Consider the following 90,858-nt stretch of genomic DNA (forward strand, 5'->3'; position numbering starts at 1 on the left):
CATGCTCGGCGACTATCACCAGGTCTTCTAGCGGCGGAGGGCTGCCGCCCAACAAGCCGCTGAAGGCTGACGGCCGCGGGCTTGCCACGCGGGGAGCTCGACACGAAGCGTGGTAGCATCACGGGCGGCGCAGCTTAGCGGCCATGAAAGACCGGGTGGCCTGGCAACGGCGACTCCAAGGGTCTCACCGCGGCAGCTTCAGAGGCTTTCCCGCGACCGGCCGGCGTGTGGTCTGGCGCGACATGGTCGTCAGCCGATTTCGCGGCGGGCGCATCGCCGAAGACTGGGTGATCACAGACGTCGTGGAGCGCCTCCTACGTTCGAGGAAACCGCGACCGACTGTCTGAGAGTTGGACCAAAGGTCGGGGTACAGGATGACTCAGGCTTTTTCACTGACCGAGTTGGAGCGGCTGACCGGCTGCCTCGGTCGACTCCTCCCTCACGTCCATGGGGATGGCGTCGCAATCACTGGCGGCGTTGCGATGCAATTGGGCATGGCGGAGCTCGGGAGGCGAGGTCTGCGCAATGGCATCGCAGATCTCGACCTCGTCGCAGCCTCCATCGAAGTCATCAGCCCGAGCGTGGTCGGGCAGTTTCTGCTGTCCCATTACCATGTCGTGCGGCCAGGCGTCCCGAAGTTCATGATCCAGCTTGTCGATCCAGTGTCGCGCATCCGGATTGACATATTCCCAGACTTGGTCCGATCACTCATGGATGCGCGAACGATTGCCATAGGCGAACACACCGTTCACGTTCTTCCGTTGGCAAGGATCCTCGATCACAAGGTCAGAGCGCTGTCTCGGGCTTCGTCGTCGTCGCCGATTGATCCGAAGCACGTTCATGACGCGCTGGCCCTCGGGCATCTTCTCGGCAGGCAGGTGCCTGCCGTGGCCCCGGCGGCATTGGCCTGTGACGTGTTTGGAATCGAGGCCGACTGTTTCTGCGAACGCTGTAAATTGAGTGAGCATCCTCGCTGGCCGCTGGCACCCAAAGACCGAATCTTTGAATTGCTCGGGTGGACTCGGCAGCCCAACATGCCGCTGGTGCCGTCGAGCGGCTCAGCGGGGTTCGGGCAGAGCGACGGAATCGTGACCACCACTCGCGGCTGAGCGGCACGACGTTCGGCCGCAGGAGGACGGGCAATGAAGCGCACGTGGACGATCATCGGGGTACGCGATGTCGTTGGCAGCTGCGAATGGTACCAGTCGCTCTTTGACCAGCCGGAGACGCCTCCCGCCCATGATTACTTCGGGCAAATCCTCGACTCTGATGGAACGGTCTTGCTCTGTTTTCATGAGTGGGGTGCACACGAGCATCCCCCCTTGGTGAGCCCTGATCACGGGAAGCCTGGAAACGGCCTCCTCTTGTTTTTCCGTGTCGACGATTTCGACATGGCCCTGCCAAGGGCACGGGCTCTCGTCAGTCGGCTCGAAGAGGAGCCGCACGTGAATCCGAGCACAGGAACTATGGAGTTCTCGCTCCGAGATCCGGACGGGTATTACGTCACGATCAGTGCGCTCTCTGCGACTTGAACGAGGCGCTGCCGCCGACACGCCGCCGGATGTATCATTCCCTTCCACGGCCGGCGCAGCTGAGCGGCCGGCTAGGTGGAGGGAAGGTGGTACTCATGGGGTAAGGCGCCTTTTCATCACGCTAGGCTTCATCGCTACTCTCTGCGCTTGCGGGAATGAGGACTCGACGGGCCCGAGACCGTCAGTGATCCCGACGGGAGTCACGTGGAAGCTGAAGTGTTACAAGCTACCCTCGAGCGACTCGTCGTGTAATGAGGCTGGTATCAATCTGCTGTACACGCTTCGGTTCGAGAAGAATGGGATCGTGTCGGGCACGGATGCATGCAACACATGCACTGGAACATATTCCTACGGCTCAGCGACACAGCTGAGTATTCACTGGAGTTGTACCGAGGTGGTCTGCGACCCGCCCAATCCCTTGTCGGGCTACGGCCCTGACGTTGCCAGTACGACCTCATTTGCGCTGGTCAACGATCAACTCGTGTTGACGTTAGTGGTCCAAGGCGAGGAATCGTTACGCATCGAAGGGTTTCCCGCGCCGCGACATGGATCGGGGAGCGTGCTTCTCGAGATGGTTTACCAACGAGGGGAATAGGAACTCTCGGGAGACGCCACCCCACAAGGTGTTGCACCTGCCAGCAGGGAGGCGTCCCGAGTGAACGCAACGGGATCTCCGCAGCACCTCTGCGAGTGCTCGAAAAACACCGTTCTCAATAGCCCCGGAGACGACACATGAAGAAAGTTGCGAATGCTCGGTTCACCATCAAGAGCTGGGATGAGAAGCCCTATAGCGAGGGCCCGGACATGCCAAAACTCACTCGAGCCAGCGTCACCAAGACCTACACCGGGGACATCGAGGGGGAGGGACAGGTCGAATACCTGATGATGTACCGCAGCGACGGTTCGGCTTCCTTCGTCGGACTCGAGCGGGTCGTCGGGCGATTCGCCGGCAAGACCGGCGCCTTTGTGCTCCAACGCACCGGCGTGTTCGAAAGCGGCCAGTCGAAGGAGTCCTATTCCGTCATTCCCGGTTCCACGACGGGTGAGCTGCGCGGCCTCGAGGGTGACGGGGTATCCGCCCTTGGGCACGGCAACGAGTATCCCTTCACGCTGCACTATGATCTGCTCTAGTACCCTGAGGCGCGCGAACCGTGAAGACATTTGTCGCCCGGACAGCGGACCAATGGCGGAAATGGCTTGACGAACACCACGCCTCGGAGTCCGAGGTATGGCTCGTCTTCTACAAGCGGCACACTGGCGTCGCTACAATCGACTACAAGGATGCGCTCGACGAGGCGCTGTGCGTTGGTTGGGTGGACAGTCTCGTCAAACGCCTGGATGACCGACGATACGCGCTCAAGTTTACGCCACGGAGAGCGGACAGCCGATGGTCGGAGGCGAACCGGAAACGTTACGCGGAACTCAAAGCCCGTGGACGATTGAGACCAGCAGGCATCAAGCTCCCCCCGACCGACCGAGGCTACGGCCCTCGACCACCACGGCTTTCCATGCCTGCAAAGCTTCCGCCGTACATACAGACAGCGTTGAGGAATCATCCGAAAGCCTGGCGCCAGTTCGAAGCGTTGACACCTTCGCAGCGCCGACGGTATTTCGCTTGGATTGAGTCCGCCAAGCGCGAGGAAACGAGACTCAGGCGATTGAAGGAGGCGATTCGCCTCCTGGCCAGAGGCGAAGTGCTGGGATTGAAGTAACAGGCCGCCCATGAGCGAGTAAGGGGCCTCGTGCCCTTCGAGGTCGAAGTCACCGCAGTCCTGGAGTGAACACAATGGCCAGCAAGACGTCCAAGAAGTCAGTGAAGGTCGCAAAGAAGACCGCTGCCAGGCGGGTCGTTACGAAGCCGACCCTCCTCGCAGGCGGGAACCCTCAGATCGCGATGGGCGACGGCGACGCCCCGGTGCAGGCCTACATCGCGGCCATGCCGGGCTGGAAACGCGACCTCGGGCGCCGCCTCGACGCACTCATCGTGCGCAATGTGCCCAACGTCCGCAAGGCCGTGAAGTGGAACTCGCCCTTCTTTGGCATCGAGGGCCAGGGCTGGTTCGTCGACTTCCATTGCTTCACGAAGTACGTCAAGGTGGCTTTCTTCCGCGGCACGTCGTTGCGTCCTGTTCCCCCTGGCGATTCCAAGCACGAGGAAGTGCGCTACCTCGACATCCACGAGGACGACCAGCTCGACGAGGCGCAGTTGGCGGCGTGGATCCGGCAGGCGGCCGCCCTGCCGGGCTGGATCCCGTAGCGACGGCAGGGATTCTCGCGAGCAGTTCGTCATCGCAAAGCCGCGACCTGACCATGACAACAGCTGGAGCCAACCTGGCCTGCCCGGTGGTTGGATTTCTGCGATACTAGGCTTCGGCCGCCCCGGCGGATCAGCTCGAGGCCGTGAGACCTCTGAACGCCGACGAAGACGAAACAGAATCGAGGACAACATGTCCAACGGAACGCCCGAGCAACTTCTCCAGTCGATCGTGGAAGGAATCAACACGGGGAATCTCGACGCACTCGTGACTCTTTATGAGCCTGAGGCCGGTTTTGCGTCTCAGCCTGGGAGCCTCGCCCGCGGCCCAGCGGGTGTTCGTGAAGCCCTGGCCGGTTTTATTGCAATGAAGGGTAAACTGGACCTCGAGGTGACGAGGGTTCTTACGGCAAGTGACCTGGCCCTCGTGACTACGGCTTGGTCATTCGCTGGAACCGGGCCCGGGGGCGAACCGGTGAACCTAGCATCGAGATCCGCAGATGTTCTGCGTCGTCAGGCAGATGGCTCGTGGCGCTTCGTGATCGACAACCCTTGGGGAACGGACTGACTGACCATAGAAGGAGGGTCTCGATGAATCCAAACAAAGCACTCTGGGAGAAGGGCGATTTCACTCGCATTGCTGAAACCATGCGTGACAGCGGCGAGGCGCTCGTGAAGAAGCTCGGCGTCACCAAAGGGCACAAGGTCCTGGATCTCGGTTGCGGCGATGGAACGACAGCAATTCCTCAGGCAAGACTCGGGGCGGATGTGCTGGGCGTCGATATCGCGCAAAACCTGGTTGAAGCCGGAAACATCCGCGCCAGGGAGCTAGGCCTGACGAATTGCAGGTTTCAGGAAGGTGATGCGTGCGATTTGCATGAGCTGAAGGATCAGGACTTCGACCTCGTCGTGAGTATCTTTGGAGCCATGTTTGCGCCGAAGCCGTTCGACGTTGCCAAGGAGATGGTGCGGGTGGCGAAACCCGGAGGTCGCATCGTCATGGGCAACTGGATTCCAGGTGATCCGACGCTGGTGGCGCAAATTCTGAAGATCAGTTCCGAATACACACCGCCACCGCCGGAGGGTTTCATCAGCCCGATGACCTGGGGTATCGAGAGCAACGTGACCGAGCGATTCGGTGCAGCGGGAATTCGCAGCGAACGGATTGCGTTCGACCGAGACACGTTTACGTTCAACTATCCCGGGGCACCGTCGGCACTTCTGGAGCTATTCCGGAAGTACTATGGGCCAACGATGAATGCATTCGATGCGGCGGAAAAGAACGGGCGCGCCGCTGACCTGCAGAGGGAACTGGGAGCTTTGTTCGACAGGCATAACAAGCACACGAGCAAGGATGCCACCTCCATTCCAGCAACCTTCTTGCGGGTCACAGTGGTCGTTTGAAAGAGTGGTGAGCGGAAGCGGATGAGATGATGATGCCGCGGCCGGCAGCTCAATGCCGATCCGTTCCTCCCCGGCGTCTGGTGATGAGCGAGGGGCAGCCGCCTCACAAGGCATGCAGCGGAATCGGCTGCGCGCCGAACTGTCTCGCGCCGGTGGAATTCATCGAGTACAAACAGGTCGATGCCAATGCCTCGTTCCGGCGTGTCTAGCCCACGCCTGCGCCCCCGTGTGGAACGATTCCCTCGAACTACTGCAGCAGCTGCATCTTGCGGGTGATGCTGCGGCCGGCGGCGGTGAGGCGGTAGAAATAGACGCCGCTTGCGGCGCGGCGGCCGCCGCTGTCGCGTCCGTCCCAGGACACTTCGTACCTCCCGGCCTCGCGATGCTCGTGCAGGAGCGTGCGCACGCGCCTGCCGTTGACGGCATAGACGCCGAGTTCGACGTCCCCGGCGTTCGGGAGGTCGAAAGCGATGCGCGTCGCCGGGTTGAAGGGGTTGGGCGAGTTCTGCTCCAGCCACAGGCGCCGCGGCGCGAGGGTGGGGCCCGTGTCCGTGGGAGTGGCCCAGGCGGACAAGGCGACGTCGGTGTTCTGCTGCAGGTCGGCGAGGGAGCTTCCGCCGACGAAGGCGAAGCCGACGACGATGGAATCCCCCGGTGCGATGGTGAACGGACCGGTGGCCAGGAGCTGCGAGATGTCGGCGGGACCGGCTTCCGCTTGGACGATGCCGGCGGTCAGTGCTTCCCACTTCTCCGCATCGGAGAAGCCGTCGTAGATCCCCCAGCTCGGATTGTTGGGATCGGCCTCGTCGTTCCAGATACCGCGGTACGCCGTCGTCCCCGGCGGCGTGAGCGTGACCACGCCCACGTAGACGTCGGGTCCAGTGCCGTCGTCCCAGACGTAGCCCAAGCCACGAGTGGCGTCGTAGCCGGTGTGGTTCGTCTCGTAGGTCGCACCATCCAGGTCCCAGTCGAGGAACCAGCCAACCCGGAGATTCTGCAGCGTCTGCGCGCTCTGGTTCTGGATGGCGTAGCGGAGCACGACGAAATCGTCGTACGGCGGATAGGAGATCTCCCAGCTCTCCTGGCGCAGGCGCAAGCCGAGAGGTGTGGTGGCGCCGGCATCGGTGCAGGTCGCGACGACGAACTGATCGAAGAGCGGATGGGCAGTCGTGAGTGACGGCGTGCCGTTGGTGGCGGTGACGAAGTCGTCCTCGGTGGCGGAAGCGGTCGCGCCTCGAGCCGCATCGGAGATCGTGGCCTGTCCGGTGCCGACGAGGAGAGCGCCCTCGAAGAGCAGGTTGGGCGAGCCGGCGTAGAGGAAGCCGACACCATCCTTGCCGTTCCCGCCGGACTTCTCGCCGAAGCCGAGCTTGCCGACGCTGGTCACGGTGGTCACGACCTGATTGGCGTCGTGGGTGGCGATGATGGGGAGAACGCGGAGATCGAAGCGGTCGGCGTCGGTGTAGGCCGGGCTCCCGGAGGTGATGTTGAGCGTGCAGGTGGCCAGGTGATTGACCGGCGCCGCAGCGGTGAAGCGCACGGAGAAGTCGAGCACCGTTTGCTCCAGCGTCCCCAGGGAAGCTACGGCATCGGAGTTGACGGGTACGGTGGCGTAGGAGGAGTTCTCTCCCAAGGTGAACTGCAGGTTCGTCGCAGGATCGAGCCAGTTGATCACGGTGACGTGGACGGCCACGGTCTCGGTGGGCTCGATGATGGCGTCTCCGTCCGGGGTGTCGTACGCGACCTCCAGGATGCGGAGCGCCGGCGTCACCTTGCTGAGAGCCTGCGCGGCGTTGATGCGGCCGTAACCCAGCTGCCCACCGTATCCCGGGTTGAGGGCGTCGATGTTGTCGCAGGTGACCCGCACCCGCTCCCGCACTTGCTCCGCCAGGGCCGTGGGCCACTTCGTCTTCACCAGGGCGCAGGCGGCGGCGGCGTGCGGCGCCGCCATGGAAGTGCCGCTCAGATCCAGATAGGAGCCGTTGCGGTAGGTGCTGTGGATGGACGTGCCCTGGGCCGCGACGTCCACCCAGGGGCCGTAGTTGGAGCTCGCGCTCTTCTGGTCGGTGTTGTTCACGTTCGCCACCGCGAGGACGTGCGCGTAGCCCGCCGGGTAGAAGTCGGCGGAGGAAGCGTTGTTGCCGGCGGCGGCGACGACGACGACGCCATGCTGCCGAGCGTACTCGATGACTTCCCGTTCGAAGTACGAAGGGTTCCCTTGCCCGCCCCAGCTGCAGCTCACCACGTCGGCGCCGCTGTTCACGGCATAGAGGATGCCCTGGTAGCCGAAGGCGATGGCGTTGTCCACCGTGGGGTGGGCGACGCAGACCGGCATGAAGCGGGCGTTCCAGGTGGCGCCGGCGACGCCGATGGCGTTGTTCGACACCGCGCAGGCGATCCCGGCGACATGGGTGCCGTGCCCGGCGGAGCTCGGTGTTTGCGGCAGACCGGTTGGGTCGCTGGTGCCGTTGCTGAAGTTCCAGCCGTGCAGATCGTCGACGAAGCCGTTGCCGTCGTCGTCGACGCCGTTGAGGCTCTCCCCGGGGTTCGTCCACACATTCGGCGCGAGGTCGGGGTGCTGCCACTCGCTGCCGCCGTCCACGAGGGCGACCACGACGTCCCCGTCGCTGCCGCGCGTGTTGTCGTGGGCCGCAGGAAAAGCCATGCGGGTGAAGTAAGCGCTCTGCTCCGTGGGATAGAGCGGGTCGTTGGCGATCGCGGCCAGGGGGTAGACGAACTGCGGCTCGGCGTATTCCACCTCGGGGCGCGCGGCGAAGTCGCGTGCCACCTGCAGCGGATCGGCGCCGCCGCCGAAGTGCAGGACGTAGAGGCGCGACAGATCCACAGGCCCGGCCTCGTGTGGCGCGACCGGCGAGAGCGGTAGCGTCTTCCGAGAAGTGGTCCGTGGAGGAGCGACGGGCTCGAAGCGCTCGACTTGATAATGGCGGCAGAGTGCATCGAGGACGGCAGAACCGGTGCGGAAGGGTGCCGAGAGCGACGCCGCTTTCTCGGCTCCGGGGCCGAGGGGGCCCGCGAACTTGACGATGACGACACCAGGGAGCCGTTCCTGGCCGTCGGGGCGGAGCGCGGGGGAGTCGAGACCGGGTGCCCGTCCCCCGGCACTGAGAGCCGCCGCCGCCGGACCCGCAGCGGTGAGGAAGGCGGCGGCGAAAACCCAGGTGGCGAAGACAGCGGGTCCCAGGACCATCAGTGCAAGGGCCGCGTCGCGACGCGGAGCGGGGAAGCTGGAAAAGCGGCAGGCGAACACGGCGAGGCTCAGCTCCTTCTGGTTTCGGGCCTCGTTCCTTCGAGGCCCATGGGCACGCCGGCGTCCTGAGGCAAGGCCGACGGGATCCCGCCGGCGCTTCGGACACTGCCGAAGCGCCGGATACACACTGCGATCGCGCCGCCCGAGGCCGCGCGCTACTTGAGCAACGTCACCCGGCGCGTGAACACCTGGTCCACGAGCTGCAAGCGAACGTGATAGCTGCCGCTCGGCACGGCGCGGCCGTCGTCGTCGGTTCCGTTCCATGTGGTGCCGTAGATGCCGGGCGCCACATAGGCGTTCTGTACCAAGGTGCGCACATGCCGGCCGCGGGCGTCGAACACCTCGAGCCGCACCGGGCCGGCTGCGGTGAGGCCGTAGCGCAGCGTCGTATTCGGATTGAACGGGTTGGGCGTGCCCGGCGATAGGTAGCTCCGCGGCGGCGCCGCTCCTTCGATCACGAGCTCGACAGCGCCATGGAGAACGGCGTCGCCGGTCGGCGAAATCTCCGCCACGCGGTAGAGATAGCTACCGGGACCCGGAGCCGGGTCGCGGAAGACGTAGTTCCTCTCGTTGTTGCGCTCGACGTCCGGACCGAGGGCCGAGAGCCCGCCGCCGTTCTTGCTGCGATAGACCCGGAAGGTTGCGATGTCGCGCTCGTCCGTGGTCCGCCAGCGCACCACGACGTCACCGCCATCGGCGGCGGCACTCAAGTCGTACAGCGTCACCGGCGTGATCGGGCCCAGGGTCGCCCACTTCGCGATGGCGGCGTCGGTGTTGGCCTGCAGGTCCGCCAGACTCGAGCCGCCGACGTAGACGAAGGCGACGGTGATGGAGTCGTCGAAGGTGAACGGACCGGTGCCGAAGCCCAAAGAGACGTCCTCGGGCCCGGCTTCCGTGTGCACGACGCCCTCGGTCATGGTCTGCCACTTCTCGGACTTGGTGTAGCCGTCGTAGACGCCGAAGGAGGGGTTGTTCGGGTTGGCCTGGTCGTTCCAGATGCCGCGGAAGGAAGTGGTCCCGGGCGGCGTCAACACTGCCATGCCGACGTAGACGTTGCTCGCCGCACCGTTCTCGTCCCAGGTGTAGCCGAGGCCGCGGCCGGCGTCGAAAGCGGTGCGGTCCCCGAGTGCGCCCGCCGGATCGCCGGGGTCGCCGATGTCCCAGTCGTGATACCAGCCGACGTACAGACCAGGCATGGTGCCACCGCTGTCGTTGCGGATGCGGTAGCGGAGGATGATGTAGTCGTTGTCCGGAGGACTGGCGAAAACGTAAGCGTCCTGCCGCATGCTTAGCTGGAGGCGCAACGACTGGGGCGCAGCGCCATCGGTGAAGAAAGCCCGGGATTGCTCGTCGGCGAGCTCGGGCGGCAGATAGTGCGGCGTTCCCCCGACCGGCGTACCGAAGTTCGACTGGTAGGTGATGTTGTTGTTGACGTTGAGGCCGCGCGCCGCGTCCACCAGCTTGGTCGACGAGATGCCCATCATCATCGCTGCTTCGAAGAGGATGTTGGGCCCGGTGCCGAAGGCGAAGCCGACGCCATCGGTGCCGTCCCGGCGGTTGAGGGCGTAGCCCAGCCGCCCCATGCTGGTGACGGTGGTGCGGATCGAGTTGCCGCCGTGATCGATGAAGAGGGGCTGGATGCTGAGCTTGAAGCGGTCCTTGTCCACGTAGGCCGGGGTGCCCACGCTGATGCCGAGCTCGAAGTCCACGGTCACGTTGTTGGCGGCGGTGCTGGCGATCTGCAGGTTGAAGGGCGGAATCTGCAGCGATTGCAGCGAATCGAGAGCAGCCACGATCTGGTGCGAGTTCGTGATGGTGACCGGCTGCGAGGGCGCGGGGATGGACAGGTCGAGGTCGACGGTTTGCGCCCGCGCCAGCAGATTCGTCAGCGTGAGGTTCACCTCGACGGTCTCGTTGCGCTCGACGACGCCGTCGCCATCCTGGTCGACGATGTCGATGTCGGAGATGCGGATCGCCGGAGTGTTCTTGGTCAGCGCTTGCAGGACGTTGAGGCGCCCGTAGCCCAGCTGACCGCGGAACTCGGGGTTGACACCATCGATGTTGTCGCAGGTCACCCGCACTCGCTGCATCACCTGGTCCGCCGTGTACGCGGGCCACTTCGTCTTCACCAGGGCGCAGGCGGCGGCGACGAAGGGCGTGGACATGGAGGTGCCCCACAAGGTGCCGAGGAAGTTGCTCGGGATGGTGCTGAGGATCGCCTCGCCATGGGCGGCGACGTCCACGCTGTAGCCGAAGTTGGCGATCGTCACATGGGTGTCGGAGAGGGTCACGTTGGTCACCGAGAGCACGTGCGGGTAGGCCGAGGGGTAGTGGCTGTCGGCGTTGCCGGAGTTGTTGCCCGCCGCGGCGCAGATGGCGGCGCCCTGATCGTGGGCGAACTGGATGATCTCCTGCTCGAAGGTGGAAGCGCCACCCGAGCCACCCCAGCTGGCGCTGATGACGTTGGCGCCGTTATCGGCGGCGTAGGCGATGCCTTCGTAGCCGTAGCCAATGACGCGGTCGGCGGCGGCGAGTGCCGTGTTGATGGGCATGATCTTGGCGTTCCACGAGCCGCCGGCGACTTGCAGGGAGTTGTTCGTCACCGCACCGGCGATGCCGGCGGTGTGGGTGCCGTGGGTGGCGCTCTCCGGCGTGCTCGGCAGGCCCATGGGGTTGTTGGTGTTGTTGGCGAAGTTCCAGCCCCGGATGTCGTCCACGAAGCCGTTGCCGTCGTCGTCGATGCTGTTCCCCGCCGTCTCGCCCGGGTTCGACCAGATGTTGGAGTTGAGATCGTTGTGGGTCCAATCGGTACCGCCGTCCACGATGGCGATGACCACCGGACCCTGTTCGCCCACGGTGACGTCCCAGCCGGCGATGAACTGCATGTGCTGCAGGTAGGAGAGCTGCTGGCTGATGTTGGTGTCGTTCGGCTGCCCTGCCAGCGGGTAGGCGTAGTGCGGTTCGGCGTACTCCACCGCATCGAGACCGCTCAGCTCGCGGGCGACCTCTTCCGGGGCCTGGCCGTCGCCGTAGCGGACGATGAAGATGCGGGTGGGGTCGGCGCCACTGGGCTTGCGCGCGGCTCGCCGCAACGGCAGGACCGGCTCCACCTGGTAGCTCCCGTGCCGGGCGAGCAGCTGATCCACGGGGGACGAACCGGTCTTGCCCGCGCCGCCCAGGCTCGTGCCTGCCTCGACGAGCTTCACCACCACCATGCCTGGCTGGGCCCAGCGTTCACCGGGCCGCGGCGCGCCACTTCTGGGAGCCTGGCTGCCCGGGGGACCTGCGGCGGTCCAGGCGGACCCCGCCACGAAGAGGCAGGAGAAAACGAAGAGACCCGGAACGCGCGCACAAAGCTTGAGCATGGCTCGACTCCTGTCGGAGCGAAACGGTGGCCATGACGGCGAGCAATCCCGAGGGCTCGCCCGGAGAACCGATCGAGCAGCTATGATGTTTCCGGATGGGGGGCAGACCGCATAGAACATAAGGATAGCAACCCCCTCGGGGTTCGGCAAGGAAGCGGACCGACAAGCCGCACCAGGCGGCGCGGACCAGGGGCGCGGGTCGCGTCGCCGGGTCGGAGCACGGCCGATTCGACCCCCGCAGGGCGAAATCTCGCGGGCTCGGGCTCCAGGCGCAAGCCGGTCGCGACAGTTTGTCGCACTCTGGCGCCCGAGGCGCTAGAGTCTCAAGACAGGTGCCACGAGAAGCCCCTCCGGGGGTCCAAAGCGATCGCGCCGCCAAGGAAGGACGCCATGATCCTGCAGCAGTACTATCTGGGATGCCTCTCCCACGCCTCGTACCTGCTCGCCGACCCCAAGTCCGGCAGCGCCGTGGTGGTGGATCCACAGCGCGACGTGGACCAGTACCTGGCGGACGCCGACAAGCTGGGGCTCCGGATCACGGACGTCGTCCTCACCCACTTCCACGCCGATTTCGTCGCCGGCCATCTGGAGCTGCGGGAGCGGGCCGGAGCGCGCATCCACCTGGGCGCCAGAGCCCAGGCGGAGTATGCCTTCGTCCCGGCGCAGGAAGGGGCGGTGCTCGAGCGCGGCGCCCTGCGGCTGCAGTTCCTCGAAACGCCCGGGCACACGCCGGAGAGCATCTGCGTCCTCGTCTTCGATCTGGAGCAGGATGCCGAGCGACCCCACGCCGTGCTCACCGGGGACACGCTCTTCATCGGCGACGTCGGCAGGCCCGATCTCATGGCCTCCATCGGCGTCACCGGCGAGGAGCTCGCCGGGCTGCTCTACGACTCGCTCCACGAGAAGCTGTTGCACCTCCCCGACGGGACCCTCGTCTACCCGGCGCACGGCGCCGGCTCCATGTGCGGCAAGAGTCTGAGCAAGGAGCGCGTCTCCACCATCGGCGAGCAGCGGCGCTACAACTATGCGCTGCAGCCCATGACGAAGGCCGATTTCATCCGCCTCGTCACCATGGAGCAGCCGGAAGCGCCGGCGTACTTCCCCTACGACGCGATGCTGAACCGGAGCGAGCGCCCCAGCCTGGAGACGACGCTGGAGAAGGTGCTGCAACCCCTGCCTCTGGAGGAGGTGCTGCGCTTGCACCTTGCGGGGGCCCAGGTCCTGGACGTGCGTGACCCGGGGGACTACGCCGGGGCGCATTTCCTCGGCAGCACGAATGTCGGCCTCCAAGGGCAGTTCGCCAGCTGGTGCGGCACGCTGCTGCGCCGGGACCGGCCGATCGTCCTCATCGCCGAGACGGGGAAGGAAACGGAAGCGGCGCTGCGGCTCGGGCGCATCGGCTTCGACCACGTGGCGGGCTATCTGGAGGGCGGTATGCAAGCGCTGGAACAGCGCCCGGACCTCCTGCGGCACACCGAGCGCATCACGGCGCAAGCGCTGGCGGAGCGATTGAACGGCGACGATCCCCCCCACGTCCTCGACGTGCGCACCGACGCGGAGCGGGAGGCCAAGCGCATCGTCGGCAGCGTCCACGTGCCGCTGCACCAGCTCGCCGGCAGGGTCGCCGAGGTGCCGCGCAGCGGCCACGTCGTCATCCACTGCGGCGGCGGTTACCGGTCGATGATCGCCGCCAGCCTGCTGGAGCAGCAGGGCTTCACCAACTGCAGCGATCTCGTGGGCGGGTATGCGGCCTGGGATCTGCTGGACGAACGCAGCATGCGGGCCACGAGCTGAGAGCCTACTGGCGGATTTCCACGCTGCCGCCGACCGCCTCCAGCCGCTTCTTGATCTCTTCGGCCACGGCTTTCGGCACGTCTTCCTTGATCGCCTTGGGGGCGCCCTCGACGATGGCGAGGGCCTCGGCCTCTCCGAGCCCGGTGACCTCACGGATGACCGCGAGGACCTGCTCTTTCTGCGCACCGGCGGCCGCGAGGATGACGTCGAAGTCATTGCTCGGTGCCGCCAGGGATTCGGCGCCGGCGGAGACCGCTTCGACCATGCGCACGCCTGCCGCTTCCTGGCCGCGCACGATCTGGGCGAAGCTGGGCTTCTCGAACTCCAGCATCTTGCCCCTCTGCTTGATGTCCGGGAGCAAGATCGCCGTCGGGTGTGCGTCCCCTTCCCAGGCGAGGCTGCCGGCCGGAGTGAACCAGGCGCGGTTCATGGCATCGACGTAGTAGATGCGGAAGCGCTCGCGGATGTTCGCCGCCTCCACCGCGGGGTCCACGACGCGGGCATACTCCTCCCAGGTTGTCTCCAGGAAGTGGGTGAAGCCGGAGCCGCGCGGCAGCGGCACCATGAGCATGGGCGCGCCCTCCAGCGGCTGGGCGCCGTATTTCTCTTTGAAAGCGGTGAAGCGGGTGGCGGCGGCGGTGGAGTCTGCGGTGTACTCCTCCGCCTGATGCTTGACCGCGGCGACAGCGGCGGCAGTGCTGGCCTCCACCGCCGCTTTGGCTCGCGCCTTCTGCTGCCGCCCGAGAAGCCAGAAACCGGTGCCAAAGAAGGCGACTGCGAGGATGCTGATGATGATCAGGGCCCGGGTGATCCGCGTCCGGTAGCGTTCTTCGCGTTCGATCCAGTCGAGCTCGGGCACGTACGACTCCCGGATACGAGGAGGGCCGGCGCTCCCGCCGAGGCCCAGCTGGAAAGCGGCGCCCGCAGGATACGGAGGCCTCCGGGCGCCGTCAAGGCGCGGACCGGAAGCGGTTGCCCGACGATGCGGGACGTCGTTACAGTCCTGCACGTCGCAATAGCAACGCCGCCGGGGAGACGTGAAGCCGGCGCCGCGGCTGGCGGCGAGAGGAGGTCGTTGGTGGTCGCGAAAGGCCGGACATCACGGGCGAACCGGACGGCGACGCTGCAGGTCGGCGACGCCGCACCGGATTTCACCTTGCCGGGACACCGGGGCAAGGAAACGGTGCAGTTGCACAGCTGGTGCGGGCGGAAGAACGTGGTCTTGGCGTTCTATCCGCTCGACTGGACCGGTGTCTGAACGGTGCAGATGCCCTCGTACGAGGCGGATCACGCCGCGTTCGAGAGGCTCGATGCCCAGGTTCTGGGCATTTCCATCGATTCGATTCCCTGCCATCGGGCCTGGGCCCGTTCGCTGGGCGGGATCGAGACCTACCCGCTCCTCGGCGACTTTCATCCCAAGGGGGAAGTGGCGCGACGGTACGGCGTGTACCGGGAAGACGAAGGCATCACGGAAAGGGCGATCCTGATCATCGACAAGCAAGGGATCGTCCGCTACATCGACGTGCACGACATCGGAGAGCAGCCGGACACCACCCAAATCTTGACGGAGCTCGAGAAGCTGCGCTGACCGGGGGCACCGTGGCGGATCCAGCCCTGGTCAGAGAAAGCCTGGCGCTGCGCCGGGGCATCGGGCGTTTCGCCAGTCACCGCGAGTGGCTGGCGGCTCCGGAGGGGCCGGCCCTGACGGCGCGGGTGCAGCGCTTCCTGGCACCAGTGCGGCGCTTCTCGAGTCCGGTAGCGCCTTCCGGGCCCGCGGCGGGGTTGCGGGTCGTGCACTGGAACGTCTTGCACGGCAACCGCTACGACGGGTTGCGCGCGGCTTTGCGAGACGAGCCCGCGCTCGCCGGCGCCGATCTCCTCTCCCTCAACGAAGTGGATCTGGGGTTGGCCCGCTCGGGCAACCGCGACGTGGCTTTCGACCTGGCCCGAGAGCTCGGGATGCATGCCGCCTGGGCGGCGCTCTTCCTGGAGCTGGAAGGTGGCTCCGACACGCCGCGAGAGATCGCGACGCAGGAGCAGGCGGAAGCGCTCTTCGGTCTGGCCCTCCTGTCCCGTTTTCCCCTCGGCGCGGCGGCGAGGGTGGAGCTCGAGTCCGGCAGCGCCTTTCTCTTCGACACGGAACGCAAGGTGGGAGGTCTCGTCGCCCTCGTGGTCGAGGTGCTGCGACCGGGCGCGCCCTTCCACGCAGTCGTCACCCATCTCGACGTGCATCGCGGGCCGGCGGTGCGGGCGCTGCAGATGCAAGCCATCCTGGCGCACTTGCCGCCAGGCCCGGCGCTTCTCTGCGGCGATCTCAACACCACGAGTTTCACCCGCGGCAACGCGCTGCGTGCCGCCGGCGTGCTCGGTGTCCTGGCGCTCTGGCCACCCGGGAGACTCCGCCAGCGGCTGCTGCAGCCTTATCTGCCGCGCGGGCGGCCGCGGGAGCCGCTGTTCACCGTGCTGTCGCAAGCAGGACTCGCGGTGGAAGGTTTCAACACCACGACGGAGTCCCTCGACCTGCACCTGCAGGACGTCCGCGAGTACCAGTCCCTGGCGCCGGGAGTGCGCCGGCTGGGGCAAGGGCTCCTGCGTCACGCCGAGCGGCGCGGCCGCCATCGGTTGGACTGGATCGCGGCGCGAGGCTTCGAACCGGCGCCAGAGCATCCACCCTTCGCTCTCCCGCATCTCATGCGCGGCGAAGCAGCGCTTTCGGATCACGCTCCCATCGGTTGCGGTCTGCGCGGCGGGGGGAGCGCATGACCACGGTTCTGGTCTGCGCCGTCGCCTGCGGTGCTTCGCTCCTCACCTTCTTTTCCGGTTTCGGTCTCGGCACGCTGTTGCTGCCGGTGTTCGCCCTCTTCTTCCCCCTTCCCGTGGCGATCGCGGCCACGGCGCTGGTGCACCTGGCCAACAACCTCTTCAAGCTCGGTCTCATGGGGCGGCATGCGGAGAGGCGGGTCGTGCTGCGCTTCGGCGCCCCGGCGGCGGTGGCGGCGTGCGGCGGAGCCTGGTTGCTGCTGCGGCTCGCCGGCTTGCCCGCCCTCGCGACCTACCAGCTCGGTGGCAGAACCTTTACGGTGGAGCCGCTGGGTCTCGTCCTCGGCGGGCTCATCGTCTTCTTCGCCCTCTTCGACCTCCTCCCGGCCTTCACCGCGCTCCGCTTCGGCGCCCGCTTCCTCGGGCTCGGCGGCTTGCTCTCGGGTTTCTTTGGCGGCTTGTCGGGTCATCAGGGGGCGCTGCGCTCGGCCTTCCTGGCCAAGAGCGGCCTCGATCCGGAAGCCTTCGTCGGCACCGGTGTGGCTTGCGCTGTCATCGTGGACGTGGTGCGCCTGGCGGTCTACGGACTCGACCACATCACTGGTCCACTGGGCATCCTGCGGGCGGAAGGCGGTGCGAACCTCGTTGTCGCCGCGACTCTGTCGGCGTTCGCCGGGGCCTGGGTCGGGCGCAGGCTCTTGCACCAGTGGACGCGGCGCTCGATGCAACGTCTCGTCGGCGCCATGCTGCTTCTTCTCGCTCTCGGTATCGGTCTCGGACTGGTGTAGCGCCGAGCAAACACCGCTCTCCTCGGGGCAATCGACTCAAGCGCAGTGACAAGTTGTCCCGGGATCTGGCGCAAACCGCTGCAGGCTTGTCGGGCCCGCAGCGGCCCGTTACCATCGTGTTAGCCCCAGATTGGAAACCATTCGGCCCTATTGCCCACGCGGCGGAGTCCCCCTCCGCACATTGCTGGTTTCCCTTTTCTCGGGAGTGTCCGAGTGCCGCGAAGTCGCGCCCGGCGAGCATGGTGGTTCGCTGCTCTACTCTTCCTTCCTGCGGTGCGGGAAGCACAGGCTTTCCATGCCTCCAGCGACGAGACTCCGGAGGTCCAGCGCACCGACCCCGCCAGCGTGCGCAACTCGTCGAACCAGTGGAAGCTGACGCGCGACGACCCGCGCCTCGATGACTTCCGCGACACCTACGGCGAAGGCTGGCGCGTGCGCTGGAACGAGCTCGCCCGGACGCCGCACCGCGCCTTCGGCGGCCGGATCGCGGCGTCGGCGGTCGGGCCGGCCACGGGGGCGCCGCGCGACGCGGCGACCGTAGCCGCTCTGGCAGAAGCCTTCGTCCGCGGCCACACGGCGCTCCTCGGCCTCCATTGGGAGGACTTGCGGCCGCAGCGCCTCGAATTCCGCGGTGGGCGCTGGGTCGTCATCCTGCAGCAGTGGACTCAGGGCATCGAGATGGTGGGCGGGCGGGTGGATCTGCGCTTCACACCAGCGGGTGATCTCGTTCTCTTCGGCTCCGACGCCTATCCGGTGCCGGCGGCGTGGACCGGAAGCCTCGGCGCCGACGCTTGCATCCAGGCGGCCTTGCAAGGCATGCCGAGCGGGACGTTGCCGCACACGGGCGCGCCCGAAGCGGTGTTCCTCCCCATGCTCGCCGGCGAACCGCTGCCTCCCGGAGTGCGCAAGACGGCACCGGCCGCGAACCTCGGACCGGAGGCGCTGCGGGTACGGCCGGCGTACCGGCTGCATCTCAAGACGCTCGACCCGCCGGGCGATTGGGAAACCTACGTGGATGCGGAGACCGGCAGCGTTCTCTGGCGCTTCGACCGCGTGCACACCTTGACCGGACATTTGAGCGGTGACGTGCACCCACTGCAGGGAACGGCGCCGCTCGCCTCGCTCGCCTTCGGTGCGGCGGAGATCTTCTGCGGCGCGGTGCGCGATACCGTGGCAGCCTACGGCTTCGAAAGCGGCGCCGCAGGTTGGAGCGCACAGACGCCGTGGGCCTTGTCCGGCGAATCCGTGCACGGCGGCACCCAAGCCTGGAGCGACAGCCCAGGGGCCAACTACGCCGACTACCGCAACGTGTCGCTCACCTCGCCGAAGCTCGACATCCGCGGCGTGCACGATCCGGTGCTCAGCTTCTGGACCCGCGTCGAGGTCGAGGACACCTGGGACTTCCTCTACGTCGAGGGCTCGGCGGACAACGGCAGCACCTGGCGCACTCTCATGGCGCTGAGCGGCACGGCGGCGTGGCACGAGGAGCGCATCGACCTGTCGGCGTTCACCGACACGCGCGACCTACGGCTCCGCTTCCGGCTGTTCAGCGACGGCGCGGTGAACGCCGCCGGCTGCTGGGTCGACGACGTCGTCGTCGCGCGCTTGGGTTCGACGGTCACGGCTCCGGACGGAAGCTTCGCCGTCGTCGGGACCGGCGGGGATTCCACCCTGGTGACGCGGATGCGCGGCCCCTACGCGCAAGTGTTCAACCGCGGAGCCGGCGGTGTCCAAGCCACCTTGACGGCGCCGCCCACGGGCGCCCTCACCCTGCACTGGGGCAGCGGCAACTCGCGCGCCGACGAGCGCGACACCTTCCACGCCCTGAACGCCGGACGCGCCCGTCTTGCCTCCATCGATCCGGCCTTCGTGGAGCTGGACCAGCCGCTGCCGGTGTTCGTCGGCACCTCCTTCTGCAACGCCTACTACGGCGGCTGGCAGATCGTCGTGGGGGCCGGTGGGACGGGATGCGCCGATCTCGGCCTGTGGGAATCGGTGGTGGTGCACGAGTACGGCCATGCGATCACCGATCACGTTTACGGCGTTGCCGGCGATCCACCCAGCGACATGCACGAGGCCTTCTCGGACTACTTCGCCGCCAGCCTGAGCGGCGAGCCGCGGATCGGTCCGGGCATCCTCGGCACCGGGACCGTCTTCCGCAGCATCGACAACGAGCTCCGCGCTCCCGAGGACGTCTCGGGAGAAGCCCACATCGACGGCACCATCCTGGCGGGGGCCCTCTGGGATCTACGCAGTCGTTTGTGGCCGCAAGTGGATCTGGCGGATTCGCTCTTCCACTTCGCCCGTTACGGGGCGCCGAAGAACTTCGAGGACTATTACCTCGACCTCCTCGGCGTGGATGACGACGACGGCAATCTGGGCAACGGCACGCCGCATCTCGAGAGCATCCGCTCCGCCTTCGGCGACCACGGCATCGGCACGGGCCCGGAGTTCGAGACGGTGCAGCTCGCGGTGCAGGACGCTGGCGGCAACGGCGACGGCCGTCTCGATGGGGGGGAGACGGCGCAGTTGCGCCTCACGCTGCGGAACTACGGCGGCAGCGAGACCGGCGTGTACGTCAAGATCGCGACCGCCGTTCCGGGTGTGGCCATCGGCGTCGACAGCGTCCCCTGCGGCAGCGTCGGTGCCGGGGCAGAAATCGTGGCGCCTTCGCTGTTCCAGGTGAGCATCGATCCCGGCGTGGCAGCCGGCACCGCCGTCGTCTTGGAGATCGAGATCCATTCCAGCCAGGGCGTGAACGGCGGCACCTTCATGCTGCCCGTGGGCTATGTTCCCATTCTCTTCGTCGACGACGATCGGGGCATGAACTTCGAGACCTGGTTCACCACGAGCCTGGCTCGCCTCGGACAGAAATGTCTGCGCTGGGACGCGGGCACGCTCGGCAGCCCCTCGGCGGAGCAGATGGCCCGTTACCGCGCCGTCGTCTGGTCCACGGGGAACGACCGCCGCAACACCCTCACTCCGGCGGATCAGGAAGAGCTGGCCGCCTATCTCGGCGCCGGGGGACGTTTGTTCCTGACCGGCGAGGACATCGGCGAGGACCTGTGGAAGGGGAGCGGCGGCGTCGCCACGCCGGCGGACAAGGCCTTCTACGAAAACTGGCTGCGCGCCAAGGTCAACATCGAGAGCGAGGGCGCGCCGGCAGTGCAAGGCTTGGCCGGGGATCCGCTCAGCGCCGGACTGGCGCTCACCTTGAACGGCGGCACGGGCGCCAACAATCTCAACAGCTGCTCGTCCTTGCTGCCGGTGAACGGCTCGGTCGAGTGCATGCGCTACAGCAACGGCCACACCGCGGCGTTGCGCTACGACGGAGTCTACCGGCTCGTCTACGCCGGCTTCGGCTTCGAGGGCCTGAACAGCGTGTCGCAGCGCGACACCCTGATGGCCCGCACGCTCCGCTGGCTCTCTCCGCCCGAGGCGACGCCGCCCAGCGTCGCGCTGGTGCAGCCGAACGGCGGTGAACATCTCCTCGGGGCGAGCTCCACCCCCATCCGCTGGACCGCCACCGACGCCGTGGCCGTGACCGCGGTGAACCTGCGGCTTTCGACCGACGGCGGCCAGAGCTTCACCACCATCGCCGCCGGTCTCCCCAACAGCTTCACCTATTCCTGGAACATCCCCGACCTGAACTCCAGCTCCTGTCTCCTCCGCATCGAGGCGCTGGACCCTTCGGGGAACGTGGGTAGCGACGTGAGCGACGCGCCCTTCGCCATCACCAGGCCGACGGATGTGGCGGTGGCGGTGCCGCTTCGCTTCGCTCTGCACGGGGCCATGCCGAATCCCTTCAATCCCGTCACGACCCTCTGCTTCGATCTGCCTCGCGCCGCCCGCGTCCGGCTGGAGATCCTCGCCCCGAACGGCAGGCGGGTGCGGACGTTGGTCGCCGGTGAGTTCTTGCAGCCGGGGAGATTGCAGCGGCTTTGGGACGGCCTCGATGACCACGGCCGCAGCGTGGCGTCCGGTGTCTTCCTCGTCCACCTGCAAGCCGACGGCTTCACGGCGGCGCGCAAGATCCAGCTGCTGCGCTAGACTCGACCGCGCGTTCCGTTCGTCCGCGACCCGGGGACAACGAGCGGCTGTCGCGGCGGAGCATGGGGTTCGTGTGGGGCCGCTGGCGACACTACGGGCTCGCCCTGCTCTATCCGCTCCTCGTGCTCGGGGCGCTCACGCTCATTGCAGCCGCAGCGGATCTCACCTGCAGCGGCGGCAGCGAAGTTCCTTCCCCTCTCTTTCTCGTCACCGTCTCCGCGTTCTCCCGCCGGCACCTGACACCGTGAGAACGGCCGGCCTCCGTCGCCACGAGCGGCTCAAAGACTATCGACTCAGTACCATCTTCCGCGCCGTGGTGAAGCCGGGTGTCGTGAGGCGTAGGACGTAGACCCCCGAGGCCGCTTCGCTTCCTTCGCTGTCGCGCCCGTCCCAGCGCGTCACGTGCTCCAGGCCTGACTTCTCCTCGCCGTCCACGAGGACGCGGACGAGACGTCCGGCCACGTCGTACACCGCGAGAAGCACGGGGCCGCCGGTTTCCAGGGTGTAGTGGATCTCCGTCTGCGGGTTGAACGGGTTGGGCCGATTGGGCGCGAGGAGGGTCCGCGCCGGAGCGGCGACGAGGTCGCCCTCCGCCGCGTCGGTGGGGGATCTGCGGAGCAGGATGCGAGCGTCCGAGGGCGTCACATACTCACTGGTGACGAAAGAGCCGTCGAACACATCCGAACCTGGCACCTGCAGGCGCCGGAACCTCCCTCCGAGTGGTACGAAGCGCGTCATGTTGGTGTAGTTGAGTAGGACGATGCCGTTCTCGAAGTCACGGCGGAAGAGCGCCGTGTCGCCGCGCCGGAGCGAGACGTCGTCCAGCCAGACGCTCCCGGGGGCCTCGACGAGGAAGTCCAGCCCCGCGGCGCTGTTGCCGTTGGCATGGAAGGATGTGTCGAAACGCCTCCAGGTCGGTTGCAAGCGCAGCCGGCGCGGGCCCCAGCAGGTCTGGTTCTCACAGCCATCGCCGTACAGTTGCACCACGATCTCGCCGCTCCCTCGCGCCCAGAAGGAGAGCGTGTAGGCCTCGTGCTGGGCGAGGGCGACGGGGTGCTGCCAGACCTTGAACATCCCCGGGCTCGTCACCCGCTGCACATCGATGCGCAGCGACTGCGGCGCCGAGTGGAAGCTGGTGGCGTCGGCGCGGAGAGTCCCTTGGGCGCTGAACCCCATGCCCAGCCAACCCGTGGTGCCGAGGCTGAAATCCGGATTTGCCAGCACCTCCGGCCCCTCCGGTGCGAGCAGGCGATAGGGTGGACCGAGCGGCTGTCCCAAGTAGCCCTTGCCGCGGCCGGCATTGTCGTACTCCGGCTCCCACCACAGGTTGGCGTTGCCGTTGTGGCCTGCATCGAGGCTGTAGTAGCCGGAGCCGAGCAGACTGGAGACGAAGGTGAAGCGTTTGTGACGCTCGAAACTGGGGGTGCGCAGCGGTTCCCACCTGCTGCCCCAGGCCTCGGTGTTGAGGATGGAGAACGGATAGGGCTGGGTGCGGAACGGAGCGGCGGCGTAGCCCGCGATGTCGTCCCACATCTCGCGGTTCCAGTTGTAGCCGTACGGGTTGTCGTAGTCGACGCCGGCATACCCGGAGGGGAAGTACTCGTAGAGCGTCCCGTTCAGCCACTGGAAGTAGTCGCTGGCGGCGTTGGAAATGAGAGCCAAGGGACGAGTGCGGTAGGCCTCGATGTCGTCGAAGCGCTGGCGCAGCTCCGTCGCGATGGCGGTGAGGCCTTCGTGCCAGAGGGCGTCGAGACGCTCCGGCGAGTCCGGGACCCCGTCACAGCCGCTCGGGTTGTGGGTCGGGTTGCAGTCCGAATCGAGCCGCCGGTGCTGTTGTTGCCAGGAGATCTGCCGCCAGAAGTTGTCCAGATAGACACCGTCGAGCTGCGGGCGCTCCAGGACGAGACCCACGACGTGCTCCACCCAGAAATGCCGCCAGGAGCCGAGCGCCCCTTGGGGAGCGAGAGAGGTGACATTCACCATGCCCGTCCCGTACCAATCCGAGGCGATGCGGCCGTCGCTGTCGTACCACCAGAGATCCTCGGCGGTGACGTAGGACAAGTTGATCCCGGACCAGCGCGTGGCCGGCTGGCGCGATACTTCGTAGGCGAGGACGTAGACGAAGATCTTGATCTTCGGATTGAGTGAGCGCAGGCGTTCGAGCTGCGCCGGCGTCCAGCTCTCGTTGAGAACCACCGCGTCCCAGCGCGAGAGCGCTGCGATGGTCGCGTCGTCCACCTCGCCGGAGAGGTAGACGTTGACGAGGTGGGGATAGGGCGGCTCCGTTTGCGCCCGCGCCGAGGCCGACAAGAGGAGGAAGAGTGCCAACGTGGAGCACAGACGCCGGGCTACCCTTTTCATCATGCCACCCCCGACAGCTGCGCACCGCCGCCCATGACGAAAAAGAAGGCCCAGACTACACCGACCCGCGGTGGCGGCGAGAGCCTTTTTCACCCGCTCCTGGCTTGGTCCGGCTCGACGCATGAGAATCGCGACACCGCAGAAGGCAGGGAGGGCAGCAGGTAGTGCTGCGTCGGTAGATCTACGCCGTTCGAGCCACCAGGTGCGCTTCGGCAACACTCCGCTGTAGCCTAGGCAGTCACCGCCGGTGGGGTCGCTGGAACTGGCGGGGGATGGGCCTGGACCGAAGCTTGCAGCGAGGAGCATCGGAAGTGTCCGCCCCTGAGACCAGCTACCATCCTCGAGGGAGGCCGTCATGCGGGGGCACGTATTCTTTTTGCGTGTGTTACCGGCCCGGCTGGAACGACTCTCTCCGCCCCTAGCGCGATCACCGAGAGCCCTCTCCGCTTCGTGGGGTGCTCTGCTGTTCCTCGTCGCGCTCGCCTCCACGCTCTCCCGCGCCCAAGCAGAGAACCCGTCCCTCGGCTCCCGCGATGTCCGGCACGACGTGGCCAGTCGGGACATGGCGGGCCAGGACGTTTCGGGTGTCGCCGCCTGGAGTGCGGACCTGCAGGCTCCTGCAGGCGTGGGGTGGACGAGCATGGAGACCCAAGGCACGGCCGACGATCCGACGGCGACGCCGACGCTCGCCGCCCTGCCCGCGGGGCCGAAGTCCCCGGGGGTGGCCTTCGCCTGGGCCTTCGGCGCCACGCTCGTTGGATGGGGCATCGCTGGCACCGGCATCGCCATCGAGAACGCCGGCCTCTTCTTCCTCGGTGAGGCCGTGTCGGCCGTGGGTCCCAGCGCCGGCCATTTTTACGCCGGCGAGAGCAGCCACGGCATCATGGGCTCGGTGGTCCGTGGCATCGGGCTCTTGAGCGCCGACATCGGCCTCGTCATGGCGTTCCAGGGCAGCTTCGACGGGTCTTCCAGCAGCGAGGACTCTGGCGCCGTGCTCTTTTACACCGGCCTCGCCGTCTCCGCTGGTCTGGGCCTCTACGACTGGATCGACGCGCCGCGCGCCGCCCAACGCGCCAACAGCAGAGCGGTTTTGGAACTTGGCCTCGCGCCGCTGGCGCCGGGCCAAGGGGGCTCGCTCGCTTTGGCGCTCACCCGCAGGTTCTGACCGCACTCCGCTCCACACCCGGACCTTGCTGTTCGTCGCTTTTGCTGTTAGAGCATGCGTGCCATGAAACGGCAGGCTTCCCGATAGCGCTCGACCTCGAGCGGACCAGGAGATCTCGTTGCGTCGTGCAGCTTCCTGGGAGCGCGCGCGCCGGCTGCGGCTCCTCCTCTCCTTGAGCCTCGGTTCTCTCTTGCCGGCGGCAGGGGGCGCGCTGGCGCTGCGGCCGGCACGGGCAGAGGCGGAGCCCGCGGCGCGGGGCGCGGTCCCCCGGCCGCTCCTGGTCACGGTGGACGACCTGCCCGTGGCCTCGCCCGGCCAGCACCGCGACCCGGACGAGCGCGAGCGCATCACTCGCGAGCTCCTCGCCGTCCTCGCCAAGCACCGCATCCGTGCCGTCGGACTGGTGACCTGGAGCAATGTGCACGGGCCCCGGGACCGGCGGCTCCTGGAGCAATGGCTCGAGGCCGGGCACGAGCTCGGCAACCACTCCGACCGGCACCTCGACTACACCGCCACCGACACGACCGCCTACATCGCCGACGTGGAGAGCGGTCGCAAGGAGCTCGCGGCGTTTCTCGCCGCCCACGACCGCAAGCTGCGCTTCTTCCGCTTCCCCTTCCTGCGCGAGGGCGACACGGTGGAGAAGCTGCGCGCCATGCGTCGTTATCTCGCGCGCACCGGGCAGCGGAACTTGCCGGTCACCATCGACAACGAAGACTGGTCTTTCGAGGCCGGCTGGGTGGAGGCGCGGCGCCAGAGCGACGCAGCCGCCCGGGACAGCATCGCCGTCGAGTATCAGTCGCAGCTCCGGCTCGAGGTGCGCGACCACGAAGCGCTGGGCGACGAGCTCTTCGAGCGGCCCACTCCGCAGATCCTACTTCTCCACGCCAATGAAATCGGTACGGCGCAGTGGGACGCGCTCTTCACCGGGCTCGCGCGCCTCGGGCATCACTTTGCCGCCGCCGACGAGGTGCTCGCCGATTCGGTCTTCGCCGCCGCGCACGAGTACGTCGGGCGCTACGGCTGCAGCCTCTGGCACCGCCTCGACGACGCGCGCCGGCGGCGTGGGGCGCGCGACGGCATCGCCCAGCTCCTCGAGACCTCTGCCGCCGCCTGGAACCGTGGGGACCTCGAGGCCTTCTGCGCCGACTATGCGGAGGATGCACTGTTCATCGCGCCGAGCGGCGTGACGCGCGGCCGCCAGGCGGTTCTCGAGCGCTACAAGAAGAAGTACGCCGATCACGCCGCCATGGGAACGCTCTCGTTCGAACTCGTGGAGATCCGGCTCAGCGCCGGGATGGAGGCTTCGGTGCTCGGGAGCGCCCGACCGGCTCGGGTGCAGAGCGCCTCGGTGGTCGCGCGGTGGAGCCTCGCCTATCCCGACAAGCCAACGGCCACGGGTCTCACCTTGCTCGTGCTGCGCCCGCTGGGCGGCGGCCGCTGGGAGATCCTGCAGGACGCATCGATGTGAGCGAGCGCACCACTTCGCCGGCGCTCAGAGGCCGGCGAAGTGGACGACGAGAGCGAGGACGATCGAGCCGAGGAGCCAGAAGAGGCGCTCGAGCATCGCCATGCCCACCTGACGGTTGCGGGCGATGCGGCTTTCGTGCTCGGAACGCAAGTGCCCGAGCTCCGTGTCCAGTTGACTGCTCTGGAGGCGCAGCTCCTGGATCGCTTCTTCGTGCTTGGCGATGCGGGAGTTGGAATGATCGAGGCGGCGATTGATCCCGTCCACCTTGGCCTGCAACGTGGCCAGTGCATAGGCGTTCTCGCTCTTCAGCTCGCCGATGCTGCGGATGATCTCCTGTGTGTCCGTATTGCTCATGGCTGTTCCCTCTGCTACCGGAAACCATCCGGCGCCCCGGGTTCAGCGCTGGGGGAACTGCACAACTCGTGCCTGGAAATGCCGGTCCCGGCCGTGGTCTTGCATCGAGCCTGGTCATGAAGGTGTGCATCGATGCAGGTCACGGGGGCACCGACCCGGGAGCCGCGGCCGGCAAGCCCTCGCCTCTGGTGGAGAAGGACTTCACCCTGGCCTTGGCGCGCGCCCTGGAAGCTGCCTGCGTCGGGCGAGGACATCGCGTCCTCATGACGCGCCGCTCGGATCGCACTCTCTCCCTCCTGGCCCGGGCGGCTTTCGCCAATCGCTTCCGCGCCGAGGTCATCGTCAGCCTGCATGCGAACGCCGCCAGCGATCCGCGCGCCCAGGGGATGGAGGTCTTCCACTTCCCGGGCTCCACCGTCGGCGCGCGGGCGGCGCGCGCCGTTCTCGCGGCGATGCTGGCCGCCTTTCCCGGGCACACCGACCGCGGCGTCAAGGCTGCCCGCTTCGTCGTCCTGCGGGAGACCCGGATGCCCGCCATCCTGGTGGAAGCCGAGTTCCTCACCCACCCGGTGCAGCGGCGGTTCCTCCGCCGCCGGAGCACCCACCGCGGCCTGGCGCGGGCCATCGCCGCCGGGCTCGAAGCGGCGCTGCGACCCGCAGCGCGGCGTGCACGCCGGAGCCGCTCCGTCCGCCCGGCGAGGCGGCGTCGCTGACGCGGCGGCTTCGCTGTCCACGGCGGGGCTCGAGCCTTCGGCCTGCAATCACAGCACTGCCTGGACTATCCTCGGCACGGGCGAGGAGGCCGGCCGTGTCACGCAAACCCGCCATGCTCACGCCGCTCACCGACTTCCTCTGCGTCGGCGGCCTCTCCATCCTGGTGTCCCTCGTGGTGCTGCTCGCCGGGGTGCGCTTGCCGCTGCAATACCACTTGCTGATGCACGTCACCAACTTCTTGATCAACGCGCCGCATTTCCTGGTCTCGTACCGGCTGCTCTACGGTTCGCCGCAGCGCCGCGCCGGCTACCGGGCGGTGTCCTTGCAACTGCCCGTGGCGCTCGCGGCGTACCTCCTCTTCGCGCTCGCCGTCTACGGGCAGTACCCAGCAGTGCTCGGCTCCATGATCGGCACCGGCACGTTGCTCCTCGCCTGGCATTACACCGGGCAGGCCTATGGAATGATGGCAGCGTTCGGCTTCCTCGAAGGCCTGCGCTTCAATGACCAGGAGCGCCGGCTGGTGCGGGCGAACCTGTACGTGTTGCTGGCCTGGCACGTGATCTGGGCCCTCGTGGCGCAGCGCAACATCTTCGCTCCGGTCACTGGCGGCAGCACCCTGCTGACTCCGACGGCGGCGGAGCGGCTGTATCAGACCGCGACCGTGGTGGCGCTCGCCTCCAGTACCTGCGGCGCCGCCGGACTGCTGCTCATGGCGCGCCGCCTCCGGCGGGTGCCGACGCCACGCATGCTCGCCCCGTGGGTGGCGATCCACCTCTGGTACGTGCTGCTGTACCGCGAGCCGGCCGCGGTCTTCTGGGCCCAGAACGCCCATGCCTTGCAGTACCTGATCTTCCCGCTGCGGGTGGAAATGAACCGGGTGGAGCGCGCCGGCAGCGTGGTGGGGCCCGGAGGCCGCCGCAAGCACATGGGTGTCTTCTATTTCGGCACCGTGGTGCTGGGCCTGCTGGTGATGCAGCTCGGGCCGGAGGCGCTGCAGCTGGGGTTCGACCGGCTCGGCTTCGCGCTACCGCTGCAGCTCGGTGTGGTGGCCTTCGTCAACATCCACCACTACTTCATCGACAATTACATCTGGAAGCTGCGCAATCCGATGGTGCGCCAGGATCTCTTCGCCCACCTGCCGGCGCCGGCGCGCTGAAGCGCACCGTCATTGCAGCACGAAGGTCACCCGGTCGCCCGCATTGCCTTGGCCGCTGGAGCGGCTCGTCTCCAGGCGCCCGGCCTCGACACCCAAGCAAACGAGGAAGTCCTTCGCGGTCTGAGCGCGCTTCTCCGCCAGCGCCCGTTGGCTTTTGGGATCGCGGCTCTCGGAGCAGTGACCCTCGAGGCGCAGCGCGGCGTTGGGGTCCCGCAGCAGCGCTCCTGCCATCGCCGTGAGTTGGGTGCAAGCCTCCTGGTCGAGCTCGGCGCTGCCGCGTTGGAACAGGACGTCCCGGAGTTCGGCGGACATCGGCGTACTGGCCACCAGCACCAACTCTCCAGAACAGAGGATGGTGGCAGGGGAGAGCACCGGCTCTTCCAGAGGAATCCGGTCCGCGAAGCGCTCGCGGAGCTTCGCCTGCACGAGCGGGTCCGAAAGGTCGAATTCCCGCAGCTTCACCGGCTTCCCGAGGTGGATCCCGGCCCCGAGGGCGTAGACCTTCCACACCAGTTCAGAGCAGTACACGCTCGTGTCGGACCATTCGAAATACGAATCGTACGGTCGACCGAGAAACGATTCGGCGGCGGTTTGCAGCCGCATCACCGCGTCTGCGGACAGCTGGCTCTCCGCATCACGGAGGCGCATCACGACGTAGCGACCCTCGACGCCGTCGGCGATCCACTGGGAGAGCGGCGTCCGCCGCACCTTGTCCGCCGCTTCCAGCACCTCGATCGATGCACCCCGCCGCAGGATCAGACCCATGTGGCTGTAGACGGAATGGGTCGCCTTCTGGATCGCGACGCTCTGGGACGAGCGCGAGGTTTGGAAGATGATGTCCCAGGAATGCAGCTCGTCGGCACGCAGGGTCGTGGTCTGCAACGCCAGGAGAAGGAGGGCCTGCAACGATCTCTTCTTGCCTGCTGACATCGAGTCCCCAGGGAATCCGGCGGGTGTTCAGGCGCTGTAGCCGAGCTCGTGGCGCTGCGGCCGGAACCAGCCGGCGGGTTCGAGGGGTTCGAAAGCGTTGCACCAGGTCAGCTCGCCTTCGTACACGTGCAGCGTCACCGCCTTGGTGTCGAAGGGATTCTCGATCGTGTGGTACTCGAAGGGCGGGATGAGGGCGCCGGCGGCGCCGATGTCGGAAAGGACCGTGCCGCGCTGGCGGAAGAGGATGCGACCCTGGTCCTCGCGCTCGCGATCGTAGGAAGTGACCCGGATCCGCCCGTCGTAAACGCACTCGACGCACCAGTGCCCCGCATGGTCGTGGAGCGGCGTCCCCTGCCCTGGTCCCCACACCATGACCACGACACTGAAGCGTCCCTTGGGATCCAGAAACAGGCGCCGGCGGGCGTAGCCCGTGGGCACCGGCTGCAGGAACGGCTCGGGCATCGGGACCCGGCCCTGTCCGAGCTCCTCCATGAGCGCGGCCTTGACATCGGCGCAAATGGCGCGCGTGTCCGCGGCCGCGGCGGCATGATCGAGGCGGCGGAGCAAGGGAAGGAGCGGCGCGAGGTTCGATTCGAGGTCCACGGTGCCCCCCGACACGGAGCGCGCCGGCTCAACGAGCTCTGGAGGCGGGAAGAGTCGGCGGCTGCTCTCAGCCTAGCACACGAGACCGGAAGCTCTGCAAGCGAGGCTTCACCGCGAGGAGGGGAAAAGCGAGGCTTCAGGCGCGAGGATGGGCATGGGAGGCTTCAGCCGCGAGGACCGGCGTGAGGCAAGCGCTGCGCCGGGACGCAGCCGGGTCGTGGCGCTTCGGAGAGTTCGAGGAGGACGCCGCCGAGGGACTTCGGGTGCACGAAAGCGATGCGCTTGCCGTGTGCGCCGAGGCGTGGTGTCTTGTCGATCAGCTCGACGCCTTGCGCAGCGAGGGCGGCCATGGCGTGTTCGAGGTCGGGAACGGTGAGACAAAGGTGATGGATCCCGCCACCGCGTTTGGCGAGGAACCCGGCGATCGGGCTGTCCGGGGCGGTGGGACAGAGGAGCTCGACGGTGGCTTCGCCGGCCTGGAAGAAAGCGGTGCGCACCTTCTGCTCCGGAACCTCTTCGATGGAGGCGGGGCCGGCGCCGAAGAGGAGCGTGTAGAGACGGATCGCTGCCTCGAGATCCGGGACAGCGATCCCCACGTGGTCGATCTTTTGGATTTTTTCCGGCACTGCGGTCTCCATCGGGGTCGCTCTCGCCATTCTCGCTAATTCGCGCCTGGGCGTCCAGACGAAGATCCGCCGCGAGGCCGCAGAGGAGCAGGCGGGCGGATCTCTGCGCCCACTCCGCCCGCCAGCGACCCGGACCGGGCAGCTCTCGAGGCGCACCGCAAAGGTTCTGTTAGAATCGGCCCCCCATCGAGCGCCAATGGACACTGCTGCAGAAGGGCACCGTCTTGTCGGACGTCGAGGACGGAATGGCCGCAGGCGGGGCCCCGCGAGCCTTCGGGCTCGAGGTGCCGCAGTGAGTGCGGAGGCAGGGAGCGCCGTCTCCGCTTGGCGCGAGCACCGCTTCCTGCAGCTCCTCCTCTGCGTCGTCGCCGGCATCATCCTGCTGCCCTTTCTGGCCAAGTTTCGGATCGTCCTCCTCGTGATCCAGGTCCTGCTCCTCAATGGGATCTTGGTGGCGATGTCGGCCAACCGACGCCGCTCGGTCCTCCGCCGGTTCTTGTTCGGCGCCTGCGCCGTGAATATCGCGCTGCAGGCAGTGAGCCTGCGGCTGCCCACGACCGTGCTGCCGCACGTCGCCGACGCCGTGGGAGCCGTGGTTCTCGCCCTCTGCGTCGTGGCCATCCTCACCCACGTATTCCGGAGCGCCGACATCACCGCCGACACGATCTTCGCCGCCATGGTCGCCTACATGTTCCTGGCGCTGGCTTTCTCCCGCGCCTTCGTGATCATGCAGGCCGTGTCCCCCTCCAATTTCGGTCTGCGCGAAGGTGTGAATATGGACCTGGAGCTTCTCTACTTCAGCTTCGTCACCATTGCTACGCTCGGTTACGGCGACGTGACCCCGCGACTCCCCAGCGCCCAGATGCTGGCGGTGCTGGAAGCGGTCATCGGGCAGTTCTACGTCGCCGTGCTCATCGCTTGGCTGGTCAGCGTCTATGCCGGCCGGCGCAGGAGGGGATGACGCATGACCCTGCTCCGGTTCGTCCGCCGGAACCTGGAGCCCGTGGACCGGCTGGGCGAGACCCTCTTCGGTCTCATCATGGCCCTCGGGATCACCGGCGCTGCCAGGCTCGGCATCGACGAGGCCGACAACCGGAGCCTCTTCATCGCCGTGCTGGGATGCAACATCGCCTGGGGTATCGTGGACGGGGCGATGTTCGTTCTCGCCCAGCTCTTCGAGCGCGGCCGCCAGGCGCGGGTCGTGCGCGCCGTCCGCGCCGCACCCGATGATGCCACCGCGCTGCGCCTGGTGGCCCGGGAGGTCGACGGGCGTTTGGAGGCGCTGACGACCGGGGAGGAGCTGGAGCAGGTCCACCGCTGGATCCTGACGCTGGCGCGCCGCACGACGCCACGTCCCGCCCGCGTCACGGGGGCCGATTTCCGCGGTGGCCTCGCTGCCGCGCTCGTCGTCTTCCTGGCCACCGTACCGGTGGTGATTCCTTTCCTGGTGGTGCGGGACGTGTGGTGGGCGACGCGCCTTTCCAACGCCACGGGCCTGGTGCTGCTCTTCGGATTGGGTTCCCTCTGGGCTCGGTTCACCGGATCGAACCCGGCACTCACAGGACTCGGCGTCGCCGCCCTCGGCATCCTGCTCGTGGTTGTCACCATCCTGCTCGGTGGCTAAGGAGGAACACGCATGGGAATCCTGCTGAGAGAGCTGCGGCACAACAAGCTCTACTGGTTTCTCGTCTTCGTGCCCGCCGTCCTGGTGGCCGAGCAGGTGGCGCCCGAGTCGCACACGCTGCTCTTCGTGCTCTCCGTGGTGGCCGTGGTGCCGCTCGCCGGTCTGATGAGCCGCGCCACCGAGAGCGTCGCGGTGAAAACCGGTGATCTCATCGGCGGCTTGCTCAACGCCACGCTCGGCAACTTGACCGAGCTCGTCATCACCATCGCCGCGCTCCGCCAGGGGATGCTCGATCTGGTCAAAGCGGCGCTGGCGGGGGCGATCGTGACCAATACGTTGTTCATGCTCGGCGCGTCGTTCCTTCTCGGCGGTCTCCGGCACCGCGCCCAGGAATTCAATCCGCAGACCGCCCGCGTGCAGTCGGGGATGCTCCTCCTGGCCACGATCGCTCTGCTCATCCCCTCCGCCATGAGCCGCGTCGAGGGCGCCGCCGTGCCTCGCTTTCTGCAGCAATTGAGCCTCGGCCTCTCCGTCGTGCTCATGGCGAACTATGGCCTGAGCCTTCTCTTCTCGCTGAAGACGCACCGGGAGGTGTTCGCCTCCGCCGGGGGCGGCGGTCATGGTGAAGAGGAGGAGGCGTGGCCGTTCTCCCTGGCTCTGGTGTTGCTGATCGTGATCACCGTTGTCGTGGCGCTCGTGGCCGAGATCTTCGTCGAATCGGTCCAGGAGGCGGCCCTCCACCTCGGCATGACCCCGCAGTTCGTCGGCTTCGTGGTCGTGTCTCTGGTCGGCGGCGCCGCGGAGATGGCGGCTGCTTTTTCGGGGGCACGCAAGAACCGGCTCGATATCAGCGTGGGTATCGCCATGGGCAGCTCGACGCAGATCGCGCTGTTCGTGGCTCCGCTTCTCGTGTTCCTGAGCTACGTCCTGGCGCCGACGCCCATGGACCTGGTCTTCCCCGGCGGTGCGGTGCTCATGGTGCTGCTCAGCACCCTCACTGTTTCGCTGGTCACGAGCAGCGGCCGGGCGGCCTGGTACTCCGGAGTGCAGCTCCTCGCCGTCTACCTCGTTTTCGCCGTGACGCTCTACCTGCTGCCGCAGTGACGCGGGGGAACCACAAGGTGAAGGGCCGCTTCCTACTGGCGCTCCTTTTCGCCGCCGCGCCGGCCGCGGCCGCGGAGGACGCGCCCGTCGAGGCTTCCGAGGCGACGCCCGCCGGTCTCCTGAGCGGAGCCGGCGAGGGCTGGAGCTGGGCCTCCGGTTTCGATGCGGTGCTCGCCGGCTTTGCTTACGGCCGCCCGCTGTTCGAAAACGAGCGCCCCGATCCGAGCGGGGACCTCGGCGGCAACTGGTTGGAAGGCTACGCCGAGCCGTGGCTCCGCGGGGAGATCGCCGTCGGGCGGAGTCGAGTGAGAGGCGAGCTCAGCCTCCTCGCCACCGGAACCGGGGGCGCGTCGGACGCATCTGTCGGCGGGAACGCGGCAGCGCTACGAGTCGAACAAGCCCACGTGGCCTGGACCTCGGGGGATCTCTGGCCGGGACTGGGAACCGATGCCTTCGAGCTTCGGGCCGGCAGGCTCGACTTTGGCCTCGGCACGGGGATCGTGCTCCAGCTCGGCGGAGCGAACGGGGGTGAACGTGGCGCCTATTACCTCGCCCCGCGCCAGGCTTGGGACTTCGGCGTGGTGGCTCGCTTCGCCCAGGGGCCGCACACGGTTCGCGCCTACTACCTCGACCCGGACACGCCGGCGCCGGAAGAAGAGGCACGCTTTGCCGGCTTCGATGTCGAGGTCGAGCTCGCCGGCGGGAAAGTGGTGCCGGCAGTGTCCTGGTTCCAGGCCTTCGACGCCGCGGACTCGACACGCGAGGGGCTGAACGTTCTCTGTCTCCGGACCGGGGCGTCGCCGCTCGGCGCGCTGCCGGATCTGCGCCTGGATGGAGAGGTGGTGAGCGAGCGCAACGGCGACCTCCTGCGGGCCTGGGGCTGGTACGCCGCCGCTGGTTACCACCTCACGGCGCAGCCCTGGGCACCGTCGCTTCGCTATCGCTACGCCGAGTTCAGCGGCGACGACCCGAGCACCACGCGCAGCGAGCGCTTCGATCCGCTGCGCTACGGCTACACGGACTACGGCGACTGGTACCAGGGCGAGATCTACGGCGTCTACTTGCTGACCAACGCGGACCTCCGGAGTCATCAAGTCACGCTCGGGGCGACGCCGATCGATGCCCTCGGGCTGCGGCTGGTCTTCTGGGACTTCTCTCTCGACCGGCCAGCCCCCCTCGAGTCCGGCGAGGAGGTCCGGCATTTGGGCGGGGAGGTCGACTTGATGGCGGAATGGGAGGTTTCGCCCGCCGTCTCCGTGACGCTCGTCGCCGCGAGCGCCTGGCTCGACGACGTCCTGAAGGAGGAGTTCGGACGCTCCGGCGCGCTGTCGTACGTGATGCCATGCGTCACGGTGAGCTATTGAGCCGCAGTGCTGGCGTGATCACCTGCCTTCGGATCGGCCCCGGGAGCTTGACGGTCGCGAACTTCCCCGCAATACTGCAGATCGTTTCCGGGTTTGGCAGCACGAAGGCTCCCCGGCGTCCTCAGGCCTACCTAGAAGTCGGGGTTTGTCGTAAGGCGCCCATCCGCGTGGGGTTCCGCGGGAGCATCCCTTGAAGCAGACGATGGCCGCGCTGGGTCTCCTCGTACTCTTGCTCTCGAGTTGCCTCGCCGGGTGCGGCGGAAAGAAGGCGCCTTCTGCGCCTCCTCCTGCGGTCCAGGTCGCGCAGGTGATCCAACACGACGTACCCATCTATGTCGAAGCCGTGGGCCAGACCCGGGGCTCCAAGGAAGTGGAGATCCGCGCCCGGGTCGAGGGCTACATCGAGAGCGCGGATTTCGCCGAAGGCTCCACCGTCCAGCAGGGCCAGTTGCTGTTCAAGATCGACCCCGGCCCCCTCGAGGCGACCTTCGCCCAAGCCAAGGGCAACCTCGCCGGGGCCGAGGCCCAGCTTGCCCGCGCCAGTCAGGACGTGGCGCGGTACAAGCCGCTGGCGGAGAAGAACGCGATCCCCCGCGAGGATCTGGAAACCGCGGTGTCGCTCGAACGTGCAGCCACGGCGGGTGTGGAAGCCGCGCGTGCCGCCGCAGACCGCGCCGAGATCGACTTGGGCTACACGCGCGTCGTCGCCCCGGTGAGCGGGCTGGTGGGGAAGGCCGAGGTCAAGACCGGGAACCTGGTCGGTCGGGGCGAGAGCACGCTCCTCACCACGGTCTCCGACATCGATCCGATCCACGTCCGGGTCAACATCGCCGAGCGCGATTACCTCACCCTGGTCCGCAAGCGTTTGCAGGAGGTGCGCGAGCATGGCGGCCAGCAGGGGAAAGCGCCTGGTGAACAGCAGGCACCTCACGATTCCGCCGACATCGAGATGATCCTGGCGGATGGCACCGTGCACCCACAACTCGGCAAGATCTTCTTCGTCGACCGTGCCGTGGATCCCACCACCGGCACGCTCCTCGTCGAGGTCGCCTTCCCCAACCCGGAACACATCGTGCGCCCAGGCCAGTTCGCCAAGGTGCGAGCGCCGATCGACTTCCGCAAGGGAGCCATCCTGGTGCCGCAGCGGGCGGTGAAGGAGGTGCAGGCCACCTACAGCGTGGCCGTGGTGACCGCGGCGGACACGATCGAGATGCGCTCCGTGCGGCCCGGCGCGCGGGTCGGCTCGCTCTGGGTGATCGACGAGGGTCTGCAGCCGGGCGAGCGCATCGTCGTCGAGGGCCTGCAGAAGGTGCAGCGGGGCATGAAGGTGCAGCCGACGCTGGTGGAGATCCGCGATCCTAACCTGGTCCTGGCCGCCCCGCCGCCGGCCATGACCGCTTCCCCGCACTGAAACGATGGCCGAATTCTTCATCCGGCGCCCCATCGTGGCGATCGTCATCTCGATCGTCATGGTCCTCGTCGGCGTCGCGACGCTGCAGAAGCTCTCCATCGAGCAGTACCCGGAGCTCTCTCCGCCCACGATCCGCGTCGAGACCACCTATCCGGGGGCGTCGGCGGAAGTCGTGGAGCAATCGGTGGCCACTCCGATCGAGCAGCAGGTCAACGGCGTCGACAACATGATCTACATGAAGTCGCTCAACACGAGCGATGGCCGCATGCTGCTCGATGTCACCTTCCAGGTGGGGATGAACCGAGACATGGCCAACGTGCTGACGCAGAATCGGGTCAGCCAGGCCCAGCCGCGCCTGGCCCAGGAAGTGCTGCAGCAAGGCGTCACGGTGAAGAAGATCAACCCGAGCATCCTGCTCGTGTGCGCCCTCTTCTCCCCGAATGGCACCTACGACTCGCAGTGGTTGAACAACTACGCGATGATCAACATCCGGGACGCCATGCTGCGCATACAAGGCGTGGCCTCGGTCGACCTCTACGGGGGCGCCGAGTACGGCATGCGGGTGTGGCTGCGGCCGGACGAGATGGCGAAGCTGGGACTGACCCCCGCCGACGTCATCGGTGCGATTCGCGAGCAGAACCTGCAAGCGCCGGCGGGACAGATCGGCGCTGCGCCCTCGCCGCCTGGGCAGGAGGCCACCTACACCGTGCGCGCCCCCGGCCGGCTGGTCACCCCCGAGGAGTTCGAGAACATCATCGTCCGCAGCACCAAGACCGGGGCTCTGGTGCGCATCCGCGACATCGGTCGCGTCGAGTTGGGGAGCGAGAACTACCGTTCCTTCGGCCGGGTGAACGGCAAGCCCGCCGGGACGCTGGTGGTCTACCTGCTGCCGGGGGCGAACCAGCTGAAGGCGGCGCATGGCCTCTACACCACGCTGGAGGAGCTCAAGGGGTTTTTCCCCCCGGACGTCGACTACAAGATCACCTACGACACGACGCCGGCGGTGGAGGCTTCGATCCACGAGATCAAGAAGACCTTCGTCGAGGCCTTGGCCCTGGTGACGCTGGTCGTCTTCATCTTCCTGCAGAGCCTGCGGGCCACGATCATTCCGCTCCTCACCGTGCCAGTTTGCCTCATCGGGACCTTCATCTTCTTCCCCATGCTCGGTTTCTCGGTGAACACGCTCTCCATGTTCGGCTTGATCCTGGCCATCGGGATCGTGGTGGACGACGCGATCGTGGTGGTCGAGGCGGTGATGCACCATATCGAGCATGGCATGAGTCCCCGCGACGCGACGAGCAAGGCGATGAAAGAAGTCACCAGCCCGGTGGTGGCGATCGCCTTCATCCTCTGCGCCGTGTTCGTGCCGGTGGCGTTGCTCGGCGGTCTCACCGGGAGCCTCTACCGGCAGTTCGCCCTGACCATCGCCATCTCGGTGCTGCTCTCGGCGTTCAACGCCCTGACGCTCTCCCCGGCGCTCTCCGCCATGCTCCTCAAGCCCTCCAAAGGGGCGCGGAAGGGGCCGCTCGGCTGGTTCTTCCGTGGCTTCAACTCCTTTTTCGACCGCACCACGAACGGCTACGTGAACTGGTCGCGGCTGTTCGTGCGGCGCGCCATCCTGGCCGTGGGCGTGGTCGTGGTGGCCGGGCTCGGCGCCGGTGGTTTGGGCAAGATCCTGCCCAAGGGCTTCGTTCCCGACGAGGACCAGGGCATCTTCATGATCAACGCCCAGCTGCCGCTGGCGTCCTCGCTGCAGCGGACCGACGCGGTGATGCGCAAGGTGGAGGACCTCCTGGCGCACACAGAGGGCGTGGAGTCCTACAGCAGCATCGGCGGCCTCGGGATGCTGACCAACAGCTTCAGCGCCGAGTTCGGCTCTATTTTCGTGCGCTTGAAGCCATGGGACGAGCGGAAGAGCCATGAGCTGCACGTCAAGGGCATCATGGCGCACCTGCGCCCCGAGCTAGGGGCGATCCCCGAAGCCCTCGTCTTCTCTTTCCTGCCGCCTACCATCCCGGGCTTCGGCGCTGCCGGCGGCTTCAACTTCATGCTCCAGGACCGGAGCGGCACGTTGACACCGCAGGAGCTGGGAGCGAACGTGCAGCGGTTCGTCGAGGAAGGACGCAAGCGGCCGGAGCTCGCCAACCTCTTCACCTCTTTCAATCCCAACACCCCGCAGGTCGACGTGAAGCTCGACCGCGAGAAGGCGCGGACTCTGGGGGTTCCGGTCAACGACGTGTTCGCCGCCCTGCAAGCGGTGCTCGGGGGCGCCTACGTGAACGACTTCAACCGCTTCGGGAGACTCTACCGGGTCTACCTGCAGTCCGATGCACCGTACCGGCAGAAGCCCGAAGACATCGGGCAGTTCTACGTGCGTAGCGTCACCACGGGGGACATGATCCCGCTCTCCACCCTGGTCACCGTGGGGCCGACGTCCGGTCCGGAGACGATGGTGCGCTTCAACCTCTTCCGCACCGCGGAGATCACCGGCGCCCAGGCGCCGGGATACAGCTCGGGGCAGGCGATGGTGGCGCTGGAGGAGGTGGCCGCCCAGGTCCTGCCGAAGGAGATGGGGACGAGCTACAGCGGTTTCTCTTATCAGGAAAAGGTGGCGCCACCTTCGGCACCCACCTTCATTCTGGCGGTGGTCTTCGTCTTCCTCCTGCTCGCGGCGCTCTACGAGAGCTGGAAGCTGCCCTGGGCGGTGCTCCTCGAGACGCCGCTCGTCGCCATCGGCGCCTACTTCGGCGTCTGGCTGCGCGGCTACGACAACAATGTCTACGTGCAGGTCGGCCTCATCATGCTCATCGGCCTGGCGGCGAAGAACGCCATTCTCATCGTCGAGTTCGCCCGCTCGAGGCGCAACGAAGGCGCCGACATCGAGACCGCGGCCCTCGACGCCGCGAAGCTGCGCTTCCGCCCCATCCTCATGACCGCTTTCGCCTTCATCATGGGCTGCATCCCGCTCATGCTCGCCCATAGTGCCGGCGCCGGCTCGATGTCGGTGATGGGGACCTCGGTGGTGGTCGGCATGCTGGTGGCGACCGCCGTCGGCGTCTTCATCGTCCCCGGCCTCTTCGCCCTCATGGAGCGCTTGGGCAGGAAGAAGGCCGAGGCCCCCGAGGGGCAGGCGGCGCTCGCCGGCGCTCCAGCAGCAGCCACCGCACCAACCCATGGAGCGCACTGAGCATGTGGCGACGGACGCTGCCGGCTCTCCTGCTCGTGGCCCTGGCGTTCGGCTGCTCCTTGGCTCCCAGGTACACGCGCCCGGAGCTTCCTTCTCCCGAGGCGTGGCGCGACTCGATCGCCACCCCCGACACCACGATCGCCGAAACGCCCTGGTGGGAACTGCTTGGCGACGAGAAGTTGAAGGAGCTCGTCGAGATCGCCCTCACCGAGAATCAGGATCTCAAGATCGCGGTCGAGCGCATCGAGGAGGCCCGCGCCCGCTACGGCTTCGCGAAAGGCGACTTCTACCCCCATGTCGACGCCGGGGCCGCGGGGGGCCAGCTCCAGGCCAGCCAGGGCAGCTTGCTCCACCTTCCCGAGGGTGGGGCGCTCGAAACGCACCTCTACGCGCTCGAGGCCAGCGCTTCCTGGGAGCTCGATTTCTTCGGCCGCGTACGCAATGCGAGCGCCGCCGAGAAGGCCAAGATGCTGGCGGCCGATCAGGGACGCCGCGCCGTGGTCATCTCCCTCGTGGCCGACGTGGGGCAGGCCTACGTCGAGCTCCGGGATCTCGACCGGCAGCTGGAGATCGCGCGCCAGACCCTCGAATCGCGGCGGGAGTACCTGGATCTCGCTCGCGTGCGTTTCGAGGGCGGCGTCACCCCCGAGGGCGACATGCGGCAGGCGGAATCAGAGTACCAGCGCATCCGCATCATCATCTTCGAGCTGGAGAAGCTCATCTCCCAGAAGGAAAACCAGCTCTCCGTGCTGCTCGGGAGAATGCCCGCGTCGATCGCCCGCGGCCGCACCGTGGATGCCTTGCCGGTGCCGCCCCAGATCCCGGCGGGACTGCCCTCGAGCCTCCTCGATCGCCGGCCCGACCTGCGCGAAGCCGAGCACCAACTCATCGCCGCCAACGCCCGCATCGGTGAGGCCAAGGCGCTGCTCTTCCCGCGCATCTCGCTCACCGGCTCTTTCGGTTACGCGAGCACGGAGATGGACGAGTTCTTCGTCGGCGCCAACCAGTCGTGGAACTTCCTCGGCCAGCTGCTGCAACCGCTCTTCCATGGCGGACAGAATCGCCGGCGCGTGCAAGTCACCGAGTCCCAGCAACGCCAGGCGGTGTACTCCTACGAGAGCACCGTGATCCGCGCCATGCGCGAAGTGGAGGATGCTCTCGTCTCCTATCACAAAGCGGGGGAACAGCGCACCGCCCAACAGGCGCGGGTCGAGGCGGAGCGGCGGGTGCTCGATCTGGCGGAGTCGCGCTACCGAGGCGGCGTCGCGCCCTACCTCGAGGTGCTGGACGCGCAGCGCTCCCTCTTCTCTGCCGAGATCGACGAGGCGGAGACGATGCGCAACCACGTCGTCTCTCTTATCCAGATCTACAAGGCGCTCGGCGGTGGGTGGCCACAGGCGGCAGCGCCTCCGGCAGGATCGGAGTCCGGCAAGTAGGTTCACCCACTTCGACCAGGTCTTCGATCCGGAGAACCAGGACATCCTCTCGTACGTCAGCAATGTATAATTCCCTTTACAGGTCCCCTGCGGATCGGTAAAGATTCTTTACGCTACCCAGGAGACGCCAGCCGGTCGGGCGATCCCTCGTGCCGGTCAGCCATCCCGCGGGGGTCCCGCTTGCCGAGCCTGCGCCGGCTCGGTCCCGTCGAGCCCAAGGGGAGCCCGCCATGCCCGACCAGATCATCGATTCCAAATACCGCGTTCTCGACCCCCTGCCCCGGACGGGAGGACGGCAGCGCTACCTGGTGAGCGACCTCATCAGCGGGCGCATGGCGGTGCTGGAGACCGTGGCGCTGGAAGGCTTCGAACGCCTGCAGCGCCGGTGGTCGACCTACTGGCAGCCGATCTTGCGGGAGCGGGCGTCTCGCTTCGCCCGCCTCTCGAGCTTCGTTCCGGTGACCGCGGTCGGCGCCTGGGATTCGGGGCCGTACTACGTCTTCGAGAGCGACGACGAGGACGCGCTGCAAGGCCGGCCGCTCTCCCGTTTCCCCACGGCCGCGCAACTCCAAGCGCTGTTCGAAGACTTCCACAGTGCCAACGCCGCGGGCGACCACGTCCTCAACCTGCGGCCCGAATCGCTGTGCTTGCACGACGAAGTGCTCCGCGTCCTGCCGGCGGCGTACATCCTGCCGCACGAGATGCTGGCTCGAGCCGGCGCCCGCTCGCCTTATCAGCCACCCGAGCTGCGTCACGCCGGTCATCTGGATGCGACCACGGACGGATTCATCGCCGCCGGAGTGCTGCAGGCTTGTGTCGATCGCCTCCCCGGGGCAAGACCGGAAGCCTGGCGGCACCTGCAAGGGCTCCTCGCGCTCGAGCCCTGGCGGCGTCCCGGATTGGCCTCGGTGTTGGAGCTCCTGGCGGGAGAGAGAAGCGCGGAAGCAGCGGGGACGCCGGAGGCCCCACCCCGACGGAGTGTGGATCGGCTCACCGAGCTCGATCTTTTGCCCCTGCCTGCTGCCACCTTGTGGCGCCCGCTGCTCGAGACTCTCGACGCCAGCTTGGCACAGATGTCGGAAGGCACGAGCGTCGTGCTCTTCCTCGAAACCCCCGCGGGAGGCCCGGGGCTGCAGGAGCTCTTCTTGTTCCTGCGCGAGAGTCTGGCGCTGCTCACGGAGAGGCCGCACGTCGTGCGGCTCGAAGCACTGACCTCCTGGGAACCTCGCGACCTCGCGGGGCACGGCCCCGCCGTCGTCCTGGTGCCGGAATACCGCCCGGCGGAAACCGAGCTGCTGCCTCTGGAGACGCTCCTCGCCCAGGACAAGGTGCGTCCGGTCGTCTGGGTCGTGGGTTCCAAGCGCGGCGCGGCGCCGCCATCGGAAGGCGAGAGCCCTCCGAGCCTGGCGGAGTGGTTGCGCGCCCGCTGTGACCCGGAGGTCCACTTCCTTTCCCAGGTGGTGGAGTGCCCGCCGGCGGAGATGCCGGCGCCGCCGGTGTCGCCGGCTTCCCGGCATTTGCTGGATCTGCTCAGCGTTCTCGACACCGACGGGACGGGCGAGATGTTGCGCCTGGCGCTGCCGCAGCAGGAGGGCGAGCTGCCCGAAGCCCTCGCCGAACTCGAGCGCCTCGGACACGTGCGGTCCTCTCTCGCGGCGGGCGGCTGGTGGGGCCAGGAGTCCCAGCAGGTGGTGCGGTTGCTGCGGCCGGACGCTCTCGAGCTGCGACGGAACGGTCTCACCGCGCACCGTCAAGAGGAGCTGCACCTGTTGTTGTCGCACCTTCTCGCCGAAGGCGGTCCGCCGACCCTGGGGCAGCGACTCATGCGTTTCGACCACCTCTTCGCCGGCGGCAGCTGGGACGTCGCAGCCGCGGAGAGCAGCCCGTTGCTGCAGGCCGTGCAACGGCGCGGTTTGGTGGCGCTGCTGCGCCGGCTGCAGCGCAAGCTGGTGAACTCGAACCTGGTGCAACACCTGAAGGCGCCGCAGCATCTCGAGGTGTTGCGCAGCCTCGCCCAGTCCGAGGTGGAGCGGCAGCACGCGAGCGAAGGTTTGAGCTACTACGAGCGGGCGGCCGAGAGGCTCTTCGCGCTGGCGGACGAAGAAGGGTCGGTGCTGGATCTCCACGCCACCAGCGAGATGCTGCTGGCGCACGCGGAGCTGCTGGACCGTCATGGCGACTTCGATCGTTCCCTGGAGCTCCTGCAACGCTTCATGGAGCGCTACGGCGAAGAGCTCCCCACCGTCGATCGTGGCCGCCTGTTCACCGAAATGGGCTTCTGCGAGTTCCGCCTCACGCGGTACGGGGCCGCCGAGGAGCGTTGCCAGCTGGCGTTGAACCTCCTCGACCCCCGCCGCCACCTCAAGGAGGTGGCACAACTCCACAACGTTCTCGGTTTGGTGCGCTGGCGCACCAGCCGTTACGACGAGGCCGAGCACTACTTGAGCAGCAGCCTGGCGCTGCGCGAGAAGAGCGGCGATCGCCTGGCGGTGGCGCGGGCCTACAACAACCTCGGCTTGCTGGCGCGGGCACGCCGGCGCTTCTCGGAAGCACTGGAGTACCACCGCAAGAGCATGGAGATCCGCCAGGAGCTCGAGGATCACGCCGGCGTGGCCCGAGGATTGGTCAACCTGGCCTGGGTCCACCTGGAAATGAAGGATCTCGGCCGTTCCGAAGATCTGGCGCGACGGGCTGCTGCACTGAGCGAGCAGCTCGGCTCGCGCTCGAGCTGGGCGAGCGCGAAGGGGCTGCAGGGCGAAATCTTCCTGGCCCAGGGGCGGAGGGTCGAGGCGCGAGCCGCTCTCGAGGAAGCGGTGCGCCTGGCGCGCGATGTGAGCGACGTGGCGGAACTCTTCATGGATCTGCGCAAGCAGGCGAGCCTGGAGCTGCTCGAGGGCAATCTCTTGCGGGCGGAAGAGCTCCTCCAGGAGTCCGAGCAGTACATGAGCCAGGCCGGTTCGACTCTGGAAGAGGCGAACTGGCATCGCACCCAAGGCCATCTGCGTCGGGCGCAGGAGGATCGCCGCGGCGCGGCGGTTTCCTACGAACACGCCGGCAACAACCTCGCCCGGCTGGGGGACACGCCGCAGGCGGCGGAATCCTTCCAAGAGGCGGCGCAGCTCTATCACGAGAGCGGCGTCGCAGCACGGGCGCGAGAGCTGGTGGTGCGCACCCGGCAGCTGCTGGAACGCGAGGGCGCCCTGGTTCCGAAGGCGTTGCTCGATCTCGAAGCCCTGGTGGGCGAGGGTGAGCTGCAGCCGGCCGTGCCGGCCGAGGGCTTGCCCGGGGCGGCGGCGCTGCAGCGGGTGTGCGAAGCCGCTGCGAGCCTGGAAGACGCGGGGCAAGCCCTGGAACGGGTTCTCGGCGAAATCCGTCGTTGTGCTGCGGCTCGCTGTGCCTTGTTGCTGGACGCCGACGGGGAGGTGCATCGCGCCTCCGCTCTCGCCCGGGAGTTGGAGCAGCAAGGGATGCATCCGTCGGATTGGGTACGCGCGCGGCCGCGTCTCCTGGCGCGGGCGCAACAAACCCTGCTCCCCCTGTCGTCGGAGGATCTCCAGGACGAGGAGAACGCGGCGCCGTTCTACATCATTCCCGTCGAGGCACGGGAGCGGCGTCTGGGGAGTATCTGGCTCGAGTGGGCCGAAGGCACGCGCTTGCCCGGGGAGGAAGTGCGCCGCGCCATCCGCAGCATGGCGCATGTGCTCGCCATGTTGTTGGAGCGCGATACGCTCCTGCCGGCCGCGGCGGCGCGCGTCGAGGTGATGCCGGCCGGGGCGAAGCGGCTCGGGACCACCCTGGATGACATCATCGGCAAGAGCGGGAAGCGACAGGAGATGATCGCTTTCATCCGCAACGTGCGCGATCTCGACGAGACGGTCCTGCTCCTGGGAGAGAACGGTACGGGTAAGGACGTGATGGCGCGAGCCATCCACGACACCAGCAAGCGGCGGGCGCAGCCCTTCGTCACCATGAACTGCGCCGCCGTGCCGCCGGGACTATGGGAGAGGGAACTCTTCGGCCACGATCGTGGCGCCTTCACCGACGCCCACGAGACCCGACCGGGCTACTTCGAAAGCGCCCACCACGGCACTCTGCTCCTCGACGAAATCGGCGATATGCCCTACGAGATGCAAGCGCGCTTTCTCCGCGTTCTCGAAGACAAGTCCTTCCAGCGGCTGGGAGTTTCGGAATCGATCCGCGTGGACGTGCGCGTCATCGCCGCGACCAACCGCGACCTGGAAGGAGCGATGCGGACCGGTCGCTTCCGGGAAGACCTTTTCCACCGGCTCAACGTCCTGTCCTGGACGGTTCCGCCTTTGCGGGATCGGCGCGAGGACATTCAGGATCTGGCCCTCAACTTCCTCGATCGGCAGGCGCGGGCGCAGCAGCGCGGCTCGAAGCGCCTCTCGGGCGAAGCGCAGCGGGTTCTCATGCAATACACCTGGCCGGGGAACATTCGCGAGCTGCAGAACGCCATGAAGCGATGCTATGCCCTCTCGGCGAATGATGTGATCGTCCCCGAAGATCTGCCACCGGATATCGTGAAAGGAGCCGACGGCACGGAGATCGCAGGCCCGCTGGACATGGAGGCAGTGGCGCGCTGGGTGCTGGAGCATGCTTCGTACTCGAAGGACGACCCGCTGCTCGACCGGCTGGAGCGTGAGATCGCGCGTCAGCTGGTGGACAGGGTCAAGGTGATCGCCCAGGCCGGCAGGCTCCTCGGGCTCAGCCGACCGACGCTGTACGCCAAGCTGCGCCGGTGAGACCCCATTCCTGACGGCCTGTGGGGCATATTCCTCCTTGTCTCAAGGTCTCTGGAACCCATAGGGCCAGACCCGGAGGGGTGCATCGGATCCGTAGATTCACGTAGAGAGGAAGATTCAGCACGGAGGGGCTTGGAATGCGGGCAGCGACTGGACTATACTTCCCCCCAGCTACGTCATCCTCTTCCAGGGGAGTCCCCATGAGCAGGTTTCTGGCAGTCGGCATTCTCGCGACCGCGCTCGCTGGGGGTGTCGTCCTCGCCGGCGGGAGCGCGCCGATCCAGATCGAGAACGAGACCACACGCACGATCACGGAGTCCGGTCAGACCTTTGACATCACCGCAGTGGGTATCACCGTCGAGGTCCAATTCACCGAAGTGACGGCTGAGCATGCGATCGGGACCGTGAGGAGGACTGGGGGCGGGACGTCAGGGACTTTCAGGATCCTCTGGCGGGAGACTGGTTCGACGCAAGAGTTGACCCTGTCGATCTTGGAGCCAGAGAAGGAATTCAGTCTCGAGGGTGGCGACACCGACAAGCGGACCACACAGCAGCGAAATTAAATCTTACAGAGCGTAAAAATAATTAACGCATCATGAACTCGGGGACTCGGCGACGGGTCCCTGATTTTTTGTTAACAATATAAAATACAGAGCATTGCGTATTTGAGTGGTCTGGCATGTGAGTTGCCTTGTTCCTTAAATGTTGCAACGAGCAACGGCGGAGAGTTCTCCGGGGGGTGGGAATCCACCCCCTGGAGAGCACAAAAAACGCCGCAACTGCCCGGTTTACATCACGAAGCTCGTTTCTTGTGAGTTTTCGCGGTCCGACGCGGGTCAAGGTGTCGTCGGTCCGGCCGGAGATCGGAGCGTGCGCCTCGCTGTGGCTACGCGGGGCGTGCCGGAACCGGACAGCAGAGGCGGCGACACCTCACGATGGGGCGCCCCACACGGGCGCCCCGTTGTATTTTCTCCCGCCTTTTGATGGATCCTCTTCCCCAGGAGTTTCTCTCCCGACACCCACCCCTGGCGAGCTCCCAATGCGTCGCCATGGCCCGTGAGTCCAAGATGTGCCCTGTCGAGCCGCTGCGGCGGGCTCGCTTCCCTCGGCTCGAGCCGTCACCAGCCCGCCGCGGAGGACCGGCCCACTTGCATTAAGATACAGGTTTCTGTATCTTCCTGCACTTCTTCCAAGGATCGCCGTCGGAAGGGTGGCAGGACTTGTTGGATTGCGCAGTCGTCGGTGCTTCGGGATACAGCGGGGCGGAGCTCGTGGCGTTACTGGCGCAGCATCCGCAGGTGCGCCTCGCGGCGCTCCAGGCCGATGCGAGCGCCGGGCGCGATTTCGAGCATCTGCACCCGGACAAGGCGCACCTACATCAGGGCGGGCTCGAGCCTCTCCAACCCACCGCGCTCCACGGCGTGGACGTGGCATTCCTGGCGCTGCCCCACGGGGAATCGGCGCGGATGGCTGCGGCGCTGCATGGACGCGTCGGCACGGTGATCGATCTCTCCGGTGATCTGCGCTGCGAAGACGCCAGCACCTACCGCCAGTGGTACGGACGTGAGCATCCAGCCCCGGAGTTGCTCGGGAAAGCCGTGTACGGGCTTCCCGAGCTCGGCGGCGATTCTCTGCGAGGAGCCCGCCTCGTGGCCTGCGCCGGCTGCTACGCCACCTTGGCCCAGCTGGCGGCGGCGCCGGCCCTCGCCCTCGGTGCGGCGGCGACGGGGGATGTGGTGGTGCACGCCATCTCCGGTACCACCGGAGCAGGTCGACGGGCCGAGCTGGAGACGAGCTTCTCCGAGGTGTCGGAGAACTTGCGGGCCTATCGAGTCGGCCGGCACCAGCATGCGCCGGAGATCACCGCCGGTCTCGGCCGCTACGCCGGCCGCCCGGTGCGCGTCACCTTCGTGCCGCATCTGGCGCCGCTCCGCCGCGGCATCTTCGCCAGCGTGGTGCTGCAAGCCGACGGCCTGGGAACGAGCGCGGTGCTCGCGGCCTATCGCCACGCCTATGACGGCGCCGCCTTCGTGCGTGTGGTCGATCCGGCGCAACGGCTGCCGCAAACGCGCGACGTGCTGGGCACGAACTTCTGTGATCTCGCCCCGGTGCTGGACACGTCGGCGGGAACGCTCGTCGTCCTCGGGGTGCTCGACAATTTGATGAAAGGCGCCGCCGGTCAGGCAGTGCAGATCATGAACCGAGTCGTCGGCCTGCCGGAGACGGCTGGGCTGCTGCGGCCCACGACAGAGGGGGTGCGCGATGTCCACTTCCAGCCCCTGGGCTGAAACCGACGGGTTGGAACGGCCGCATGCGGCGGCCATCACGGCGCCGCAGGGCTTCCGCGCCGCCGGCGTCCACGCCGGCATCCGCAAGAAGCGTCTCGACCTGGCACTCCTGGTGAGCGGGGGCGAGACCTCGGCGGCAGCGGTGTTCACCCGCAACCTCGCCGCGGCCGCACCGGTGCTGGTGAGTCGCGAGCACCTCCGCCTTTCCGGTGGACGGGCGCGGGCCGTTCTCGTTAACGCCGGCAACGCCAACGCCTGCACCGGCGAGCCCGGGCTCGAAGCGGCCCGCCGGAGTGTGACGGCGGTCGCGGAGCTCCTGAGCCTGCCGGTGGAGCAGGTGCTCGTCGCTTCCACCGGCGTGATCGGGCAGCCGTTGCCGCTGCCGCGCTTGCTCCGCGCGCTCCCGCATGCCGTGCGTGCTCTGGCTCGCTCCGGCGGTGCCGACGCCGCCACCGCCATCCTCACCACGGATCTGCGGGAGAAGGAATGGGTGCAGCGGGTGCGGGGGAAGAACGGCAACTACACGCTCGGCGGCATGGCGAAAGGCTCCGGCATGATCCATCCGGACATGGCGACCACGCTCGCCTTCGTCACCACCGACGCCGCGGTGCCGGCGGCGCTGCTGCAGGATTGTCTGCGCCGCGCCACCGACGCCTCCTTCAACCGCATCTCCGTGGATGGCGATACCTCGACCAACGACACCATCGCGGTCCTGGCCAACGGCGCCTCCGGCGTGGCGGTGGACCCGGCGCTTCCGGCCAGCGTCGCCGCATTCGAGGCCGCTCTCACCGAAGTGCTGATCGAGCTGGGCAAGCTGGTGGTGCGCGACGGCGAGGGCGCCACCAAGCTGATCGAGGTGTGCGTGAGCGGGGCCCGCGACGAGGGCGAAGCGCTGCAAGTGGCGCGCACCATCGCCGGCTCGCCACTGGTGAAGACCGCCATGCACGGCGCCGACGCCAACTGGGGGCGCGTGGTGGCGGCGGCCTGCCGCGCCGGCGTGGCGCTCGATCCGGAGCGCTTGCGCGTCGCCTTCGGCGACGTGGTCGTGCTCCGGCCGGGCTTCGTGGCGCGCTTCTCCGAAGCGGCGGCGCGCCGCGCCCTGTCGCGTGAAGAAGTGACCTTGCACATCGATCTCGGTCTCGGCGGGGCGACGGCGAAGACCTGGACCTGCGATCTCAGCGCCGGCTACGTCGAGATCAACGCCAGCTACCGCACCTGACGAGAACGCGCCCCCGCGGGGCGAGAGGAGAGGAGACGCTGCTCGTGCATCTCGACGAAGTGCATTCGAAGCCGGTGCCTGCTGGAAGCCAGGGCGCGACGATGGGTGGGATGCCGACCGCGGGGCTGGAGCTGTCGAGTCTCACGGCGGCACCGGCACGGGGCGTGACGGTGGTGTTCAAGTACGGCGGCTCGGTGCAGGAGGATGCGACGCTGGCCCGGACCTGGGCCCACGACCTGGCGACGCTCGTCCGGCTCGGCCTCCGGCCCATCGTCGTGCACGGCGGCGGCCCGGAGCTGACGCGCGTGATGCAACGCCTGGGGGTCGAGCCCCGCTTCGTCGACGGACACCGGATCACCGACGCCGAGACCGCGACGCTGGCGGAGATGGTCTTCGCGCGCATCAACAAGCAGATCGTGGCACTCCTCGCTCGGGTGGGAGTGCGAGCCATGGGGATCTCCGGCAGCGACGGCGGCTTGTTGCAGGTGCGTACCCATCGTCCGGAGGGGCGCGATCTGGGTTTCGTGGGCGCGGTCGAGGCCGTGGATCCGGCGCCGCTCCTCCACCTGCAGCAGGGTGGCTTCGTGCCGGTGATTTCGCCGACGGCCACCGATGCTTGCGGCCAACTCCACAACATCAACGCCGATTTCGTGGCGGCGGCGGTGGCGGCAGCGATGCACGCCAGCGAGCTCGTCTTCCTCTCCGACGTACCCGGCTACCTGGAGGATGGCCACCCGGTGGCGATCCTGGCCGCGTCACGGGCGCAAGCGCTGCTGCGTGCCGGCGCGGTGCAAGGCGGAATGCAGCCCAAGCTGGAAGCAGCGCTGCAAGCGCTGGCCGCGGGCGTCCCGCGAGTGCGCCTTCTCGATGGACGCACACCGCACATCGTGCTCACGGCACTCTGGTCCGGCGCCAGTCCAGGCACCGTGATCGTGCCCGCCGAAGCCACGGGCGCGCCGGGGAACACCCCGCCGGCTCCGGCATGGGCGGGAACGTTGGCGGCGCGCGGCGCCGCCGTCCTCGTCGACAGTTACACCCGTGAGCCCCTCGAGCTCGCCGGCGGCGCCGGCTGCCTCGTGGTGGACAGCGCCGGGAAGAGCTACCTCGATTTCGGCGCCGGCATCGGAGTGAGCGCCCTCGGCCACGGACATCCTGCCCTCGTCGCCGCGCTGCGTGGCGGCGCCTCCGGCCTCTTGCACACGAGCAACCTCTATTGGACCGAGCCCATGGTGGGGCTGGCGGAGCGGCTCGTCGACGCCGCCGGGATGGAACGTGCTTTCTTCTGCAACTCCGGCACCGAGGCGGTGGAGGCGGCTCTCAAGCTCGGTCGCAAGACGCGACCGGGCCGGAAGAAGATCGTCGTCTTCCAAGGCGGCTTCCACGGGCGCACCTTCGGCTCCCTCTCGGCAACGATGCAGGAGAACTACCAGGCCCCTTTCCGCCCCTTGCTCGAGGGCTTCGTCGCCGTGCCCTTCGGTGATTTCGAGGCGGCCTCGGCGGCCATCGATACCGATACCGCCCTCGTCCTCGTCGAGCCGATCCAAGGCGAAGGCGGCGTGCGCCCGGCGCCGGCTGGTTTCCTCGCCCACCTGCGTGCGAGTTGCGACCGCTGCGGCGCGCTTCTCGTGTTCGACGAAGTGCAGACCGGTCTCGGACGCACCGGGACCTTTCTCGCCGCCCAGGGAGACGGCGTGGTTCCCGATGCGGTGACGCTGGCGAAGGCGCTCGCGGGGGGCTTGCCCATGGGGGCCTTGCTCGCCCGCGGCGAAGCGGCGCGGGCGCTCGGGCGCGGGGAGCATGGATCCACCTTCGGCGGCGGACCCTTCGTCGCCCGAGCGGCGCACGCAGTGCTCGATACCGTGCTGGCCCCGGGATTTCTGGCGGGAGTGCGGGCTCGCGGCGCCGAGCTCGGAGCCAGGCTGGCGCTTCTGGCGACGGCCTGGCCGGAGGTGGTGAAGGAAGCGCGCGGCCGCGGCCTCATGTGGGGGCTCGAGCTGCGCCAACCGAGGGCCCCGGAGCTGGTGGGGGCATTGCGCGAGCTCGGCTTCCTGGGCTTGCAAGCCGGCAAGAACGTGCTGCGGCTGTTGCCGCCTCTCGTGGTGAGCGCCGCCGAGATCGACGCCGCTGGTGCCTTCCTGGAGCGTGGGTTGGTGCGGCTCGGCGGCGGGGATGGTGCGTCATGAGCGCTCTCGACAAAGCCCGGCGGCAGCGGGAGCTGCTCGCAGTGCTGCGCGAGCAGGTCATCCACAGTCAGGAGGAACTGCGGCGGGCTTTGCGGCAACGAGGTTTTCCGGTGACACAGGCCACTCTGTCGCGGGACCTGAAGGAGCTCCGCGTTCCCTGCGTGCCGACGGCGCAAGGATATCGCTATGCCGTGGACGATACGCCTGTCGGAGTGCCGGCGCCGACAGAAGCGGCGCCCGGGCGTCTGCAGAACGTGGCCGCCCAGGAGGTCACCGGGGTCGAGGCCAACGAAGTCGCCGTCGTGATCCGCACCCTGACCGGCCGAGCGCAAGGGGTGGCGGTGTGGCTCGACGGTCTGCGCTTGCCGAACTTGCTGGCGACGCTGGCAGGGGACGACGCGATCCTCGTGGTGCCGCGCCATGTCCAAGCCACGGACAAGCTCAAGAGTGAGATCGCCGCCGTGTTGCAATGGGAATGAAGTGAAGGAGACGCCGATGCCACGCTATGTGCTCGCCTATTCGGGGGGCCTCGACACTTCGGTCATGCTCCGCTGGTTGCAGGAGACGCATGGCGCCGAGGTCGTGACCTTCACGGCGGACCTGGGGCAGAAACAGGAGCTGCGCGGCGTGCGGGAGAAGGCCCTCGCCACCGGGGCGAGCCGCGCCTTCGTCGTGGATCTGCGCCCAGAGTTCGTCGCCGACTACGTCTGGCCGAGCCTGAAGGCGGGAGCGCTGTACCAAGGCGTGTACCCGCTGGCCACGGCGCTCGGCCGGCCGCTCATCGCCGCGCACGCCGTGCGCATCGCCCGTGAAGTCGGCGCCGATGCCTTCGTGCATGGCTGCACCGGCAAGGGCAATGACCAGGTGCGCCTGGAGGTCGGGGTGCGGACGCTGGCACCGGAGTTGCGCTGTCTGGCGCCGCTCCGCGACTGGGAACTGCGCTCGCGGGAAGAAGAGATCGCTTGGGCCCGTTCCCGCGGCATCCCGATCTCGGCAACCTTGGCCTCGCCCTATTCGATCGACGAGAATCTGTGGGGCATGGCGATCGAAGCGGGTGCGCTCGAAGACCCCTGGACGGCGCCGCCGGCGGATTGCTGGCAGCTCACGGTGGACCCGATGGCAGCGCCGGAGCCAGGCGTCGAGGTGCGACTCGTCTTCGAGGCCGGCGTGCCGGTGGCTCTGGACGGCGAGCCGCTCGACGGGCCGGCGCTGGTGGAACAGCTCAACACCCTGGCGGCGGCGCACGGCGTCGGCCGTCTCGATGTCATCGAGGATCGCCTGGTCGGCATCAAGTCGCGCGAGGTCTACGAAGCACCCGCGGCGGTGGTGTTGCACACCGCCCGGGAAGCCCTGGAACAGCTCGTCCTCGATCGGGAGACGCGGCGCTTGAAGGCGGCGCTGGGACAGGAGCTGGCGCGGCTCGTGTACGACGGCCAGTGGTTCACGCCGTTGCGACAAGCGATCGCTGCCTTCGTGGACGAAGCGGTGCGGCCGCTCGGCGGCGAGGTGCGCCTGCGCCTCCGCCGGGGCACCGTGGTCGCCGTGGGCCGGCGGTCGTCGCAGGCGCTGTACCAGCACGCCCTCGCCACCTACAGCGCCGGCGACAGCTTCGATCATCGTGCTGCCACCGGTTTCATCGAGCTCTTCGGCCTGGCCGGGCGCAGCACCGCGGCAGTACGCCGGCAGGCGGAGGAAGCGGTGGAAGCGTTGCAAGCGGCGACGGCGCACCTCGATGCAGGGGCAGCCCACGTCGAAGCAGTGGCGGAGAAAACCGTGGGCGGTGCGACCGCCGCGGGCGGTGCGGCGGCGAACAGTGCGGGCAGTGCGACGGTGAAAGCCGCGGGCAGTGCGGCGGCGAACACTGCGGGCAGCCGCGTGGCGTCCACGGCCAGACCGCGCCGTTCGGGAGCGTTGCGTTGAGCGATCTTTGGGGCGGTCGTTTCCACGAACCGATGGACCAGGCGCTACGCCGGTTCTCGTCCTCGTTCCCCGTGGATCGCCGGCTGGCGCGTCAGGACCTCCAAGGCAGCCGAGCCCACGCGGAGGCCCTGGCGGCGGCGGGCTTCCTGCCGGAAGCGGAGCGCCAGCTGTTGTTCGAGGCTCTGCAGCAGCTCGAGGGCGAGATCGAAGCGGGCACCTTCCCACCCGAGGCGGCGGCGCTCGAGTCGCTTCCCGAGGACATCCATTCTGCCATCGAGACGCGCCTCACCGAGCTCTGCGGCGAGGCAGCGAAACGTCTGCACGCCGGCCGCAGCCGCAACGATCAGGTGGTGACGGATGTCCTGCTCTGGTTGAAAGAGGCTTCGGCGGAAGTGGAAGAAGCGGTGCGGGGCGCGGCCCGGGCGTTGGTGGAGCAAGCGGAGAAGCACCAGTCGACCTGGATCCACGCCTACACACACTTGCAACGGGCCCAGCCGCTGTCCCTGGCGCACCATCTCCTGGCGCACGTGGAGGCGCTGCGACGCGACGTGGAACGTCTCGTCGAGGCTCGCCGGCGCGCCGATCGCTCGCCCCTCGGTGCGGGCGCCGGCGCCGGTTCGAGCCTGCCCCTCGACCGCGAGGCCACGGCGCACCGCCTCGGTTTCGCTCGCGTGGCGACCCACTCCATCGATGCCGTGGCCGATCGCGACTGGGCCATCGAGTTCACCGGCGCCTGCGCCTTGATCATGACGCACCTCTCCCGTCTCGCCGAGGAGCTGGTGCTGTGGTCCGCACCGGAGTTCGGCCTGGTGACGCTCGGGGATGCCTGGTGCACCGGGTCCTCGATGCTGCCGCAGAAGCGCAACCCCGACGTCGCGGAGCTCGTGCGCGGCAAGACGGCGCGAGTGCACGGGCGCTTGCTGTCGCTGCACGGGCTGCTCAAGGGTCTGCCGCTCTCGTACAACCGCGACTTGCAAGAGGACAAGGAGGCGTTGTTCGACGCCGCGGACACGACGCGGGATTGCGCGCGCCTGCTGGCGGGTGCTCTCGGCAGCGCCCGCTTCCACCCGTCGCGGCCGGTGGGGCTCGACTTCTCCGCCGCCACCGATCTGGCCGAGGAGCTGGTGCGCCGCGGCGTCCCCTTCCGTCTCGCCCACGAGCGCGTCGGCCGTCTGGTGGCCGCCTGCGAAAGCAGCGGGCGCGGCCTCGCCGGTGCCACGCCGGCGGAGCTCCGTGAGGCCGGCCTCGACGGCCTCGATCCAGCCCTCCTCACCCCCGAGGGCAGCGTCCGGGCCAAGCGCACCCTCGGCTCGACGCATCCCGCCGAGATCGAGCGGGCGCTGGCTGCAGCCCGCGCCTGGGTCTAGATTGAGTGCATGAGAAGCGGTCTTTCATATTTCTGGCGGTGCGCCAGGAGGATCCTGCCTCGTCTCCTCGTCGCCGCCGTCGGGGTGTGGCTCGCGGCGCCGGGAGCCGTCGACACGGCTGCTGCCGCCAAGCCCGGAAAAGGTGTCCCGCCGCCGCGCCTCGAGGCGCGGGCATGGAACGACAGCCTGCTACCGCCTTCTTTCTCGCCGGCGGACGAGCCGATGGCGCTCCGCGGTTTCCCGCCGGACTCGCTGGACGATGCCAAGAGACCGAAGCTGCAAGCGACCTGGGCCGGCACCGCGCCGGCGCTGGACGGCCGCGTCGGCGATTGGCCGGTGGTGCGCTGGCACGAGTTGCGCGGCGGCACCACCCTCCTCCGCGGGCAGTGGAACGGCAGCAGCGATGCAGCTCTCGACTTCGCGCTCCTGTGGACGGCACAAGGTCTCGTCCTCGGTGCGACGCTCCGCGACGACACGCTCGTCGTCGGTAGGGAGAACGCGCCGCGCGTCGAAAGCGTGCTGCTCTATTTGAGCTCGAGCTCGACGTTGGTGCAACGCTATTGGGCCGGCTCTGAGCGGGCGGTGCGCCTCTGCGCGGATGGCCAGCTCGAGGCCTGGACGCGCTGGCACAACCGGCGGGTGGCGCTCTTTGACCCGCAGGTGCTGGGCACGCGCGGTGCCGCCAGGGTGCAACGCGACGCCGGGAGCGGCGGCAAGGTCGCCTTCGAACTCTTCGTGCCCTGGGATTTGCTCTTCCCGGCCTTGCCTCACGACGAGGCCGCGCTCCTCGTCAACGTTCTGGTGGAAGACGTGGATGGCGGCTCGGAGAAGCTCTTCGCCTGGGTGACGCGTCCCGGCATGGTGACGGTGTCGAAACCCGGCAAGGTCGACACGCGCAAGCCCGGTCTCGTCTCCGCTTGGGCGCGGCTGCAGACCGGCGGCGGGCCCGCGGCAGGGACGTGGATCAGCTCGATCGGCACGCGGCATTGGGAGAGCGGTTTTCCCTTCGAATGGTCGGTGTGGCGCTTTGGCGCCACCGGAGAGACGAAACCCGTCGTCCTCGCCGCTGGACTGCATGGCGAGAGACCGCTCCGCGTCGAGGTGTCGAGCCAGCCGGCTCTCGTCCGCTACCACGGAGCCCCGAGTGTACCGGCCGCTTGGCCGCGGTCGCGACGCCTGGAGCTCGACCTCGGCACGCCCGGCGCGGCTCCATGGCGACACGACCTGGTGCACCTGGCGCCGACGCGAGCCAGTCTCGCCGCGGGTCTGGCGGAAGTGAGCGAACCGACGAAGACAGCGGCGAAGGAACCGAGTCGTTTCCCCCGCCCCGCCGATATCGCCGTGCGGCTCCGCAAGGCGGAAGAAATGCTCGCTCGCCTCGGCGATTGGCGGGAGGTGCGCGCCGGCGAGCGCGGTATCCTGGCGGCGCGTGCCGCGGCCTGGGCAGGAATCGAAAACCGGCTGCTCGAAAGCCAGGTGCTGCGCGATCTGCTGCTCCCGGCACCGGACAAGGCGGGACAGGAGCAGCTGCTCGCGGCGCTCTGGCCGCGGCGATCGTCACAAGGCTTTCCGATCTCCGTGCCCTTCCTGCGCGGCCAATGGTCGGCGCCGGACGGCAGCCTGCAGCCCCACGCGGTGTATCTCTCGCAGGCCGCTGCGGCGGGCACACCGGCGCCCCTCCTCCTCGTTCTCCATGATCTGGGGGAGAACGAGATGGCGCCGCTGGAGATTCCAGCCCTTCTCGCCGCCGTCGAGGCGCGGGGCTGGATTGCCGTCAGTCCCTACGCGCGCGGCGACACCGGCTTCGAGCTTGCTGGCGAACGGGACGTGCTCGACGTGCTGCAGCAGTGTCGGTCCGAGTTGCCCGTGGATCCGACCCGCCTCTACGTCACCGGCTTCGGGATGGGGGCCACCGGCGCGTGGCTGCTTTCCTTGCGCCATGCGAACCTCTTCGCGGCGGCGGCCATTGTCTCGGGTTACGGCGACATGGACCAGCCCGGCATCTTCCAGGCTCTGGCGTACCAGCCGGAGGAGATCTTCTTCTACGAGACGATGAACCCGGCGCGACTGGTGCGGCCCGAGGTGAAGACGGCGTTCCGCGTCGTTCATGCCGAGCAGGATCAGCGCATCTCGGTGGTCCACGCCCGGGTGCTCGCCGAGCGCCTGCAGGAGTACGGCATCGCCCACGAGGTGGTGCTGCCGCCCACGACGCTCGAGGGGCGGGCGCTCTTCGAGAGCGAACTGGGCGCCAATCTGGATTTCCTCGCCGCGCACCGCCGCGTGACGCCGGGCGAGGTCGACGCGACCTGGCAGAGCGGTACCGGCGGGCCGGTGGCCTCGGTCTTCGCCCGCGGTCCCTTCGTCGTCGTGCGCGGCACGCGGTCGCTCCCCGGCGCGCCGGTCTTGGCTGGGCCGGATTCCACCCACCGTCGCGAGGTGACCGGTCCTGCGGCGGACGCCCGCACCGCCCAGCACTTCACCGAGGAATGGCAATCGCTCTTCGCCGGAGTGCCGAGGGTGCTGGACGATACGAAGGTGGACGCCAAGCTGCAGGCGACGACGAATCTGGTGCTCGTCGGAGATCCGCGCACGAACCGCGTCCTGGCGGAGGTGGCGTCCAAGCTCCCGGTGCACTACCAAGGCGACCGCTTCGAGGTGGACGGCAAGTCCTGGAGCTTCAATGAGGCGGGCATCGTCTTCGCCACCGCGCACCCCGCCGTCAGCGGACGGACCGTCGTGGTGCTCTCGGGAATGCCCGAGCGTCTCGGCGGCGCGGGGAAGTCGCTCCTCAAGCTCGGGGCGGACTACGTCGTGGTGACCGACGACCACGAGGTCCTCGCCATCGGCCACTTCCGCGGCTTCGGCGGCAAGTCCCGCCCGCCCACCGGGGATTCGCGCTGAACACCTCTGGCGTTTCGACCCGACAGGCGTTGCAGGACGGCGATCGAAACGGGTCGCCACATTGCCTGGCTACCGGACCGTCACGGGCGCCCTACCAATCGACGTAATGGCTTCCAGGTGGCTGGATTTGATCGACAAGGGTTCTCACCTTCTTGCCGACGGCACCGTACACGCCGAGAACTACATGCATGCGCGCAGGCAGGGTGTATGAAATCCTCGCCGATGAGTTGAAGGGGTTTGGATAGTGCTGCGCCGCCTACTTGCGGTACAGTCCCGACTTCGAACGCCCCTTCCACTCAGCGATTGCGAATGTAGGCGTTGACGCCAACGATCACCGGCTTACCGTTCACCGTCATATCAGTCGGCTGGTTGCCGTGCGTGGTCGCCACCACCAAGGTCTTGCCGCTTGCCGAGGGCGTGGGTTCCTGCAGGTCCAGAACCAGGGTGAGGGTCTTGGCCGCTTCGTCGATCTTCGCTTCGCGCAGCACGATTCTTCTCCTTGGGTTCCTGGTCCGTGCCCCGAGGATACATACCACGAATCTCACCCGCACCTCCGCATCGTCCTCCTCCCCATCTGGGCTCGGCGTGCGACCAGCACGTGCCTGCCGGGGGGGTGTTCATAAAACCCCCTCGAAAATCCACCCCGGGAACCCCCGGGAATCGGGGGCGGACTTGGAGCCGCTTCTCTTCGCCCGACCTGAGTCGCCCGCGGATAGCCTGGACGGGAAGGTGCCGCGGGTGGTGCGCCTCCTCTTCGCCCCTGGCCCGGGAGTTGGCGGGGGATCACCGCCCCAACCGCGCACGAGCCCGCTCAGGCACAGACCCACTCAACCGACCTCTGCGGAGCGGGTAAGAACGTCCCGCCGACTCATTCAGCCCTAGCGGCAACCTCTTTTGGCGTGCCTTTGGGCGCGTTTTATCACGTTCAGACGACCTTCTTTGAATCCCTTCCCTACCCTGGCCCTGGCGGATGGGTTCCGGTTCACAGTCTCGGCTTCTCGTGTTTCCGCGTTTCCTCGCAGCCCGACGCCGTCGTTGCCAGAACCTGGAGCACCATCAAGGTTCCCTACCGCTGATGAAGCCAGCCCCCAGCGAAGGAAGCGACCACGGCGCTAAAACACCCCTGCCGCGCCGAGGCGGCGGTCGGCGAGCATGAGGGCGCAGATGGATTTGGCGTCGCGCAGCTCGCCCTGCACGCACATCTGCAAGGCCCGCGCCCAGGGCACCTTCTCCACCGTGAGGACTTCGTCGGCGTCGAGGGCTTGCTTCGCCGGCTCCAGGTCCCGAGCCAGGAACAGGTGGATCACCTCGTCGGTGAAGCCCGGCGTGGTGAGGATGCTGCCGAGCAGATCGAGCCGGCCAGCGCGCACACCCGCTTCCTCGACGAGCTCGCGCGCGGCGCACCTTTCCGGCGCCTCGCCCGGCTGCAGGGTTCCCGCCGGGACCTCGTAGATGAATCCGCCTGCCGCGTGGCGGTACTGGCGGATGAGCAGCACGTTCTGGTCGGCGTCGACGGGGACGATGGCCGCGGCGCCGGGGTGGCGCACCATCTCGAGCGTCACCGCGCGGCCATTGGGCAGAGTGAGGGACTCCTGCACCAAACGCACGACGCGGCCGCGATAGATCTCCTGGATTCGTGTTTCCGCCATGATGTCTCCCTTCGCTGCCTGAACTCAGTCGTCGTTCGCTTCCTGTGGCCCCTCGGGCAGGCCGGGGCGGACGAAGAGGGTCTTCTCGTGCGAGCAGGTGGCGAGGCCGGGAGTACCGCCGCGGGGCTTGCGGACGTAACGCTTGCGCGTCCAGAGGACGGGTACGGTGCGGGCGTGCTTCGCCTGGCTGAAGCGGGCGGCGATGGCGGCGGCAGCTTCCAGGATCTCCCGCGGCGGATTGTCCTTGCGCCCCTGCATGCGCAGCACCACGTGCGAACCGGATACGCCGCTCGCGTGCAACCAGACGTCGTCGGCGGCGGCGAAACGATGGGTGAGCTCGTCGTTCTCCCCATTGTTGCGCCCGACACGGACCTCCCAGTTTCCCGCCAAGAGGAAGCGGCGGCCCGGGCCGGCGTCGGCAGCGCGCCTGGCGTCAGCACCGCGACCTGCCCCGGCGCCGCGCCCAGCTTCGGTGGACGGCCGGGCGAGCTGCCATGGCGGCCCTCCCGGGGCCCAGAGCTTCGAGGCCTCGGCCTTGGCGAGAGCGGACGAGAGCGCCGCTTTCCAGGTGTCGCGGGCGGGTTGCAGGACGTCGGACCAGTCCGTGGCGGAAGCACCGCCGGCGTCGGGGAAGACGGCGAGGCGTGCGTCCAGTGCGTCCGCCGCGGCACGGGCTTCCTGCAGGCGCGCTTCCACCGCGGCATGACCGCGCGCGGCGCGGCGAGCGCGCTTGAAGAAGAGCGCCACGTTCTCGTGCGGCGCCAGACTCGGATCGAGGCTCAAGGTGAGACGCGCGCCAGGCGTGTACAGATCCTCCACCTCGAGCTGTTCCTGGCCGCGCTGCACCCGGTGCAGGTTGGCGCTCAGGAGCTCCGCCTGACGGCGCCATGCTTCAGCCTGCTTGGTGTGTTCTGCATCGGCTTCGAGCTTGCCGAGTAGTTTCTGCACGCGTTTGGCCTCGCGCTGCAGCGACTGCCGGTGTGTGCGGGCGAGTGCGGCGGCAGCAGCCGCGGCCAAGGTGAGGTGCGCCACGGCGGCGAGGGAGGGAGCGTTGTCGGAGCCGTCGCCGTCAGCTGGGTTGGCTCCAGGAGACAGGCCCACTGTGGTGGAGGCACTGGATGAGGGCGGATTCTTGTCCTTCTGGGCAATGTGCCCGGAGCCCGGTTCCGGCGCCGGCCGCCGGCCGCTCCAGTTGGCGAGCTGCACGTCACCAGGTCCGAGGAGGAGAAAGTTCGCGCCGCGGTCGAAGAGCTCCGCGACCAGGGTGAAGCGCTCCGTTTCCCTGGTTCGCAATCGCTCGCACTCGAGCCAGAGCCGGCGATCCTCGGGCGCCGTGCGTAGCGCGCGGATCTCCGTTCCTTCGAGCTGGAGCCAGTCAGGGGCAGCGGCGGCGGGGCGCAGGAGCCAGGCGCGGAGAGCATCGAGCGCGGTGGCATCGTCGAGGCGGAGACCGAGCTCTTTTCCCGCCGGAGCGACGAGAGCAGGGTAGAGAGCGCCGAGTTCGGCGTGCAGTTCCTCCCGAACCCTTCCGTGCAGGCAGTAGGCCCAGGCAGCGCCCAGGGCGCCCAGCAGGCCGAGCTCAGCCGTGCCGTGCCGCGTCCCGAGCGCCAGGACGAGACCATCGCCGACGCAGACCAGGCGCTGCACCTTGGCGCCTTCGAGTCGCGGCCGTTGCGCTGCGACGAAGCGTGCGAGCAGGACGGCATCCACGTTCGGTCACCAGGCCGTCCCGCCCATGAGCCGCAGCCAGTCGTCGAGGCTGCCGAGTCGGAGGGCGTAGTTCGTGCGCCGTTGCTCGCCGAGAGTGGCGGTGGGCTGGTCGCCGTAATCGTGGCCCGGGTACAGCACCACCGTGTCCGGGAGCTGGGCCAAGCGTTGCGTCAGGGTGCGGTACATCTCCTCGGCGTTCCCGCCGGGAAGGTCGACGCGGCCGCACCCCTGGACGAAGAGCGTATCGCCGGCGACGAGGTGGTCGTCCACGAGGAAGCACTGGCTGCCCGGAGTGTGGCCCGGCGTGTGCAAGAAGCGGATCGGGACGTCGCCGGCAGGCAAGGTGTCGTCGCCGTCGTGTTGCACCAGGTCGCTGGTGGAAAGCCCGGTGACGACGCGGATGCCCTCGGCTTCGGCACGGTGCACGTGCACCGGCACGGGTCGCAGCGCGAGCAGCCGCTGCAGCCCCTCGACCTGAAAGCCGAACATGCTGCCACCCACGTGGTCCGGGTGATAGTGGGTGGCGAGAGCGCCCACCAGCTTCATGCCGTCGGCGTCGAGGAGCGCGAGCAAGCCGTCCACGTCCCAGGCCGGATCGACGAGGACGCACTCGCGCTTCGCCGCATCGCCGATGGCGTAGACGAAGTTGAGCATCTGGGTCGCCGCCGCGTCGCTCTGGGCGAAGTCGCGTCCGGCCAGGTGTTGCTTGAAATAGAGCTGGCTCATGCCTCGGACTCCCGTCCCCAGGTCGACGCAGGGCAGGCGCATTCTACCTTCCTGGGGCCGGGACTCCGTGGGGCATCCGTGCGCATCCCCCGGCGCGGCGTCAGGAAGCGCCGCCGATGGCCAGGAGCTGCGGGGCAGGCGGACGCTTCCGAACGGCCGCAGACATCGAGAGAGCGGCCCAGTCCCAGGGCCGGGTCGCCGCTCCAGCGCTGGAGCCGGCTCCGTTGACACCCCGCCAGCGGGCCGCCTACATTGGGGGGCTCCCCCGACGGAGGCCTGCATGCTCAAGAGCATGACGGGGTTCGGGGTCGCCGAAGCCGAGAGCCACGGCTACAAGATCAGCGTGGAACTGCGCTCGGTGAACCACCGGTACCTCGACGTCTCGCTCCGGTTGCCGCGACCGCTTCTCGCTTTCGAGGACACGATCAAGACGCGGGTGCGCGAGCGCATCGACCGGGGCCGTGTGAGTCTGGGCTTCGCTTTCGAGTCGCGCGAAGAGCTGGAAGACATCGCGCTCAACCAGCCTCTGGTCCGCGCCTACGGCGGCGTCATCCGCCAGCTGGCGGCGGAGCTCGGTGTCGGCGACGGCGCCGTGCACACTCCGGCTTTCGTCGCCCCGTTGGTGGCGTCGTTGCTCGCGCAACCCGAGGTGCTCGTGCGCGGCTACAGCGAGCTGGACGGCGATGCCGTGCAAGCACTGCTGCTCGAGGTCATCGACCGCGCCATCGAGCAGGCCAACCAGATGAAGGCGCGCGAGGGGAGCAGCCTCGGCGAGGACCTGGCCCGCCGGCTCGGGCTCATCCAGGACTGCTTGGAGCGGGTGGAGAAGAGGGCGCCCCGGGTTCCCGAGGAAGCGCGGGGAGCGCTACGTGCACGGCTGGCACGGCTCCTGGACGGCGGCGAGGTGGAGCCGCAGCGACTGGCGCAAGAGGTGGCGCTCTTGGCCGATCGCAGCGACATCACGGAGGAGTGCGTGCGGCTGCGCAGCCACTTGCAGCAGTTCCATACCGCCATCGGAGCGCGCGACCAAGGTGCCCGGCGCATGGGATTCCTGCTGCAAGAAATGCACCGCGAAGTGAACACGATCGGCTCCAAGACGACGCAGCTCGAGATCACCCACGAGGTTCTGAAGATGAAGGAAGAGATCGAGAAGCTGCGGGAGCAGATCCAGAACCTGGAGTGAACACGGATGGGGCGGCTCGTGCCGCCGTCCGTCGCAAAGGGGTCGCGTGCGGCGGAAGCCCTTCGTCATGGTGCTCTCGGGCCCGTCGGGGGCGGGGAAGTCCACCTTCGTGGCGGGTCTGCTGCAGACCTTCACGGACCTCCGCTTCTCGGTCTCGGCGACGACGCGGCCGCGGCGGCCGCACGAGGTGGATGGACGGGACTACCACTTCCTGGCGGAAGAGGAGTTCGAGAAGCGCGTGGGGGCGGGGGCGTTCCTCGAGCACGCCGAGGTGCACGGGGCCCGCTACGGTACCCTGGAGGCGGAGGTTTCGAACACGCTCCGCCAAGGGCTCTCCATCCTCCTCGATGTGGACGTGCAGGGGGGCGTGAACGTCAAACACCGGCTCCCGGACGCGGTGCTCGTCTTCATCCTGCCGCCATCGCTGCAGGTGCTGGAGCAGCGGCTGCGCCAGCGCGGCACCGAGGCGGAGGAGACGATCCGCCGCCGGCTGCAACGGGCGCCGGAAGAAATCCGCCACCTGTCGGACTACGATTACGTGGTGGTGAACGACACGGTGGCGGAGACGCAGGAAGCTCTCGTCGCCATCTACCGCGCCGAAAGCCTGCGGCGCGAGCGTCTGCAGGACGCTGGGGGCGGCACCGACGTGGTCGCCGCTTGGCTGCGAGCGGAAAGCCCATCGGGGCGTTGAGACGACGGCGAGGGGCGCAGAGCGCCAAGGCGCTTTAGGGGGCGCGTGGCGGCGGCAAAGGCGCGGCGCCGTGTTGCGACTGAGGTTTCGGAATGGAGGGATGGCCCCACGGGGCTGTGAGTATGGCGTACGTACCGGTCGAGAACGTGACGAAGGTGGTCTTGAACAAGTACGAGGCTGTGGTGGTGGCGGCACGGGAAGCGCGCAAGATCAACAGTGTCATGCGCATGGTGGGGCGGGACGAGTCCAAGGAGAAAGTCACCTCGCGGGCCCTGAAGCGGGTCGGGCGCGGGGACGTGGACTTCGTCTATATCGACGAGCAGACCGCGTTCGCGGCGCCGCTCGAGAGCACGCAGGATGAAAAGTCCGAATCCGCACTCTGAGGCGGCGAACGCCGCCGAGCCCTTCCAGGGCCGGCGCGTCGTCCTCTGCGTGACCGGCGGCATCGCCGCCTACAAGGCGGCGTACCTGACCCGCGGCCTGGTCCGGGCCGGGGCGCAGGTGTCCGTGGTGATGACCGAAGCGGCGCAGCGCTTCGTCGGACCGCTCACTTTCGAGACGCTCTCCGGCAACCGCGTGGTCACCAGCACCTTCGAGCGCGTCTACGAAACGGGCCCGGTGGAGCACGTGGACCTGGCGGAGCGGACCGACCTCGTCGTCGTGGCACCGGCGACCTACAACTTCCTGGGGAAGCTCTGCGCCGGCATCGCCGATGATGCCGTCACCACCTTCATCTCTGCGGTCGTGTGTCCCGTGCTCGTGGCGCCGGCGATGAACGAGCACATGTGGCGCAATCCGATCAACCAGCGCAACGTCGGCGCCCTCCACGCCCTGGGCTACCACTTCGTCGACCCCGAGCGCGGCGGCCTCGCCTGCAGCTGGGAGGGCGAAGGCCGCATGGCCGAGCCCGAAACGATCCTGGCGGCGGCGCGGGAGCTCCTGCACCCCGGGCCTAAGACGCTCCCATCCCCGGCACGGAGTTCGCTCTCCGGTCTCACCGTGCTCGTCACCGCCGCCGGCACCTGGGAGGCCATCGACCCGGTGCGCTTCGTCGGCAATCGCTCGAGCGGACGCATGGGGTACGCCCTGGCGGCCGCTGCGGCGCGGCGCGGGGCGCAGGTGCTCTTGGTCTCCGGACCCAGCGCCCTCGAGATCCCCGCGGGGCTTTTGAGCAGCCGCCGCGTCGAATCGGCGGCGGAGATGTTGCAAGCGTGCCGCGACTGGCTGCCGCGGGCGGACATCCTGCTCATGGCGGCGGCGGTGGCGGACTACCGGCCGCGGCAGGTGGCAGAAAACAAGATCAAGCGCAGCCGCGCCGCCATGCAGCTCGACCTCGAGGCGACGCCGGACGTGCTCGCCGAGCTGCGGCCGCTGAAGGAGTCGCGGCTCTTCGTCGGCTTCGCCCTCGAGACCGCGGCGGATCCGGGCCCGGCGGCGCAGGCGAAGCTGCGCGACAAGGGCCTCGATCTCGTGGTGGCGAACCGCGTCGGTGCGGACACGGGGCCGGAACAGCGCACGAACCAAGTATGGATCTGGAACGCCGAAGGTCTGGTCGAGGCCACACCCGTCCTCGACAAGCAGGTGGTGGCCGAGATCGTCCTCGACGCGGTGGAGAACGCATGGGCGAAGCGCCGGACCCCGGCCGGGGCGTGAGCGTGAGCACCGCGCCTCCCGATGCGGTCGAACTGCTGCGTCGCTACCTGCAGCAGCGCCTCGATGCGGGTGAGAAAGCCGTTTTCTCGGCGTCGAGCGGCGCCGCGGCAGGGGTGACGGCCACGGGCGCGTCCGAAGCGGGGCTCGCTGCCGGCGGTATCGATTCGTTGGCCAAGGTCGCAGCCGAGGTCCGCGCCTGCACCCGCTGCCGGCTGCACGCGACGCGCACCCAAGCTGTCCCTGGGGTCGGACCGGAGGGCGCCGCGGTGCTCTTCATTGGCGAGGGGCCTGGGGCGGATGAGGATGCGCAAGGCGAACCCTTCGTCGGCCGCGCTGGGCAGCTGCTCACCAAGATCATCGAGTCCGTGCAGCTGCGACGGCAAGACGTCTTCATCACCAACATCGTCAAGTGCCGGCCGCCGAACAACCGGGACCCCGAACCCGACGAGATCGCCGCCTGCAGGCCGTACCTCGACCGGCAAGTGCGGCTCTTGCAACCGCGCGTCATCTGCACCCTCGGGCGTCACGCCGGGTCGACGTTGCTCGGCCGGCAGGAGTCCATGGCGAGCCTTAGGTCGGGGCAGCACACCTATGCCGAGATCCCGCTTTTCCCCACCTATCACCCGGCGGCGCTGCTGCGTAACCCGCAGTGGAAGCGGCCGGTATGGGAAGATATCCAGAAGGTGCGGCGCGCCTTCGACCGAAGCTCCGAAAGCTCCTGAAGCGACGCGTCCCCTGCGCTAGAATCCTCCCCAGAGTCGCCAGAGAAAGCAGAGCAAGAACATGGCTTTGCCGGAACGCGTCATTCCGGGACAGGTGCCGCCGCACTCCCTGGAGGCCGAGGTGGCCGTCCTGGGCGCCATCCTGCTGGAAGCGGAGGCGCTGCCCCGGGCGCTGGAGGTCCTCACCCCGGACTGCTTCTACAAGTCGAACCACCGCCTCGTCTTCCAGGCCGCGGTCCAGCTCTTCGAGCGCCGCGAGGTGGTGGATATCGTCACCATCACCAACGAGTTGCGCCGCATGGACCGGATCGACGCCGTGGGCGGCGGCCTGGCCCTCTCCACCCTCCTGGACAGCGTCGCCACGGCCGCCAACGTCGAGCACCACGCCCGCATCGTCTACGACAAGTACCTGGCGCGCCGCCTCATCACCGCCTCCAAGGAGATCATCCAGGAAGGCTACGCCGACCGGCTGCCCACCAAAGAGCTGCTGGATCAGGCGCAGGCCAGCATCTTCGCCGTCGGCGAGGGCAGCGTGCGCGAGGGCTTCGTGCACATCAAGGACGTGGTGCGGCAGAGCTTCGTCGAGATCGAGAACCTGCACCACAACCCGGAGGCCATGACGGGGACCCGCACCGGGTTCGACGACCTGGACGCCATGCTCACCGGGCTGCACAACGGCGATCTGGTGATCGTGGCGGCGCGGCCCTCGATGGGGAAGACGAGCCTCATGCTCTCGATCGTGCAGAACATCACCATCGACGGCAAGCACCCGGTGGCGATCTTCAGCCTGGAAATGTCGAAGCAGCAGCTGGCGCTGCGGCTCCTGTGCTCGGAGGCGCGGGTGGACAGCTACCGGCTGCGCCGCGGCGTCATTTCCAAGCACGAGTGGCCGAACCTGACGCGCGCGGCGAGCCTGCTCACCAATGCGCCGATCTACATCGACGACACTCCGGCCATCAACGTGCTGGAAATGCGCGCCAAGGCGCGGCGTCTGAAGATGGAGAAGGGTCTGCGCCTCATCGTGGTGGACTACCTGCAACTCATGCAATCGGCGGCGAGGCAGGAGAACCGGCAGCAGGAGATCTCCTCCATCTCCCGGGCGCTCAAGGGGCTGTCGAAGGAGCTGGACGTGCCGGTGATGGCGCTCTCCCAGCTCTCCCGCGCCGTCGAGTCGCGCACCGGCAACCGGAGGCCCATGCTCTCGGATCTGCGCGAGTCCGGCGCCATCGAGCAGGACGCCGACGTGGTGCTCTTCCTCTACCGGGAAGAGGTCTACGACCGCGAGTGCCCCGAGGATCTCAAGGGCATCGCCGAGGTCATCATCGGCAAGCACCGCAATGGCCCCATCGGCGAGGTGAAGCTCAAGTTCTTCGCCGAGTACACCCGCTTCGAGAACCTGTTGCGCGGGATCTCGTGAGCCGCTCGTGGATCCCACGCCGCCACAATCCCTCGCCGTGCTCGTCTTGCTTCCGTTCGTCGCCGCCGCCTTCCTGGGGGCCCGCACTGCCGCCCGTCGGGTGACTCTCGATCCCACCCTGGCGAGGCTCCTTCCGCCTTCCCTGGCTGTGGCGGCCTGGGCACTCGCGGTGCACAGCGTGGGACTCGTGGCCCATTCGTTCACCTGGGGGCTGTGGCTCGGGACGTCGTGGGTGGGAATCGCCGGGGCGTGGCTGGCCTGGAGCGATCGAGGCGGCCACGAACACTCGCCGCGCTTGCCGCTCGTTCTGTGGGTCGTGGCGATTGCTGCGACGCTCTGGTTCGCCCCCGCCGCGTTCCGTTTTTCCTTCCACGACGAGCTGCTCCAAGTCGGACACCAGTCGATCGCGGCGCAGATCCAGAACGGGATCTATCCGCCGCGGCACGGCACCTTCCCGGTCTACCTGCTCCGCTATCACTACGGCTTCGACCTGCTCGCCGCCATGCTGAGCTCGCTGACGCGGCTTTCCATCGAAAGGTCCATCGACGTGCTGACGGTGGCGGCCTGGTTCTACGCCTTGTGTCTCGCCTGGATTGGAGGCGAACGGCTGGCAGGTGCCGGCCGCGGCTGGATCGTTCCGCTCGCACTGTTCTTCGCCGGGCCGGTTCCCTGGTTTTTCGCCCCGCTCCGCGAGCCGGTGGGACTGCAGCGCTGGCTCGGTCTCGTCAAGGTCGGTCCGGCGCTGTTGAACCCTTCGCTCGCGTCGTACTTCTTCCAGCATCCCTGGTCGGCCGGGATCCCGTTGGCGCTCGCCATTCTCGGCCTCGCCCTCGATCGGCGACCGGGGCGAACGGCTTGGCGAGCCGGCGCGCTCATCGTTCTTTTCCTGTTCCTCTCGCTCTGTCAGATCGTGCTGTTCATCGCTTTGCTTCCCGGTCTCGCCCTGGTGCTGGGCGCGCTCGCCTGGCGCCGCGCGCCCTGGCAGGCGGCAGCCTGGGTCACCGGAGCCGCGGCGACGCTGGCTGTGGCCAGCCGGCTCGGTGGTTTCTTCGCTGCCGTGCCGGACCTCGAGCCTGGCGTCCAGTTCTCTCTGTGGAGCCAGACGCATCATGCCGGCACGAATGCGCTCTGGACCCTGGCGAGCTTCGGCGCGACGCTGCCGCTCGGCATCGTCGGGCTCGTTCTCCTCCTGCGGCGCGATGTCGCCTGGGGCTTGGTGCTCACGGGCGTGAGCGCAGGAGGGATCTTGGTGTTGAATCTCTTCCGTTACGCCAACTCGTGGGACATCGTCAAGTTCGGCACGGCTGCGCTGCTGGCGCTCGGCATCGCTGCGGGCACGGCGATCGCGCGGCTCTGGGGCGCAGCGCCCCGGCGGCTCTGCAAACCGATGGCCCTCGTTCTCCTGGCTCTCGCTGCTCTGCCCGGCGTCGGCTTCCTCGGCTGCTTCGCCGTGTCGCCCCTACGCTCGCAGATCCCGTCCCTCTACTACTACCAAACACCGCGGCCGGACCCGGAGCACCTGGCCGCCATCGCTTGGCTGCGCAAGCAGGTCGGCGCTGGTGACCTGGTCTTCTGTCCGCCCGAGCTCGCGCCGAGCTACGCCCAGCTTGGGGGCCTGCCGCAGATGCAGCTCGACCCCACGACGGTGAACTTCGGTTTCCCGCCCAAGCTCCTGCAACGGCGCCGTGCCTTCACGGAGCGCCTGGCTGATCCCGGGGTGTACCGCGCCGAAGGCGTCCGCTGGCTCGTGGTGCCAGACCGCCACCCTTTCTTCGATGCGGCTCGGGTGGAAGGGTGGCGGGAGCGCGGCAGCATCGTCCCAGTGCAGCGCTTCGGCCTGATCACGATCTACGAGATTTCGCCCTCGACGATGCCATCGGGCACGAACCGGAGCCCGCAGTCGTCGGGAGAGCGCTAGCAGAGCGCTCGTTCAGATCCTTAAGCGGGGACTTGGGCTCAGCGCAGCAGCAGCAGCCGGCGCGTGGCGCGCCGGCCTTCGCTTTCCAGGGCGGCGACGTAGAGGCCTGAGGCCACGGCGCGGCGGCGGTCGTCGGTGCCGTCCCAGGTGAGGCGGTGCGGTCCGGCCTCGAGCGTCCCGGTGACGAGAGTGCGGACGCGCTCGCCGCGCACATCGTAGACGACGAGTGAGGCGGGGGCGCGCCCGGGGAGATCGAAGACGATCTCCGTCGCCGGGTTGAAAGGATTCGGCCGGTTGGGGTGCAGGGCGAAGCGAAGCGCCGCGGCGCCGATGCTGATCTCGCGGCTCGTGGCGTCGCTGCCCCGCATCAGGGTCAGGCGATAGGTATACGCCTGCCCCGGCGAAGCCTCCTTGTCGATGTAGAGGTACTCCTCCTGCGTGGGATCGGCGTCGACCGTGGCGAGGGGCTCGAAGCGCCCAGTCTGAGGCGTCGAGGCGCCCCCCATCAGAGCGCGGCTCAGGCGGAAGCGGTCGCCGGCGGCGAGCTCGCGCGCCTTCCAGCGCAGGTGGACGCCTTCTTCGGTGCGCAGGGCCTGCAACTCTTGCAAAGTCACCGGGACGGGCATGCCGGGATCGATCTCGATGTCGTCGACGTACCAGCCGGCGCCGCCCCGTGTGCCTTGCCAAGGTCCGCTGCAAGAGACGCGGAAGCGGAAGCGGATCCTCTGGCCAGTGAAGTTGGCGTAGTTGTTCTCGGAGACGTGCTCCTGCCTCCAGGCGTCGAAGTTTCCCGACCAGCACGGCCACCACTGCAAGGGATTGCCGAGCGCGAGGTAGCCGAACTGGTGCGTGTAGCCATCGTCCGATTCCACCAACCACCAGGTGTCCTGCGCCACCTCGACGGGATTGTCGGCGAACTGGATCTGCACCACGGCGCCGTCCATGGCGCTGCCGTCGGTTTGCGGGGGTGCGGTACGGAGGTAATTGCGGTGGTTGAAACGCAGCTCCCATCCTTCCTTGAGCAGGACCGCCGGCCCCTCCAGCACCGCGTCTTGTTCCAACGCCATCTCCCCCAAGCGCGGGTTGGTGCTGACGTTGGTGGGGCCCACCTTCCAGCAGAAGCGGCCGTTGGCGGTCGTATTCTGCCGCTCGTCGTGGTGCCATTCGTCCGTTCCTTCGATGCGGAGCGAGCGGTGCGTCCACAAGGGGTCGTCCCCCTCCGCGTCATCGGTCTGCACCAAGGTGATCTGCATCTGGGTGAAACCCGAGGCGGGTGCATGGGTCACGTGCGGGGTCACCGCCACATCGCGGGCCACGATGCGGTAGTCGAGGTGATTCCCCACCTGCAGCTCCCCCGGCACCTGCAGCCGCGTCTCCCACACGTCCGTCGTGCCTTGGCGGACGAGGTCCTGCAGCGCCGTCGGCCCGCCTAGAGCGCCGTACTCCACTTGCACCTGCGCCACCGCGTGCGCATCGGTGACGACGGCGCGAAGCAGCGCCGGATCGGTGTTGCGCGAGTGCCGCAGCACCGGAACGTGGGCGATGGTGGGCGGTGTCGTGTCGGGGGCGATGCGGAAGAGGAAGGACGCCGCCGGCGCGTCAGCAGGGAAGAAGGTTTCGTGCGACGAGAGCACCGTGGTGCCGCGCAGGTAGTAGCGCACCTGGCTGTCCAGCGGTTGGGGCGGAATGGCGGCGGTGAACTCCTCGTCCGTCCGCGTCATTTCGAGCTCTTGGAAGGGACCGCCGTTCACACTGTAGTGCAGGAAGACACGGACGTCGCCGAGCGTCGTCGGCAGGCTGCGCTGCTCGAGGGTGACGCGGGTGTGGATGGGGATCGGCTGGGTCGGGTCCTCCACGTCCCCCTGGGGCAAGTGGGCGTAGCCCACCCAGGCCGGCACCGGATGGGTGCGGAAGTCGAGGCTGCCTCGGCCCAAGGTCTGGGTGGAGAAGAAGTCCCCGAGGGCGGCGCGCATGCGCACCAGCTTGTCCAGATCGGCCTGCGTCACCGGCGTGTCCGGCAGCGTGAGCAGCATGGTCGCGACCCGGAAGGACTTCTGCGCTTCTTCGTAGGCGGGGGAACGGACGCCGTTCGCCTCGTGCAGGCAGGGGAGATCGAAATCGATGCGCCCGCCGCTGCAGAGGACGCCGCTCACCGGCCCCGACTCGGGGGCCCAAGGGTTGCCGCGGGCGTCGACGCTGGGTGAGCAGTCGTACGGCGGTGCCATGTACCAGAGCGAGCCGGCAGGAACCTCGGTTTCCGCCATCATTCCCATCAAGTAGAGATCCAAGGGGCTGTAGGCGATGGTGGGCGGGCCGGAGACGAAGTCCGGTGGCGTGCCCTCCCAGGCGTTGCCTTCCACCACCGAGGCGCGGGAATCGAAGAAGAAGGACCAGTGCACGCCACCCCGGCCGAGGAGCGCGTTTTCCGGGCCGCCCCCCGGGCACAAGCGCACCCGCGCCAGCCAGCGGTGGCCGATCTCGTGGGACATGAAGGTGGGCGGCGTGTAGTCGCGCCAGTAGATGCTGGTCATGCTGTCCGGATAACCGCGGACATCGGCCAGGTTGAGGACGCTCTGCAGGCTGCCGAGGGCGGTGCGGCCGGTGTAGTCCGGACCGTCGTTGAAGTGATCGGTGCCGTAGATGTGTTTGTAGCCCAGACCCTCGACGGCGTTGGCCACGGCGAGATGGTAGGCGAGGAGCTGGCCGCCGGCGAGCTCGGCGTAGAAGTTGGTGAACAAGAGCAGAAAGTCGTACTCGTCGTCGTAGTCGTGGTAGAAGGCCTGCGCCGCTTCGAACGGGTCCACCTCCAGCGCGGTGTTGACGTTGAGGAAGACGAGGCGGCCGTCGTCGACGAGGACCGCCGTGTCCATGCTGTCCACGGCGGCGAGCCGGGTGGTCGTTCCCGCTCCCGGACCCCACGGCCAGGGGCCGGCCGTAGGCGCCGGCGCCGCAGCGAGTCCTTGGGAGGCGAGCGTGGCACGCAGGTCACGGCGTGCTGCATGCGCGCGCCGCAAGAGGGGGCGTAGGGCATCGTCGGCGCCGCAGGCGCCGCCGGCCTCGGCCATGGCGCGAGCGCGCGCCGCGACCTCGCTCTGGGCGAGCCGCCAGGCGGCGAAGTGGGGGTCGGACTGTACGGTTCGAGATGGGGCGGCCGGGTCTGCACGCGCGGCGCCTGGAGGGACGGCGCCCGCCACGAGCGCCAGCACCCATGCCGCCATCCGCTGTCGCAACCAAGCCTCCGTGACTTCCGGGGGGCTCGGTCGCAGTATACCATGCCCGCAGCCCGGACCCCGAGGAGAGCCGCCGTGCGCGTGCCGCAACTCGATCTACGCGCCCAATACGCGACGATCCGTGACGAGATCGAACCCTGCGTGTTGCGCCTCCTGGAGTCGCAGAGCTTCGTCCTCGGTGCCGAGGTGGAAGCCCTGGAGGCGGAGGTGGCGGCCTATACCCGCGCCGAGCATGCGGTGAGCTGTGCCAACGGCACCGATGCCCTGCTGCTGGCGCTCCTGGCCTGCGGCGTGGGACCCGGGGACGAGGTGATCACCTCGGCTTTTTCCTTCATCGCCGCCGCCGAGGTCATCGCCTTCATGCGCGCCAAGCCGGTGTTCGTCGATATCGAGCCGGGAACCTTCAACCTCGACCCCGATGCGCTGGAGCGGGCGCTCGGCGCTCGCGTCAAGGCCATCGTGCCGGTGGACCTCTTCGGGCAGTGCGCCGACATGACCGCCATCGCCGGGATCGCCGACCTGCACGGCGTCCCGGTGATCGAGGACGCGGCGCAGAGCCTGGGCGCCGAACACCGCGGCCGCCGTGCCGGCGAGATGGCGCCGTTCACCACCTTCAGCTTTTACCCCACCAAGAACCTGGGCGGATTCGGCGACGGCGGACTGGTGACGGCGCAGGATGCGGAGCAGGCGGCGCTGCTGCGGCGGTTGCGGGTGCACGGCGAAGCCGAGCGCTACGTGCACAGCGTGGTGGGAATGAACTCCCGGCTCGACGCCCTGCAGGCCGCGGTGTTGCGCCTCAAGCTCCGGCATCTGGATGATTGGACACGGCAGCGCCAGAGCCACGCCGCGGACTACACCCGTCGCCTCACCGCTCGCGGCCTCTCCGCCCAGGTGCAACCGCCGCAGACGGCAGCAGACTCGACCCGCCACGTCTTCAATCAATACACCGTGCGCGCCGAGCAGCGCGACGCGTTGCGACAGCACCTGCAAGCCCAGGGTGTCGGCACCGCGGTGTACTACCCGATGCCGCTGCACCACCAGCCCTGCTTCGAAGGCCTCGGCGAGGTCTTGCTCCCGGAGAGCGAGCGCGCCGCCGCCGAGGTGCTGTCGCTGCCTCTCTATCCGGAGCTGAGCGAGGCGCAGCGCGAGTACGTGGTGGAGTGCATCGCGGACTTCTACGCCCGCGGGGGCGGCGGATGAGCGGCGTCCCGACCATGCGCTCCGCCACCGGAGCCATCCTGGTGGCGGCGGGACGGGGCGAACGCCTGGGCGGCCGTGTGCCGAAACAATTCCTCCCCTTCGCCGGCCGGCCGCTCTTCCTCCACGCCCTCGCGGTGTTGGCGGAGTCGCCGGAGATCGCTCGCACCGTCCTGGTGGTCCCGGCGGGTTGGGAGGAGCGTGCCGCCGAAGCGGTGGCGGCGGCGGCGTTGAGCGAGGCGGTGTCTGCGGTGGTCGCAGGGGGAGCGCGGCGACAGGACTCGGTGCGCCTCGGTTTGCAGGCCCTGCCCCCGGCGGTGACCCACGTTCTCGTCCACGATGCGGCGCGCCCCTTCCTCTCCGCGGCTCTGGTGGCGCGGACGGTAGCTGCCGCACGGCGTGCCGGCGCGGCGACCGCGGCGCTCCCGGTGGCGGAAACGTTGATGCGAGCCCAAGCCGCCGCCCACGTCGCGGCGGCACACGTCGATCGCACCGGGATCTGGGCAGTGCAGACACCGCAGGTCTTCACCGTCGATCTCCTGCGCGCGGCGCACGCCGCGGCGGAAGCCGACGGCTTCGAGGCGAGCGATGACGGCACCTTGGTGCTGCGTCTCGAGGCGAAGATCGAGTTCGTTCCCGGCGAGTGGTGGAATCTCAAGGTGACCGGGCCGGAGGACCTGCAACGGGCGCAGTGGATCTGGCGCGCCCACTCTCAAGGTTGGCTCGACGGCGCGGAAACGGCGGAGCGATGAAGGTGGACTTCCGCATCGGTCAGGGCTGGGACGTCCATCGCCTCGATGCCGCGCGGCCCCTCGTCCTCGGCGGCGTCGAGGTGCCGAGCCCGCAGGGTGGGCTCGCGGGGCACTCGGATGCCGACGTTCTCGCCCACGCGCTGGCGAGCGCCCTCCTCGGCAGCCTCGCCCTCGGCGATCTCGGCACCCACTTCCCCGACTCGGATCCACGCTGGCGCGGCGTCTCCAGCCTGGAGCTCCTGCGCCGCGTGGTGGCGCTGGTGCACGAGCGCGGTTACCGCGTGCAGCACTGCGATTGCACCGTGATCGCCCAGGCGCCCCGTCTCGCCGAGCACCTGCCCCAGATGCGCCGCAACCTGGCGACGGTGCTGCAGGTGGAAGAGGACCGTGTTTCGGTGAAGGCCACCACGGCCGAAGGCCTCGGAGCGCTCGGGCGGGTGGAAGGCATCGCGGCGCAGGCGGTGGCCCTCGTGGCGCCGGCTTGAAGAGCGCCGGTGTGGGTCATCACCGCAAGGCCCATCCATCTTCTTGCACACGCTCCAACTCCCGGTGGCGCTTGATCTTGTGGACGATGATCTCTCCGATGCGCAGGAGATTCTCCCGGGTGGACGCCCCGACGTGCGGGAGCATCAGGACGTTGGGTGCGTGGAGCAGCGGACAATCGGCCGGGGGCGGATCCTGGGTCCAGACGTCCGTGGCGTAGCAGCGCACGTGACCGCACTCGAGCGCCGAGGCCATGGCGGCCTCGTCGACGCAGCCGGCTCGTCCGGTGTTGACGATCACCACTCCGGCCTTGCATCTCGCGAGGCACTCGGCATCGAACATTCCACGCGTCTCGCTGGTCAACGGCGTGTGCAAGGAAATCACGTCAGCGCTGGAGAGCAGGGTCTCGAAGTCGACCAGCTCGGCGATGTCGCTTTCCTCCACATAGGCATCGAAGGCGAAGACTCTCATTCCGAATGCCGTGGCGCGCTTGGCGACTTCCGAGCCGATGCGGCCGAGGCCGATCAGGCCGAGTGTCTTGCCGAACAGCTCGGTGCGATGGAGTTCCTTCTTGAGCCACCTTCCGGCTGCCATGCCGTTGTGGCCGACCACGAGCTGGTTCACGGCACTGAGCATCAGCGACATCGTGAGCTCGGCGACTGCGATACTCGACGCCTCCGGCGTGCTGACCACCGCGATGCCCTTCTGCTCGGCGTACGCCCGGTCGACATTGTCGAGGCCGACGCCGCCGCGGATGATCAGCTTCAGCGCCGGAGATGCGTCGATGTACTCGCGGGTGCATTGTGTCCTGCTCCGAATCAGGAGGACCTCGGCCTCGGCCTGACGAGCTTGGTCCTCCGTTACCTCTACATTGAGAGCGCGCAGCCGGTCCGGCAGCGAGCTATGGAACGCGTCAGCAATCAAAACCAGCAACGCAATCCTCCTTGGCTGGACTGAACGGCTCTTGCGGACTACGCCCGCCCCGCGTTCGAATGCGACGTCATCCCGATGCGCTCACCCTCATGTCTTCCTCCACGCCCAGCTGGAAGCGTCGCTGGAACCAGGGCTCGAGCGCCTCCACCCCGAAGTGCTCCATCACCCAGCTCGGCTGGTACACCGACTCGAGGTACCGCTCGCCGAAGTCCGGTGAGAGGGCCACCGCGGTGAGTCCGGGCTCGCCATTCTGTTCCAGCCAGTCGATCGCGGCGCTGACGACCGTGCCGGTCGACCCGCCGAACAGGAATCCATGCGCGGCCATGTGTCGGCAGGCGCGGATGGTGTCCGCCTCCTCCACGTAGATCAGCTCGTCGACGAAGGACTCGTCGACGATCTGGGGTCGCACGGCCGTGCCCAGTCCGGGAATCAGACGGGGAAGCGGTGGGCCGCCGAAGGTCACAGACCCGACGGCGTCCACCGCGACGACCCGTACCTGCCGATGCCACTCCCGCAGGTGCCGCGCACAACCCATCAGCGTGCCGCACGTCCCGGCTCCCACGAAGAGCACGTCCAGTTTCGGGAACGCCTTGGTGATCGCCGGCCCCGTCGTGCGGTAGTGCGCTTTCCAGTTGTTCGGATTGGCGTACTGGTTGAGCCACACATACCGGGGATCGGACTCCAACCGATCGCGGAGGAAGTCGAGGCGCGCGCCCAGGAGGCCGCCTTCAGGCGTCGGGACGGTGATGATGTGCACCTCGGTGCCGAGGGCCTCCATCAGCAGCCGGGTCGACGGGTTGCAGCGGGGGTCCGTCACGCACAGGAACCGATAGCCCCGACTCGCCGCAATCAGGCTGAGTGCCACGCCCAGATTCCCTGACGACGATTCAATCAGAATGGAGTCCGGCTTCAGAATTCCTTCCCTCTCGGCAGCGTCCACCATCGCAATCGCCGACTTGAGTTTGACCGACCCAGCGAGGTTGAAGCCTTCGCATTTCAGAAAGAGGGGTTGCCCGAAGATTGATTTGAGGTCGACGTAGAGGTCTTCTTCGTGGAATTCATAAGGAGTCGAGATGATTCTCATGGTGTCCTCCAAGGAGCAGAACGCCAGCTATCCGTGGCGCCGGACTTCGTGAAAGAAACCTTCGACGACGTGCAGCTCGCCCGCATTCGACAAACTGTCGTAAACGAACTTGCCCACGGCGAGGTCGAGCACTCCAAGCCCGAAAGGCGAGAACACTACCGGTCGGTCCGCCGGAACCTTCACTCGGCCGGCCATCACGTCGTCCAGGGTGCCCTGCAGAAAGTCCCGGTTGCCGGTCCGCTGCTCGACCAGGTGTGGCGACGTGTCGGCCTTCAGGCAATGCTCGACGTCGTCGACGATGTTGGTCGACGACAACAGGATCTCCGGTGCGAGATCCCGCAGCGATATGTGCAATACCAGAGGGTTGTGATCGAACCATGACACGTCGCTGACATGCGGTTGCCCCGCGACCGTGGCGAACACGATCATGTCGCTCGAGCGGATCAGCGCCTCGGCGCTGTCGTGCACGCTGATCCGGCCCGTCGCGCCCGAGCGCTCCAGGTAGCCACGGAAGCCAGCCGCACTTTCCCACGACAGGTCATGAATCCCGATGTCCTCGAACGACCATCCGGTACCCACCAGGAAGGTGTGAATGTAGCGGGCGATCAGGCCCACACCGAAGAACCCCACGCGCTTCGGGCGCGGCCGGTTGCCGCTCAGCCGGTCAGCAGCCAGCGCGGCCGACGCGGCCGTTCTCGTCGCGCTGATGATCGAGCTCTCGAGGCACGCGAATGGGTAGCCGGTGTCGTGGTCGTTGAGAATCAGGACGGCTGAGGCCCGTGGGATTCCCGCCGCCACGTTCTCGGGAAAGCTGGAGATCCACTTCAGGCCGTCCACCCGCACGTCTCCGCCGAGGGACGCCGGCAGCGCGATGATCCGGGAGGAAGGCCGGTCCGGAAAACGCAGGAAGTAGGACGGTGGGTTCACCGAGTCCCCGGCCCCATGAAGCCGGTACGTGGCTTCGACCAGATCGACGATCTGGCGTTCCTTTCCCTGCAGCGCCTGTTGGACCTGGCTCCCGGAGATCACCGAGAAGGGTGGTATGGAAACGGCTGCGGGCGTTGCGGTTCCCTGCGTGGATGAACGGGATAGGGTCATTCCTTCACCTCGATGGGGTTGCAGAGCAGTCGTCCAAGCGCAGGGCGTCCGTCATCGCGACGAGCACCTCGCGTGGTCCCTTGTAGGCTTCCCTGCTGTGTGCGGTCCGGATGTTGTCGACGAGCATCAGGTCGCCGGCCTGCCAGGGCTCGCGCGTGGTGTGCCGCGCGTAGACCTCGTTGACGGCCTGCACGATGTCCTCGCCGATCGGGTCCCCGTTGCCGAAGCAGGTGTTGAACGGCAGCCCGTCCACGCCGTACATCTCCACCAGGAACTCGCGCACCTCCGGTTCCAGCGTCCACTGGTTGAGGAAGGCGACCTGGTTGAACCAGCAGCTCTGACTGGTGCCCGGATGGCGCACGATGGCACGACGACGCTGCCTGGTGCGCAATCCACCGTTCGGTTGCCACTCGAACTCGATCTTGTGGGCGCGGCAGTAGCTCTCGATCGCACTACGGTCGCCGGTCCCGAACGCCTCGGCGTGAGACATCCCGATGTCCTCGTTATAGCTTCGCGTCAGCATCCAACCTTCGCGCTCGAACCTCGCCACCAAGTCCGCCGGCAGCGCCTCGAGCACGGTCGGCGCGTCGGCCACGGCTGTGGCGCCGCCCTCGGTGGGCGCCGTGAGGCAGGCGAACAGCATGAGGCCGGGGACCTCGAAGAGGTAGCTCAGCTCGTGGTGCATGCACATGGGCTGGTTCGACGGCCAGGTCGAGGAGGAGTAGATGCCGTCGGCATAGACTTTGCGAGACGCGAACGCCTCCTTCTCGATGATCAGGCCCGTTCCCAGGCGCTGGAAGACCGCACCGACTTGTGCCGCGTCACGAAGCCCGAGGCCGCGGACGAGAACGGATCCGTGCTCGGTGACGACGGAGCGCAGCGCGACCCCGTACTCGGCCGCCCACCCCACCGCGTCCTCCGCGGCCTCGACGCAGAGAATCGGTGGCTTGCCGGACTGCAGCTCCAAGTCGAGCTGCGATGTCTGAGGGGATGAGGCTGACATCACGAACTCCTTTCTGGTGACCGCGAGCTAGTGACCACGATGTGAGTCATTCGCTGCCGCGCAGCACGATCCGCGCTGCTTCCGCTGGACGAGTACGCAAGAAGTAATGGCCGCCCTCATCGAGGACGTGCACGTCGACCTGCTCCGCCAGGATGTGCCAGTCCCGATATCGTTGCGGCAGCTCCGACGTGGTCGGATCGTCGGCAGCGCCGATCACGGTGATTGGCGCCGACAGTTTCGCCGCCGGCGGGTTGTCCAGGATGTCCGCCAGATAACGGTGCGCGGATACGACGTCGTGCCGGTACGTGGCGCCGATGCGCTCGACCTGTCGCGTGTTCAGCTCCCCGAACTGCACCGGACCGTGGTTTCCGTGCAACGACGCAAAGATCTCGGCTTGGCTCCGACTGTTCAGCTCGGCGATGGCGGCACGCCGGTCGGCGGCGGTGCCCGGCAGCAGCGCGCCGATGAAGACGCGTTGCACCTCGACCCCTTTCTCCTGCAGCTTCCGGGCAGTCTCCAGGGCCAGCGCGGCGCCCGATGAGTGACCCCACAGCGAGACCCTGGTCAGGGCGCGCTCCGTGATCTCGTGGACGACCCGCTGGACCACCTCGTCCATCGGGGCGAGGGAGCCGTTGTCGGCACCCAGGTCGTGACCGGGCAGCTCGACCGCGAAGACCGGAAGCCCGCTATCCCGCAAAGCGAGCGCCATCGGTTGGAAGTTGACCGCGTTGCCGCCCGCGTAGGGGAAGCACACCAGAGCATTGCCCGAAGCTTTTTCCGTCTCCGACAGGTTCTGCAGCAGCCCGGAGTCCCCGGCGGAATCGCCGTCGACGAGCCGGGCAAGATCTGCCAACACCGGGTGACCCGTGAGATCCTTGAGGGTAACCGCATGGTCCAGCGCGATCACCAGCTTCACGGCCGAGAGCGAGGTGCCACCCCGGTCGAAGAAGTTGTGTCGCCGGTCCACCCGCTCGGGTGAGATGCCGAGGACCTTCGCCCAGGCGGCGGCAAGCCGCTTTTCAGTCTCCGTGCGGGGAGCTTCGCGATCGCCCCCAGCGACGTCGAGCGCAGCGGCCAGTACCCGGAGGGCTTTCCGGTCGATCTTGCCGTTTGCGGTCAGCGGCAGGCTCTCCCGCCAGTGGAAGGCGGAGGGCACCATGTACTCCGGCAGGGACTCGCCCAGCAAGTCCTGAAGGAGGTCGATCTCGAGCCGTCGACCGGAGTAGAACGCCACCAGCTGCTTCGTTCGGTCGGCGCGCTCGACGACCACCACGGCGCCCTGTCGCACGCCGGCCAGACGCAGCAGGCTGTTTTCGATATCGCCGATCTCGATCCTGAAGCCGCGGATCTTGACTTGGGCGTCGCGTCGGCCCAGGAACTCCAGCTTGCCATCCGGGCGCCACCGGCCATAGTCACCGCTGCGGTAGAGTCGTTCACCTTTGCGAAGCGGATCGTCCAGGAAAGCGACGCGTGTTCGCTCGGGGTCGTTGATGTAACCGCGACCGACACAGACCCCGGAGAAAACGATCTCTCCCGCTGCTCCCAGCGGCACGGGAGACAGGTGCTCGTCCACGACGTAGACGTGCACGTTGTTGATGGCGTGGCCGAGCGGAACCTGATTCCCTTCCGGTGCCCGGTCCATGACCTCGTGGTTCGTATCGTCCGACGTCTCTGTCAGCCCGTACGCGTTGACGAGCTTGATCCGAGGCTCGGCAGCGAACCAGCGCTGCACGAGCTCCTTGGTCAGCGCCTCGCCCGTGACCGAGACGCAGCGCAGATCGGCCAGTTCGCGCTGGTGCTCATCCAGAGTGGACAGCACGACCTCGAGGTACGACGGCACGACCTGTAGAACGTTGACTCTCTCCTCGACGATCTCGTCGACGAACTGCGGGACGTCGAGGATCACCTCCTGCTTGATGATCACGGTCCGGCCCCCTACCAGAACCGCGCTCAGCAACTGCCAGAGCGAGATGTCGAAGCACTGGGGGGCGATCTGGGCGACCGCCTGCCCTTCGCGAATCTCCAGGTCGTCGATTTTCGCGCAGAGGTGGTTCAGCAGGCCGGCGTGCTCGCACATCGCACCCTTGGGCTCACCGGTGGAGCCGGAGGTGAAGTAGATGTATGCGACTTGCCCCGGCGCGACATCGATGCCGATGTTGTCGGGGCAGCCGTCCTCGCCGACCGCTTCGACAAGGATCGTGTGCACTCCGGGAAGCGTCGCGAGAGCCGCGTCGAGCGTGGCGTTGCTCCTGCGCTCGGTCATCACGAGCTTGCACTCGGCACGAGAGAGCATCGTCGCGATGCGGTCCGCCGGGAAATGCGGCTCGATGGGCAGGTAGACGCCCCCGGCCTTGAAGATCGCCAGCACGGCGGCCATCCAGTCCAGGCTGCGTTCGGTCACGACCGCCACTACTTCTTCTCGCCCCAGGCCCCGGTCCAACAAAGCGCGTCCCAGCCGGTTGGCCCGAGCGTTGAGCTCCGCGTAGGTCCACCGGTGGTCGCCGTGCACGGCTGCGACAGCGTTCGGATGGGCCCGAACGCGCTGCTCGAACAGCTCATGGGCGCGGCAGTCCGGAACTTCCCGTCGCGGGCCTGCGAGGCCTTCCAGCTGGAAGTGGAGTTCCTCGGCGGAGAGCAGGCTCTGCCGTCCATGCTCGGCCTCCGGGTCGACCGCGATGTGCTCGAGTACTGTGACGTGGTAGCCGGCGATCCGGGCCGCGGCCTCCGCATCCAGGGCATCCGTGCGGTACCGCAGTCGTAGAGCGAGCCGGTCGTCGTCACGCACTCCCACGCGCAGCACGACGTGGTCTACGAGATCTCCGTCCTCCATGGTGGGATCGAACACAACCTCGAACGCGGGCTCGGTCAGGTGCAGCTCTCTCCGGAGATCGTCGAGCGGGAATTGCGCGTGGGAGAGCAGCTCCGCCTCGGCCGCCCGGGTGTCCAGGAGCAGTGTTCGCCACGAGCCGGCTCCGGTCGCCAGCCGACAGGGCAACGGTGAACCGGCCTTTGCGGCCACGTAACCGGTCGTCACCTGCTGCTCGCCGGAAAGCGCCGCCAGGACCCTGGCGTGTGCGGCGAGCAGGATCGAGCCGAGTGGCACCGAGAGCTCGTCTGCCAGCCGGCACAACGAGATCACCAGATCTTCCGGAAGTGTCGTCTCGTGCTCGGCCACGCCCTTGGCTCGATCGCTCGTCCAGCGCAGGATCGTCGTGAATCCGCCTGTCGCGAGCACGTTCCGCCAGTACTCCCTGCTGGCGTCTGCTGCCACTCTCATACTGGCTGACCTCCATTCGGCGCAGGCAATCCTATGGCCTGCGGCAAGAAACGCGCTGCTGCTGTACTTTGTGCATCTGCAGGATGCCTGTCTCGAAGCTCTCTGGCCGGGTTGTCTCCCCACTGGGTGTGAGGTGGGACCTCCTCACCCTTCATGAGAAACGCGTGCGGGCCGAGCTGTGCACCATCGCCCATCGTCACGCCGTAGTGGGCCCAGGCAAGGACGCCCAGCGTGCAGCCGGCACCGATCGTGATGTGGTCCGACTTGAAGCCGCCGTCCTCCTGTGAGTGCGACTGGATGATGGTTCCCATGTTGAGCGTGCAGTCATCCCCGATCGTGACCAGGGTCCGCTCGGTGACGTTGCAGCCGTCGTCGAAGACGCGCCGGCCGATCCGGACCCCGAGTAGGCGCCAGGCGAGGCTCTTGAGCGGGGTGCCATCGAACGGCATCAGCACCGAATTGATCACCACCAGCTTCCAGTAGCGTTCGTGAGACCAGAAGGCCGGATCGTAGATCGAGCAGTTCCGGGGTTGCAGAGGCCGGAACAGCGTGTAAGCACGCTCTACCAACGCGTAGTACAAGACCCGGAGCAGGATTCCGAGTTCTGCGGCCAGGGCGAGCGCCGTGGACGTGCCGAGCTCGTGAATGTGGTCCGCGGCAGTGATGGCGAGCAGGAGCATCCCGAAGGAATGGATCCAGTGCACCAGCACGAACAACCCCATGGACCCGAGGTTGTGTTTGTCCTTGGCTGCAAGCCGACGACGCAGATCGGCGGCGCTTTTCGGAGCCAGCTTGCTGTCACGCAGGACCGTTCGCGGAATCTCGAAGCTGGGCGAGCCCAGGAGTCCGATTCCCTCCCGCTGCTCGCCGTCGAGAGGAACCAGGACCTTCGTCCCGAGCAGGCAGTTGTCCCCCGTCTTGCCCTGAGACGGATAGGCAACGTTGTTGCCGAGGAAGTTGTCGGGACCGATCGTCACGCGCGCCAGCCGGAACGACGTGCTCGAATAGTCGACGTTGATGACGGACAACCCGTCCGCGATCATGGTTCCACTGCCGATGCGCACCAGGAAAGGATTGTCGTGCTTGAAGTCCGAGCCGAAATTCGACCCGGTTTGGACGATCCGGCCAAGGTCGTACCCGATCCAGCGCAGGTAGTAGACGATATACGAGCTGTCCCCGAAGAGACCGAGGAAGTACCTGACGTTGGTGAGGCGGGTGATCGTCCGCTGTGCCCAGTAATGGAACCCGTAGAGCGGATAGACCTTGCCCGGGTCGAAGCCGAGATGGAGTAGGCGAGGCACAGTGGCCACGAAGACGAGCCCGAAGAGGGTGCTACCGAAGAACAGCGCCAGCGAGCCGACCAGCAAGGCGAGGTAGGGCGTCGTCGTGTCGATCGCCGAGTGAGTGGCGCTGGCGAAGCCGAATCGAGGGGCAACTGTCCAGAGCACCCGGTACAGGACGGCGCTCAAAGCCGGCAGCACGAGAACGATGAGCAGCAGCTCCGCGAGCGAGTAAACCACCCTTCTCAGGGTGCCGCAGGGGGCCGGGTCGACCGCTCGGTAGTCCACCGCGGTACGCTGCCGCGCCGGCGAGCCTTGCCGGTGCTCGCCGTCCGGCACGGACTGCCCGGCATGCAGCGACGAGGAATGGCCGATCTGCGCTCCGTCGCCCAGCGAGGTGTCGATGTCGAGCACCGTCATCTCGCCCACGAACGCGTTTCTCCCGATGCGGACCGAGCCCGTCTCGATCATACCGGCATGGGCCCGGTAGCACAGGAAGTACGAGTCCTTGCGGACGATCGCGTTGTCCCCGACCGTCAGAAGGTCAGTGCACACCGGCACATGGGTCGAAAGGATCAATGCGTTCCTGCCAATTCTCGCACCCAAGGCCCGCAGGTAGAGCGCGTAGACCGGTGTTCCGACGAACGCCACCACCGGGTTCATCCGAACGAGAAACTTGACGAACCAGAAGCGGACGTAGGCCAAGCTCCAGATCCGGATCCGCTGGGGCTTCCAACGCCCGATGAGCATCCACTTCGCCAGGATCGGAACCGAGGACAGGACCACGAACCCCGCGCCGGAGGTCACAACCGACCGTAGGAAGACGTCGCCCAGGTGTGATCCGCCGAGAGTCCACGCGAAAGAGCGGATCAAAGCGCTGAGGACGAGAAACGAATACCCCGTCCCGAGCAGGAACTGCAGCACCCCACAGAGGAAATGTTGTGCGTTGCAGACCGGCGTGGGACCCTCGACCGGTGGCGATGCGGGAGCAGGTGAGGAGACGGGAGCCACCTCGATGATCGACGCCGCCAGACTCCGGATCGTCGGGTTGGCGTAGACCTCCTTCATCGACACCGACGGCAGGTCCGCCCGCTTGCGGACACGGGCACAGAAGTGCGCCATGACCATGGAGTCCGCACCGAGTTCGTCGAAGAAGTGGCTGTCGACAGGCACTGGCTCCACGCGAAGCACGCCGGCCAGGATCGCCGACAGGGCCTGCTCGACACCGATGGTCGTCGTGGCCGGCGACATGCTCACGCCGGCGGACGCCGCCGCCAGATCGGCACCGCCGGCCCCGCAGTGCAGATCCACTACCCTCGCCCTCCGAATCCAGAGGCTTCGCCCCTGCAATTGTCGCTGGGATCGCGGCGGCGGATCCCCATGGCGGGGACCCTACGAAGGCAGGTGGTCGCGACGACGAGGCCGCGATCGACCACCCACTGCCCGCCGATGCGGACCCCGTGGGAGTCCGCAAGACCGGGTTCCCGAACGAGCACATGCGCTTCGAAGGTGCCGCCGACGGACAACTCGACCGACAGGTCGGCGAAGTCCAGCCACCGCCGGGTCAGCGGAAACCACGTCTTGTACGCAGACTCTTTGGCGCAGAAGAAGATGCGGTCCCAGTGCAGGTCGGGGCGGGATTCGCTCAATGCCGAGAGCTGGGCCGATTCCTCCTCCCGCAGCATGAAGTCGAGCACCGCAGCGGGGACGGGCGCGTGCGGCTCGGCATCGATTCCGACGCCGAGCAGATCGTCGCATCGTGCAACGACGGCGGCGCGGTAGCCCGCGCAATGGGTCATGCTACCGACGACGCCGACGGGCCACCGGGGTACGCCGTCTGCGTCGGAGAGGATCGGGACGGCCGTCACGCCGATCTTCCTGAGCGCTTCGCGGGCGCAGTACCGGACCGTGGCGAACTCGCGTCGGCGCTGGGTCACGGCGTTGGCCACCGCGGCGATCTCGACCGGAAACATGGTCGACAGTGGGACATCCGAGAACATCTCGACGCACGCTGACACCGGCAACCGCATCCAGCCTACGAGACCGTCTTCACACCATGTGCTGCTGCGACAGGATTGCGTGCGACATTCGTCGTCGGCGATCGGCACGTAGAAGCTCGCTGCAACCGCACTCGTGACAGCCGTGCTCAGTGGCGACTGCATTGTGACCGGATCCTTCGGCTACTTCAGAGTGCGGTCGGTCATCGGATACTCGGAGCGATGAATACGGCATTCTAAAGTGGCCGTGCGTAAAAGTAAACGTCGGACTGTTCACAATGACTCGAGGATCGCTTCGCCGCACCATCAGAGCCCTGAGTGAAAAACCCCAATTAAAGATTGTGTAGAGGAAAACCCCGATGATGCATTCGATGGTTTACCGGATCGGTGCTGCTGCATTGAGACAATCGACGCTTCGGAGTTTTCACAGTTTTTGTAAAGGACGGTCGGCAGCGGACGAAAACTCGATCGACAATGCCGTCACCGACAGTCTCTTCGGTCTCTACAACACCGAGGCATCCCGCCGGGGCCATGGAGAAGCCTCGATGCGGTCGAGGTTCCGCGAATGAGTCGACTGGTTCCAGACGCAGAACTTGGCCGGGAGCGGGACGCGGCTCAGGGTGCGGGGCGCTCGTAACACCCGTCGATCCCGGGCGAGCGGATCAGCCTTTTCGCTCGGCGAAGTCTTTCATGAAGGACGCGAGCGCCTCGCACCATTCGGGCTCGACCGCGTTGTAGAGCGAGGCGCGGATGCCGCCGACGGCGCGGTGGCCCTTCAGGCCGACCATCTTCAGCGTGGTCGCTTCCTTCACGAAGATCTCCTCGAGCTCGGGGGTCGGGAGCCGCCAGACGACGTTCATGATCGAGCGGCAAGCCGGCTCGACTGGGCAGCGGTAGAACCCGCCTGAGGCTTCGATCGCGTCGTAGATCGCGCGCGCCTTCTTGCGGTTCCTCGTCTCCATCCCGGTGACGCCGCCTTGCATCTCGAGCCAGCCGAGCGTATTGCGGACGAGGTAGATGCCGAACGTCGGCGGCGTGTTGTAGAGCGACTGGTTGTCCGCCGCTGTTCGGTACTGGAAAATGGTCGGGATGTCCTTCCTGCCTCGAGCCGTCATTTCCTTTTTCATCGCCACGAGCGTGACGCCGCTCGGGCCGAGGTTCTTCTGCGCTCCGGCGTAGATGAGGTCAAAGCGAGACGCGTCGATTGACCGGCCGAGGATGTCGCTCGACATGTCGACGACGACGGGGACATCGGCGCGCGGGAACGGCGTCTCCGGCTGGAGGCCGTACTCGATGCCGTGGATGGTCTCGTTGCTCGTCACGTGCAGGTACGCAGCGTCCTTCGTGAGTGACAGCTCCTCCTGACGTGGGACGCGGACGTAGCTCTTGTCCTCGCCCCGCGTCGTCGCCGCGACGCGCGGCTCGCCTCCGCCGACCGCTTTGATCGTGCGGGCCTCCGCGAGTGCCTTCTCGCCCCATGCGCCGTTGACGATGTAGTCGGCGGTCCTCCCCGATCCGAGGAAGTTGAGTGGAATCTGGGCAAAAGCCATCGACGCTCCGCCCTGAACGAAGAGGACGTCCCACGTATCGAGCGGCGTGCCGAGGAGCTCGGCGACAAGTGCCGTGGCCTCCGCGTGAACTTTCTCGTAGGCCTTTCCCCGATGGCTATGCTCCATCAGGCTCATCCCCGACTCCTCGAAGTCGAGGAGCTCTTCACGAGCGCGCTCGAGCGCGGAGATGGGAAGCGCAGCCGGCCCAGCGTTGAAATTCATCACGCGACTCATGGGAGAACATTCTAGTACATGAATTCATCAGAATCCATGTACGGATGAGAAGTAACTGCATCTCAGACCACCGGAATGCGAGGGACCCGAAAAAGCGGAACACCGCATGGCCGAAGTGCCACCGACAAATGGCACCTTTTTCGAATATACTGCGCCGCGTGAAACGGCTCGCCACCTCGTCTCTCCTCGCGCTCCTGGCCGAGTGCAACGACAAGGCGACGCGCGAGCAATGCACGGAGATTCGGCAGGTGCTTGTGGCTGCCGGGACGCGGGCGAATCTGGTAGCGAGTTTACACCGACTTCGCGGAGTTGGTGTACGCGACTGGCAAGGCGAGGGTTGTCAGTGAGCGGATGAAGTACTACAACGAGAGGAGGCGGCTCTCAGCGTTGAGGAACCAGGCGTGAACGAGGAGGAATCTATGATTCTCGTGACCGGCGCCACGGGCGTGATCGGGAGTGAACTCCTGCGATTGCTGTCCCAAGCGGGGATCCCCGCGCGCGCGCTTACCCGCAACCCGCGAAAGGCGCAGGAACTGCGTGGCATCATATGGGTTGTTGGAGATTTGGCTCGACCAGCAACGTTGACAACAGCTTTCGAGGGTGCCAAGACCGTATTCCTTCTCACGCACTATCTCGAGGACATGGTGGAGTTGCAGCACAACGCCATTGTTGCAGCGCGCTCCACTGGTGTTACACACGTCGTGAAGGCTTCGGCCTTCGCTGCATCGGACCACTCAAATGCCCCCATCGGTCGATGGCATTACCAGGTCGAGAAAGAACTGCAAGAGTCGGGGCTGGCGTGGACCATGCTCCGGCCTCACCACTTTATGCAGAACCTCCTTTCTCAGGCCGGGTACGTCATCAAAGAAGGCACCATCTACTCGCCTTCGGGTGACGGCAAAATCCCTTACATCGATGCGAATGACGTGGCCGCGGTCGCCTTTGTCACGCTCACGCAGCCGGGACATGTCGGCAAGAAATACGTGCTTACGGGAAGCGAAGCGCTGTCTTATCGCCAAGCTGCGGAGATCATCGGCGGCGTTATCGGCAAGAAGCTACGGTTTGTCGATGAGACTCCAGAGCAAGCACGGGCGCGACGCGTTCGAGAAGGCGTTCCTCCCGCCGTCATCGAAAGCATTCTCGCTGTCGGTGCCTATCAGCGCGCGGGCGGAAAAACAGTCACGATCACCAACACCGTCGCTGATCTCACTGGCCGCGCGCCGCGAACTGTTTCCGAGTTCGTTCAAGAGAACGCTTCATTCTTCCGCGGTTAACGTGCCGGCCATCGCCCGATGCAAAGAGCCGCATTCAGAAGCGCATTCGAACTTCGGAGGGCATTTTACGTCGTTGGCGATGGGGCGCGGAATCCCTAGATGGCGGTTGTGAGCGGTTTTGCGGTTGAGGGCGAGATTCCAAGGCCGATTGACGCGCCCGGCATGGCCTTCGTACTATGACCACCGCTTCGTCACACGGGCTCTCCAGGGCTACAGGGGGACATCCTTGAGCCTTACTCCGAGGGATCTGACGCCGGTTTACAAGGAAACGATCGGCAAGGGCGCCGGCGCGCGTCGATGGCAGCGTCCTGTCTACGTCGATCATCTTCCACCCTGCAACAACGCGTGCCCGGCGGGTGAAAACATCCAGGCATGGCTGGGCCTGGCGCAGGCGGGCGACTACGAGCGCGCCTGGCAGAAATACATGGAGGAGAACCCGCTGCCAGGCACGCACGGCCGCGCCTGTTATCACCCCTGCGAAAGCGTTTGCAACCGGCAGTTCCTCGATCAGTCGGTCTCCATCCATTCGCTGGATCGGTTCCTCGGCGATCTTGCCAACGAAAAAGGCTGGACGGTTGCTTCAGGCCGCCCCACCGGCAAGCGAGTGCTCGTGGTCGGCGCAGGCCCGGCCGGCCTGTCGTGCGCGTACCAGTTGCGACGCTTCGGTCACGACGTCGAGATCCGCGATGCGAACCCCGAGCCGGGTGGCATGATGCACTACGGGATTCCCGCGTACCGCCTGCCGCGTGAAGGACTCGACAAAGAAATCGCGCGGATCGAGGCAATGGGCGTGAAGATCTTCCGCAACTCGCGCGTGAACGACGTGCTGGCCGAGAAGGCCGCTGGTTCATTCGATGCGGTGTTCCTGGGAATCGGTGCTCAGGTCTCCAATCACCTCGACATTCCGGCCATGGACGGCGGGAAGATCATCGATGCCGTGACGCTGATGGAGCGCGTGGAGAAGGGCCGCGCGCCGGCGCTCGGGCGCGTGGTGGGGATTGTGGGCGGCGGCAACACCGCGATGGATGCCGCGCGCATGGCGAAGCGACTCGGCGCCGAAGAGGCGGTGATTATCTTCCGCTTCGACAAGGCGCAGATGGAGGCCCATCCCTACGAAGCCATGGAAGCCGTTGCCGAGGGCGTGAAGATCAAGTGGCTATCCACGGTCAAGCAGTTCGGCCAGGACGAGATCGTGGTGGAGGAGATGGAGATGCTGCCCGACGGCTCGGGCTGTGTGGGCACCGGAAAGTTCCAGACCCTGAAGACCGATTCGTTGGTGCTGGCCGTCGGCCAGCATGCCGACGTCGAGTTCCTGAAGACCGTGCCCGACATCCGCATCGGCAGGGGCAACGTCGTCGAAGTGGACGAGCACATGCGTGCCGCCGCCGGCATCTTCGCGGGCGGTGACATGATCGGCGGCGCCAGGACCATGACGGCGGCGGTCGGCCACGGCAAGAAGGCAGCACGCAACATCGATGCGTGGCTGCGTGGCGGTCTCTACCAGAAACCGCCGCAGAATCCGCCGATCCCGTACGAGCAGCTCAACCTGACGCTTTTCCTCGACGCCGCGCGGCGCGAGCACGCCGAGCTGCCGGTCGCGAAGCGCACAGGCCTCGACGAGATCGTGAGCGGCCTTTCGGAGCGCGAGGCACGCTACGAGGCCGCACGATGCCTCTCGTGCGGCAATTGCTTCGAGTGCGACAACTGCTACGCGGCGTGCCCGGAGCAGGCGATTGTCAAGCTGGGGAAGGGACGGTTCTATCGCGTCGAGCTCGACTTGTGCACCGGGTGTGCAGCGTGCTACGAACAGTGCCCCTGTCATGCGATCGAGATGATGCACGAGCCCGAGGTCGAGCGCAGGGAAGCGGACAAGGTGCCCGCTCGCTTCACCGTCCGCCCGTAGAAAAGAGGGGGGCATGTCCGCCAAGTCCGTCGTCATGGATGGCAACACGGCTGCCGCCCACATCGCCTATCGCGTCAACGAGGTCTGCGCCATCTTTCCGATCACGCCGTCATCCACGATGGCGGAGCTGGCCGATGCCTGGGCTGCTCAAGGCATCAAGAACATCTGGGGTCAGGTTCCGATAATCCAGCAGATGCAGTCGGAAGGGGGCGCGGCCGGCGCGGTGCACGGCGCGCTCCAGAGCGGCGCTCTCACCACGACGTTCACGGCGTCGCAGGGGTTCCTGCTGATGCTGCCCAACATGTACAAGATCGCGGGCGAGCTGACGCCTTGCGTCTTTCACGTGACGGCGCGTGCGATCGCCACGCAGGCGCTGTCGATCTTCGGCGACCACTCGGACGTGATGAGCGCGCGCATGGTCGGATTCGCGATGCTGGCCGCGACGTCGGTGCAGGAGGCGCACGACCTCGCGCTCGTGGCGCATGCCGCCACGCTAGAGACACGCGTCCCGTTCGTGCACTTCTTCGACGGC

General features: G+C 67.4%; 65 protein-coding genes. 44 read left to right on the forward strand and 21 right to left on the reverse strand.

The window, feature by feature from the left end:
- The first annotated feature begins 482 nt into the window (after positions 1-482).
- From VFE28_09480 to VFE28_09500, 5 genes are all read left to right on the forward strand, one after another.
- Positions 483-1,109: a hypothetical protein gene (locus VFE28_09480; protein ID HZM16221.1), complete on the forward strand. Its 627-nt coding sequence runs from the start codon at positions 483-485 to the stop codon at positions 1,107-1,109.
- 33 nt (positions 1,110-1,142) lie between these two features.
- Positions 1,143-1,532, forward strand: a complete 390-nt coding sequence (locus VFE28_09485; GenBank protein ID HZM16222.1) for a VOC family protein — start codon at positions 1,143-1,145, stop codon at positions 1,530-1,532.
- Positions 1,533-2,264: 732 nt separating this feature from the next.
- The gene (locus VFE28_09490; GenBank protein ID HZM16223.1) at positions 2,265-2,663 is read left to right on the forward strand and encodes a DUF3224 domain-containing protein; all 399 of its coding nucleotides are present in this window, start codon (positions 2,265-2,267) and stop codon (positions 2,661-2,663) included.
- A 655-nt stretch (positions 2,664-3,318) separates the two neighbouring features.
- Positions 3,319-3,789 carry a DUF1801 domain-containing protein gene (locus VFE28_09495; GenBank protein HZM16224.1) on the forward strand — a complete coding sequence of 157 codons (471 nt, stop codon included), beginning with the start codon at positions 3,319-3,321 and terminating at the stop codon, positions 3,787-3,789.
- A 588-nt stretch (positions 3,790-4,377) separates the two neighbouring features.
- The gene (locus VFE28_09500) at positions 4,378-5,190 is read left to right on the forward strand and encodes a class I SAM-dependent methyltransferase (GenBank protein ID HZM16225.1); all 813 of its coding nucleotides are present in this window, start codon (positions 4,378-4,380) and stop codon (positions 5,188-5,190) included.
- 247 nt (positions 5,191-5,437) lie between these two features.
- Here VFE28_09500 and VFE28_09505 read toward each other — a convergent pair whose 3' ends face one another.
- Positions 5,438-8,398 (reverse strand): S8 family serine peptidase, encoded by a 2,961-nt coding sequence (locus VFE28_09505; GenBank protein HZM16226.1) that lies wholly within the window; start codon positions 8,396-8,398, stop codon positions 5,438-5,440.
- Between the two features lie 215 nt (positions 8,399-8,613).
- Complete coding sequence (locus VFE28_09510; protein HZM16227.1) at positions 8,614-11,823, reverse strand: S8 family serine peptidase; 3,210 nt, start codon at positions 11,821-11,823, stop codon at positions 8,614-8,616.
- Positions 11,824-12,213: 390 nt separating this feature from the next.
- Here VFE28_09510 and VFE28_09515 point away from each other — a divergent pair, with 390 nt between their 5' ends.
- Positions 12,214-13,617 (forward strand): MBL fold metallo-hydrolase, encoded by a 1,404-nt coding sequence (locus VFE28_09515; GenBank protein HZM16228.1) that lies wholly within the window; start codon positions 12,214-12,216, stop codon positions 13,615-13,617.
- 4 nt (positions 13,618-13,621) lie between these two features.
- On the opposite strand, the gene VFE28_09520 is transcribed toward VFE28_09515, so the two are convergent.
- Positions 13,622-14,476, reverse strand: coding sequence for a ribosomal protein L7/L12 (locus tag VFE28_09520; protein ID HZM16229.1), 855 nt, complete (start codon positions 14,474-14,476; stop codon positions 13,622-13,624).
- Between the two features lie 123 nt (positions 14,477-14,599).
- On the opposite strand from VFE28_09520, the gene VFE28_09525 reads away from it, so the two are divergent.
- From VFE28_09525 to VFE28_09545, 5 genes are all read left to right on the forward strand, one after another.
- A complete protein-coding gene (locus VFE28_09525; protein ID HZM16230.1) occupies positions 14,600-15,205 on the forward strand; it encodes a peroxiredoxin in 606 nt (201 codons plus the stop codon).
- Between the two features lie 11 nt (positions 15,206-15,216).
- A complete protein-coding gene (locus VFE28_09530) occupies positions 15,217-16,380 on the forward strand; it encodes an endonuclease/exonuclease/phosphatase family protein (GenBank protein ID HZM16231.1) in 1,164 nt (387 codons plus the stop codon).
- On the forward strand, positions 16,377-17,165 hold the full coding sequence (locus VFE28_09535) for a TSUP family transporter (protein HZM16232.1): 789 nt from the start codon (positions 16,377-16,379) through the stop codon (positions 17,163-17,165). Before VFE28_09530 ends, VFE28_09535 begins: the two co-directional genes overlap by 4 nt.
- Positions 17,166-17,378: 213 nt before the next feature.
- Positions 17,379-21,215 carry an Ig-like domain-containing protein gene (locus tag VFE28_09540; protein ID HZM16233.1) on the forward strand — a complete coding sequence of 1,279 codons (3,837 nt, stop codon included), beginning with the start codon at positions 17,379-17,381 and terminating at the stop codon, positions 21,213-21,215.
- Positions 21,216-21,277: 62 nt separating this feature from the next.
- A complete protein-coding gene (locus VFE28_09545) occupies positions 21,278-21,463 on the forward strand; it encodes a hypothetical protein (GenBank protein ID HZM16234.1) in 186 nt (61 codons plus the stop codon).
- Between the two features lie 37 nt (positions 21,464-21,500).
- On the opposite strand, the gene VFE28_09550 is transcribed toward VFE28_09545, so the two are convergent.
- Positions 21,501-23,579: a putative glycoside hydrolase gene (locus VFE28_09550; GenBank protein HZM16235.1), complete on the reverse strand. Its 2,079-nt coding sequence runs from the start codon at positions 23,577-23,579 to the stop codon at positions 21,501-21,503.
- Between the two features lie 352 nt (positions 23,580-23,931).
- On the opposite strand from VFE28_09550, the gene VFE28_09555 reads away from it, so the two are divergent.
- Positions 23,932-24,741 (forward strand): hypothetical protein, encoded by an 810-nt coding sequence (locus VFE28_09555; GenBank protein HZM16236.1) that lies wholly within the window; start codon positions 23,932-23,934, stop codon positions 24,739-24,741.
- A 118-nt stretch (positions 24,742-24,859) separates the two neighbouring features.
- Positions 24,860-26,212 carry an SgcJ/EcaC family oxidoreductase gene (locus tag VFE28_09560; GenBank protein ID HZM16237.1) on the forward strand — a complete coding sequence of 451 codons (1,353 nt, stop codon included), beginning with the start codon at positions 24,860-24,862 and terminating at the stop codon, positions 26,210-26,212.
- 24 nt (positions 26,213-26,236) lie between these two features.
- On the opposite strand, the gene VFE28_09565 is transcribed toward VFE28_09560, so the two are convergent.
- Positions 26,237-26,566: a hypothetical protein gene (locus VFE28_09565; protein ID HZM16238.1), complete on the reverse strand. Its 330-nt coding sequence runs from the start codon at positions 26,564-26,566 to the stop codon at positions 26,237-26,239.
- A gap of 116 nt (positions 26,567-26,682) precedes the next feature.
- Between VFE28_09565 and VFE28_09570 the strand changes: the two genes are divergently transcribed.
- Together VFE28_09570 and VFE28_09575 are read left to right on the forward strand one after the other, a co-directional pair.
- Entirely contained in the window at positions 26,683-27,279 is a 597-nt protein-coding gene (locus VFE28_09570; GenBank protein HZM16239.1) for an N-acetylmuramoyl-L-alanine amidase, read from the forward strand.
- A gap of 95 nt (positions 27,280-27,374) precedes the next feature.
- Positions 27,375-28,436 carry a hypothetical protein gene (locus VFE28_09575; GenBank protein HZM16240.1) on the forward strand — a complete coding sequence of 354 codons (1,062 nt, stop codon included), beginning with the start codon at positions 27,375-27,377 and terminating at the stop codon, positions 28,434-28,436.
- A 9-nt stretch (positions 28,437-28,445) separates the two neighbouring features.
- On the opposite strand, the gene VFE28_09580 is transcribed toward VFE28_09575, so the two are convergent.
- From VFE28_09580 to mce, 3 genes are all read right to left on the reverse strand, one after another.
- Positions 28,446-29,366, reverse strand: a complete 921-nt coding sequence (locus tag VFE28_09580; GenBank protein HZM16241.1) for a YiiX family permuted papain-like enzyme — start codon at positions 29,364-29,366, stop codon at positions 28,446-28,448.
- Positions 29,367-29,393: 27 nt separating this feature from the next.
- Entirely contained in the window at positions 29,394-29,984 is a 591-nt protein-coding gene (locus VFE28_09585) for a cysteine dioxygenase family protein (GenBank protein ID HZM16242.1), read from the reverse strand.
- A 149-nt stretch (positions 29,985-30,133) separates the two neighbouring features.
- Positions 30,134-30,595, reverse strand: coding sequence for a methylmalonyl-CoA epimerase (mce, locus tag VFE28_09590; protein ID HZM16243.1), 462 nt, complete (start codon positions 30,593-30,595; stop codon positions 30,134-30,136).
- A 292-nt stretch (positions 30,596-30,887) separates the two neighbouring features.
- Here mce and VFE28_09595 point away from each other — a divergent pair, with 292 nt between their 5' ends.
- The 16 genes from VFE28_09595 to VFE28_09670 all read left to right on the forward strand — a co-directional run bounded on the left by VFE28_09595 (position 30,888) and on the right by VFE28_09670 (position 57,362).
- Positions 30,888-31,556 (forward strand): potassium channel family protein, encoded by a 669-nt coding sequence (locus tag VFE28_09595; protein ID HZM16244.1) that lies wholly within the window; start codon positions 30,888-30,890, stop codon positions 31,554-31,556.
- Positions 31,557-31,559: 3 nt separating this feature from the next.
- Positions 31,560-32,219, forward strand: a complete 660-nt coding sequence (locus VFE28_09600; protein ID HZM16245.1) for a VIT1/CCC1 transporter family protein — start codon at positions 31,560-31,562, stop codon at positions 32,217-32,219.
- A gap of 12 nt (positions 32,220-32,231) precedes the next feature.
- On the forward strand, positions 32,232-33,323 hold the full coding sequence (gene cax / locus VFE28_09605; protein HZM16246.1) for a calcium/proton exchanger: 1,092 nt from the start codon (positions 32,232-32,234) through the stop codon (positions 33,321-33,323).
- Positions 33,324-33,340: 17 nt separating this feature from the next.
- Positions 33,341-34,687, forward strand: coding sequence for an alginate export family protein (locus VFE28_09610; protein HZM16247.1), 1,347 nt, complete (start codon positions 33,341-33,343; stop codon positions 34,685-34,687).
- 190 nt (positions 34,688-34,877) lie between these two features.
- Positions 34,878-36,098 (forward strand): efflux RND transporter periplasmic adaptor subunit, encoded by a 1,221-nt coding sequence (locus tag VFE28_09615; protein HZM16248.1) that lies wholly within the window; start codon positions 34,878-34,880, stop codon positions 36,096-36,098.
- Positions 36,099-36,102: 4 nt separating this feature from the next.
- Positions 36,103-39,285: a multidrug efflux RND transporter permease subunit gene (locus VFE28_09620; protein ID HZM16249.1), complete on the forward strand. Its 3,183-nt coding sequence runs from the start codon at positions 36,103-36,105 to the stop codon at positions 39,283-39,285.
- A gap of 2 nt (positions 39,286-39,287) precedes the next feature.
- On the forward strand, positions 39,288-40,721 hold the full coding sequence (locus VFE28_09625; GenBank protein ID HZM16250.1) for an efflux transporter outer membrane subunit: 1,434 nt from the start codon (positions 39,288-39,290) through the stop codon (positions 40,719-40,721).
- A gap of 230 nt (positions 40,722-40,951) precedes the next feature.
- The gene (locus VFE28_09630; GenBank protein HZM16251.1) at positions 40,952-45,484 is read left to right on the forward strand and encodes a sigma 54-interacting transcriptional regulator; all 4,533 of its coding nucleotides are present in this window, start codon (positions 40,952-40,954) and stop codon (positions 45,482-45,484) included.
- 200 nt (positions 45,485-45,684) lie between these two features.
- Positions 45,685-46,047 carry a hypothetical protein gene (locus tag VFE28_09635; protein HZM16252.1) on the forward strand — a complete coding sequence of 121 codons (363 nt, stop codon included), beginning with the start codon at positions 45,685-45,687 and terminating at the stop codon, positions 46,045-46,047.
- 657 nt (positions 46,048-46,704) lie between these two features.
- Positions 46,705-47,772, forward strand: a complete 1,068-nt coding sequence (gene argC, locus VFE28_09640; protein ID HZM16253.1) for an N-acetyl-gamma-glutamyl-phosphate reductase — start codon at positions 46,705-46,707, stop codon at positions 47,770-47,772.
- Positions 47,747-48,991 carry a bifunctional glutamate N-acetyltransferase/amino-acid acetyltransferase ArgJ gene (gene argJ, locus VFE28_09645; protein ID HZM16254.1) on the forward strand — a complete coding sequence of 415 codons (1,245 nt, stop codon included), beginning with the start codon at positions 47,747-47,749 and terminating at the stop codon, positions 48,989-48,991. Before argC ends, argJ begins: the two co-directional genes overlap by 26 nt.
- Positions 48,992-49,035: 44 nt before the next feature.
- Positions 49,036-51,174, forward strand: a complete 2,139-nt coding sequence (gene argB, locus VFE28_09650; GenBank protein ID HZM16255.1) for an acetylglutamate kinase — start codon at positions 49,036-49,038, stop codon at positions 51,172-51,174.
- Positions 51,171-51,653, forward strand: a complete 483-nt coding sequence (locus VFE28_09655) for an arginine repressor (protein ID HZM16256.1) — start codon at positions 51,171-51,173, stop codon at positions 51,651-51,653. The genes argB and VFE28_09655 overlap by 4 nt, the downstream gene beginning before the upstream one ends.
- A gap of 16 nt (positions 51,654-51,669) precedes the next feature.
- Positions 51,670-53,094, forward strand: a complete 1,425-nt coding sequence (locus VFE28_09660) for an argininosuccinate synthase (GenBank protein HZM16257.1) — start codon at positions 51,670-51,672, stop codon at positions 53,092-53,094.
- Complete coding sequence (gene argH / locus VFE28_09665; protein HZM16258.1) at positions 53,091-54,461, forward strand: argininosuccinate lyase; 1,371 nt, start codon at positions 53,091-53,093, stop codon at positions 54,459-54,461. Before VFE28_09660 ends, argH begins: the two co-directional genes overlap by 4 nt.
- A 9-nt stretch (positions 54,462-54,470) precedes the next feature.
- Positions 54,471-57,362: a prolyl oligopeptidase family serine peptidase gene (locus tag VFE28_09670; protein HZM16259.1), complete on the forward strand. Its 2,892-nt coding sequence runs from the start codon at positions 54,471-54,473 to the stop codon at positions 57,360-57,362.
- 296 nt (positions 57,363-57,658) lie between these two features.
- Here the strand turns inward: VFE28_09670 and VFE28_09675 are convergent, their stop codons facing one another.
- The 4 genes from VFE28_09675 to VFE28_09690 all read right to left on the reverse strand — a co-directional run bounded on the left by VFE28_09675 (position 57,659) and on the right by VFE28_09690 (position 61,447).
- A complete protein-coding gene (locus tag VFE28_09675) occupies positions 57,659-57,850 on the reverse strand; it encodes a hypothetical protein (GenBank protein ID HZM16260.1) in 192 nt (63 codons plus the stop codon).
- A gap of 624 nt (positions 57,851-58,474) precedes the next feature.
- Entirely contained in the window at positions 58,475-59,011 is a 537-nt protein-coding gene (locus VFE28_09680) for an NUDIX hydrolase (GenBank protein ID HZM16261.1), read from the reverse strand.
- Positions 59,012-59,035: 24 nt separating this feature from the next.
- A complete protein-coding gene (locus VFE28_09685) occupies positions 59,036-60,721 on the reverse strand; it encodes an NFACT RNA binding domain-containing protein (GenBank protein HZM16262.1) in 1,686 nt (561 codons plus the stop codon).
- A 6-nt stretch (positions 60,722-60,727) separates the two neighbouring features.
- Entirely contained in the window at positions 60,728-61,447 is a 720-nt protein-coding gene (locus VFE28_09690; GenBank protein HZM16263.1) for an MBL fold metallo-hydrolase, read from the reverse strand.
- A 280-nt stretch (positions 61,448-61,727) separates the two neighbouring features.
- Here VFE28_09690 and VFE28_09695 point away from each other — a divergent pair, with 280 nt between their 5' ends.
- The 7 genes from VFE28_09695 to VFE28_09725 all read left to right on the forward strand — a co-directional run bounded on the left by VFE28_09695 (position 61,728) and on the right by VFE28_09725 (position 69,031).
- Entirely contained in the window at positions 61,728-62,630 is a 903-nt protein-coding gene (locus VFE28_09695) for a YicC/YloC family endoribonuclease (protein ID HZM16264.1), read from the forward strand.
- Between the two features lie 46 nt (positions 62,631-62,676).
- Entirely contained in the window at positions 62,677-63,321 is a 645-nt protein-coding gene (gene gmk / locus VFE28_09700; protein HZM16265.1) for a guanylate kinase, read from the forward strand.
- A gap of 122 nt (positions 63,322-63,443) precedes the next feature.
- Positions 63,444-63,704, forward strand: coding sequence for a DNA-directed RNA polymerase subunit omega (gene rpoZ, locus VFE28_09705; GenBank protein HZM16266.1), 261 nt, complete (start codon positions 63,444-63,446; stop codon positions 63,702-63,704).
- Complete coding sequence (gene coaBC, locus VFE28_09710) at positions 63,679-64,974, forward strand: bifunctional phosphopantothenoylcysteine decarboxylase/phosphopantothenate--cysteine ligase CoaBC (protein ID HZM16267.1); 1,296 nt, start codon at positions 63,679-63,681, stop codon at positions 64,972-64,974. The genes rpoZ and coaBC overlap by 26 nt, the downstream gene beginning before the upstream one ends.
- Positions 64,941-65,696: a uracil-DNA glycosylase gene (locus VFE28_09715; GenBank protein HZM16268.1), complete on the forward strand. Its 756-nt coding sequence runs from the start codon at positions 64,941-64,943 to the stop codon at positions 65,694-65,696. Before coaBC ends, VFE28_09715 begins: the two co-directional genes overlap by 34 nt.
- A 61-nt stretch (positions 65,697-65,757) precedes the next feature.
- Positions 65,758-67,113, forward strand: coding sequence for a replicative DNA helicase (dnaB, locus tag VFE28_09720; protein HZM16269.1), 1,356 nt, complete (start codon positions 65,758-65,760; stop codon positions 67,111-67,113).
- 7 nt (positions 67,114-67,120) lie between these two features.
- Complete coding sequence (locus tag VFE28_09725; protein HZM16270.1) at positions 67,121-69,031, forward strand: hypothetical protein; 1,911 nt, start codon at positions 67,121-67,123, stop codon at positions 69,029-69,031.
- Between the two features lie 38 nt (positions 69,032-69,069).
- On the opposite strand, the gene VFE28_09730 is transcribed toward VFE28_09725, so the two are convergent.
- Positions 69,070-72,261 (reverse strand): FlgD immunoglobulin-like domain containing protein, encoded by a 3,192-nt coding sequence (locus VFE28_09730; protein ID HZM16271.1) that lies wholly within the window; start codon positions 72,259-72,261, stop codon positions 69,070-69,072.
- Positions 72,262-72,336: 75 nt separating this feature from the next.
- Between VFE28_09730 and VFE28_09735 the strand changes: the two genes are divergently transcribed.
- Genes VFE28_09735 through ispF form a run of 3 tightly spaced genes read left to right on the forward strand, consistent with a single transcriptional unit; the run spans position 72,337 to position 74,695 of the window.
- The gene (locus VFE28_09735) at positions 72,337-73,461 is read left to right on the forward strand and encodes a DegT/DnrJ/EryC1/StrS family aminotransferase (protein HZM16272.1); all 1,125 of its coding nucleotides are present in this window, start codon (positions 72,337-72,339) and stop codon (positions 73,459-73,461) included.
- A complete protein-coding gene (ispD, locus tag VFE28_09740; GenBank protein HZM16273.1) occupies positions 73,458-74,210 on the forward strand; it encodes a 2-C-methyl-D-erythritol 4-phosphate cytidylyltransferase in 753 nt (250 codons plus the stop codon). Before VFE28_09735 ends, ispD begins: the two co-directional genes overlap by 4 nt.
- Positions 74,207-74,695, forward strand: coding sequence for a 2-C-methyl-D-erythritol 2,4-cyclodiphosphate synthase (gene ispF / locus VFE28_09745; protein HZM16274.1), 489 nt, complete (start codon positions 74,207-74,209; stop codon positions 74,693-74,695). Before ispD ends, ispF begins: the two co-directional genes overlap by 4 nt.
- Before the next feature lie 19 nt (positions 74,696-74,714).
- Here ispF and VFE28_09750 read toward each other — a convergent pair whose 3' ends face one another.
- The 8 genes from VFE28_09750 to serC form a co-directional block, all read right to left on the reverse strand.
- On the reverse strand, positions 74,715-75,626 hold the full coding sequence (locus tag VFE28_09750; GenBank protein ID HZM16275.1) for a hydroxyacid dehydrogenase: 912 nt from the start codon (positions 75,624-75,626) through the stop codon (positions 74,715-74,717).
- Between the two features lie 67 nt (positions 75,627-75,693).
- Complete coding sequence (sbnA, locus tag VFE28_09755; GenBank protein ID HZM16276.1) at positions 75,694-76,710, reverse strand: 2,3-diaminopropionate biosynthesis protein SbnA; 1,017 nt, start codon at positions 76,708-76,710, stop codon at positions 75,694-75,696.
- A gap of 27 nt (positions 76,711-76,737) precedes the next feature.
- Positions 76,738-77,808 (reverse strand): 2,3-diaminopropionate biosynthesis protein SbnB, encoded by a 1,071-nt coding sequence (gene sbnB, locus VFE28_09760; protein HZM16277.1) that lies wholly within the window; start codon positions 77,806-77,808, stop codon positions 76,738-76,740.
- Positions 77,809-77,812: 4 nt separating this feature from the next.
- On the reverse strand, positions 77,813-78,811 hold the full coding sequence (locus VFE28_09765) for a TauD/TfdA family dioxygenase (GenBank protein ID HZM16278.1): 999 nt from the start codon (positions 78,809-78,811) through the stop codon (positions 77,813-77,815).
- A gap of 46 nt (positions 78,812-78,857) precedes the next feature.
- The gene (locus VFE28_09770) at positions 78,858-82,088 is read right to left on the reverse strand and encodes an amino acid adenylation domain-containing protein (GenBank protein ID HZM16279.1); all 3,231 of its coding nucleotides are present in this window, start codon (positions 82,086-82,088) and stop codon (positions 78,858-78,860) included.
- Positions 82,085-84,619 carry a Pls/PosA family non-ribosomal peptide synthetase gene (locus tag VFE28_09775; protein HZM16280.1) on the reverse strand — a complete coding sequence of 845 codons (2,535 nt, stop codon included), beginning with the start codon at positions 84,617-84,619 and terminating at the stop codon, positions 82,085-82,087. The genes VFE28_09770 and VFE28_09775 overlap by 4 nt, the downstream gene beginning before the upstream one ends.
- 59 nt (positions 84,620-84,678) lie before the next feature.
- Positions 84,679-85,530: a 4'-phosphopantetheinyl transferase superfamily protein gene (locus tag VFE28_09780; GenBank protein HZM16281.1), complete on the reverse strand. Its 852-nt coding sequence runs from the start codon at positions 85,528-85,530 to the stop codon at positions 84,679-84,681.
- A gap of 497 nt (positions 85,531-86,027) precedes the next feature.
- On the reverse strand, positions 86,028-87,149 hold the full coding sequence (gene serC / locus VFE28_09785) for a 3-phosphoserine/phosphohydroxythreonine transaminase (protein HZM16282.1): 1,122 nt from the start codon (positions 87,147-87,149) through the stop codon (positions 86,028-86,030).
- Between the two features lie 419 nt (positions 87,150-87,568).
- Between serC and VFE28_09790 the strand changes: the two genes are divergently transcribed.
- The 3 genes from VFE28_09790 to VFE28_09800 form a co-directional block, all read left to right on the forward strand.
- On the forward strand, positions 87,569-88,423 hold the full coding sequence (locus VFE28_09790; GenBank protein HZM16283.1) for an SDR family oxidoreductase: 855 nt from the start codon (positions 87,569-87,571) through the stop codon (positions 88,421-88,423).
- 226 nt (positions 88,424-88,649) lie between these two features.
- The gene (locus VFE28_09795; GenBank protein ID HZM16284.1) at positions 88,650-90,326 is read left to right on the forward strand and encodes an NAD(P)-binding protein; all 1,677 of its coding nucleotides are present in this window, start codon (positions 88,650-88,652) and stop codon (positions 90,324-90,326) included.
- A gap of 13 nt (positions 90,327-90,339) precedes the next feature.
- A partial coding sequence (locus VFE28_09800; protein HZM16285.1) for a pyruvate:ferredoxin (flavodoxin) oxidoreductase occupies positions 90,340-90,858 on the forward strand: 519 nt, incomplete at its 3' end.

The organism is Candidatus Krumholzibacteriia bacterium (genome assembly GCA_035649275.1).
GTDB lineage: Bacteria > Krumholzibacteriota > Krumholzibacteriia.

Coding starts and splice junctions, on each gene's coding strand:
- VFE28_09480 (HZM16221.1), top strand. CDS start 483: ATGCAATTGGGCATGGCGGAGCTCGGGAGGCGAGGTCTGCGCAATGGC.
- VFE28_09485 (HZM16222.1), top strand. CDS start 1,143: ATGAAGCGCACGTGGACGATCATCGGGGTACGCGATGTCGTTGGCAGC.
- VFE28_09490 (HZM16223.1), top strand. CDS start 2,265: ATGAAGAAAGTTGCGAATGCTCGGTTCACCATCAAGAGCTGGGATGAG.
- VFE28_09495 (HZM16224.1), top strand. CDS start 3,319: ATGGCCAGCAAGACGTCCAAGAAGTCAGTGAAGGTCGCAAAGAAGACC.
- VFE28_09500 (HZM16225.1), top strand. CDS start 4,378: ATGAATCCAAACAAAGCACTCTGGGAGAAGGGCGATTTCACTCGCATT.
- VFE28_09505 (HZM16226.1), bottom strand. CDS start 8,398: ATGGTCCTGGGACCCGCTGTCTTCGCCACCTGGGTTTTCGCCGCCGCC.
- VFE28_09510 (HZM16227.1), bottom strand. CDS start 11,823: ATGCTCAAGCTTTGTGCGCGCGTTCCGGGTCTCTTCGTTTTCTCCTGC.
- VFE28_09515 (HZM16228.1), top strand. CDS start 12,214: ATGATCCTGCAGCAGTACTATCTGGGATGCCTCTCCCACGCCTCGTAC.
- VFE28_09535 (HZM16232.1), top strand. CDS start 16,377: ATGACCACGGTTCTGGTCTGCGCCGTCGCCTGCGGTGCTTCGCTCCTC.
- VFE28_09545 (HZM16234.1), top strand. CDS start 21,278: ATGGGGTTCGTGTGGGGCCGCTGGCGACACTACGGGCTCGCCCTGCTC.
- VFE28_09550 (HZM16235.1), bottom strand. CDS start 23,579: ATGATGAAAAGGGTAGCCCGGCGTCTGTGCTCCACGTTGGCACTCTTC.
- VFE28_09555 (HZM16236.1), top strand. CDS start 23,932: ATGCGGGGGCACGTATTCTTTTTGCGTGTGTTACCGGCCCGGCTGGAA.
- VFE28_09565 (HZM16238.1), bottom strand. CDS start 26,566: ATGAGCAATACGGACACACAGGAGATCATCCGCAGCATCGGCGAGCTG.
- VFE28_09570 (HZM16239.1), top strand. CDS start 26,683: ATGAAGGTGTGCATCGATGCAGGTCACGGGGGCACCGACCCGGGAGCC.
- VFE28_09580 (HZM16241.1), bottom strand. CDS start 29,366: ATGTCAGCAGGCAAGAAGAGATCGTTGCAGGCCCTCCTTCTCCTGGCG.
- VFE28_09600 (HZM16245.1), top strand. CDS start 31,560: ATGACCCTGCTCCGGTTCGTCCGCCGGAACCTGGAGCCCGTGGACCGG.
- cax (HZM16246.1), top strand. CDS start 32,232: ATGGGAATCCTGCTGAGAGAGCTGCGGCACAACAAGCTCTACTGGTTT.
- VFE28_09620 (HZM16249.1), top strand. CDS start 36,103: ATGGCCGAATTCTTCATCCGGCGCCCCATCGTGGCGATCGTCATCTCG.
- VFE28_09625 (HZM16250.1), top strand. CDS start 39,288: ATGTGGCGACGGACGCTGCCGGCTCTCCTGCTCGTGGCCCTGGCGTTC.
- VFE28_09630 (HZM16251.1), top strand. CDS start 40,952: ATGCCCGACCAGATCATCGATTCCAAATACCGCGTTCTCGACCCCCTG.
- VFE28_09635 (HZM16252.1), top strand. CDS start 45,685: ATGAGCAGGTTTCTGGCAGTCGGCATTCTCGCGACCGCGCTCGCTGGG.
- argJ (HZM16254.1), top strand. CDS start 47,747: ATGTCCACTTCCAGCCCCTGGGCTGAAACCGACGGGTTGGAACGGCCG.
- VFE28_09655 (HZM16256.1), top strand. CDS start 51,171: ATGAGCGCTCTCGACAAAGCCCGGCGGCAGCGGGAGCTGCTCGCAGTG.
- VFE28_09660 (HZM16257.1), top strand. CDS start 51,670: ATGCCACGCTATGTGCTCGCCTATTCGGGGGGCCTCGACACTTCGGTC.
- VFE28_09670 (HZM16259.1), top strand. CDS start 54,471: ATGAGAAGCGGTCTTTCATATTTCTGGCGGTGCGCCAGGAGGATCCTG.
- VFE28_09680 (HZM16261.1), bottom strand. CDS start 59,011: ATGGCGGAAACACGAATCCAGGAGATCTATCGCGGCCGCGTCGTGCGT.
- VFE28_09690 (HZM16263.1), bottom strand. CDS start 61,447: ATGAGCCAGCTCTATTTCAAGCAACACCTGGCCGGACGCGACTTCGCC.
- VFE28_09695 (HZM16264.1), top strand. CDS start 61,728: ATGCTCAAGAGCATGACGGGGTTCGGGGTCGCCGAAGCCGAGAGCCAC.
- rpoZ (HZM16266.1), top strand. CDS start 63,444: ATGGCGTACGTACCGGTCGAGAACGTGACGAAGGTGGTCTTGAACAAG.
- coaBC (HZM16267.1), top strand. CDS start 63,679: ATGAAAAGTCCGAATCCGCACTCTGAGGCGGCGAACGCCGCCGAGCCC.
- VFE28_09715 (HZM16268.1), top strand. CDS start 64,941: ATGGGCGAAGCGCCGGACCCCGGCCGGGGCGTGAGCGTGAGCACCGCG.
- dnaB (HZM16269.1), top strand. CDS start 65,758: ATGGCTTTGCCGGAACGCGTCATTCCGGGACAGGTGCCGCCGCACTCC.
- ispD (HZM16273.1), top strand. CDS start 73,458: ATGAGCGGCGTCCCGACCATGCGCTCCGCCACCGGAGCCATCCTGGTG.
- ispF (HZM16274.1), top strand. CDS start 74,207: ATGAAGGTGGACTTCCGCATCGGTCAGGGCTGGGACGTCCATCGCCTC.
- sbnA (HZM16276.1), bottom strand. CDS start 76,710: ATGAGAATCATCTCGACTCCTTATGAATTCCACGAAGAAGACCTCTAC.
- sbnB (HZM16277.1), bottom strand. CDS start 77,808: ATGACCCTATCCCGTTCATCCACGCAGGGAACCGCAACGCCCGCAGCC.
- VFE28_09765 (HZM16278.1), bottom strand. CDS start 78,811: ATGTCAGCCTCATCCCCTCAGACATCGCAGCTCGACTTGGAGCTGCAG.
- VFE28_09770 (HZM16279.1), bottom strand. CDS start 82,088: ATGAGAGTGGCAGCAGACGCCAGCAGGGAGTACTGGCGGAACGTGCTC.
- VFE28_09775 (HZM16280.1), bottom strand. CDS start 84,619: ATGTCGCCGGCCACGACGACCATCGGTGTCGAGCAGGCCCTGTCGGCG.
- VFE28_09780 (HZM16281.1), bottom strand. CDS start 85,530: ATGCAGTCGCCACTGAGCACGGCTGTCACGAGTGCGGTTGCAGCGAGC.
- serC (HZM16282.1), bottom strand. CDS start 87,149: ATGAGTCGCGTGATGAATTTCAACGCTGGGCCGGCTGCGCTTCCCATC.
- VFE28_09790 (HZM16283.1), top strand. CDS start 87,569: ATGATTCTCGTGACCGGCGCCACGGGCGTGATCGGGAGTGAACTCCTG.